Raw genomic sequence first — 111,263 nt, 5'->3', positions numbered from 1 at the left:
GCGCGCTACGAGGACGTCAGCCACCAGCGGCTCTACGACGCGGTGCGGGCCGGCGACCCCGAGCAGATCGACGGCCTCGCCAGCAGCTGGAGCTCCATGAAGGGCACCCTCGACGACCTCGCCCGCGACCTGCGGGCCGACCTGGAGAAACTGGCCAACGGCTGGACGGGCGACGCCGGCCGGGAATTCCAGCGGCGGGTGTCGCTGATCGTCGACTACTCGACGTCCCTCTCCGAGGGGATGGCCGACGTGCGCCAGGGGCTGACGCTGATGGCCACCGACCTGCGGGCCGCGCAGAAGAAGGCGGAGAGCCCGGCCGAGACCGACGACCACGACAAGACGGTCTCCGGGGCGATCACGGGCGGCCTCACCGGGGGCCTGCCGGGCGCGATCGTCGGCGGCTTCCTGGGGCACGAGCAGGACAAGGCCGAGCAGGAGAAGGCGCACCGGCGGATGGTCCAGGTGGTCGCCGAGCTGGCGGCCGGCTACGACCTGTCGGCGTACGGCCGGCTGGTCGATCCGCCGCCGCCGGACGGCGACCTGCCGTACGACCCGAGCACCAGCACGTCGACGCCGTCGGCCGGCCCCGGGGCCCACGCCCCGCGGAGCGCGCCGGGCGGCGGCTTCGGCACCCCGACCACGGGCCAGGCATGGCTGGACGCCCCGGGCGGCCTGTCGGACGGGCCGGACACGCAGCAGCCGGGCGGGGGCCACGGCGGCTCGGTGTCGCCGGGCGGCACGGCCGGGGCCGGCGACACCGGCCTCGACACGGGCACGTCCCTCGCCGGCGCCGTGCCGCTCGACGGCGGCCTGCCGGCCGGCCCGGTGGGCGCGGCGGGCGGCGTGACGGCCGCCGCCTCGGCCGGGGCCGGGGCGGGGCTGCTCTTCGGCGCGCCCGCCGGGGCGTCGGTCGGCGTGCTCGGCGGCGGCACCGGCTCCCTGGCCGGGTCGGTCCGCACCGGCGCGACGGTGGCGGCCCGGCCGGCGGGTGGCCTGGCGGGGGCGGAGCACCGGGCCGCCACGGGCGTGGGCCGGGCGGGCGCGAACGGCACCGGCGGCGGGCGCACGGGCGTGCTGGGCGGGCGCGGGCGGGCCGACGACGACGAGTCCGACGAGCGGCTGACCTGGCTGACGGAGGACGACATGGTCTGGCGGGACGGCGACCCGGGGGTCCCGCCGGTGCTCGACGCCGGCTGACGCTTCCGCCGCGCAAGGCTGCCGCTGAAGGCTGCGGGGCCCTCTCCGACGGGGAGGGCCCCTTTTCCGACCTGCCTATCCACCCCGTGTATACGTGGTGTGTATAGTCGCGGCCATGTCGATCGGTCAGACCTTCCTCGGGCTCCTGGAGTCCACCCCCCGCCACGGCTACGACCTGAAACGCGCCTACGACGAGCGCTTCGGCCAGGCCCGCCCGGTGCACTTCGGCCAGGTCTACGCCACCCTGTCCCGACTGCTGCGCAACGGCCTCGTCGAGGTGGACTCGGTCGAGGCCGGCGAGGGCCCCGACCGCAAGCGGTACGCGATCACCGAGGCCGGGGTCACCGACGTGCGGCGCTGGCTGTCCCAGCCGGAGAAGCCCGAGCCGTACCTGCACAGCGTCCTCTACACCAAGGTGGTGCTGGCGCTGCTCACCGGCCGCTCCGCCGCCGACCTGCTCGACACGCAGCGCGCCGAGCACCTGCGGCTGATGCGCGAGCTGACCCGGCGTCGCGACTCCGGCGACCTGGCCGAGCGGCTCATCTGCGACCACGCCCTGTTCCACCTGGAGGCCGACCTGCGCTGGCTGGAGCTGACGGCGGCCCGGCTGGACGAGCTGGCCGAGGCGGTGCGGCGATGACGGGCCCACGCGGCGGGGCGGCGGCGACGGGCCCACGCGGCGGGGCGGCGGCGACGGGCCCGCGCGCCGGCGACGGGGCGACGGCGGCGGCCGACCGGGGGACCCCGGGGGAGGCGCTGCTCGTCGCCGAGGAGCTGCACCGGGCCTTCGGCCCCACCCCGGCGCTGGCCGGGGCGTCGCTGACCGTCCGGGCCGGCGAGGTGCTGGCGGTGCTGGGCCCGTCCGGCTCCGGCAAGTCGACCCTGCTGCACTGCCTCGCCGGCATCGTCCGCCCCGACTCGGGGCGGGTGCGCTACCGGGGTGCGGACCTGACCACCCTGTCGGACCGGGAGCTCAGCGCGCTGCGGCGGGGGCAGTTCGGCTTCGTGTTCCAGTTCGGGCAGCTCGTGCCCGAACTGACCTGCCTGGAGAACGTGGCCCTGCCGCTGCGGCTGGAGCGGGTCGGCCGGCGGGAGGCGGAGCGGCGCGCCGCCGAGTGGCTCGACCGGCTGGAGGTCACCGACGTGGCCGGCAAGCGCCCCGGCGAGGTGTCCGGAGGGCAGGGCCAGCGGGTCGCCGTGGCCCGGGCGCTGGTCACCGGCCCCCGGGTCATCTTCGCCGACGAGCCGACCGGCGCGCTCGACTCGCTGCACGGCGAGCGGGTGATGCGGCTGCTGACCGGGGCGGCCCGGGACACGGGTGCCGCAGTGGTCCTGGTGACCCACGAGGCGCGGGTCGCCGCGTACTCGGATCGGGAGGTCGTGGTGCGCGACGGCCGCACCCGCAGCCTGGAGGCGGCGGCGTGACCGGGATCCAACCGTCGGGCCGGCGCGGCCGGGTCCTGGCCGACCTGTGGCTGGGCGCGCGGATGGCCGTCACCGGCGGCCGGGACGGGTGGACGCGGGCGGCGCTGACCGCGCTCGGCGTCGGCATCGGGGTGGCCATGCTGCTGTTGGCCGCCGCGGTGCCGGGCGCGCTCGACGCCCGGGCGGCCCGCACCGAGGCCCGCAACGACACCGGGTGGCGACCCGAGCAGACCGCGGCCGCCAACACGGTGCTGCTGGCGTTCGCCGACACCGAGTTCCGGGACCATCCGGTGCGCGGCCGGATCGTGCGCGCCGAGGGGCCGGCCGCGCCGGTCCCGCCGGGGCTGACCCGGCTGCCCGGGGCCGGCGAGGTGGTCGTCTCCCCGGCGCTGCGGGACCTGCTCGACTCGCCCGACGGCCCGCTGTTCGCGCCCCGGCTCCGCGGCGCGCAGGTCACCGGCACGATCGGCGCGCAGGGCCTCTCCGGCCCGGGTGAGCTGGCCTTCTATCTCGGCAGCGCGGACCTGACCGACCAGGGGGCCGTGCGGCGCGACAGCTTCGGCGGCGGGGAGCCCGGCGAGGAGTTCTCGCCCGTGCTGATGGTCCTCGTCGTGGTCGTCGTCGTGGTGCTGCTGCTGCCGATCGTCGTCTTCGTCGGCGCGGCGGTCCGCTTCGGCGGGGACCGCCGGGACCGCCGGCTCGCCGCCCTGCGCCTGCTCGGCGCGGACACCGCGATGATCCGGCGGATCGCCGCAGGGGAGGCGGCGGCCGGCGCGGTGTTCGGCCTCGCCGTCGGCGGCGTCCTGTTCGCCGCCGGCCGCCAGCTCGCCCCGCTGGTCACCCTCCGCGACATCAGCGTGTACGCGGCGGACCTGCGCCCCGCCCCGGCCCTGGTGGCGGCGGTGGCGGTCGCGGTGCCGGTGCTCGCCGTGCTGGTGGCGCTCGTCGCGCTGCGCCGGGTCGTCGTCGAGCCCCTCGGGGTGAGCCGCCAGGGCGCGACCGTGCGTCGCCGCCTGTGGTGGCGGCTGCTGCTGCCGGCCGCCGGGCTGGCCCTGCTCTACCCGCTGACCGGCGTCGGCGAGGGCGGCACCGGCTCCGCCGACTACCAGGTGGCGGCCGGGGCGGTGCTGCTGCTGGTCGGCACGGTCACCCTGCTGCCCTGGCTGATCGACCTCGCCGTACGCCGGCTGCGCGGCGGCCCGGTCCCGTGGCAGCTCGCGGTGCGCCGGCTGCAACTGGACAGCGCCACCTCCGCGCGTCTGGTCAGCGGCGTGGCGGTGGCCGTGGCGGGCAGCATCGGCCTCCAGATGCTCGTCGCCGGGGTGGAGGCGCGGTTCACCACCCGCACCGGCCAGGACACCTCCCGGGCGCAGGTGTTCGTCAACCTCGCCGAGCTGCCCGACCCCGGCGCGGCGCTGGCCCGGCTGGCCGCCGTCCCCGGCGTGGTGCGCAGCGCGGGCACGTCGGGCACCTTCGCGCTCGGCAGGGGCGCGGCCGACCGCACCGCCGAGGTACGCATCGGCGACTGCGCCACCCTGGCCGAGTACGCCCGGCTCGGCTCCTGTGCCGACGGTGACGTCTTCCTCGTCCAGCCGGCCGGCGAACCGCAGCTCGTCGGCTTCGGCCCCGGCGACCGGGTGACCGTGGGCCCGCAGAACACCGCCTGGACCCTGCCGCGGCGGCTGCCCACCGTGCCGGCGATCCCGGACCCCGTCGGCTGGACCGGCACGGGCCTGCTGGTCACCCCCGGCGCGGCCGACGCCGGCTGGACGGGACTGCGCGCGCAGGCGCTGATCAGCCTCGACCCGGCCGACCCCGACGCGCTGGAGCGGGTCCGCAACACCGCCGCCGAGGTGGACCTGCGCGCCCAGGTCCTCGCGCTGGAGGACGAACGCCAGGCCACGCAGTTCGTCAACGTCAAGCGGGGCCTCGTCGCCGGCGTCGCGGTGACCCTGCTGCTGCTCGGCGCGAGCATGCTCGTCGGCGTGCTGGAGCAGTTGCGGGAGCGCCGCCGCCTGCTGGCGATGCTGGCCGCCGTCGGCACCCCGCGCCGCACGCTGGGGCTGTCGGTGCTGTGGCAGGCGGCCGTGCCGGTGCTCGTCGGGCTCGGCCTCGCCGTCGCCTTCGGCCTGGGCCTCGGTGCGGTGCTGCTGCGCATGGTCGGCGCGCCGGTCTCGGTGAGCTGGCCGGTGGTCGGCCTCGGCGCGGCCCTCGGCGGCGGCGTGGTGCTGCTGGTCACCGGCGCGAGCCTGCCCGCCCTGTGGCGGCTGACCCGGCCGGAGGGCCTGCGGACCGAGTGACACCGGCCGGGAGCCGGCGGGCACTGTGCCCGGTCGCTCCCCGCGCCGGCCGACGCGCGCCCGCCCGGGGGCGGGCAGCCGGCCCGTCGAGTCCCGGCCTGCGGGCCGGGCGTCGACGGGCCGGCCGGGCGGTCAGCAGAAGCTGCCGGCGTCGGCCCCGCCGTCCTGCCGGGTGGTGCGGAAGTCGCAGAGGTCGTAGCCGTTGGCGGTCAGCACCGCCTTCGCCTCGGCCAGGTCGGCCCCGCCCAGCGCCGGCCCGCGCGACAGCACGAAGCCCGTGCGGCGCTCCGGGTCGCCGACGACGGCCCAGCCGTAGTCGGTGCCGAGGCCCATGACCACGTAGTTCGGCCCGCCGAAGTACAGCCAGCGCCCGCCGACCTCCAGGAACGAGACGGTCAGGACCGAGTTGGCCGGCGGGTTCTCGCTGCGGGCCCGGCCGGTGACCGCGCTGGTGGTGCCGAGGATCGTCCGGCAGGTGTTGCGCACCCCGACGGTGCCGTCGGGCTGGACGTCGTACCGGGCCTGCACGTTCTTGAAGCACTGGAGCTCGAAGATCGCCGGGATCGCGGCGATCTGGTACCAGTCCCCGGCGTAGCGCTGGAGGTCGACCGCAGCCACCGGGGTCACCGCTGCGGTGTCCACCGAGGGCGCGGCGCTCGCGGGCGCGCCGGTGGCCGCCACCGTCGCGGCCACGAGCAGGGCGGTGGCGGCGACGGCGTGCGCCACCTGTCGACGTACTCCCATGGGGTCTCCTCCGGTCTTGCGCTCCACCGTGGGGTGCGGCACCCCACGGGCGACGGCGGGGGCCGCGCTGCCCGTCAGGTGCCCGGGGGCGCCGCCGGGAAACTGTCGGCCTTCTCATGGCCGTCGATGCATCCGGCGGCGGTGCGACCGTCGTATCCCGACGGGACGGGTCTGTCCACTGCGCCGGGTCGTGGCCCGGGTCACCAGCCGGGGCGGCCGGCGAGGCTGCGGACGGGCCGCAACGGCGATAGGTTGGTGTCGTGCAGTCCGTAGCGTTCGCCAGGCCGTCCCTGCCGGCGACGCTGCGCGGGTCGCGCCGCTCGTGGCGCTCGACGCTGCGCCACATCGGGGAGTTGGGTCGCCTCGCGCTGACCACCCTGGTCCTCGCCGTCGGCCTCGGCGGGGTCGCCGCCCTGGGGCCCGGCGCTCCCGCCGTGACGGCCGCACCGGCCCACCCCGTCGTGGTGGCCAGCCGGGTCGACTCGCTGGGCCCCGACGCGCCGGCCGGGCCGCGCGCCGATTCGGCCGCCCCGCAGGCCCGCCCGGCCGTCGGCGACGCGCGGCGGCCGGTCCCCGCCCCGGCGGGCGGGCCCGTGACGGCCGCCCCGGCCGACCGGCCCGCCGTCGACCCGACCGGCGGCGGCGTCGTCCGGCGCGGGCCGCCCCGGCACTGACCCGGGCCGCCACCAGCCGCCGATCCGGTCCGCCCCGGCGTCGTAGCGCCGCACCGGCACCGCACCGGCCCGCCGCGAGCCCACCGCCGGCCGCGCCCCGCGCCGCCGACGACCCCGCCCGCCGTCCCGCCCAGGTGACGACCGCGGCGGCGACCGTCCGGCACCGGTCGACGCGCGGCCCCGCCCGCACCGCGGGCCCCGACCGTCAGTCCACTTCGTCCCCTCCGAGGTGCCCCTCATGCAGACCGCGTTCTCCTCCGTCCTGCTCGACGTGCCCCGGGCCGCCGCGATCTGGCTGGCCCTGCTCGTCCTCGCCGTCGTCGCCGTGGCGGGCCTGGTCGCCCGGCCCGACCTGTTCCGCTCCGTGATCGGCGGGCGGATCCGCGAGGCCGCCATGCCCAGCCTCCTGGAGGAGGCCGCCGAGGAACGCGCCCACCGCCGGTACGCCGACGAGGTGGCGACCGCGGCGGAACGGGCCGCGGCGACCGCCGGCCGGATGCGGGCCGAGTGGCTGTCCGCACAGGACGAGGTCGAGGCCGCGTGGCAGGCGTACGAGGTGGCGGAGGACGACGTCCGCCGGCTGGCCGCCGCCACGGCCCTGCCCCGCCCGCACACCGGGCGCACCCCCGCCGAGTACGCCGACCGCGAGCGCTACCTGCACCGGGCCGCGCTGGCCGCGTACTGGCGTCGGGAGCTGTCGGAGGAGCAGCTCAGCGACGTGTTCGCGCACCGCAACGGGTGGGACCCCCGGCTGCACCCGGTCGACCAGGAGCTGGTGCTGCGCCGGGCCGTGCGCGACCACCTGCGCGCCCGGCAGGAGGCCGCCCGGGAGCGGGAGCAGGCCGCCTGGCGGGCCGCCGAGCAGGCCGCCGTCGCCGCGCGCAGCCTGCGGGACGAGGCGCTCGCCGCGACCGTGCCCGCCCCGCAGGAGCAGGCGTCGCTGCTGCCCGGGGTCGCCGACGAGCCGTCGCCGGCCGCCGAGCAGACCCGGGAGATGCCGGTGGTCGCCCGGCAGAAGCCGACAGTGGCGCGGGGCCGGGCCGCCGTCCCGGCCTGAGCCGCCCCGGGCGAGCCGCTTCCGCTGGCGCCGCCTCCGGCAGCGCGGCCCCGGCGGCCGGCGCGCCGCCCCGGCCGCCGCCCCGGCCGCCGCAGTGGCCGCCGCGGTGGCCGCCGCAGTGGCCGCCGCAGTGGCCGCCGCGGTGAGAAGGGGACCCTTCTCGACCGGAGGCGTTAACAGGGGGCCCTTCCTTACCCGGCGTCGGCTAGCGTGGGCGCATGACGGAGCGCACCTGGCTGCTGGTCGTCGTCGGCCTCTTCGCGGCGGCGACGCTCGTCGGGGCCGTCGTGCTCGCCGTACGGGTGGTCCGCACCCGCAAGCTGCTCGGCACGCTGGGCGTCGGCGGCAAGGTCGCCTTCTGGGGCGCGCTGGCCTACACGGTCTTCCCGATCGACGTGCTCCCCGACCCGATCTACCTCGACGACATCGGGGTGCTCGCCGCCGCCCTGCTCTACCTGGGCCGACTGGTCCGGCAGCACCGTGCCGCCCAGCGGCAGCTCCCCGGCCAGCCCGGGTCGCAGGAGGGCAGGACCCGCCGCCCGGTCGGCTGAACCCGTGCCATGATCGGGGCCGGGCCCCGCGTGCGGGGACCGCACAGGGCCCGCGCGGGGCAGCCGGATCGGACGGAGGCGGGACAATGCCGGGCGACCATCGGTTGGGCATCGACGACGAACGGGTCCTCGCGTTCTGCCGGGAGCGGCACCTGGCCACCCTGACGACGCTGCGCGCGGACGGCACCCCGCACGTCGTACCGGTCGGGATGACCCTCGACCCGGCGGCCGGGCTGGCCCGGGTGATCACGTCGGGCACGTCGGCCAAGGCCCGGCACGTCGCGGCGGCCGGCGCGGCGGGCGCCCCGGTGGCGGTCTGCCACGTCGACGGGAGGCGCTGGCTGACCGTGGAGGGGCGGGCGGTGCTGCGGGCCGACCCGGCGTCGGTCGCCGAAGCCGAGCGCCGCTACGCCGAGCGCTACCGCGTTCCGCGCCCCAACCCGCAGCGGGTCGTCATCGAGATCGCCGTGACCCGGGTGCTGGGCGGTCTCTGACCGGTTCGGACGGTCGGCTCGGGGTACCAGCCTCAGCACCGACCGATCCCGCAACCGGTAAGGGGCACCGACATGACCGACGCAAATGGCACGACCGGCCAGCCGCAGGGCGTGGCCGACCAGGACGTCGTGGACGTGCTGGTCGCCGACCACCGCGAGGTGGAGGCGATCTTCGTGGAGTTGGAGGGCCGGCAGGGCACCCCGGAGCACCGCCGGCAGCTCGCCGACGTGGTGATCGCCGAGTTGGTCCGCCACTCGGTCGCCGAGGAGCAGTACGTCTACCCGGCGGCCCGCCGCGCGCTGCCCGACGGCGACCAGCTCGCCGAGCACGAGATCGCCGAGCACGCCGAGGCCGAGCGGACCATGAAGGAGCTGGAGTCGGTCGACCCGTCGGAGGCCCGGTTCGAGCCGCTGCTGGCCCACCTGACCAAGGCGATCCGCCACCACGTGCAGGAGGAGGAGTCCGACCTGTTCCCCCGACTGCGCGCCGCGATGGCCCGGGAGGAGCTGGTGGAGCTGGCCGGCAAGGTGCAGGCCGCCAAGCGCACTGCCCCGACCCGGCCGCACCCGGGCGCGCCGGACCACCCGCCGGCGAACCGGCTGCTCGCCCCCGGCACCGGCCTGGTGGACCGGCTCCGGGACGCCCTCGCCGGCCGCCCCACCTCCATGGCGGAGCTGCGCGACAGGCAGCTCTGACGACACGACCCGCGCTGCCGCCGGCCGGTCCTCCCCCGGGCGACCCGGCCGGCGGCGACGGCTGTCGTCTTCAGTGGACGGTGGCCGCGTCGCCGGTCAGGGCTCCGGGGCGATCTGCCGGCGGCTGTCCGCCTCGGAGACGAGGATCGCCTCCATCGGGCAGGAGTCGGCCGCGTCGAGCACCGCCTGCGCCGGGGCCACCCGCTCGGCCAGCGGGCGGGACAGCCCGTCGACCAGTTCGAAGTGCTTGGGTGCCGTGCCGGCGCAGATGCCCGAGCCGATGCACCGGGTCGGGTCGACGTGCAGCTGCCAGCCCGGGCCGGGCTGTCCTTCCTCCGTGCTCACCTGTTCCTCCCCCTCACCAGGCCACCGGCATCGCGGTGAGGCCGCGTACCAGCAGGCCGCTCTTCCAGGTCAGCTCCGGCTCGGGCACCGCCAGACGCAACTGCGGGGTGCGGTCGAGCAGGGTGTCCAGCACCACCTGGAGCTCCATCCGGGCGAGCTGGGCCCCGACGCAGTGGTGCACCCCGTGCCCGAAGCCCAGGTGCGGGTTGACCTCCCGGCCCAGGTCGAGCCGGTCGGCGTCGGCGAAGACCGTCTCGTCCCGGTTGGCCGACGGGATCGACACGACCACCGGCTCGCCCGCGCGCACGAGCACGCCGCCGATCTCGACGTCCTCCTTCGCGTAGCGGGCGAAGGCGGCGGTCGCGCCGAGCGGGACGAAGCGCATCAGCTCCTCGACCGCGCGGGGGACCAGCGTCCGGTCCGCCCGCAGCCGGGCCCACTCGTCGGGGTGGTGCAGCAGGACGTACACGAAGTTGGGGATCTGGGTGACGGTGGTCTCGTGGCCGGCGGCGAGCAGCCCCGCGGCGAGCTGGACCACCTCCCCCTCGCTGAGCCGGTCGTCGGCGTCGCGGGCCCGGACCATCGCGCCGATCAGGTCGTCGGTCGGCTCGTCGCGTCGCAGCGCGATCAGCTCGCCCATGTACGCGAACAGGTTGTCGATGTACTGCTGGATCTGCTCCTGGCTCAGCGAGGTGGTCGAGACGATCGCCTCCGACCAGGTGTGGAACCGGTCCTGGTCGGCGACCGGCACACCGAGCAGGTCGCAGATGACCCGGATCGGCAGCGGGGTGGCCAGGTGCTCCACCAGGTCGGCCGGCGGGCCGGCGGCGAGCAGGTTGTCGACCAGCTCGTCGGCCACCTGCCGGGTGCGGGGCCGCAGCTCCTCGACCCGGCGCGCGGTGAACGCGCGGGCCACGAGCCGGCGCAGGCGGGTGTGGTCGGGCGGGTCCATGGACAGGATGCCGCCCTGGATCTGCCGGGCGGTGTTGCGCGGCTCGTCGCGCCCCACGGCGGCGGCCCGGCTGAACCGGGCGTCGCCGAGCACCGTGCGCACGTCGGCGTGCCGGGTGGCCAGCCACGCGGGCTCGCCGTACGGCAGGCGGACGCGGATCAGCGGCTCGTCCCGGCGCAACCGGGCGTAGCGCGGATCGAGGTCGAGCCGGTCGGGATCGCCGAACGGGTAGCGCTGGATCGTCGCCTCGGATGTGTCGGTCACCGGATGACCCCTCTCGTCCGCGGCCCCGCCGTCGGGCCGCCCGGTCCGCCGGGGGCGACCCACCTGGAGTCATGCCCCGAATACGGATCGTAGCGAGAGAGCTCGATGGTCGGCCAGTGAGCGGGACCGGTTTTCCGGTCCCGCTCACTGGCACGACGGTCCCGGGCCGCCGCAGGGCGACGGCCCGGGACCGGGCTGGCCGGGTCAGCGCGGCGAGGTGTCGCCCCCGCCGGTGCGCCGCTGGGCCATGTCGACGCCCTTGTCGACCTGCTTGTCGTACTTGCCGCCGCTGCGCCGGTCGGCCATGTCGCCGGCCTTCTCGATGCCCTGGTCGACCTGCTTGTCGTGCTTGTCGGCGAGGTCCTTGGCCTTGTCCATGAAGTCACCCACGCGCGTCCCCTCCTCCGCTGGTTCCCTCCGCCGCCTGCCCGGCGGAGGCGTCGCCTGGTGGCGGCGTTCCCTGCCCCATCCCCCACAAACCGCCGCCGGGCCGGTCGCCCGCCGGGCGGCCTTGGACAGTTCGCGTTCCGTCCGGACGACAACTGTCCAAGATTGGTACGGGGAGCGCGGGGTGTCGGGGGAGCGGTGTCCGGGTAACGGGGAGCTCGCCGAGAGTGGGAGGCTGACGTGGTCGACGACGGTGGCGGGGACACGACGGACGGCGGGCGACGCGCCCGGCCCGCGACGGACGGCGGGGACGTCCGGGCGGCGACGGCGGGTGGGCGCGTCCCGCCGCCGACGGACGAGGGGCGGGGCGGCCCGCCCGTGACCGGCGCGGGGCAGGGGGCGGGGCCGCGCCAGGCGTGGGCCGGGCTGCCGTGGCTGGTCCGCTCGGCCGTGCTGTGGAGCGCCTGCCTGGTGGTGGTCGTCGCCGGGCTGTACCTGGTCGGGAAGATCGCCGTGCTGCTGGCCCCGCTGGCGATCGCGCTGGCCGCGACGCTCTTCCTCACCGCCCTGCTCGACCCGGTGCTGCTCCTGCTGCGCCGGCTCCGGCTGCCGGCGGCGCTGGCCGCCGGACTCACCGTGCTGTTCCTGCTCGGCATCCTGGTCGGCGTCGGGGTGCTGGTGTGGAACCTGACCGCCAGCCAGTTCAGCGAGCTGAGCCAGGAACTCGACCAAGGGCTCCAGCGGACGCGGGACTTCGTCACCTCCACCCTCCCGGTGACCGACGACCAGCTCGACAAGCTGATCCGGCAGACCCGGGACGGGCTGGGCGGCGCTCCCGACCCGGTCGGCGGGGCGCGGACGGCCGCCGAGGTCGCCGGTTCCGTCCTGCTCTCCCTGGTGCTGCTCTTCTTCCTGCTCAAGGACGGTCGGTCCATGTGGCACTGGGTGCTGCGCCGCACGACCGGCCCCAACCGGGACGTCGCCGCCGAGGCCGGCCGGGTGGGCTGGCGGACGCTCGGCGCGTACAGCCGGGGGACGATGATCATCGCGGCGATCGACGCGCTCGGGATCGGCCTGGCCCTGGTACTGCTCCGGGTGCCGCTCGCCCTGCCGCTGGCCCTGATCACCTTCCTCGGCGGGTTCGTCCCCATCATCGGGGCCACCGTGGCCGGGGCGGTGGCGGTGCTGGTGGCGCTCGCCGCCAAGGGGCCGACCGTCGCCCTGCTCACCCTGGCCGCCGTGATCGCCGTACAGCAGGTCGAGGGCAACCTGCTGGAGCCGCTGGTGATGAAGCGGCAGGTCCAGCTGCACCCGGCGGTGGTCCTGGTGGCGGTGACGGCCGGCACGCTGATCGCCGGCATCGCCGGGGCGTTCGTCTCGGTGCCGGTCACGGCGGTCGCGTACCGGGTGATCGACACCGTGCAGCGGCACCGGCAGGCCGCCGCCCGGCCGCCCGCGCCGGCCTGACCCGCGGTCGGCCGCCGCCGGGCCCGGCGTCAGGCGGGCGGGCCGGGGTCGTCAGGCGGGCGGGCGCAGGTGGGTGGCGAACCAGTCGGCCGCCGCGTCGGCGACCTGCTTCAGCGCGCCCGGCTCCTCGAACAGGTGGGTCGCGCCGGGCACCACCCGCAGCTCGCCCGCCTCCCCCAGCTCCGCCACCGCCTGTTCGTTCAGCGTGATCACCTGCTCGTCCAGGCCGCCCACCAGCAGCAACGTCGGGGCGGCCACCCGCGACAGGGCGACGCCGGCCAGGTCCGGCCGGCCGCCCCGGGAGACCACGGCCCGCACCCGCTCGGGGCGGGCCGCCGCGGCGACCAGCGCGGCGGCGGCGCCGGTGCTCGCGCCGAACAGGCCCACCGGCAGCCGGGCCAGCGCCGGCTCGACGCCCGTCCAGTCCACGATCGCGGCCAGCCGGTCGGCGAGCAGCCCGATGTCGAACCGGAGCTCGGCCGTACGGGCGTCGACCCGGTCCTCCTCCGGCGTGAGCAGGTCCACCAGCACCGTGCCGAGCGCCCGCTCGTTCAGCACCCCCGCCACGGCCGTGTTCCGGGGACTGTGCCGGGAGCTGCCGCTGCCGTGCGCGAAGACCACGACACCCGTGGCCCCGGCCGGGACCAGCACGTCGGCCGACAGCCCTGCGTCACCCGCCGGGATGGTGACCTCGCCGCCCCGGGTCGTCGTGCCCACCTGTCCACGTGCCGCCATCGCACACCCTCCCCACGGACTCCGCCTCGTCCGGTGCCGCTTACCCGCCCCGGCGGCCGGGATTCGCCGTTGCCTTGACATCGGCGGCAAGGTCTAGCGTGACGGTCGGTGGCGGCGAAGGAGGTCGGATGCTGATCGGTGAGCTGGCGGAACGCGCCGGCACGAGCACCCGGACCCTGCGGTACTACGAGGCGCAGGGGCTGGTCCGGCCCCGACGCTCCGCCAACGGCTACCGCGTCTACGACGAGGCGGAGCTGCGGGTCGTACACGAGATCCGGGCCCTGCTCGCGGTGGGCTTCGGCCTGGACGACATCCGGCCGTTCGTGGCCTGCCTCCGGGCCGGGCACTCCTCCGGGGACGTCTGCCCCGACTCGGTGGCCGTGCTGCGCCGCAAGCTGGCCGAGGTGGACGCCTACCTCGACCGGCTCGGCGCGGTACGGCGACAACTGCACGACCAACTCGCCCAGGCCATCGCGTACCGGGAGGAAACATGCCTCAGGAAACGGGAACGTCCCCGCTGACCGCCGTCACCGACGCCTCGTTCGCCGCGACGGTGCTCGCCGCCGACCGGCCGGTGGTCGTCGACTTCTGGGCCGAGTGGTGCCCGCCGTGCGTGGCGGTCTCACGGAGCCTCGCCGAGCTGGCCGTGGAGTTCGGCGACCGGCTGCGCATCGTCGCGCTGAACACCGACGAGAACCCGGCGACGACCCGGGCGTACCGGGTGATGTCGATGCCGACCCTGCTGGTGTTCCGCAGCGGGGAGGTGGTCGGCTCGACCGTCGGGGCGCGCCCCAAGAGCAACCTGCGGCTGAGCTTCGCCCGGCACCTGGAGCCCTGGCGGCCCTGACCCGCCCGCCGCGCGCCGCTACCCCCATGCCGCCGCTGTTTGCCGCCGGGCCGGGCGGGAAGGCCCGGGGCGACCGCAGCACCGGCGCAGCCGCGCCCCGACGGATCGCGAGGATCGTCATGGCCCGACGACAGGACAGGTCCAGGCAGCAGACCGCCGAGCGGGACGAGCAGCGGGAACGGGACGCCGAGCGCAGCCGGGACTGGGCGGACGAGGCGGCGCAGGCCCGCACCGCCGACGACCCGCGCGCCGTCGCCCCGCACGACGCGGCCGGTCGGCCCTCCAACGGGCCGCAGTTCTGACCCCTCCCCGGTCGGTCGGGGGCCCGCCCCGGCCGACCGGGAGAGCCCGCCGGGGCGGGCTCAGCCGAGGTGCTCCGGCAGGTGCAGCAGCGGGGCCCGGCCGGGCGGCTGCTCCGGCTCGGTGTCCGGCGGCGTGAGCGGCGGCACCGGCACGGTGACCGGCTCCGCGTAGGTCACCCGCACCTTCTCGCCGTGGTGCCGCAGCTCCACCACGTCGTCGGGGCCGCCGTGGCGCAGCGCGTACGTCGTCTGGTGCGCCCGGACGTCGACCCGCAGCCGCAGTCCCCGCCACTGCAACGAGAACTCCAGCCGGTCGAGCCGGCTCGGCAGCCGGGGGGCGAACGTCAGCAGGCCGTCGTGGTCGCGCAGCCCACCGAACCCGGCGACCAGGGCGATCCACGCCCCGGCGAGGGACGCCATGTGCACCCCGTCGCGGGTGTTCTCGTTGAGGTCGTGCAGGTCCATCAGCGCGGCCTCGCGCAGGTACCGGTGGGCCAGCTCCAGATAGCCGACCTCGGCGGCGATCACCGCCTGGGTGCAGGCCGACAGCGACGAGTCCCGCACGGTGCGCCGCTCGCAGTAGAGGAAGTTACGCCGCTTCTGCTCCTCGGTGAACGCGTCGCCCCGCCAGTGCATCGCGAGCACCAGGTCGGCCTGCTTGATGACCTGCTTGCGATACAGGTCGAAGTACGGGTAGTGCAGCAGCAGCGGGTACTTCTCGGTCGGCGTGTGCTCGAAGTCCCACTCCTGGAGCCGGGTGAACCCCTCCACCTGCTCGTGCACGTCGACGCCCTCGTCGTACGGGACGCACATCGCGTTCGCCGCGTCCCGCCAGGCCGCCGCCTCCTCCTCGGTGACCCCCAGGTCGATCGCCTGGTCCCGGAAGCGCATCGCGCACTCGGCGGCGGTGAGCAGGTTCCGCTGCGCCATCAGGTTGGTGTAGACGTTGTCGTTCTTCACGGCCGTGTACTCGTCGGGGCCGGTCACGCCGTCGATGTGGAACCGGCCGTGCCGGTCGTGGTGGCCGAGGGAGCGCCACAGCCGGGCCGTCTCGATCAGCAGCTCCAGGCCGATCTCCCGCTCCAGCGCCTCGTCGCCGGTGACCAGCATGTACCGGCGCAGCGCGTCGGCCACGTCGGCGGCGATGTGGAACGCCGCCGTCCCCGCCGGCCAGTACGCCGACGACTCCGGCCCCTCGATCGTGCGCCACGGGAACGCCGCGCCGGCCAGGTTCAGCGTGCGGGCCCGCTCCTGCGCCTGGGCGAGGGTGGAGTACCGCCAGTACAGGGCGTCGCGCACCGCCCCCGGCTGGGTGTAGGTGAGCACGGGCAGCACGAACATCTCGGTGTCCCAGAACGCGTGCCCGTCGTACCCCGGGCCGGTCAGGCCCTTCGCGGAGATCGGCCGGCGCTCGGCCCGCGCCCCGGCCTGGAGCACGTGGAACAGCCCGAACCGCACCGCCTGCTGCACCTCCGGGTCGCCCTCGACCCGGACGTCGGCGGCGTCCCAGAACTCGTCGAGGTACTCCCGCTGCTCCCGGCGCAGCCCGTCCCAGCTGTCGAGGCGGGCCGCGGCGAGGGCCGCCCCGACCTGGTCGCGCAGCGCCGGCAGCGACCGGCGGCTCGACCAGCCGTACGCCAGGTACTTGACCACCCGTAGCTTCTCGCCGGGCTTCAGCACGCAGCCGACGGTGGTGCGCACCCAGTCCTCGTACCCCTCGGTGGTGACGGTGGTGTGCTCCGGCGCGTGCACGTCGTGGTCCATGGCGGCGGCCACCCGCAGCCCGCTGACCTTGGTGCGGTGGATGAGCAGCCCGCCGTCGTTGGTGGTCAGCTCCTCCTCGGCCTGCAACGGCGACTCCAGCACCGCCGCCACCCGAGGGTCGCGGCTCTGCGCCGGCAGGGACTCGTTGGCCACCAGCTCCGACTGGAGGATCAGCCGCAGCGGCCCGTCGACCGCCTCCACCTCGTAGTTGATGGCGGCGACGGAGCGCTGGGTGAACGACACCAGCCGGGTGCTGCGCACCTTGACCTCGCGCCCGGCCGGGGTACGCCAGTGCAGCTCCCGGTGCAGGGTGCCGGCGCGCAGGTCGAGGACCCGCTCGTGGGCGAGGAGTTCGCCGTACCGGACGTCGAGGGGCTCGTCGTCGACGAGCAGCCGGATCAGCTTGCCGTTGGTGACGTTGACGATGGTCTGGCCGGACTCGGGGAAGCCGAACCCGGCCTCCGCGTACGGCAGGGGGCGCAGCTCGTAGAAGCTGTTCAGGTACGTGCCGGGCAGGCCGTGCGGCTCGCCCTCGTCGAGGTTGCCGCGCAGGCCGATGTGCCCGTTGGAGAGCGCGAAGACCGACTCGGACTGCGCCAGGACGTCCATGTCGAGCCGGGTCTCCCGGATGTGCCAGGGCTCCACCGGATAGGCGCGTTCCCGGATCATGCGTCGGGCCTCCTGTCCACCAGGTCGGCGAGGTCGGTCACCACGACGTCCGCCCCGTGCGCGCGCAACTCGTCGGCCTGGCCCACCCGGTCGACGCCCACGACGTACCCGAATCCGCCGGCCCGGCCGGCGGCGACCCCGGCGAGGGCGTCCTCGAAGACGGCGGCCTGCGCGGGGTCGACGCCGAGCAGCTTCGCGCCGGCCAGGAACGTGTCGGGGTGCGGCTTGCCGCGCAGCCCCTGCTCGCGGGCGACCACCCCGTCGACCCGCGCCTCCAGCAGCGGCTCCAGCCCGGCGGAGGCGACGACGTCGCGGCAGTTGGCGCTGGCCGAGACGACGGCGCGGCGCAGGCCGGCGGCGGCCGCCGCCCGCAGGTACGTCACGGAGCCCGGATAGACCTCGACCCCGTCGGTGTGGATGCGCTTGAGCAGTACGGCGTTCTTCCGGTTGCCGACGCCGTGGACGGTGTCCGCGTCGGGCGGGTCGTCGGGCGAGCCCTCCGGCAGGACGATGCCCCGGGAGGCGAGGAACGACCGCACCCCGTCGGCACGGGGCTTGCCGTCGACGTACCTGTTGTAGTCGGGCCCTGGGTCGAACGGCCGGTACGGCTCGCCGGTGGCCGCCGCGCGACGCTTCAGGAACGCGTCGAGCGTCTCGGTCCACGCGGCGTTGTGCACCCGGGCGGTCTGCGTCAGCACACCGTCCAGGTCGAAGAGACACGCGGTCACGTGAGCAGGCAGGCCCAGCACGCTACGAATCTATCCACCCCCGGAACCCCCGAAACCCCTCTGAGAAGGAAGGGCCCCCTGTTAACGCCTACGGTATAGAAGGGTCCCCTTCTCACCGCGCGAGGCGCGCGGGGGCGCGGCGAGCGAGCGGGTGGGCGCGGGGATCGGCGCGCGGGGCGCGGGGACGAGCGGGCGCGAAGCGCGGCGGGCGCGGGGGCGAGCGGGCGCGAAGCGCGGCGGGCGCGGGGATCGGGGCGCGGGGTCAGCGGTGGGGGCGCAGCGTCCACACGACGGTCATCGCCGAGGTCGGGGTGCCGTCCTCGGTGCCGATCTCGACGTCGACGGGGAACTCGGGCCGCTGCCCGGCCTCCAGCTCCGCGAGCACCTCGGGCGCCGGCCGACCGAGCCGCGCGGTCGCCAGCACCGGCCCCGTCGCCACCTTCCGGTACGCGATCTCGGCCCGCACCGCGAGCGGCACCACCCGGTCGAGGAGCTGCCCGAACGCGGCGAGCACCACCGCGCCGGAGGCGGTCTCGCCGAGGGCGAACAGCGCCCCGGCGTGCGGGCCGCCGACGTGGTTGTGGTTGGCCGGCGAGTCGGGCAGCCGGACCACGGCGCGCACGCCGCCCTCGGCCTCCGGGGCCACCTCGACGAATTCGACGCCGAGGGTGCGGGCGAACGGCACCGCCTCCAGCATGCCGGCGGCGACCTGGCGCGAGTCGATGGTCATGCCCGCACGCTACTCCGCAGTAACTTGTGGCTCAAGCATCAGGCGGGCCAGCGGGGCGGGAAAGTCCACCGTGCGCTCCACCACGGTGCCCGACCCCCGACAGCTCGAACCCCGGCAGCTCGACCCCCGGCAGCTCGACAGCCGACAGCTCGACAGCCGGCCCCGGACAAGCCCGACCGCACGGGCGCACACACAGGACCGCGCCCGATCAGGGATCGAGTGGCCACGTCGCGCCCGAATGACAACTCTTTCCGCGATCGAGCACGATCACGCGGGGTCGAGCGCCATCACTCGCGACCGAGCACGATCACGCGGGACCGAGCGCCATCACTCGCGACCGAGCGCGACCACGCGGGACCGAGCGCGGTCAGGCGCGCCGAGCCGACCCGCGACGGGCCCGGGAATCCCCGGGCGGGCGTCAGAAGAGGTTGCCGATGGTACGGATGATCTCGGCGTAGAAGTTGCCCTCGATGCTGCGGAACAGCGCGAACCCCTCCCCGGGGCTGCCGAAGAACGGGCGCAGCGTCCAGGCGAGCTGGGTGCCGACGAAGCCGAACAGCAGGATCCACACGTACAGCAGGGTCATGCTGGCCGGACGCTGCGCGTCGGGCACGGGGCGGCGGGCCGCCGGGTCCGGCCACTGCCGGTACTGCGGTGCCGGGTAGCCGGGCGGGAGCAGGCCCGGCCCGGCCGGCACCAGGTGCTGCCCGGCCACCACCTGCTGCGGCGGGAGGCCGACCGGGACGGGTACGGGCGCGGCGGTGGGCTCCCCGGCCGCGGTCGCCGGGGCGGCGGGGGCGGCGGGGGTGGCCGGAGCCGCCGTTACCGCCGGAGCAGCAGGAGCAGCCGGAACCGCCGGGGCGGCCGGGACCGCCGGGGTCGCGGCGCCCGCGCCGTTCGCGCCGACCGCCACCGGCTCGGCGGGCTGGTCGACGGCCTGCGGCGTCACCTGAGCAGCCGGCACCGCCAAAGCCGGCGCGCCCGGAGCCGCCGGAGCCGAAGCCGCCGGAGCCGGAGCAGCCGGAGCAGCCGGAGCCGGAGCAGCCGGAACCAGGGCAGCGAGAGCCGGAGCAGCCGGGGCTACGGCCGGCGCGGCGACGGGGGGAGCCGCCGCCGGGGTGAGCAGGCCGTGGGCGTTGAGCACCTGCATCCCGCCGGTCAGGAAGCGCAGCCCGACCACCGCGCTCAGCGTCAGGATCGCGACGTTGAGCAGCTTGAAGAAGCCGTAGTCCGGGGCGGTGATCAGGAAGAACAGGCTGATCGGCGCGAACGCCACGGCGAGCATCGAGGTGACGGTGATCGCCACCATCACCAGCGCCAGCGACTGCCGCACCGACAGCCGGGCCCCGAACACGAGGTTGAACAGGTAGAGCGTGGGCAGGCAGATGGCGAGGGTGACCAGGAACAGCAGGGGCAGCTTGACCGCCGACGTCAGCGCCATCAGCACGCTGTGGAACGCGCCCAGCACCGCGCCGTAGCAGGCCAGGGCGACGCCGGAGCTGGCCAGCATGCGCAGGGTCAGGCCGTTGAGCTCACGGTCGGCCACGATCTGCTGCCAGACGCCCTGCCGGTCGCGCAGGATGCGCTCGATGACGAGCGGGCTCGGACGGTCACCCGACACGGGCTGACCCCTTTCTGACACCGTGCTCAGTGGACGAGGTCCGCTGACCGTAGGGCACCGCCCACCCCGCCCGCCACCCCGCGCCGCGCCGGACCGCGCCGGACCGCGCCGCGCCGGACCGCGCCGCGCCGGATCAAGACGGGCCGCTCAGCGCCAGCCCGGACCGAGACGCCAGCCCGGACCGAGACACCAGCCCGGACCGAGACGGGCCGCTCAGCGCCAGCCCACGTCGATCCGGTCGCCGCGCTCGTCGAAGAAGTGCAGGGCGTCCATGCGTACGGAGATGGCCAGCGGGTGCCCGGGGCTGACCGCCGGGTACGGGGCGAGCCGTACCGCCAGCTCGGCGGGGCGGCGGTGGTGCCGGCCCGGGTCGTTGAGCACGCTGGTGCGGTTGCCGCGGTCCCGGTTCTGCTCGGCGGGGGCCGGCTCGGCGTCACCGGAGCGCCCGGTGAGCCGCTGGATGACCTGCCCGAACCGGCGCAGCCCGCGCTGGCCGCCGCTGGTCTCCTCGGCCCGGTTGCCCATCTCGTCGACCACGATCGCGGTGGCCCCGATGTCGAGGAAGGCCAGCGATTCGTGGCCGTGGTGCTCCAGGTAACGGATCCGGCCCTGGAGGACGTGCCCGGGGGTGTCGGGCGCGACCGGGGTGAGCGCCTCGGCCCGCATCCCGACCACGATCCGCTCGCCGTGGTAGTGCGCGACGGCCCGGCTGCGGATGTCGTCCCAGGGCAGGTAGAGCGACTGCTCGCCGAGGTTCAGCGCGACGTACCGGTCGAGGTGGACGTAGACCGACGCCTCCAGCAGGTTCATCCTCGGGCTGCCGAGGAACGCGGCGACGTAGAGGGTGGCCGGCCGCCCGTACACCTGGGTGGGGGTGCCGACGTCCTGGAGGACGCCCTTGCGCATGATCGCCACCCGGTCGGCCATGGTCAGCGCCTCGGCCTGGTCGTGGGTGACGTAGATGGTGGTGACGCCCAGCTCGCGGGTGAGGGCGGAGATCTCCGCGCGCAGCTCCGCCCGCAGGCCGCTGTCGAGGTTCGACAGGGGCTCGTCCATCAGGAACAGGCCGGGCCGGCGGACGATGGCCCGGCCCATCGCGACCCGCTGGCGCTGCCCGCCCGAGAGCTGGCTGGGCTTGCGGCCCAGCACGTCGCCGATGCCCAGCGCGCTGGCCACGTCGGCGACCCGCTCCCCGCGCGGCGACGGGTCGACCCCGGCCAGCCGCAGGGGGAAGCCGATGTTGTCGCCCACCGTCATGTGCGGGTAGAGGGCGAAGTCCTGGAAGACCATGGCGATCTTCCGGTCCCGGGGCGGCAGGTCGTTGGCCAGCTCGCCGTCGAGCAGCACCGCGCCGGCGCTCGGGTCCTCCAGCCCCGCGATCATCCGCAGCACCGTCGACTTCCCACAACCCGACGGGCCGAGCAGGACCATGAACTCCCCGTCGTTCACGTCCAGATTTATCTTGTCGACGGCCACCGTGCCGTCCTGAAATACCTTGGTCACATCCTTGAGCGCGACGGTTGTCACCGTCTCCTCCCCCAGCCCCTCGGTTGAACCCCGAATGAATGTGACCAGGATCATGGACGCCGCACATCGGGTAAACGTGCCATGTTCGGCTCGTGACAGACCTATTACATGAACCTGCGGTTCAGCCACCTTCCCCCAGGAACACCCGCCGGACGACCCGCTCGGCGGCGTGCCCGTCCTCCAGCGCGCAGAACCGCTCGCGGAACCGGCGGCGGGCCGCCGTGGCCGCCTCGGCGTCGACCGCGCCGGAGCGGAACAGGTCCAGCAGGCCGGGGAAGCTGGTGGTCACCGCGCCGGGCGGCTCGGCGAGCAGGTCGAGGTAGACGCCCCGGGCCAGCCGGTACGCCTCCCAGTCCGGGGCGTAGACCACGATCGGCCGGTCCAGCACGGCGTAGTCGAACATCGCCGACGAGTAGTCGGTGACCAGCACGTCGGCGGCCAGGTAGAGGTCCTCCACCCGGTCGTGCCCGCTGACGTCGCGCACCCGCGCGGGACCGGGCGACGGGCTGGCGGCCGCCGACCGTCGGTCCCGGTCGGCGAAGTAGTGGCTGCGCATCAGCAGCACGCCGGCCGGGCCGAGCGCGTCGCACAGCAGCTCCGGGTCGAACGGCGGCCGGTAGCCGGGCAGGTGCTCGCGGTGCGTCGGCGCGTACAGCACGACCCGGTCGCCGGCGGCGAGGCCGAGCCGGGCGCGCACCTCGCGCGCGTCGCTGTCGGTGGCGGTGACCAGCCGGTCGTTGCGCGGGTAGCCCACCTCCAGGGTGGTGTACGCGGCCGGGTACGCCCGCTCCCACATCTGGGTGGAGAAGCTGTTCGCCGAGACGCTGTAGTCCCAGCGGTCCACCCGGCGCAGCAGCTTCGCGAAGTCCATCCCGACCGCGCCGACCGGGTACCGCTGCTGGTCCAGCCCCATCACCTTCACCGGGGTGCCGTGGTGGGTCTGCACGTGCACCGACCCGGGACGCTTGCGCACGAAGTCGGGGAAGTTGACGTTGTTGACCAGCCACGTCGCCCGCGCCAGCACGCGGTGGTACTCGCGGGTGCCGGCGACCACGTACTCCACGCCGGGCGGCAGGGACGCGACCCGGTCCCGCCGGACGATCCACACGCCGCGCACGTGCGGGGCCAGCCGGCGGGCCGCCTCGTAGATCGCGGCCGGGTTGCAGGCGTACCCCCGGAACCAGTAGGCGGCGTAGACGGCGAGCTGCGGGTCGAGCGGCCGGCGCAGCTCGGCCAGGTAGTACTCGCGCAGCACCGCGTCCCGGCCCAGCCGGGCGGCCCGGCGGGCAACGGGCCTGCCCCGGCGGACCTGCCGCCCGGCGGCCTCCCGGGCCTGGTTGGCGGCCCGCAGCGCGCTGAACGTCCGCCATCGGCCGGCGGCGACCAGCCGGTGCTTGAGCCCCTCGACCCCCGGCGGGGACGGGTAGCCGCCGGGCGGCAGCCAGCGGGCGTGGTCGGCGGTGATCCGGTCGAAGAAGGCCGGCCGCAGCTCGGGGGCGATCCGCTCGCCGTTGCCGAGCACCGTCAGGTAGTGCCAGATCATCCGCTCGAAGACCGCCGGCCGCAGGCCGTCGACCGGCGGGGTCCGCCCGTCCATCCACCGGAACACCCGGTGCCACTGGACGAAGACCTCGAAGTGCCGGTCGCCCCGGGTGCGGGTGATCGCGCCGGCCCGCCGCTGCCGGTAGTTGAGGCAGACCCGGTCGAGCACCCCGATCCGCTCGGCGGCCAGCAGCAGCGGGTAGCTGAACGCGACGTCCTCGTACCAGCCGGGCTCGAAGCGCAGCCCGAGGTCGACCAGGAACTCCCGCCGCACCAGCTTGTTCCAGGCGGTGTGCAGCAGCCGCAGCGCCTCCGGCCGCTCGGCCAGCCGGAACGGCTCCTCGCCGGGCGGGGTGGGGAAGACGTCGGCCATCGCGCTGCGGGTGGCCCGCCCGTCCCAGCGCACCCGCACGTGGTCGACGAGCAGCACGTCGGGGCGGGCCCGGCGCAGCCGGGCGGCCACCTCGGCGAGGCAGTCCGGGGCGAGCCAGTCGTCGCCGTCGACGAACCAGACGTACTCGCCGCCGGCCCGGTCCAGCCCGACGTTGCGGGCCGGACCGAGGCCGACGTTGTCGTCGAGCCGGACGGCGTGCACCCGGTGGTCTCGGGCCGCGTACTCGGCGAGGATGTCGCCGCTGCCGTCCGGCGAGTGGTCGTCGACGCCGATGACCTCGACGTCGTCGAACGGTTGGCCGAGGATCGAGTCGAGGCACTCGCTCAGGTAGGCCTGCACCCGGTAGGCCGGTACGACGAAGCTGATCAGCGTCATCGGCCGGCCCCTCACGTCAGCCCGGCTGGCGGACCTCACCGCCCGCCGGGACCCCCACGCCCCGCCGGGCGCGGGCGGGCAGGACGACCCAGGCCAGGACCACGCTCCCGACGAAAACCACGAGCAGGTACGCACCGAGTGTAGCCATGGCAATCCCCGCGAAACCGGCGAAAGCCGCTACCGCGAGCACCGCCGAGCGCCCCTCCCAGCCCAGCGTGGCGCCGTGCAGCGGCGGGGCCGCCTGCCGCTTCTCCAGCCGGGCGGTCAGGTCGTAGTGGTGCAGGGTGAGCACGAAGACGTAGCCGAAGACCACCCAGGCGGGGGCCCCGCCGACCACGCCGGCTCCGATCGCGAACAGGTATTCGCCGGCCCGCAGCGCCGCCGGCACCAGCCAGTCCAGCGGCCCGTTGTGCGCCGCCCCCGCCCCGAGCGCGGCGACCAGCAGCACCAGCAGCGCCACCGGCGTCGCCCAGGCCAGCCCGCCCGCGTCGTCGCCGGCACGCACCCGCAGCCCGGCCGCGACCAGCAGCGCCGCCGGGCCGAGCGCCCCCAGCACGGCGAGGGTCAGCGGGCCCATCGGCCGCAGCGCCGGGAACCGGGCCGCGATCGGCCCGTCGTCGCGGTGCAGCGTCGCGTCGACCGTGTCCAGCACCGGCACCCACATCCAGCGGGCCCGCAGGGTGCGCAGCGCACCCGTGTACGCGAACGCCAGCACCCCCCAGGTCAGCACGGCGACGAGGCTGACCAGCGGCCCGAACAGCGCCACCGTCAGCGCGATCAGCGCCCACCGCTCCCCGATCGGGAACACCACCGTGCGCTTGAGCCAGTAGGACAGCGAGCCCGTGTCGGCCTGCACCCGGGTCGACGCGGCGTTCAGCCGGTCGCCGATCCCGCCGCCGCCTCCACCAACCGCCTTGGGTCGGCGGGCCGCCTCGTCGTGCAGCACCCCGTACCACGTGTCGGTCATGTGCCGGACGGTCTGCAACGTCATCGCGGCGACGGCCAGCGCCCAGCCGTACCGGAACCCGGCGGCCGTCGCCCCGTAGCCGAGGCCGGCGTAGACCAGGTATTCCTTGGCCCGGTCGGCCATCGTGTCCAGCCAGCCGCCCCACGCGCTGAAGTGCCGGGTGTAGCGGGCGAGCTGCCCGTCGACGCAGTCCAGCACGAAGCCGAGGTAGAGCAGCACCGCGCCGGCCACCAGCGCCGGCCGTCCGCCGACGCCGAACAGCACCGCCGCGACGGCCGCGAACAGCACCGAGATCGCGGTGACCCCGGTCGGCGTCAGGCCGAGCTTCGCCGACGCCTTCGTCACGTACGGCGACCAGGTGCTGACGAAGAACGTGGTGAAGAAGTCGTCCTTCTCCTTCACCGACAGCCGCAGCTCGGCCCGGTCCTCGTCGACGGCGGCGACGGCGGCCTCGGCGGCGGCCAGCCCGGCCGGGTCGGCGACCCGGTGGGCGACGAGCAGGCGTACCCGGTGGGCGAACGTCAGCGTGCCCAGCGCGGTGAGGCCGGTGAACAGCCGGTCCACGGCGGACCCGGCCGCCTCGGGCCCGGCGGCCGGCGGCGTCGCGGCGACGGCGGCCGGGTCCGTGCCGGCGATCGGCGTGCCCGCGACGGCGGCGCGGGCGGCGGCGGCCAGCGCCGGCAGGTCGTCGCGGCCCACCCGCAGCGCGCCGCCGAACACCCCGGTCTGCCCGCCGTCGAGCCGCCCGTCCGGGCCGGCGTCGACGACCTGGCCGCGTTCCTCGCGCACCACGGCCTGCCCGGGGGCCGGCGGGTCGGTCAGCACCAGGGCCACCGTCGGGCCCACCGGGCTGGTGGCCAGGTGCCGCAGCACGGCGGTGTGCGCCACCAGGTCCGTCCCGCTGACGATCACCGGGCCGGTGGCGGCGTCGACAAGCGTCGCCAGCTCGGTCAGGTTCGCGGCGCGCCGCACGTGGGTCACCCCGGCCCGGTGCCACTGCTCGGCGAGCCGGTCGGCGAGGGCGGCCCCGAGGGTTTCCCCGCCTCCCGCCTGCGCGCCGGCGGTCGTCGGCTGGCCCGCGGCCGGCGTTCCGGCGGCGAGCACGATCGCGACGGTCACCGCGCGACCGCGGCGTGGTACGCGTCGAGCGCCTCGGCGATCGTCCCGTCGACGGTCAGCCGCCCGGCGTCGAGGTAGAGCCCCCGACGGCAGAACCGGGTCAGATCCTTTTCGTTGTGTGACACGAGCACGAGTGTGCGTCCCTCCCGAAGCAATCTCTCGATCGTCGCATAGCACTTCTCGCGGAACTCCGCGTCCCCGACCGCCGTCACCTCGTCCATCAGCAGGATCGGATGCGGGAGGTGGGAGATGATCGCGAAGCCGAGGCGGACCTTCATCCCCGACGAGTAGTGCCGCACCGCCGTGTCGATGGCCCGTTCCACCTGCTCGCCGGCGAAGGAGACGATCTCATGAAAGTGTTTCCGCAGGTAACGCGCCGACAGGCCGTGCAGGCCGCCGACGAGGTAGAGGTTCTCCCGCCCGGTGAGGTCGTTGGAGAAGCCGGCCGACAGCTCCAGCAGCGGGGCCACGTCGCCGCGGACCCGGATGCTCCCCTCGTCGGGGATGAGCACCCCGGCGATCAGCCGCAGCAGGGTGCTCTTGCCGGTGCCGTTGCGGCCGACCACCCCGAGTGTCTCGCCCGGCGCGACGCGGAACGACACGTCCCGCAGCGGCCAGAACCGCCCGTCGTCGGCGGACCGGCCGGCGTTGGCGTCGCGCCCGCCGGGGCGGATGAAGAACTCGCGCAGCCGAAGCTGCCGCCGCCGGTTGCGGACGAACCGGATGCCCAGCCCGTCCGCCTCGATGATCGGGTCGGCCGCCATCACAGCTCCTTGAGCACGGCGGGTTCGAGCCGCCGGAACGCCCACCAGCCGGCCACCAGCACCAGCACGCTCACCGCGACCGTGGTGGCGAGCAGCCGGGCGTCGGGGAACTGGTCCGGGTACCAGACGGCGTGGTGCAGCTGGAAGATGCCGACCAGCGGGTTCAGCTCGTACGCGGCCTTCACCCAGCCCGGCAGCGTCGACTCGCGCACCAGGCTCAGGGGATAGATGATCGGGGTGGCGTAGAACAGCACCCGGATCACCAGCCGCATGAACCGCTCGATGTCGCGCATCAGCACGTTCAGCGCCGACAGCAGCAGCGCCAGCCCGACCAGCAGCACCGCCTGCACGGCCACGGCCAGCGGCAGGGCGAGCACCGACCAGCCCGGGTGCACCTCGCCGCGCACCGCGTACGCGACGGCGATGGCGGCCAGGATCGGCAGGCCGGCGGCGTACTCGGCGAACCGGCCGGTGATCCGGCCGATGGGGAACACCTGGCGCGGCACGTTCATCGTGGTGATCAGCCGGGCCTGGCCGGTGAGCGCGTTGGTCGCCTCGCTCAGCGCCGAGCTGGTCCACATCCAGGCGAAGATGCCGGTGATCAGGAACAGCGGGTACGACCCGGCGGCCTGCCCCAGGTGCCGGCTCGTGTCGCCGGAATAGAGCACCCCGAAGACGAACCAGTAGATCGCGCCCATGCCCAGCGGCTCGATCAGCGACCAGAGGTAGCCCAGCACCGACTGCTGGTATTTCACCGCGAGGTCGCGGCGGACGAGGATGCGCAGCGAGCCGCGGTGCGCCCACAGGCGGGCCGCCGGCCCCTGCGGGCCGGCCGCCCGGACGCCAGACGTCACCGCCCGCCTCCTCGCCCGCTCAACACTCGATCACGTTGACGGCCAGGCCGCCCCGCGCCGTCTCCTTGTACTTGACCTTCATGTCGGCGCCCGTCTCGCGCATCGTCTTGATCACCTTGTCCAGCGAGACGTGGTGCACCCCGTCGCCGCGCAGCGCCAGCCGGGCCGCAGTGATCGCCTTGATGCTAGCCACCGCGTTCCGCTCGATGCAGGGGATCTGCACCAGGCCCCCGACCGGGTCACAGGTCAGCCCCAGGTTGTGCTCCATGCCGATCTCGGCCGCGTTCTCCACCTGCTCGGGGGTGCCGCCGAGCGCCTCGGCGAGCCCGGCGGCGGCCATCGAGCAGGCCGAGCCGACCTCGCCCTGGCAGCCCACCTCCGCGCCGGAGATCGACGCGTTCTCCTTGAACAGCACGCCGATCGCCCCGGCCGCCAGCAGGAACCGGACCACGCCCGCCTCGTCCGCCCCCGGCACGAACCGGGTGTAGTAGTGCAGCACCGCCGGGATGATCCCGGCCGCGCCGTTGGTCGGCGCGGTCACCACCCGCCCGCCGGCCGCGTTCTCCTCGTTGACCGCGAGCGCGAACAGGGTCACCCAGTCCATCACCCGCAGCGGGTCACCGCTCCCGGCGTCCGCCTCCAGGCCGCGCCGCAGCTCCGCCGCCCGCCGCCGCACCTTCAACCCCCCGGGGAGTACGCCGTCGCGGGCGCACCCGTTCTCGACGCACTCCCGCATCACCCGCCAGATGTCCAGCAGCCCGGCCCGCACCTCGCCCTCGGTGCGGCGGGCCAGCTCGTTGGCCAGCATCACCTCGCTGATCGACAGCCCGTTGCCGGCGCTGACCGCCAGCAGCTCCGCCCCGGTGCCGAACGGATGCGGCACGCGCGTGGTGTCGGGCACGATCCGGTCCGCGCCGGCCGCCGCCTCGTCGACCACGAACCCGCCGCCGACGGAGTAGTACGTCCGCTCGCGCAGGAGCGCCCCGCCCCCGTCGTACGCGGCGAAGGTCATCCCGTTCGGGTGGTACGGCAGCGACCGGCGGCGGTGCAGCACCAGGTCCCGGTCCGGGTCGAAGTCGACCTCCTGCGCGCCGAGCAGGGTCAGCCGCCGCGCGGCGCGGATCGCGGCCACCCGGGGGGCGACGGTGTCGGTGTCGACCGTCTCCGGGGCCTCGCCCTCCAGCCCGAGCAGCACGGCGGGGCCGCTGCCGTGGCCGTGACCGGTGGCGCCCAGCGAGCCGAACAGCTCGGCACGCACCCGGACGACGCCGGCGAGCAGGCCGTCGGCCTTGAGCCCGGCCACGAACGTCCGCGCCGCCCGCATCGGTCCCACCGTGTGCGAGCTGGACGGGCCGATGCCCACGCTGAAGAGGTCGAAAACGCTGATCATCTGCACTTCCTCGCCGTCGTACGCCCTTGTACGGACCCGACGGGCGAGCCTACCCGCCGCCCGCTTCCCTCCCCGGCGCGTCGGGGCGGGCCCGCCCGGGTAAGCACCTACGGGTCAGGGGTCCCGGGATCCCCCTCGCGACGGAGGGCGGGCGCGACGGCGGTTCCTACCGTTGAGTCAGAGGCGGCGGCACGCCGCAGAGTGGGAGGACGACGATGAGTCGCAAACTGGTCCGGCCCCGCGAGGGGCGCATGCTCGCCGGCGTCTGCGTCGGCCTGGCCCGCCGGTTCAACACCTCCGCCAACCTGGTCCGCCTGCTGTTCCTGCTGTCGCTGCTGCTGCCCGGCACCCAGGTGATCGTCTATCTGGTGCTGTGGGTGCTCATGCCGAACGAGGACCGCTACGCCACCGCCCGCTACTGACCCTGCCGCACAGAGACGCCCGCCCCGGCTCCCCCCGGGACGGGCGTCTCGCCGTTCGCGTCGGCGGTCAGGGCGCGACGTAGGTGACGGTCACCTTCTCGTATCCCAGGGAACGCAGCAGTCCCTCCAGCATCTTGTTGGTGTTCTCCTGCGCGCGGTCGGTCAGGCCGCTGTCGCGGGCGGCTGCCGTGATCCGGTCCTCGGCGAGCTTGTAGACCTGCTGCTGGCGGTTCGGGTCGCCCTTGACCAGGTCGTTGATCCGGTTGAGCAGGCCGCGCTGCTCCGCCACGACATAGCTCTTCTCCATGTCGAGGTTGGTCTGGCCGAGCTGCGGCGCGGGCAGCTTCACCTCGACCGACTTGCCGTCGGGCGACACGACCACCGCCCCCTCACCGATCTTGGTGAAGTCGACGTAGGCCTCCACGCTGCCCGCCCCGACGAAGAGGGTGCGCTGGTTGAGCAGGAACTCCGGCACGTTGTCGCGGTCGTTCTGGAGATCGACGACGACCTGGAAGTTGCCCTCGGCCGCGACGTAGCGGCTGAGGTCCTGGATCGACTTGAGCAACGGCGGCTGGCTGCGGTCGGTCTGCTCCTTGGCGAAGGGGTTGCGGAAGTCGGGGAACACGTTGGTGGCCTGCGCGCCGAGCAGCACGACCACGGCCACCGCCGCCGCGCCGAGCACCACGAGCAACCCCCGGGCGGGCCCGGAGGGGCCCTTGGGGGCGGGCCGGTCGACCTCACCGTCGTGGGACATCGCTCACCATCCTCGATCGAACATCGTCTGAGGATGACGTTACGGCCATCGTGCGACACCCGCCCGCCAACCCGTCCCGCCAGACCACGACTACGGTGACCGCTAGGCAGGTGGTTTTCATTCAGTCTCCCGTACCCCAGAGAGGGTCATGGTGCCCAGCGGTCGTCTCATGCGGATCCACAGCGCCGAGTTCGAGGCCATGGCCGCCCGGGTCCGGCGGGTCACCGAGCTGACCTCCCGCCTGAACGTGCTGCCCTTCGAGGACGAGGCGGGCAAGGCGGAGCTGTTCGCCCAGATCCTCGGCAGGCCGCTGCCGGCGCGGGTCACCATCTATCCGCCGTTCTACACCGACCACGGCCTCAACCTCGACCTCGCCGAGCGCGTGTTCATCAACCAGAACTGCACGTTCCTCGACTACGCCGGCATCCGGCTCGCCGAACGCGTGATGGTCGGCCCGAAGGTCACCTTCATCACCAGCGGTCACCCGGTCGACCCCGAGGAGCGGCGGCTGTATCTCACCGGCGCGCCCATCGACGTGGCGGAGAACGTCTGGATCGGCGCGGGCGCCACGATCCTGCCCGGCGTCAGCATCGGCCGGGACGCCGTCGTCGCGGCGGGCGCGGTCGTGGCCGACGACGTCCCGCCGGCCACCCTGGTCACCGGCGCGAAGGCGACCCCGCGCCGCCAATGGTGAGCGCCGCTCCCGGCAGCACCCACTTCCGGTAGCGCCCGCTCAGGGAGCGCCCGCTCAGGGAGCGCCCGCCCAGGGAGCACCCGCCCAGGGAGCACCCGCCCAGGTAGCGCCCGCTCAGGGAACAAGATCGTGCTCGATCAGGGAAAGAGTGCCCTCGCCCCCATTGGACACGACTCTTTCCCGGATCGAGCACGATCTTGCGGGTCGACGCCATCAGGCCAGCCGTACGGTCAGTCCAGGATCGCCGTCGCCTCGACCTCGACCTCGACGTCGGGCTCGAAGAGGTGGTCGACACCGATGAGCGACGCCGGGGGCAGGGGCTGCGGCAGGCCGAGTTCCCCCGCGACGTCGTCGACGCCGGCCATGAAGTCGCCGATCCGCTCCGGCGCCCAGTTCGTGACGTAGAACGTCAGGCGGACCACGTCCGAGAAGCTCGCGCCGGCCCCGGCGAGACCGCGGGCCGTGTTGCGGAGCGCTTGGGCGACCTGCCCCCGGAGGTCACCGGACGCGACCGGCCGCCCCGCCTCGTCGCGGCCGATCTGGCCCGCCACGTGAACGTGGCGCGACCCCGACGCGACCGCGACGTGGTGGTAGGGGACGGGCTGCATCATGCCCCGGGGGGAGAAGAGCTGGACACTCATCATGTTTCCTTCCTCGCACCAACTTGGTATCTCATTGATACCTGGTGCTTGGAGGAAACTTCAACGAGACTAGGTGTCATGGCAGATACCGACCCCGGCACGGCGGAGCGCCTCGACCTCACGCGGGCACACCGGGAGCTCCTGGACCAGGTCCTCGACAAGTGGTCGCTGGAGGTGCTCAACACCCTCTGCGAACGACCCTCACGGTTCAACGAGCTACGCCAGGCGATCCCGGCCGTCAGCCAGAAGTCGCTCAGCGCGACCCTGCGCCGCCTCGAACGCAACGGCATCGTCGAGCGGCGCGTCCTCTCGTCGCGCCCGGTCGCCGTCGAATACCGGATCACGCCGCTGGGCAAGACCCTCCGGCAGCCGGTCGACGTCCTCCTCGACTGGGCCGACGAACACCTGGGCGCGATCGAGGCGGCCCGCCGGGCGTACGACGGGGCAGACTCCACCGCCTCGTGACAGCGGGCAGGCCCGCAGCTCGACAGCGAGCGCCCGCCCCGAGCACGGGACGGGCGCGACGCCTCCGTGTCGGGTCAGGCCCGCCCGGGGACGTGCGCGACGAACGCGCGCCACGCGACCGGCCCGAAGACGAGCGCCGGCCCCGCCGGGTCCTTCGAATCGCGTACGCCGACCACGCCCGGAAGATTGTCGGCGACCTCGACGCAGTTGCCGCCGTTGGAACTGCTGCGGATGCTGGTGCGCCACTGGGCGCCGGTCAGGTCAGCCACGGTCGCTCTCCCAGAAAGTCGATGGACTGGTCTCGCGGCAGCGCGAGCGACCTCACGGTATCCCAGACCGCCCACAGGGGAGCAACGTCGCTCGTGATGCGCCCTGCGGCCTGATCGTCGAGGTAGCCGACGTCGTCCCCGTCGGGCGCCGTCGCGATGACGAATGGCCCGGCCTGCCCAGGGTGCAGGCCGGCGTTCAGCGGCAGCACGTGCACCATCACCATGGGCCGTTGGGCCATGGTGAGGAGGTGATCGAGCTGCGGGCGCATCACCTCGGGCTCGCCCCGGCGCAGGGCAGCTTCGTCGATCACGAATACGGACAGCGGTGGCCGCGGCCGATCGAACACCCCCGCGCAACGCCGAAGCCGCGCCTCCACATGGTCGTCCGCGTCCGCCACCAGCGGACCGCAGGCGAGTACCGCGCGGGCATACGCCTCGGTCTGAAGCAGGCCCGGAATGACGACCGACTCGAAGCACCTCAGGCCGGTGGCCTCGCGTTCGATCTCCGTCCACGGGCGGAACCACGCCGGCTCCTTCCGGCGCAGAACGTCCGGCCACAACTCCAGCACGTCCCTGCCGAGAAGCTCCGCGACCTTGGCACGGTGCCTGGTCTGCGGAATCCGTCCTTGGCTCACCCAGCGGGCCGCCGTCTTCGGGTCCACGCCTATCTCGGCCGCGAGGCTCTCCGCCGTGTGCCCGGACTCCACCATCGCCACCTGCACGCCTTTGTGCACCACGCACCCTCCCGCAGCATTACGCGACGTCCCGCACGCCAGGGAGACATAGTGCAACGCAACGTGTTCGCTCCGCAACCGGAAGGTCAGGCGAACGCGCTGAGCCCCGTCAGCCGCTGCCCGACGACGAGCTGGTGGATCTCGGAGGTGCCCTCGTAGGTGAGCACGCTCTCCAGGTTGTTGGCGTGCCGCATGATCGGGTACTCCCCCGAGACGCCGTTCGCGCCGAGGATCGTGCGGCACTGCCGGGCGATGGCCAGCGCCTCCCGTACGTTGTTCAGCTTGCCGACGCTGACCTGCTCGGGCCGCAGCCGCCCGGCGTCGGCGAGCCGGCCCAGGTGCAGCGCCAGCAGGAAGCCCTTCTGCCACTCGACGGCCATGTCGGCGAGCTTGGCCTGGGTGAGCTGGAAGCCGGCGAGCGGCCGGCCGAACTGGGTGCGCGTGGTCGCGTACGCCAGGGTGGTCTCCAGGCAGTCGCGGGCTGCGCCGAGCGCGCCCCAGACGATGCCGTGCCGGGCCTCGGTGAGGCAGCTCAGCGGGGCCTTGAGCCCGGCCGCGCCGGGCAGCAGCGCGTCCGCCGGGAGCCGGACGTCGTCGAGCGCGATCTCGCCGGTGACGGAGGCGCGCAGCGACATCTTGCGCCGGATCTCCCGCACCGACACCCCGGGCGCGTCCAGGGGTACGGCGAACCCGCGCACCCCCTCCTCGGCGCGGGCCCAGATCACGGCGACGTCGGCGACCGGTGCGTTGGTGATCCACATCTTGCCGCCGTGCAGCAGCCAGTCGTCGCCGTCGCGGCGGGCGCGGGTGGCCATCGACGCCGGATCGGAGCCGTGGTCGGGCTCGGTCAGCCCGAAGCAGCCGATCGCCTCGCCGATCGCCATCGGGGGCAGCCAGCGCTGCTTCTGCTCCTCGCTGCCGTAGCGCCAGATGGCGTACATGGCCAGCGAGCCCTGCACCGAGACCAGGGACCGCACGCCGGAATCGCCGGCCTCCAGCTCCAGGCAGGCCAGCCCGTACGCGACGGCGGTGGCGCCGGCGCAGCCGTACCCGGTCAGGTGCATACCGAGCAGGCCGAGCCGGCCGAACTCCCGGGCCAGCTCGCGGGCCGGCACCTGGCCCCGCTCGTACCAGTCGGCGACGTGCGGCCGGACCCGGTCGTCGACGAGCCGGCGCACGACGGACCGGATCTGGCGCTCCTCGTCGTCGAGGAGGGAGTCCAGGTCCAGCAGGTCGACAGGAGTCATCCCGCCACCCTAACGAAGGCTCAGGAGCGGGTCACTCGTGCTGACCGGCCAGCACCAGCACCCGGGCGTGGATCTGGTTGCGCTGCTGGAGGGCGGCGCGCAGCGCGCGGTGCAGCCCGTCCTCCAGGTAGAGCCCGCTGTTCCACTGCACCACGTGGGGGAACAGGTCCCCGTAGAAGGTGGAATCCTCGGCGAGCAGCTTGTCCAACGCCAGCTCGCGCTTGGTGGTGATCAACTGGTCCAGCCGCAGCGGACGCGGCGGGATCTCCGCCCACTGCTTGAGCGTCAGGTTGTGCTCCGGATAGGGACGCCCGTCCCGGACCGCTCTGAAGATCACGACGGCACGCTCCCCTCCCCCTCACCGTTCCGACCCACCGCGCCGGGTCGGATCGCGGCGTGGCACCGCGCGGCACAGCACCGATGACCGTGCCAGCGTAGCCGCCCCCGCCACACCGCGTTTTACTCCCTCATGTCGCTTTCGCGACCACTGTTGGTCAACCCCGCCCGGCGACGGCGGGCCGGGCCGCCGACACCTTCCCTCCGACGGCGGGCCGGGCCGCCGACGCCCCCGGCGTCAGCTCCAGCGCCCCCGCCGGACCACCTCGTCGACCGGGCGACGCCCCCGCCGCAGCGACGGCGACCGGTGGTCCGGCGCACGGTAGCCGACGGTGAGCGCGCCGACCGGGTCGAACTCCGCCGGCACCCCGAACGCCTCCCGGTACGCCTGCGTGCGCTGCGCCGGGATGCCGAAGAAGCACGCGCCCAGCCCCTCGTCCACGGCGGTGAGCAGCATCAGCAGGGCGGCGAAGCCGGTGTCGACATACCAGTACGGCACCGGCCAGCGCTCCTGCGCGCGGTCCGTCCAGCCCTTGTCCGGCTCGGCGTAGCGCTCCAGGTACGCCGAGCGGTTGGCGTGCGGCACGACGATCAGCGGGGCCCGGCGCATCCCGGCCAGCCACCGCTCGCGCCCGCCGCCGTCCGGGGTGGTCGCCGCCCAGAACCGCTCCCGGTCCGCCGGCTCCTCCAGCACCAGGAACCCCCAGCCCTGGGCGAACCCGGCGGACGGGGCCCGCACGGCGTGGTCGAGCAGCCGCCGCACCACGTCGGGCGGGACGGGGCGGTCCGGGTCGTAGTTGCGCACCATCCGGCGTCGCCGGAGCACCTCGGCGAACTCCACGCCGCCCGCCTCCGCTGCTACCGGGCCCCGGGCCGGATGCCCATGGTGCCCCGCCAGGTGTCGCCCGGCTCCAGGGTGATCACGTCCTTGCCCGAGCGGTACGCGTCCGGCGGGCAGGTCATCGGCTCGACCGCCACCGAGCGGCGGTGCCGCTCGCCGGTGAGGGTGTCCCCGGAGAAGATCTGCCACCAGCCGAACTCGCGGTCCGCCCAGACGGTGACGGCCGCCGCGTCGTCCGGGGCGGCCAGGGTCACCGAGGAGCCGCCGTCGGCGTCGCGGACCACGTCGCCGAACGCCGTGTCGAGCACCGCGTGGCCGATGCGCCGGGGGCTGGTGTAGTCGTACTCGGTGCCGGCGACCGGGGTCGCCCCGACCGGCAGCAGCCGCCCGTCCACCTGCACCCGCAGCTTCGCCGGCACCCGCAGGGCGAGATCGTCCACCGCCACCCCGGGAAGTTGCAGGTAGGGGTGCATCGAGAAGCCGAACGGGCAGGGCTGGCCGCTGACGTTGGTGGCCTCGTGCTCGATGCGCAGACCGCCGGGGCCGACCGAGTAGCGGTTGCGCAGCCGCAGCGCCCACGGGTAGCCCGGATGCGGGGGAAGGTCGTAGCCCAGGGTCACGGCGTCGTCGGACTGCTCGACGAGGTGCCACGGCACCCAGTTGACCAGGCCGTGCAGGGCCACGCCCCGGCCCGGCTCGGTCAGCGTGAGCTGGAACTCCCGGCCGCCGAAGGCGTACTGGCCGTCGCGGATGCGGTTGGGCCAGGGGGCCAGCACCTGCCCGGCCCCGCCGGGGCAGAGCTCGTCGGCGGCGAACCCGTCGACGTAGTCGACGCCGTCGTGCCGGTACGTCCGCAGGCCGCCGCCGACCTCGACGAGCACGGCCTCGTGGCCGGCGGCGGAAATGGTCCACTGGGTGCCTGACGGCGGGCGGGGTGCGGCGTTCTGCATGCCGGTGACCTTAGTCGGTCAGCTCTGTGCACGGGGTGCGCGGTCCGTCACCGCGCGCACCCCGCCGCCGCCGGTCACCCCCGCGCCCCCGACGTGGCCGCCCGGTAGCGCACCAGGGCCGGGAAGACGGCCGCCAGCAGCACCGCGAGCACCGCCGCGGCGAGGCCGCCGCCGACCCAGGCGACGCCGGTGCCGAGGCCGGCGGCCGTCGCGCCCGCCCGCAGGTCGCCGAGGCGGGGCCCGCCCGCCACCACCACCGTGTTGACGCCCTGGAGCCGGCCCCGCATCCGGTCCGGCGCGTGCACCAGCAGCATCGTCTGCCGCAGCACGGCGCTGACCAGGTCGGCCGCGCCGGCCACGGCGAGCAGCCCGACCACCAGCCAGAGCTGGCGGGCCAGCCCGGCGGCGGCGATGGCCAGCCCCCAGCCGACGACGGCGCACACCAGCGCCACCCCCTGCCGGTGGAGCCGGCCGATCCAGCCGGAGGTGAGCCCACCGAGCATCGACCCGATGGCGATGGCGCTGAACAGCCAGCCGACGGCCGCGCCGCCGCCGAAGCGTTCCTCGGCGATCTCGGGGAACAGCGCCCGGGGCATGGCCAGCACCATCGCGACGAGGTCGATGGCGAAGGAGAGCAGCAGCACCGGCGTGGTGGCCAGGTAGCGCAGCCCGTCGACGACGCTGGCCAGCCCTGCCCTGCGGGGCGCGCCGTCGCCGTCGGGGTCCGGCTCCGGCGGCAGCGCCGGCATCCGCAGCGTCGCCCAGACCGCCGCCGTGAAGAAGACCGTGTCCACGGCGTACGCGATGGGCAGCGCGACCCCGACCTCCCAGGCCGCGAAGATCAGCCCGGCCAGCAGCGGCCCCAGCACGGACGCGGCGGTGTGGGTGGTGAAGTTCAGGGTGCTCGCGGCCGGGACCAGCTCGGCCGGGACGAGCCGGGGGATGCTCGCGGTGCGGGCCGCACCGCTGACCGCGAACCCGACCGACTGCAACGCCACCAGGACCAGCAGCAGCACCGGGCTGCCCACCCGGAACACGGCCTGGGCCAGCAGCCCCACCATCGACGCCCAGAGCACCGCCTGGCTGACCAGCAGCACCGCGCGCCGGTCCCGGGCGTCCGCGACCGCGCCGCCCCACAGCCCGAAGACCAGCAGCGGCAGGAACGCGGCCACGCCGAGCAGGCCGACCCAGAACGAGTCCCGGGTCAGCGCGAACATCTCCACCGGCACGGCCACGGCCGTGAACTGGAAGCCGAGCATCGCGACGCTGTTGCCGACCCAGATCCGCCGGTAGACGGGCACCCGCAGCGGGCGCAGGTCGATCGCCCAGCGGCGCGCCCCGCGCGGCCGGGTCTCCTTGACGGCGGTCACGGGGCGAGCCGCTCCACGACCCACCGGCCGTCGTCGGCCGGGCCGGGGTCGGGCGCGGTGCGGCGGAACCGCAGCCGGTCGTGCAGCCGGCTGGCCCGGCCCTGCCAGAACTCCACCGTCTCGGGGCGCACCCGCAGGCCGCCCCAGTGCGGGGGCGCGGGCACCCGGTCCACGTCGGCGAACCGCTCGGCCGCCGCCCGGTAGCCGGCGTCCAGCACGGCCCGGTCGCCGATCACCCGCGACTGCTCGCTGGCCCACGCGCCGAGCTGCGAGCCGCGCGGCCGGCTGGCGAAGTAGGCCTCGGTCTCGGCCCGGTCGACGGGCTCGATCCGCCCGGCGACCACCACCTGCCGCTGGCGGGGAAACCACGGGAAGACCAGGCTGGCGTACGGGTTGGCCAGCGCCTCCGTGCCCTTGCGCGAGCCGTGGTTGGTGAACAGCACGAAGCCCTGCGGGTCGTACCCCTTGAGCAGGACGGTGCGCCCGCTGGGGCGGCCGGCGGCGTCGGCGGTGCCGAGCACCATCGCGTTCGGCTCGGGCAGGCCGGACGCCACCGCGTCGGCGAACCAGCGGGTGAACTGGGCGTGCCAGTCGGCGGCCAGGTCCGTCTCGGAAAGGCCCAGGTCGGCGGCGTACTCGTTACGCATCCCGGCCGGACCGGGTGTGTCACCCGTCACAACTACCCTCCCCTTCGGTGGCCCCGTCACCCTCGGCGACGCTGGCCAGCCCCTACCGCCCAGTCTCATCACCCCCGCACGCTTGTCCACCGGCGGGGATGTCGCGTGCAGCACAGTCGTCGCGGGTCGCGCAGCCGGTTACCCACCAGGCAAGATGTCACGAACACGTCCCTGAGGGTCGCCTAAGGCGCTCGGCCGGCCGGGCCGGATGAGCCCAGGCGGGCGCATCGAGCAGATCCAGGAGTAAGAATGGCCGACTTCAAACCGGGTCTGGAGGGCGTCGTAGCCTTCGAGACCGAGATCGCCGAGCCGGACCGCGAGGGCGGCGCGCTGCGCTACCGCGGCGTGGACATCGAGGATCTGATCGGTCAGGTCTCCTTCGGCAACGTCTGGGCGCTGCTGGTCGACGGCCGGTTCGGCCCCGGCCTGCCGCCGGCCGAGCCGTTCCCGGTGCCTGTGCACTCCGGCGACATCCGGGTCGACGTGCAGTCCGCCGTCGCGATGCTCGCGCCGTACTGGGGGCTCAACCAGCTCCTCGACATCTCCGACTCCCAGGCCCGCGAGGACCTCGCCCGGGTGTCGGTCACCGCGCTCTCCTTCGTCGCCCAGTCCGCGCGCGGCCTGGGCCTGCCGGCCGTGCCGCAGAAGGAGATCGACAAGGCGGAGACGATCGTCGAGCGCTTCATGAAGCGCTGGCGCGGCGAGCCCGACCCCCGCCACGTGAAGGCCGTCGACGCCTACTTCATCTCGGCCGCCGAGCACGGCCTGAACGCCTCCACCTTCACCGCCCGGATCGTCGCCTCCACCGGCGCCGACGCCGCCGCCTGCATCTCCTCCGGCATCGGCGCGCTCTCCGGCCCCCTGCACGGCGGCGCGCCGTCGCGGGTGCTCAGCATGCTGGAGGCCGTCGAGCGCAGCGGCGACGCCGAGGGCTACGTCAAGGGCGTCCTCGACCGGGGCGAGCGGCTGATGGGCTTCGGCCACCGGGTCTACCGGGCCGAGGACCCGCGCGCCCGCGTGCTGCGCCGCACCGCCAAGGAGCTCGGCGCGCCGCGCTTCGAGATCGCCGAGGCGCTGGAGAAGGCGGCCCTGGCCGAGCTCCAGGCCCGCCGCCCGGACCGGGTGCTCGCCACGAACGTCGAGTTCTGGTCGGCCGTGGTGCTCGACTTCGCCGAGGTGCCCGCGCACATGTTCACCTCGATGTTCACCTGCGCCCGGATGGGCGGCTGGAGCGCGCACATCCTGGAGCAGAAGAAGCTCCAGCGGCTGGTCCGCCCGTCCGCCCGCTACGTCGGGCCGGGCACCCGCAAGCCGCAGCAGGTCGAGGGCTGGGACGCCATCCCGCACGGCGTGTAAGCGCAAGGAAGGGCACCCTGTTAACGCCTTCTGCATAGCAAGGGCCCCCTGCAAACACCCACCACCTGGGTGCGCGACGCCCGTCCGATCCACCCGTCGACGCGACGACGGAAGGGGCCCCGCCGGTTCGGCGGGGCCCCTCCGCGTACCAGAAGGTCCGTCCGGCCCGCGTGACCGGGGTGGGGTGGCGACGTAACCGGGCGGATGTGTCATACGCCTCAGCTCAGGCGGCGGGACCGTCGGGTGCCCGGGCCGCCCCGGGTGCAAGGATGGGGGCTCGGCAGTGCCGCCGGACCGGGCTCGGATCCGGCCGCCCGTGCGTCCCGCGCACGCGTCCGTCCTCCGCGCCCGACCACCACCTGTGACCGGGCCCCGCCCACGCGGAAGGATCTCGACAACCGTGGCTGACGCACCGACCATCCGGATTCCCGACGACATCAAGCCCGCCGACGGGCGGTTCGGCTGCGGGCCGTCCAAGGTCCGTCCGGCGGCCGTCTCCGCCCTCGCCGACGCGGCGACGGGCTTCCTGGGCACCTCGCACCGGCAGAAGACCGTCCGCGACCAGGTCGCCCGACTGCGGCGCGGCATCGCCGAGTTCTACTCCCTCCCCGAGGGCTACGAGGTGATCCTCGGCAACGGCGGCACCACCGCCTTCTGGGAGGTCGCGACGTTCGGCCTGATCCGCGACCGGGCGCAGTTCGCCACCTTCGGCGAGTTCGGGGCAAAGTTCGTCAAGTCGGTCAAGGACGCCCCGTTCCTCGGCGAGCCCACCGTGCGCAAGGCCGAGCCGGGCAGCGCCCCGGCGCTGGTCGCCGAGGCCGGCGTCGACGCGTACGGGCTGCCGCAGAACGAGACCTCCACCGGCGTCGCGGTGCCGATCAGCCGGGTCGCCGGGGCCGACGAGGGCGCGCTGCTGCTGGTCGACGCGACCTCGGCGGCCGGCGGCCTGGCGGTGGACGTCGCCGAGACCGACGTCTACTACTTCGCCCCGCAGAAGTGCTTCGCCTCCGACGGCGGCCTCTGGCTGGCCCTGATGTCGCCGGCCGCCCTGGACCGGGCCGCCGAGATCAAGGCGTCGGGCCGCTACATCCCGGCGTTCCTCGACCTGGTCACCGCGATCGACAACTCGCGGCTGGAGCAGACCTACAACACCCCGGCGCTGGCCACCATCTTCCTGGCCGCCGAGCAGACCGACTGGATGAACGAGCAGGGCGGCCTGGCCTGGGCGGCCAAGCGCACGGCCGAGAGCGCCGGCATCGTGTACGGCTGGGCCGAGCGCTCCGCCGTGGCGACCCCGTTCGTCACCGACCCGGCGCTGCGCTCCAACGTGGTCGCCACGATCGACTTCGCCGACGGGGTGGACGCGGCGGCGATCGCCAAGGCGCTGCGGGCCAACGGCATCGTCGACACCGAGCCCTACCGGAAGCTGGGCCGCAACCAGCTCCGCATCGCGCTCTACCCGGCCGTCGAGCCGGCCGACGTGGAGGCGCTGACCGCCTCGATCGACTACGTGGTCGAGCGGCTCTGAGGCATCGTCACACTGGGTGGCCGCCGCACCGCCGCCGGCCACCCAGTGTGATCATCTTCGCAGCTCATCCGCGACATGCGGGTGTCGCATCCCCCACCGGGTTGCGGATGGGCGTACCGTGGTGCGGGACGCCCGGGTGGCCGACCCGTGGCGTGCGGCCAGCGAAGCGGGACGGAGGCAACGCTCATGCGCCCAGTACGCTTCGTCGCCCTCTCCGAGGACGGCCAGGCTCTGGTGCTCGCCGACGAGGTCGGGCGGCTGCTCGCCCTGCCCATCGACGAGCGCATCGCCGGCGCCCTGCACGCCGAGCCGGGCGCGCCCCCGCTCGCCGTGGTGCCGAACACCACCGACCACCCCCTGCCGTCGCTGTCCCCGCGCGACATCCAGGCCAAGATCCGTTCCGGCGAGTCCGCAGAGGACGTGGCGCGCGTCGCAGGCGTCCCGGTCGACCGCGTGCTCCGCTACGCGGGCCCGGTGCTCCAGGAGCGGGCGATGCTCGCCCAGCACGCCCGGCGCACCCGGCTCAAGGGCGCCGAGAAGCCGACGCCGCTGGCCGAGGTGGTCAACGGCCGGCTGGCCCAGCACGGGATCGACACCGAGAAGATCTCCTGGGACGCCTACCGCCGCGACGACGGCACCTGGCGGATCATCGCCACCTGGCCGTCGGGCAAGGCCACCGCGCAGGCGGTGTGGGACCTGGACAAGACCCGGCAGCACGTCGTCCCGCACGACGACATGGCGCAATACCTGTGCGCCGAGCGCCCCACGCCGATCCTCGGCCAGGAGCCCGCCCCGGAGCGCGGCGGCCACGCGCTGCCCGGCCCCTCGCGCGGCGAGCCGAGCCGGGGTGGACACGGGCTGCCCGCGGCTGCCGGCGACCACAACCGACCGGGGCGCGACCCGATCCGCGCCGGGCGCGACGCCCTGCTCGCCTCCCTCGACCGGCCGCTCGGCTCGACGTCCGGCCGGGGCCTGGAGCCGCGCACGCCGGCGGCGGCGCTGGCCGGCTCGGACGCGCCCCGGCAACGGCCGGTCGGCGGCGGGGCGGCGGCCCTGCTCGGCGGCGGCCAGGGCTCGGCGTTCGACGACGACTCCGACGCGCCCAAGGAGGTCCCGGCCGTGCCGTCGCTGGCGGTGCTCCGGCCCCGCCGCACGGGCGCTGCCGCAGCGGCGGCCTCCGGCGGCGAGGCCACCGACGCCTCCGGCAAGCCGCGCAAGCGCCTGCCGAGCTGGGACGACGTGCTGTTCGGCAGCGGCCCGGCGGCCCGCGAGTCCTCCTGACCCACCCGTGGCCGGGCGGTGCGCCGCCCGCGCGCCGCCCTGCCACGGCGAGGCATTCGGCGTCCCGCCGTGGCAGGGTGGGCACATGAAGTACACCAATCTGGGACGCACCGGCCTTTCGGTGAGTCGGCTCTGCCTCGGCACGATGAACTTCGGGCCGCAGACCAGCGAGCCGGACAGCTTCGCCGTCATGGACCGGGCGATCGAGCACGGCATCAACTTCTTCGACACCGCCAACGTGTACGGCTGGCAGACCGGTGAGGGGATCACCGAGCAGATCATCGGCCGCTGGTTCGCCCAGGGCGGCGGCCGGCGGGAGAAGGTGGTGCTGGCCACCAAGGTCTACGGCAAGATGGGCGACTGGCCCAACGAGCAGGGCCTCTCCGCCCGGCACATCATCCGGGCCTGCGAGGACTCACTGCGCCGGCTCCAGACCGACGTCATCGACCTCTACCAGATGCACCACGTCTCCCGGGCGACCCCGTGGGAGGAGATCTGGCAGGCGATGGAGACCCTGGTCGCCCAGGGCAAGGTCGTCTACGTCGGATCGTCCAACTTCGCCGGTTGGCACATCGGGCAGGCGCAGGCGGCGGCGCAGCAGCGCAACTTCCTCGGCCTCGTCTCCGAGCAGTCCATCTACAACCTGCTGACCCGGGCCGTCGAGCTGGAGGTGGTGCCGGCCGCCCAGCACTACGGCCTCGGCATCATCCCCTGGTCCCCGCTGCACGGCGGGCTGCTGTCGGGCGCCCTGCGCAAGATGGCCGAGGGCGGGGCGGCCCGCAGCACCTCGGGCCGCGCCGCCGAGAGCCTGGCCGAGCACCGGTTGACCATCGAGGCGTACGAGAAGTTCTGCGCCGACCTCGGCCACGACCCGGCGGACGTGGCGCTCGGCTGGCTGCTCTCCCGGCCCGGGGTGACGGCCCCGATCATCGGCCCGCGCACCATCGACCAGCTCGACCGGTCGCTGGGCGCGCTGGACGTCCGGCTCGACGAGGCGGCGCTGACCCGGCTCGACGAGCTGTTCCCGCCGGTGGGCAAGGGCGGCCCCGGCCCGGAGGCGTGGGCCTGGTAGACGCGCGACGCGCCACCTGGCGGGCCGCCGCACGTCGCGCGGCGCGCCACCTGGCGGGCCGCCGCACGTCGCGCGGCGCGCCACCTGGCGGTTCCCCGCGATGTCGGCGACATGGCGGCTTCCCGTCCCGGGGATACCGCCATGTCGCCGACATGACGGGCCACCCCGAGCCCGACCGGCCCGATCCGGCCCCGGCCCGGCCCGACCGGGGGCCGGTCGCCGGTCCGGGTCAGATCGGCCAGGCGGCCACCCGGTCGTACGTCGGCTTCGGACCCTGGTGGCTGCGGACCAGCACCAGCTCGGTGGCCGGCCACGGCGGCCCCAGGTAGTCGTGCAGGGCCTCCCGGTCGGCGGCCACGTCGGCCCGGTCGATCCGGTCGCCGGGGCGGGCGATGGTGAGGTGCGGGGTGAACGGCTTCTCGTCGTACGGCAGTCTGCCCCGGCGTAGCCCCACGCGGACGAGCCGGGCCAGGACGCGCAACGCCTCGACGTCGCCGCGCACGCCCACCCAGAGGACCGTGAACCGGCCCCGGCCGAAGCTGCCCCCGCCGCCGAGCCGCAGCACCGCCGACCCGGTCCGGCCGCCCACCAATCGGTCGGTTACCGGCAGCTCGGCCACTGCTCGACCGGTCGCCGGCAGATCGGCTACCGGTCGGTCGGCCCCCGGCAGGTCGACCACCGCTCGGCCGGCTGCCGGTCGGTCGGCTGCCGGCAGGTCCCGGGTGCGGAACGCTTCGGCGGCGGGGCCGAGGGCGTTCTCGACGTCGACGAGGCGGCTGACGTCGACCTGGCCGAGGAAGGCCACGGTGAGGTGCGCCCGCGCCGGGTCGGCGAGCCTGACGTTGGTGCCGGCCGCCGCCGCGCGCCCGACCCGGAGCCGGGCCACCGCGGTGCTCAGGTCGGCGACGGCCTTGGGCGGTGGAAAGACCCCCACGAAGAGCCGCATGCCCGCGTCGGGCACGTCCACGCCGGTCACCGGTGCGCCGCGCGGTCAGTGGTGCCGCTGGCGGTGCCGGGGGCGGGCGGCGGGCAGGGTGAGACCGGCCGCGTGCAGCATCCCCTCGACCCGGACCCGCTCGATCTGCCGGTCGACGCCCTCCAGCTCGCCCAGGTGCTCGGGGAGCCCGAGGCAGCGGCAGGCGGCCCGCAGGTGCGCGTCGTACGCGTCGACGACTGCCGCGTGCCAGATCACCGTCCGGCCGCCCGGGTTGACCCGGTGCCCGGCGAACCGGTGCAGGTCGGCGGCGATCTGCTGGAGGGACCGGCGGTCCTCCCGGTCGAACTCGGTGAGGTCGATGCCCCGGGTCAGCCCGTCGGCGTCGACGGCCCGGTTCAGCCGGGCGATGGTGCGGCGTTCGCGGCGTCGTTCGCGCCACTCGGCGTAGCCGCAGGCGACCCGGTCGATGATCTCGTCGGCGCAGAACACCAGCGCAAAGGCGACCGGAAGACTCGCTACAGCAACGAACGCCAGGGCAAGGAGCATCGCTCGGCCTACCTCCACGTATCGACGCTATGCTCCCGCGAGCCGCACCGCCACCGGTTTGTTGACATTCATCGATGTCAATTTCTCGGCACCCGCCGTGAGCTGCCCGAGTGGCCAGAATTGGGCCCCTGCTATGCGGAAGGCGTCAACAGGGTGCCCCTCCGTGCTTCCACCACGTAGAAGCGGGGGGACGGGAGCACCCGCAGGCGCAGCCGGGCCCCCGAGCGGCGCAACTGCCAGGTGAGCGCCAGCAGGGCGGTGGCCAGCGAGATCAGCCCGCCGATCCAGATGCTCGCCCCGGCGCCGAACCGCTCGGCCACCCAGCCGATGACCGGCGCGCCGACCGGGTTGGTGCCGAGGAACACCAGCACCCACAGCGCCATGACCCGGCCCCGGAACGCGGCGTCGGTGCCGAGTTGCACCCGCTGGTTGGCCGACTGGGCGAAGAAGACCATGAAGAACCCGGCGGGCAGCAGCAGCGCCACCACCATCCAGTACGCCGGGGCGAGCCCGACCAGGGTGCCGAAGACGGCGCACCCGACCGCCGCGCCGAGCACCAGCCACACCGAGGGGCGGCTGCGCCGCCCGGTACTGGCCAGCGCCCCGGCGAGCGCGCCGACGGCCAGCGCCGTGCTGAACAGGCCGAACGATGCGGCACCGGTGTTGAACACGGTCTTGGCCAGGGCGGCGAGGGTGAGCTGGAAGTTGAACAGGCTCATCCCGATGACCGACATCACGGCCATCGGCAGCAGCAGGTCGGGGCGGCGGGCGACGTAGCGCAGGCCGTCGACGACCCGGGCGGAGTCCCGCTCGGCGACCGGGAGGAGGTCCTTGCGGTGCAGCTCGGCGGGGCGCATCCGGACCACGGTGGCCAGCGGCCCGAGCGAGCTGAGCGCGGTGAACAGGAACACCGGGCCGACGTCGACGGCGGCGATGGCCAGGCCGGCGACGGCGGGGCCGACGATGCGGGCCGAGTTGAACACGGCAGCGTTGAGCGACAGCGCGTTGGGCAGCAGCGACGTGCCGACGAGTTCGGAGACGAACGCCTGCCGCACGGGGGTCTCCACCGCGTTGGCGACGCCGAGCAAGGCGGCGAAGACGAAGACGTGCCAGAGCCGGACGAGGCCGGTGAGCACCAGCAGGCTCATCCCGAACGACAGCACCGTCCAGAACGCGTTCGCGACGAAGAGGAGCAGACGCTTGTCGTACCGGTCGGCGAGCCGCCCGGAGAGCAGGGTGAGCAGCAGCACCGGGGTGAACTGGAGGGCGGTGACCACGCCGAGGGCGGTGGCGGAGTCGTCGGAGAGTTCGAGGACGAGCCAGTCCTGGGCGATGAACATCATCCAGACGCCGATCAGTTTGATCAGCTGCCCGGACGCGAATAGCCGGTAGTTGCGGACCTGCAGTGACTGGAACATCGTGCTCAGCTTCGCCTGCACCCTGGATGCGCCTCCTCGCTCGTACGCCTCATCGACGGCGGACGGCGCGGACCCGGCGGCGACGCCCCGGCGGGCGCGGCGCGCTCAGGCGCGGGCGAGCTGCTGAAGGATCTCGGCGGCCCGTTGCAGGGTCTCCCGGTCGGCCTCGGGCAGCTCGGCCAGGCGGCGGGCCAGCCACTCGTTGCGGGCCCGTTCGAACTGGTCGAGCACGGCCCGGCCGCCCTCGGTCGCCGAGAGGATGACCTGCCGGCCGTCGGTCGGGTGGGGGGTGCGGCCCACGAGGCCACGTTCCTCCAGCTTCGCGACGATCTTGGTCATCGTCGGCGGTTGCACCCGTTCGACGTCGGCCAACTCCCGGGGCGTCAGCGCGCCCGCCAGCACGAGGCTGGTGAGCGCGGAGAGCTGGGTGACCGTCAGGTCGCCGACCGGTCGGGCCTGTCGGACCCGCCGGTTGAGCCGGGTGATCGCATCACGCAGCTGGGGAGCCAGCTGCGCCGGTGGCACGCGTCTCGCCGTCACCGTCCGCTCCGTCACGATAGTTAGCCTAACTAATGAGCCTGGCTAACGACAGCCGATATGACCATGCTCACCAGGGGGTGTGCGACCCGGGGGTCGGGGTACCGGTCCGGCACCCCGACCCCCGGGACACGTGGTGCGTCAGAGTACGACCGACTCGATCGGCCCGCGCAGGAAGTACAGGACGAACAGCGCCGCCACCGCGTACAGCAGGGGGTGCACCTCCCGGGCCTTCCCCTTCGCCAGCTTCACCACGACGTACGAGATGACGCCCGCGCCGATGCCGTTGGAGATCGAGTACGTGAACGGCATCAGGGTGATCGTGAGGAACGCCGGGATCGCGATCTCGTAGTCGGTCCAGTCGATCGTCCGCACCGCCGTCATCATCAGGAAGCCGACCACCACCAGCGCCGTCGACGCCGCCTCGAACGGCACCACCACCGCCAGCGGCGCGAGGAACATCGCCAGCAGGAACAGCGCGCCCGTGACCAGGTTGGCCACGCCGGTGCGGGCCCCCTCCGCGACACCGGCGGCGCTCTCGATGTACGACGTGTTGCTGGAGACGCTCGCCGCGCCACCCGCCGCCGCGGCGATCGAGTCGACCAGCAGGATCTCCTTGGCCCGCGGCGGGGTGCCCCGCTCGTCGAGCATGCCCCCCTCCTGGCCGATCGCGACCATCGTGCCCATCGTGTCGAAGAAGTCCGTGATCAGCAGCGTGAACACGAACATCAGCGGCACCAACCAGCCGACCCGGGTCCAGGAGTCCAGCACGTTGAAGTTGCCCAGCAGCGACAGGTCGGGCACGTCCACGACCGTCTTCGGCAGCTCCGGCACGTTCAGCGACCAGCCCTTGGGGTTGGGCTTGCCGTCGACGAACGACGGGCCGACGTTCGCCACGGCCTCCACGACGATCGCCAGCACGGTCGAGGCGAGGATGCCGATCAGGATCGCGCCGCGTACCCGCCGCACCACCAGCACGATCGTGACCAGCAGGCCCACCACGAAGACCAGCATCGGCCAGCTCACGATCTTGCCGCCGATGCCCAGCCCCACCGGGACCGTGGTGTTCGCCGCGTCCGGGATCCGCCGGACGAAGCCGGCGTCGACCAGCCCGATGATCGTCAGGAAGAGGCCGATGCCGACGCCGATCGCGGTCTTGAGCTGCGTGGGCACCGAGCGGAACACCGCCGTACGCAGGCCGGTGAGCACCAGGATCGCGATGAGCACACCCTCGATCACCACCAGGCCCATCGCGTCGGCCCAGGTCATCTGCGGGGCGATCTCGTACGCGACCAGCGCGTTCACGCCCAGGCCGGCGGCCAGCGCCATCGGGAACCGGCCGACCACCCCCATCAGGATCGTCATCAGGCCCGCGACCAGCGCCGTCGCGGCGGCCAGCGCCGGGATCGCCAGCTTCTTGCCGTCGCCGTCGACGGCACTGCCGATGATCAGTGGGTTGAGCACCACGATGTACGCCATCGTGAAGAACGTCGCCAGGCCGCCCCGCACCTCCCGGCCCGGCGTGGAGCCGCGCGCGGTGATCTCGAAGAAGCGGTCGAAGGCGTTGCGGGGGTGAGCGGGATCGGGTGGAGTGCCGTTGTCCGGCGGCGCAATGGCCATCTGGTCCTCGCAGGTGATCATCCGTCTGTAGCGCGCATCGTCCCAGATCACGAGCCAACTGGGAAAGTTGATCGCGTACGCTTGCCCCCGTGCGACAGGAGCAACCGCCGCGGCCCGAGCCGCTCGACCCGCCGATGGTGCCGTTCGCGGTCGCCGGGCTGGTCGCCTGGGCGGTCGCCGGCCTGGTGCTGCTGCTCTTCTTCCGTGGCTGGCTGACCGAGCACGGCCACCGGGACTGGCTCTGGATCTGCCTGGCCGGTTTCCTCTGGGGCTTCCCCGGTCTCGCCGTGATGATGCGTCACGACGCCAACCGGCGTCGCCGCCGCGCCGCCGCGCAGGCCGGTCAGGCCGCCGACACCCGCCGCTGAGCCCGCCCGGTCAGGGGCGGCCGTGCGGCTCGCCCGGCTCCGCCACCTCCACCGAGCCCGGCGCCCGGCTCACCGACATCGCCTCGACGGCGCTGTCGTCGTAGATCGTGGGCAGCTCGTCGACCGGGCTGTCGGGCGTCTCGACCAGCGTCTCCGAGTGCGCGCCGCAGCCGTGGTCGGTGCTGACCACCCGGCCGTCGTCGGGGGCGTAGAAGTTGCCGCACGCCCCGAACGCCTGCCGCAGCGCGCCGGCCAGCGGCAGGTAGAAGCCGCAGGTGCCGCAGCGGGCGGCGGCCGGGGCGGCGGTGGAGATCGGCGCCGACGGGCCGTGGTCCCCGTCGTACCAGCGCTGCGCGGCCTCGCTGCGCCCCTCCCGGGACAGCACGCGCGGCCGACCGAGACCCAGCTCCCAGGCGGTCTCCTCCACGGCCGGGTCGTCGGACAGGACGTACCCGGGGGTGAGCCGCTCGTCGTCGGGCGGGGTCGGCAGCAGGTCGCCCGGCCCCAGGTCGCCCGGCTTGAGCCGCTCCTGCCAGGGCAGCCAGCCCGGCGCGAGCAGCGCGTCGGGGCCCGGCAGCAGGACCGTCTCGCACACCGTGACCTTGCGGCTGCGCGGCACCCGGGTCACGGTGACCGCCCACCGCCAGCCCCGGTAACCGGACAGCCGGCACTCGAAGTAGTGGGTGACGACGCGGTCCGCCTCGGCGACGGCCTGGAGGTGGTCGCCGACGTCGGACGGCTCCACCTCGGTGATGGCGTCGCGGGCCACCTCGACGGCGGCGGCGCAGACCTGGTCGAGGCGGGCGGCACGAGCGGAGGCGGGCCTGGTCACCCTTCCATTGTTCCCCATGGGTGACGAAGACCGACAGGCACTCCCCGCAAGGTCGTTCTCCGGCGGTGCTGGCGCGGGGGTGGGGTACATGGGCGAGGATGGTGCACATGCCGCTGTTCTCCCGCTCCGATCGGTCCATGCTGGGGCGGACCGTCGGCACCGGCATCCGTGCCGCCCGCCTGCTGCTGCGCGGCTCGGCGCGCGGCGGGCGCTGGATGACCCGCCAGGCCGGCTCGGCCCGGGCCCGGGGCGCGGGCGGCGAGGTCGGCATGGTGCGCCTGTTCGACCTGCACGCCCTCTCCTGCGCGGGAGACACACTGATCGCGATCGGCCTCGCCGGGACGATCTTCTTCAACGTCCCCCTCGGCGAGGCACGCAGCAAGGTCGCGCTCTACCTGCTGGTCACGATGGTGCCGTTCGCCATGCTCGCGCCGGTGGTCGGCCCGCTGCTCGACCACTTCCGGCACGGCCGGCGGTACGCGCTCGCCGCCACCATGCTCGGCCGGGCCTTCCTGGCCTGGCTGATCTCCGACTACATGCACGGCTTCGGCCTCTACCCGGCAGCCTTCGGGGTGCTCGCGCTCTCCCGGGCGTACGGCGTGGCCCGCTCGGCGGCCGTCCCCCGGCTACTGCCCGAGGGCCTCGGCCTGTCCCAGGTCGGCGCGCGGGCCAGCGTCTACGGCACGGTGGCCGGCGCACTCGTCGCCCCGCTCGGGCTGGCCGCGTTCTGGTTCGGGCCGCAGTGGCCGCTGCGGGTCGCCTCGGTCATCTTTTTGGTCGGCATGGTGATCGCGTTGCGGCTCCCGCCCCGGGCCGACTCCGAGCCGCCCGAGCGGGTGCCCCGGCCGCTGCGGTCCCTGGGCCGGCGGGCCGCCGGGGACCGCCCGCTGGGGCGTGGCCGCCCGTCCGGCCGCCTCGTCATCGCCAGCCTGCTCGGCGCGGCGCTGCTCCGTGTCGTCTACGGCTTCCTGCTGCTCTTCCTCGCGTTCGCGCTGAAGAAGGGCGACCTGACCACCGAGTTCTTCGGGCGCGACCTGAGCGCGGAGATGGCGCTCGGCCTGGTCGGCGGGGCGCTGGCGGTGGGCAGCTTCCTGGCCACGGCGATCGGCACCCGGCTGCGCATCCACCGCCCCACCGCGATCCAGTCCAGCAGCACGATCATCGTGGCCGGCACGGCCGTCCTCGCCACGATCCAGTTCTCGCTGCCGATGGTCGCCCTGCTCTGCCTGGTCGCCACGCTGGCCAGCGGCGTGGCGAAGCTCGCGGTCGACGCCTCGATCCAGGAACGCATCCCGGAGCGGCTGCGGGCCAGCTCGTTCGCCCACTCGGAGACGGCGCTGATGCTCGCCTTCGTGGCCGGCGGCGCGCTCGGCCTGGTCCCGTTCGACGGCCGGCTGGGCATCGCCGTGGCCGCCGGGGTGGGCGTGCTCGCCGCCGCCCGCGGCGCGTACGTCGCCGGCAGGCTCCGCGACCAGCGGCTGCTCGGCCGCCCGCTCGGCGACGACGAGCTGGCCGACGACCCGGCCGAGGAGCCCACCGGAAAGCCGGCTGCCGGGGACCGTGCCCCGGCCGACGATCCGCCGGCACACGACCGGACGCCACACGACCTGACGGCACACGACCCGGTGACCGACGTCGCCCCCACCTCGCCCGCGCCCGCCTCCTCCGCCCCGCCCGGGTACCACGTCTACCGGCCCTCGTCGGCGGTCGCCGGCGGGGTGGGCACGGCCGACGACGAGACCCGCCGGGAGCCCCGGGGGCCCCTGGCGTGACCGGCCTGCTCGTGGTGACGGCGGTGCCGGCCGAGGCCGAGGCGATCCGCGCCGGCCTCCTCGCGCCACCGGCCGGGGCCGCGCCGCACGCGGCTGCGCCGGCCGGGACCTCGCCGGCCGCCGCCGGGGTGACCGTGCTGCCCGCCGGGGTGACCGCCGGGGTGACCGCCGGGGTGACCGTGGTGCCCGTCGGGGTGGGCCCGGCCGTCGCCGGGGCGGCCACCGCCCGGCTGTTGGCGCTCGCCGAGGCCGCCGGCCGCCCGTACCGGGCCGTGGTCAGCGCCGGCATCGCCGGTGGCTTCGTCGGCCGGGCGGCAGTCGGCGCGACGGTGCTCGCCAGCCGCAGCGTCGCGGCCGACCTCGGTGCCGAGTCGCCGACGGGCTTCATCCCGGTGGACCAGCTCGGCATGCCTGCCGAGCTGCTCGGCGCCGGCACGGCGGTGCCCGCCGACCCGGGCCTGCTGGCCGCCCTGCGCGCGGCCCTGCCGGCGGCCACGGTCGGCACGGTGCTCACCGTCAGCACGGTCACCGGCACCGCCGCGAGCAGCGCCGCGCTCGCCGACCGGCACCCCGACGCGGTGGCCGAGGCCATGGAGGGGTACGGCGTGGCCGTCGCCGCCGCCCAGGCCGGCCTGCCCTTCGCCGAGCTGCGCACCGTCTCCAACCCGATCGGCCCCCGGGACCGGGGCGCGTGGCGGATGCGCGAGGCGTTCGCCGCCCTCACGGCGTCCGCGGTCGCGCTGGGTCAGGCCGTCGCGGGGCCCGCGCAGGGCTGAGGCGCCCGGTCGAGGCGCATCGCGTAGTGCCCCCGTCCCTCGATCCGGTATCCGCAGGCGAGCAGCAGGTCGACGCCGCCGTGATCCGCGACGGCGTGCGCCACCCGGATCCCGGCCCGCTCCATCTCCACGGTCAACGCCTCCACCAGCCGCCGCCCGATCCCCAGCAGCCGGCATGGCCCGGCCACGAGCACGCCGTCGAGCACCACCTCCCGCTCACCCGCGTCGATCAGGTCGCCGTACAGCAGCCGGGGGTTGCGCTCGTGGGCCCGCAGCTCCCCGAGCAGCCGGCCGTCGGGCAGCTCCGCCACGAACCGCCAGCACGTGTCGGGCAGCCCGTCGTCGGTGACGCGGCGCACCGCGACCTCGCGGCGGATCCGCTCAGCCCACCGGCGGTGGTCCCGACGCTCGCGGCTCAGCTCGTACGTCGCCGCCGGCAACCGCCGTGGCCAGTGCTGCGGCGGCAGCTTCCACCATCCCGCCCACCAGGCGCCCGGCCAGTCCCTCGGCCCGTGCACCGCCCAGGCGTCCAGGTGCGCCGGGTACCGCCGCCCCGCCTCATCCCGCAGCCCGTCGTGCGGCACCCGGGGCACCGGCACCACCTCCGGCACCCGGTCGTCGCCCGTCAGGTCGCCGGTGTGGTCGCTGGCCTGGGCGCCGGTGCCGTCGCCGGCGTGGTCGCCGGTGTCGTCGCCGGTGTCGTCGCCGGCCTCGGCGGCGGGCGTCCCGATCGCCACCCGCCCACCGGCTGCCCGCACCAGCCGCTCCATCGTCCGGAACCGGACGTCCCCGGAGCGGCCCGACTCGATCCGCGCGAGCGTCGCCTGTGGCACCCCGGCGAGGTCTGCCAGCTCACGCTGGCTCAGGTCCGCGCGGCGACGCAATGCCCGAAGCGATCCGCCCAGGTCGACCCGGTCCCCTGTCTCTGCCATGCCTCGATGCTGTCGCCTATTCCGGCCGGTCATCAACAACCCCCGTCAGGCTGTGGACAACCTGTGGATAACTCGACTCACCGCGAGGACCGATACTGCGTGCCGCTCACTAGGGAGCTGAGTCATCTACGACATCACGGCACCGGAGCACGGCACCGGAGCCACCTGCCAGGCACAGGGCAGGAGGCGGCACGAGGCAAGGCTGCGCGAGCGAGGCAAGGCGGCGCGGCAGGCCCAGAAGCCAGCGCAAGGCGGCGCGGCAGGCCCAGAAGCCAGCGCAAGGCGGCAGGCGGGATTCGCAAGACGAGCACACGCGGCGCGGCGGGCTCGCAAGGCAGCGCGGGGCTGCACAAGCGGCCCGCAGCCCCGGACGAGCGGGGCGGGGCAGCGGGCTCGCAAGACAGCGGGGGGCGGGGCGACGCGGGCCGGCGAGGCCGCAGGGCGGCGCGCAGCGAAGGATGACCGGCATGCCCATTCCCGGCATGTCGGGTACCGCCCTTCCCCGGGTTCCAGCCTGCCCGGCATCAACCTGTTCAGCACCAGCCCGTTCGCTGAGTCATCCACGACATCAGCTCCCTAGCGGGCGGAAGAAGTACCCGGAGCCCGCCCGCACCGTCGCCGCCCGGGCAGAACCGTCGCCGCCCGGCGGGCACCCCGCGGCGTGCGGGTGGCGGGGCAGAGCGGGGGCGGGGGCGGGGGCGGGGGCGGGGGCGGGGATACGGTGGGGGCGTGGCGCTCACCCTGGCGATCTCGCCCTGCCCCAACGACACGTTCGTCTTCGACGCCCTGGTGCACGGCCGGGTGCCCGGCGCGCCGCCCGTCGAGGTCACCTACGCGGACGTGGACGTCACGAACACCGCCGCGGAGCGGGGCGCGTTCGACCTGGTGAAGGTGAGCTATGCGGCGCTGCCGTGGCTGCTGGACGACTACCACCTGCTGCCCTGCGGGGGCGCGCTCGGCCGGGGCTGCGGGCCGCTCGTGCTGACCCGCCCCGACCGGGCCGGCACCGGGCAGACCGGCAACGGGCAGACCGGCAACGGGCAGGCCGGCACCGCCGACCTGGGTGGGGCCACGGTGGCGGTGCCCGGCGACCGGACGACGGCGTACCTGCTGTTCCGGCTCTGGGCGGCCGAGCGGCCGCCGGCGCGGATCGAGGTGGTCCCGTTCCACGAGATCATGCCTGCCGTGGCGGCCGGCCGGTACGACGCCGGTCTGGTGATCCACGAGGCCCGCTTCACCTACCAGCGGCACGGGCTGACCGCCCTGGTCGACCTCGGCGAGTGGTGGGAGGGCAGCACGGGGCTGCCGATCCCGCTCGGCGCGATCCTGGCCCGCCGGGGCGCGGTCGACCCGGTCGAGGCGGCCGGCTGGATCCGCGAGTCGGTACGCCAGGCGTGGGCAGACCCGGAGGCCAGCCGGGCGTACGTGCTCGCCCACGCGCAGGAGATGGAGCCCGACGTGGTGGACCGGCACATCGCCCTCTACGTCAACGAGTTCACCGCGGACCTGGGGGACGCGGGGTTCGCCGCCGTGGAGGCGCTGCTGGGCCGGGCCGCCGACGCCGGGCTCGTGCCCCGGACCGCAAGCCCTCGGACCGCCGGCCCTCAGACCTCCAGCTCGCGCGCCACCGCGTGGACCAGCTGAGCGATCTTCTGCGCCGTCTTCTTGTCAGGGAACCGCCCCCGCCGCAGGTCCGGCTGGACCTTCGCCTCCAGCACCTTGATCATGTCTTCCACGAGGCCGTGCAGCTCCTCCGCCGGCCGGCGACGCAGCTCCGCCACCGACGGCGGGGCCTCCAACAGCTTGACCCCCATCGCCTGCGCGCCCCGACGGCTGTCCACCACGCTGAAGTCGACCCGCTGACCACCCTTGAGGTCGGTGACACCCGCCGGCAGCGCGCCCTTCGGCAGGAACACGTCGCCACCCTCGTCGCTGGTGACGAACCCGTATCCCTTGGCCGCGTCATACCACTTCACTCGACCCGTCGGCACCTGAGAACCCCTGCTTCACTTGAGACGTCTACTGCTCCAAGGCTAGCCGGATCATGGTGGTGAGCGCCGCCGGGAATCCGGTGAGGTCGGCCAGGACCAGGCTGGCCCCGGCCGAGCGCAGCTCCTCGGCCGAGCAGGGGCCCGTGGCGACCGCCACGCCCGGCACGCCCGCCGCCTCTGCGGCGACCATGTCGGCGGTGTGGTCGCCGACGTACAGGGTCGCGCCGTGCGCGCGCAGCGCCGTCGCCTTCCCCTCGGCGAAGAGGTCACCGGCCAGCTCGTCGACGGCCAGCCCGAGGTGGTCCAGGTGCAGCCGGGCCAGCCGGCCCAGCTTCGAGGTGACGACCACGACCCGGCCGCCGTGGGCGTGCACCGCCTCGATGGCCTCGACCGCGCCGGGCATCGGCAGCGTGGGCGTGACCGCGTACGCCGGATACAGCTCGCGGAACGCCTCGACGGCCGAGTCGACCTGCTCCGGCGGAAACCAGCGGGCGATCTCCACCCGCAGCGGCGGGCCGAGCCGGGACACCGCCGCGTCGGCGTCCACGGGCACGCCGGTGCGCGCCGTCAGCGCCCGGTACGCCGCGGCGATGCCGGGACGCGAGTCGACGAGGGTCATGTCGAGGTCGAAGCCGACGGTCAGCGGGGGCATGCCGAGAACCTACCCGGCCGGCGGGTCCAGCCGGACGTCCGAGGGGCGCGCGGGCCCCGTCCCGGGCTAGCGTGGAACGACGATGACGACCTCACTCGCCGACCACCTGCGGACGCTGCCCGACGAGTCCCTGGCCGCCCTGCTCCAGCTGCGGCCGGACCTCGTCGTGCCCGTGCCGGCCGACGTGTCCGCGCTCGCGGTCCGGGCCCAGTCCCGGGTGTCGGTGGCCCGGGCGCTGGACGGGCTGGACCAGTTCACCCTCCAGATCCTCGACGCCGCCCGGCTCACCCGGGACCCGGACGACGGCACTACCTCCACCGAGGCCGTCCTCGCCATGGCCACCGCCGGGCCGCGCCCGCCCGCCCCGGCCACCATCCGGGGCGCGGTGCACAAGCTGCGCGCCCTGTTCCTGCTGTACGGGCCCGAGCACGCCCTGCGCGTGGTCGACGGCGTCGACGAGGTCGCCCCGTACCCGGCGGGCCTGGGTCGGCCCGCGACGGAGCTGGACGCGCGCGCGGCGGCCCTCTGCGCGGACCCGGCGAAGCTGCGCCGCACGCTGCTGGCCGCGCCCCCGTCGGCGCGGGCGATCCTGGACCGGCTCGCCGCCGGCCCGCCGGTGGGCAGCGTGCCCCCGGGCGCGCTCCAGGCCCCGCCGCTCGGGGCGGAGGACAGCGTGCCGCCGGACCCGACCAACGGCGGCGCGCCGACCGGGTCGCCGGTGCGCTGGCTGGTCGACAACCGGCTGCTGGTGGCGGTGTCCGCCGGCACGGTGGAGCTGCCCCGCGAGGTCGGCCTGCTGCTGCGCCGCGACAGCGGCCCCCTCGGGCCGCTGCGCACCAGCCCACCTCCGGTGGCCGCCGTCGCGCGCGAGGCGAAGGCCGTCGACTCCGCCGGGGCCGGGCAGACCATGGAGGTGGTACGCCACACCGAGGCGCTGCTGGAGCTGCTCGCCGCCGAGCCGGCTCCCGTGCTGCGCTCGGGCGGGATCGGGGTGCGTGACCTGCGCCGGCTGGCGAAGGCCCTCGCCCTGGACGAGGCGACGACCGCCCTGCTGCTGGAGGTGGCGTACGCGGCGGGGCTGGCCGGCGAGCTGGAGCTGTCCGGGGCGACGACCACCCGGTACGGCGCCGACCAGCAGGTCCTGCCCACCGGCGGGTACGAGGTGTGGCGGGCCGTGTCGCTGGCCCGGCGCTGGGAGCAGTTGGCCCGGGCCTGGCTGCTGATGACCCGCCAGGTGGGCCTCGTCGGGCAGCGCGACGACCGGGACCGACCGATCGGCCCGCTCTCGCCGGAGGCGGAACGGGCCGGGGCGCCGGCCGCCCGCCGGGCCGTGCTGGCGGTGCTGGCCGACCTGGAGCCGGCCGTCGCGCCCACCCCGGACGAGGTGCTGGGGCTGCTCGACTGGCGGGCCCCCCGGCGCAGCCGGGGCCGGGAGGCCGCGCACCGGGAGGCCCTGGTCGAGGCGGCCCGGCTGGGCGTGACGGGGCTGGGGGCGCTCACCTCGTACGGGCGGCTGCTGCTGGCCGCCGTGGCCGAAGCCGACGAGCGGGGCGGCGACGACCCGCTGGGGTTGCGCGCCGACGCCGAGGACGCGTCCACGGCCGTGCGGGCGCTGGACGGGCTGCTGCCCGCCCCGGTCGACCACTTCCTGGTGCAGGCCGACCTGACGGTGGTGGTGCCCGGCCCGCCCGACCCGGCGCTCGCCGGCGAACTGGAGGTGGTGGCGGAGCACGAGTCGGCGGGCGGGGCGAGCGTGCACCGGGTCACCACGGCCAGCGTGCGCCGGGCCCTGGACGCCGGCTACACGGCCGACGACCTGCACGACCTGTTCCGCCGCCGGTCCCGCACGCCGGTGCCGCAGGGGCTGACGTACCTGGTGGACGACGTGGCGCGCAAGCACGGCGGGCTGCGGGTCGGCTCCGCCGGTGGATACGTGCGCAGCGACGACGAGGCGCTGCTGGCGGAGGTGCTCGCCGACCGGCGGCTGGAGGCGCTGGCGTTCCGGCGGCTGGCCCCGACGGTGCTGGTCACGCCCTACCAGGTGAACCGGATGCTGCTGGCGTTGCGCGACGCCGGGTACGCCCCGGTGCCGGAGGACGCCGCCGGGGCGGCGGTGCTGACCCGGCCACGGATCCGGCGGGCCCCCGGGCGGGCCCCGGTGGGCCGGACGGTGGATCCGTTGGCGTCGCCGAAGCTGGCCCTGCCCCGCCTGCTCGGGGTGGTGGAGCAGATCCGGCGGGGCGAGGCGGCGGCGCGGGCCGCCCGGCGGGCCCCGGCGGTGGTACGCGGCACGCCGGCGCGCACCGGCCCGGCCCCGGTGCACGGCCACGCCGACGCCCTGGCGGTGTTGCAGCAGGCGGTACGGGACAAGGCGCTGGTCTGGGTGGGCTACGTCGACGCGCACGGGGCGACAGCGTCGCGGCTGGTCCGGCCGGTGTCGATCGGCGCGGGCTACCTGCGGGCCGAGGACGAGCGCACGGAGATGCTGCACACGTTCGCGCTGCACCGGATCACCGCGGCGGTGCTGGAGGGCACCTGAGCCGCCCGGCCGCCGGGTCGGCGTCGCCGCCGGCGGGTGGCGTCAGCGGCGGCTGCGGCGCACGGTGCCGACCACCGACACGGCCAGCAGCAGGGCGAACCCGGCCCCGGCGGACTCGCCGACGGAGGCGACGAAGCCCTGCCGCTGGACGAGCCAGCCGTAGAGGAACCAGCCGACGAGAAGCACGGCGGCGGTCGCGTACGCGAGCAGGGTCGCCGCCGACACCTCGTCGGCTCGTGCGGGCTCGTCGTCGCTCGTCACGTGCCGGGCCGGCGGCCGAAGAGGACCACCCGGCTGCCGACCTTGCCCAACTCCCAGGCGCGGAGGGCGTCGGCGGGGAGGAGGTTGACGCAGCCGTGCGAGCCGATCGACTTGTCGTGCAGGTAGGTCGTGGTCTGGTGGTAGCCCATGCCCTGCGTGAAGTGCTGCCAGTAGGGCAGCCACACCTCGTACGGGTCGGACCACTCCTTGACGTTGCGGTAGTTGATCGTGAAGGTGCCGGCGGGGGTGGCGTAGCCCTTCATGCCGGTGCGGGTGACCGTCGGGCCCCACACCACCTTGCCGCCGCGCAGCGCCCACGTGGTCTGCCGGGTCAGGTCGATGCAGAACGTGGTGCCGGAGGAGGCGGCCTTGCAGCGCTTCGTGTCGGTGGTGGCGAGGCGCTTCGCCACGTCGTACGTGGTGGGGCCGGCGCGACCGGCGGCGGGGCGGACGTCGTACCGCTGCTGGAACTTCTTGATGGCGGCGCAGTCGGCGGCGGACTGGCGGCCGTCGACGGTCACCCGCCCGAAGCCGCCCAGCTTGGCGAGGTAGGTCTCCACCTCGCGCTGGTGCTCGCCCAGCGGGCACCCGGCCGGCGTCGGCTTCGGCGCGGGCTTCGGCTTCGCCTTCGTCGGGGTGGGCTTCGGCTTCGGCTTGGCCTTCGTGCGGGTGGGTTTCGGTTCCGGCCGGGTCCGCTGGTCGGAGCCGGACGAACCGCCCGCCCCCGTTTCCCGTTCCGCCGAGCCGGCCTGGGCGAGCCCTCCTCCACGGCCACCCGGGTCGGCCTGGCGTTCGGGCGTGCACGCACCGACACCGACCAGCGTGACCACGGCCAGGGCGACGACCCGGGCGCTGAAGCGAACCTGTCTCATGGGGCCTCCCCGGGGCGGTCGTCCCACTGCCTAGACGCCGGACGTACCGGAATGGTTGCACCTGGTGTCCGAATTTTCGGCCCCATTCGGGCTTCGTGCAACACTGGATGGTCGGCCCGGGGCGGGTAGCCGCCCGCCGGAGGGCCGTTGACCAGGGCAGAGGGAGGGCGCCGGCGTGAGCGGTGGACCACTGATCGTGCAGTCGGACAAGACGCTGCTGCTGGAGATCGACCACCCCGACGCCCAGTCCTGCCGGATGGCGATCGCCCCGTTCGCCGAGCTGGAACGCTCGCCGGAGCACGTGCACACCTACCGGCTGACCCCGCTGGGCCTGTGGAACGCCCGCGCCGCCGGCCACGACGCCGAGGCCGTGGTGGACGCGCTGCTGAAGTACAGCCGCTACCCGGTGCCGCACGCGTTGCTGGTCGACGTGGCCGAGACGATGGACCGGTACGGCCGGCTCCAGCTCGCCAACGACCCGGCGCACGGCCTGGTGCTGCGCGCCCTCGACCGGGTGGTGCTGATCGAGGTCGCCAAGAGCAAGAAGCTGGCCGGGATGCTCGGCGCGAAGCTCGACGACGACACGATCGCGGTGCACCCGTCGGAGCGGGGGCGGCTCAAGCAGGCGCTGCTGAAGCTGGGCTGGCCGGCGGAAGACCTCGCCGGGTACGTCGACGGCGAGGCGCACCCCATCGAGCTGGCCGAGGGCGGCAAGGACGGTGGTAAGCCGTTCACGCTGCGGTCGTACCAGCGGGAGGCCGTGGAGGCGTTCTGGGCCGGCGGGTCCGGCGTGGTGGTGCTGCCGTGCGGCGCGGGCAAGACCCTCGTCGGGGCGGCGGCCATGGCCGAGGCGAAGGCCACCACGCTGATCCTGGTCACCAACACGGTCGCCGGCCGGCAGTGGAAGCGGGAGCTGATCGCCCGCACCTCGCTGACGGAGGAGGAGATCGGCGAGTACTCGGGCGAGCGCAAGGAGATCCGGCCGGTCACCATCGCCACGTACCAGGTGCTCACCTCGCGGCGCGGCGGTGCGTTCACCCACCTGGACCTGTTCGGGGCCCGCGACTGGGGCCTGGTCGTCTACGACGAGGTGCACCTGCTGCCCGCGCCGATCTTCCGGTTCACCGCGGACCTCCAGGCCCGCCGCCGCCTCGGCCTCACCGCGACCCTGGTCCGCGAGGACGGCCGCGAGGGCGACGTGTTCAGCCTGATCGGGCCCAAGCGGTACGACGCGCCGTGGAAGGACATCGAGCAGCAGGGCTGGATCGCCCCGGCGCAGTGCACCGAGGTACGGGTGACCCTCACCGACGCCGAGCGGATGTCGTACGCGACGGCGGAGGCGGAGGAGCGCTACCGGATGGCGGCGACGGCCCGCACGAAGCTGCCGGTGGTGCGGGCGCTCGTCGACCGGCACCCCCAGGAGCAGGTGCTCGTCATCGGCGGCTTCCTCGACCAGCTGCACCAGCTCGGCGAATACCTGGACGCCCCGATCGTGCAGGGCTCCACGACGAACAAGGAGCGGGAGCGGCTGTTCGACGCGTTCCGGTCGGGCGAGGTACGCACGCTGGTGATCTCGAAGGTCGGCAACTTCTCCATCGACCTGCCCGAGGCGGCGGTGGCGATCCAGGTGTCGGGCACGTTCGGGTCGCGGCAGGAGGAGGCGCAGCGGCTGGGCCGGGTGCTGCGGCCGAAGGCCGACGGGCGGCAGGCGCACTTCTACACGGTCGTCTCGCGGGACACCATCGACACCGAGTACGCGGCCCACCGGCAGCGCTTCCTGGCGGAGCAGGGCTACGCGTACACGATCGTGGACGCCGACGACGTCCTGGGTCCGCCCCTGCCCAGCGTGGACTGACGCCGGCGCGACCGGCTCAGCCGCTCAGCGGCTCAGCCTGGTCTCCTTCGCCATGTGCGACAGCTTCTCGGGATTGCGTACGGCGTAGAGCCCGCCGATGCGGCCGTCGTCGACGTGCACGGCCAGCACGGTGTCGAGTTCCCCGTCGAGCCGGACGACGAGCGCCGGGCTGCCGTTGACCTGCGTCGGCTGCAACGACGTGACAGCGGCGACCCGGCCCCACCCGCCGGTGAGCAGGCGGGCCACCTTGTCGGCTCCCACGACGGGCCGCAGGACGGCCTGCTTGACTCCGCCGCCGTCGCCGAGCAGGACGACGTCCGGGGCGAGCAGGTCGAGCAGCCCTTGCAGGTCGCCGGTCTCGACCGCCCGCCGGAACGCGTCGAGCACGGTGCGGGTCTCGGCCGCCGGCACGACCCGGCGCGGCCGGCGCGCCGCCACGTGCGACCGGGCCCGGTGCGCGATCTGCCGGACCGCGGCGGGACTCTTGTCGACGGCTTCGGCGATCTCGTCGTACCCGAGGTCGAACACCTCGCGCAGCACGAACACCGCCCGTTCGGTCGGACCGAGGGTCTCCAGCACCAGCAGCATCGCCATCGACACGCTCTCGGCGAGCGCGACGTCGTCGGCCACGTCGGGCGCGGTGAGCAGCGGCTCGGGCAGCCAGGGGCCGACGTAGGACTCCCGGCGACGGCCGACCGCGCGCAGCCGGGTGAGCGCCTGGCGGGTGGTGATCCGCACCAGGTAGGCGCGTTGGTCCCGCACCACACCGAGGTCCACGCCCGCCCACCGCAGCCACGTCTCCTGGAGGACGTCCTCCGCGTCGGCGGCCGAGCCGAGCAGCTCGTACGCGACGGTGAACAGCAGGTTCCGGTGGGTGAGGAACGCCTCGGTGGCCGGGTCCGGCGACCCGGTGCCCCGGCCAGCGTCGGCTGCGGTCTGCGGTGTGCCCGCCATGGGTGGCCCCCGTTCGCTCTCGGCTGCGTCGCTTCGCTTTCGGCTGCGTCGCCCATCAGACGCCGGACCACGCCGCCGTGTGACACCTCCGCCTGTGGCGATCGTCACCCGACCCCGGCCGTCACGGGGGGCCGGATGCCGGCATCTCGTGTTCGTCCCATCTCCGGGGCAACGAGCGAAGGACGGAAGCCATGGACGCCCGATTCGACCTGTTCAGCAACGAGCTGGCCACGAGGTTCGCCAAGCGGTTCGCCAACGCCGGCATGGTGATCCACCAGTCGCCGCTGCCGAAGGCCACGCAGGAGCTGGTGTCGCTGCGGGCCAGCCAGATCAACGGCTGCGGCTGGTGCATCGACATGCACACCAAGGAGGCCGCCGCCGACGGCGAGAGCCAGGTCCGGCTGCACCTGGTCGCCGCCTGGCGCGAGTCGACGGTCTTCACGGAGGCGGAGCGGGCCGCGCTGGCGCTCGCCGAGGAGGGCAGCCGGCTCGCCGACGCCCACCAGGGCGTGTCCGACGAGACCTGGGCCGAGGTGCGCAGGCACTACGACGACGACCAGATCGCCGCGTTGGTCTGCCTGGTCGCCCTGATCAACGCCGCCAACCGGCTGGCCGTGATCGTGCACCAGCGGGGCGGCTCCTACCAGCCCGGCATGTTCGCCGCGGCCCTCGGCTGACCGGCCACCCTGCTCGGTCGGCCCCAGGTCGGCGGGGTGGCGGTATCACGGCGGCCGGATGCCACCACCCCGCCGCTATCGAGGATCTTGCATGGGTGCCCGGATGTCAGTCCACAGTGGCACAATCGGGGACCGTCACCGACACCCGTCGAAGGGACCCGAGTGAAGCGCCGAATCCTGTCCGCACTGACGGTCGCCACCGTCGCTCTCGCCGGCTCCGCCGTGGCTCCCACGGCCGCCTCGGCGAGCGACGCGTGGGGCATCGTCTGCAACCTCACGCAGAACACCTGGCTGCGGGCCGCCCCGCACGCCCAGGTCCTGCGCACCCTGACCGCCGGGCGGGGCTTCCGCTGGCACGGCCAGGTCTGGGCGGAGGACGACGACGTCTGGATCTACGGCCACGGCGCCGAAGACCCGGCCATCGACGGCTGGGTCCCGGGCGGCAACACCACCTGCTGAGGCCCGCTCCCCACACCCCGATCGTCGCGCCCACGCAGGGCCTGGCCTGAGGTTGTTCGCCCGCCGTTCACGGCCGGGACAGCTCACGCTCGGCCCTGCGTGCCAGCCTCCGTCGCAGCGACAAGACGGAGGACGACGTGACACCGAAACACACCCTCACCCCGACGGCCGGCATCGTCGCCGCGGCGCTGGCCATCACGGGCACGCTGGCCGTGACCGGCACGCTGGCCGCCGCCGGCCCCGCCGACGCCGGCCGGCACCACCCCGCCGGGGGCCGCATCTTCGACCGCGCCGCCACCTACCCCGTGTTCCAGAACCGGCCGGCCGGCGAGGACCCGGCGACGGAGACGGTCGCCGAGATCTCGGCGGTCAGCCCCGACGGCCGCACCCTGGTCCACACCGACGCGGCGGCACGCCGGATCGGGTTCCTCGACATCGCCCGCCCGGACCGGCCGCGCGGGCTCGGCACGCTCTCCCTCGCCCAGCTCGGCGACGCCGAGGACGAGCCCACCTCGGTGGCCGTCGTCGGCCGGTACGTCCTGGTCGTGGTCAACACCAGCGCCGGCTACACCGCCCCCTCCGGCCGCCTCGACGTGATCGAGCTGGCCACCCGCCAGCGGGTCCGCAGCATCGACCTCGGCGGCCAGCCGGACTCGATCGCCATCAGCCACGACCAGCGGTACGCGGCGATCGCCATCGAGAACGAGCGCGACGAGGACGCCACCCCGCCCGGCCGGAAGAAGGGCGACCTGCCCCAGGCCCCCGCCGGCTTCGTGCAGATCGTCGACCTCGACGGCAGAGCGACTCCGCAGCGGTGGAAGCTGCGGACCGTGCCGCTGACCGCCGCCGACGGGCAGGCCCTGCCGGCGCTGGCCGCCGCCGGGATCACCGAGCCCACCGACCCGGAACCCGAGTACGTCTCGATCAACGGACGCAACCAGCTCGCCGTCACCCTCCAGGAGAACAACGGCATCCTCCTGGTCGACCTGCCCACCGGCCGGATCACCCGGGCCTTCAGCGCCGGCACCGCCTCGGTCGGCGGCATCGACACCGGCAAGGACGGCCGGATCGAGCTGACCGGCTCGATCACCGACGTGCCCCGCGAGCCCGACGCCGTCGCCTGGGTGGACGACCGCTACCTGGCCACCGCCAACGAGGGCGACTGGCGGGGCGGCACCCGCGGCTGGTCCGTCTTCGACAGCCGCACCGGCCAGGTGGCCTGGGACGCCGGCAACACCTTCGAGCGCCTCGCCGTCCGCCACGGCCTGCACAACGAGGACCGGGCCGCGAAGAAGGGCACCGAGCCGGAGGGCGTGGCGATCGCCGAGTACGGCGGCGTGCGGTACGCGTTCGTCGGCTCGGAGCGGAGCAACTTCGTCGCCGTCTACGACCTCAGCCGGCCCACCGCCCCGGTCTTCCGGCAGGTCCTGCCCACCACCAACGGCCCGGAGGGGCTGCTGCCGATCCCGTCGCGGGGGCTCCTCGCCGTCTCCAGCGAGACCGACGACGCCGACGCGGGCGTCCGCGCCTCCGTGTCGCTCTACCGGCTCGGCGGGGGCACCCCCGGCTTCCCGAGCATCGTCTCGGCTGACGACGCGCAGGGCGCGCCGATCGGCTGGGGGGCGCTCGGTGCCCTCTCCGCCGCCCCGGGCCGGCCGCAGCAGCTCTACAGCGTCACCGACGCGGCGTACACCCCGACCCGGATCTTCACGGTCGACGCCGGCCGGTCCCCGGCGGTGATCACCGACTCCCTGCCCGTGACCGACGCCGACGGCAACCCGGCCGCCTACGACGCGGAGGGGATCTTCGCCCGCCCGCAGGGCGGCTTCTGGCTCGCGGTCGAGGGCGCCAAGGGCGCGGAGAACAAGCTGGTCCGGCTCGACGCCGCCGGGCGGACCCGGCAGACCGTGCTCCTGCCGGCGGAGGTCGCCGCCGGGCTCGGCAAGCAGGGCTTCGAGGGGGTCGCCGCCAGCACCGACCGGCACGGCCGGGAGATCGTCTGGGCGGTGCTCCAGCGCGAGGTTTCCACCGACCCGGCGGGCGTCACCCGCATCGGCCGCTACGACGTGACCGCCGGGACGTGGAGCTGGTTCGGCTACCGGCTGGAGTCCACCGCCGTCGCGGGCGACTGGATCGGGCTGTCCGAGGTGACCGTCGTCGGCGACCGGCTCGCCATCATCGAACGGGACAAGCTGAACGGCCCGGCCGCCGCGCTCAAGCGCGTCTACACCGTGCCGATGCCCGCCGACCCGGCCGCGCCGGGCCCACTGACGGTGCTGCCGAAGACGCTCGCCGTCGACGTGCTGCCGGCGCTGCGCGCCACCAACGGCTGGACCCAGGAGAAACTGGAGGGCCTGACCGTGGCCGGCAACGGCCAGGTGTACGCCGTCACCGACAACGACGGCGTCCAGGACGCCACGGGCGAGACGGTCCTGCTCCGGCTCGGCCCCGCCGCGAAGGTCTTCGGCCGCCGCTGACGCCCCGTCGCCCGGGCACTGACGCCGTAGCGGATGCCGGGCAGGTGGCGGTATCCCGGCCGCTCGGATACCCCCACCTGCCCGGCATGGCGTCGCCGGTCAGAGCACCCGGGTGATCCCCTCGGCGGCGACCCGGGCGTCGAGGCGGGACCGGTCCAGGTTGGCGCAGACGACCACCGACGCGCCGACCGACAGCGGGGCCAGGAGCCACTTCAGCGGCTGCTCGTGCTCGGCCGCGTCGACCAGCAGCCGGTCACCCGACCGCAGGCCGAACTGGTCGGCCATCTCCCTGGCGAGGGCACCCCACGCGCCGAAGCTCGTGCCGTCGGGGGTGGCCGCCTCCCCCGGATGGACGCCGGCATAGTCGGGCGGCGCGTCGGTGTGCCGGAGCACCTCGACGTCCCAGTCGAGCCAGCCCACCGGCACGTCCGCCAACGGGCCCGGCCCGGTGCCGACGAGGTAGCGGTGCACCCCGTCGGGCACGTCCTCCAGCCAGTCGTCGAGCCGCTCCGGGGTGACGAACACCGCGTCGTACGGCCGGTCGCCGCCCGGCTCCAGGACCGGCAGCCCAGCGGTGGCCCGGGGCCGGAACGACACCGCCAGCCCCACCGACCAGGCACCCAACAACACCGCGGCGGTACGCCAGTGCGGCGGCAACAGCACCGCGACCCGGCTGCCCGGGGCCAGCCCGCAGCCGTCGCGCAACAGCCCGGCGGTGCGCGCCGCCCAGCCACCCAGGTCAGCGGCGCTCAGGGCGACCCGGTCGCCGGTCGCGTCGTCGCAGAAGGTGAACAGCAGCCGGTCGACGTCGTCGGGTTGGGCGACCGGCAGGGGCATCACGTCCGGCGCTCCCATCGCGCACCTCCCTGTGAGCGCGGCCCGCTCGGGCCACGGAAGGTCACCGTACCGCCACGAGCCGGCGCTACAACGACGGGCATGCGACGCCTCAGCACCGCCGCCAAGCGTGAAGCGATCAGGCGGCCCGGAGCTTCCGGATGACGTACTGGTTGAGGCTCATGCCGTCCTCGGCAGCCTGGATGGCAAGCTCGCGATGCAGGCTCTCGCCGACGCGGAGGTTGAACTTGCCCGAGTAGCTGCGGTCGGCGATCGGCTGGGGCACCTGCTCGCCCTGCTCCGCCAAGTCCGCGATCACCTCGCGTAGCAGGTCCTGAAGCCCTTGAAGCGCTTCGATCTGGGAAGACGCGAGCCAGGAGAGCGACGGGAACTCGGCACAGGTCGCGACGAACTCGCGATCCTCGGCGGACCAGGTGACGCGGTAGGTGTAGTGGGTGATGTCGAGACGGGCTTCGGGGTCCATCACAGGGCCTCCTTCTTGTCAATCGCCTTGAGCACCTGCCGTACCTGGTATGCCTTGGCCTTGCCTTTGTCGTTCTGGATATTGACGCGCGGGTCACCCGCCCAGGGCATCTTGAACACCGCGTGAGAGGTGCCGGCCTGCCGGGGCTTCCCGAAGTAGTGCTCGCACACCGCGTAGAGATCGTTGTAGGCAACGTTCTGCTGATTGCTCCGCATCGTTGCAACGAGCTTGGCCACGGACGGCACGAGCTGATGGTACTGCAGGCGGTACCATTAACGCTACACTTCCCGTCAGTCGGCCCATCCACATGACCGGAGCCACCCGGGTGCCTCCATCTCACCAACCTGAGCCACCTCGACAGATCACAGAACCCGCGTGACCCGCTCAACGTTGATCAGCATGCCTCGGCGAGCGGGGCCAGAAGCTTCCTCGGAAACTCGGAGCACCCCCACCCACACGGGGATAAGTGAATCTCGGCCATCTCGTTGTCGGGCAATACCGGATCAACCCCGCGTACACGAGGAGCATCGATCCCTCCCGGGGTGATGAGCAACCCGAACCGGATCACCCCCGCGTGCGCGGGGAGCAGCTGGCGCAGCTGTGGGGGCAGCGCCGCTTCCGGGGATCACCCCCGCGTGCGCGGGGAGCAGATCGATCCGCCGTCCGCGTGGGACGTCGACATTGGATCACCCCCGCGTGCGCGGGGAGCAGATCACCAGCGCCGAGCGGCCGGGTGACTTCCCGGGATCACCCCCGCGTGCGCGGGGAGCAGCCGACGGCACGACGGCCGGTGAGGTGCGGATGGGGATCACCCCCGCGTGCGCGGGGAGCAGAGGATGCCCTCGGCGAAGGGCGTGAAGTAGCCGGGATCACCCCCGCGTGCGCGGGGAGCAGGAACCCCCCGCCGAGATCCTCGCCGGCGACAGCGGATCACCCCCGCGTGCGCGGGGAGCAGCCGGCGCCCCTGCTCGGCGCGCTGCTCGGCCCGGGATCACCCCCGCGTGCGCGGGGAGCAGTGAGCATTGACCCTAAGGCAACCTTTATGACACGGATCACCCCCGCGTGCGCGGGGAGCAGTGTGTCCGATTGGAGGGGTAATGCATAGTTGTAGGATCACCCCCGCGTGCGCGGGGAGCAGTACGAGGGTAGGTCATCGTTCGTCAGAGGGCCGGGATCACCCCCGCGTGCGCGGGGAGCAGACTTCCTGAGCTGGGGCGCTAAAGATCAACTACCCCATTTTCCTTCACTTTGCTCGGAGGGTGTCGACGATCCACTGGCTCCGCCCGGAGCCCTCCGCCCGAATTTCCGGCGCTTGGACGCCTTGCTCCACCCCGGGCCTACCGCCGGGTTGTACGACCTCCGATCCGTAGGCCGACGCATCAGCGCGATCCCGTCGAAGTCCACCGGCTCCCAGTGGTGGTCATGCACCTCGAAGGCAAGTCGTTGCTCGCCTGGTCGCTGGTAGACGAGCAGTGCCCGGCCTGGCCCGGCCATCTCGACGACCTTGGCCCAGAGCCGTTGTCGGATCCTGCCGTTGACGTGTCCCACGTACACCCCGGCAGAGATTTCCAGCAGCCACTGCGTCAGGTGCCCACGCAGCCCTTCCGGGCAGGCGGTGAGGATGATGACGGTCATCAGAAGTCCACGTCCCCGGAGTAGTTCCGGCCGCCAGCGAGTTCGTAGCCTTCCTCGTCCCACAGACGTACGGCATCGCTGCCGGCTTCATCGTCGAGCTGTTCCTCGTCGATCGGTCCGGCCGAGCCATCGGTGAGCAGCAGGCTTCGGATGTCGCGGACGCACCGGTCGAGGAGCGCGCCGTCGTGGACCCGGTCACGGACGGCCCGACGGGTGTCCGAGCCGATGTCGGTCGACTCGCCGGCCGCGATGTCGAAGGCAACCGGAATGCTAATTTCGGCCTTGTACAGGTCAGCGACGTCGTAGACGAACGACCGCTCGTGGCCGGTGTGGACGAATCCGAGCCCCGGCGACGCGCCGATGGCGACGATGACCGCGTGCACGATGCCGTACAGGCAGGCGTGCGCCGCCGACAGTGCCTGGTTGACTCGATCGCTGCCATCGAAGTTGTCCGGGTCGTACTCCCGGTTGTTCCACGACACGCCCGTGCGCAGCGAGTGTTCCCGGTAGCAGCGGCGGACCCTCGCTCCTTCCTTGCCGCGCAACTGCTGCATCGTGAGCCTGCTGGTGTCTTCCCCGGGAAAGCGCATCCGATACATCGCGCGCGCCACCTGGAGTCGCCGGTCCCGGTGCGAGACGGCGGCGGCCTGGGCGACGAGGAGGCGGCTTGACCGGGCGAGCGAGCGCCCGTGTGCGTAGTACCGGATGCCGTGCTCACCGACCCAGACGACCGTGGCACCATTGTCGGCGATCAGCATCATCGCCTGCTGGGTGATGCTGGTGCCGGGACCCAGCATGAGGACCCCGAGCGTGGCCGCCGGCAGATGCACGACGCCTTTCTCGTCGGTGGCCGTGATCGCGTTGCTGTCCCGGTGGATGACGCATCGTTCGAGGTAGACGAAACTGATCCGGTCCTGCGCACGGTTGAGTTCCGCCAGTTCAGCCGGCGGCACACCCGGGATCTTCTTCACGAGGTCGGCTGCACGGGCGCGAGGGTCAGCAGCCCGCACCCGTACGCCTTGGCATGCCCGACCCCGCCGGTCAGTGCCCGCCGGAAGGTGTCCGCGTCGATGATCCGGAGCAGGCCGTCGAACGTCGCCGTGGTGAGGGTGACCGTGCCCAGGCCCCGCTTGAAGGATTGTGTCTGGCGACGGTGCAGCCGCAGGTTGGGCCGCCCGTCGCGCTGGCTGGCCAGGGCGAACCCGTGCCGGTCGGCCCGCCTGGCCAGCCATTCGACCTGTTCCTGCTCGCGCAGGTAGCCGAAGCGCTGGGTCTCCTTGGCGTCGGCGGTCTTGCGTCCGCTGTGCGTGGGGTTCGCGGTAAGCCGGAAGGCCCATTCCTGGCCCGCGCGCAGTGAGCTGAGCAATCCGTCGTACTCCCGGGTCACCCAGGCCTCGGTGGTGGGCCAGCCGGCCTGCTCGACCAGGTGGGTGAGGTCGGGTCGGCCGGGACTGGCGATGTAGAGGTGGACGGTCGCGGTGCCCGGGGTGTCGAGCCGCCACAGCGTACGGGCGTCGGCGCACTCGTAGTCTTCGACGGCGGCGAAGGCGCTTCGGACCGCCGCGTGCATGGCGTGCGGCGAGGAGAGCAGCTTGCGCGCGTTCCGGCGAGCCGGGTTGATCTGGAATCGGGTCAGGAACATGCTCAGCCTCCCAGCAGGCTCAGCGGGTCGTGCTCGGCGACCCCGGCCCGCTCCGCGAGGTCGTTGGTGATGTCGGCGTGTCGGCGCAGCACCGACCGCCAGGTGTGCTCTCGGTGCGCGGGGTCGAAGCTGACCGGCTCGTCGGGCACTGTCTCGGTGACGGGCTCGCCCGGACGGGCGTCCCGGATGATCTCCAGCCGGACCCTCCGGGCCGCCTGGCGGCGGTACCACTCGGCCGCGAGCCACGGCCAGTCCGTCAGCGCCTCGTCGAGGGTCAGATCGTGCACGCCGAGGCTGATCGGCCCGACCGGCGGGCACGACCGGCGACCGAGGTAGAGCGGGAACCGTGGACGGTCCAGCGCCTCGGCCAACCCGTCCAGCAGATCTCGCTCCCCGCCGACGGCCACGAGGAAAGCCGCGTCGGAGAGGTAGAAGCGGTAGGTCAGCGGTGCGCTGTGCCGACCGTCGAGGCTGCGGGCAGTCTGGAAGTCGCGCAGGATCTGACCGGGCTGGTCCAGCCGCACCCCGAATTCGAGGCCGAGCAGGTCGGTGAGCGGTTCGGTGCGTCGGACCCCCCGGGCGGCAGCAAGCAGCCCGATCACACCGCTCTTGGTGGGGGCGATCTCGGTCCCCCGGCGGGCGAAGCGGCTGGACGAACCCCAGGATTGCAGCGGGCCGGCCAGCCTCATCAGCAGGACGCTCACGCTGGCTGTCCGAGCGCGACGGCGACCTGCTCCCCCACCCCGGCGACCAGTTCGGTGAAGCTGACCGCCTTGCCGAGATCGGCCAGCGCGGCCGTCTTGTCCCCGACCTGGGTCACCCAGCTACCGATGGGCCGTTCCCCGTAGGCGTTCTCGACCGCGACGGTGTGCCGTGCCAGCGCGGCGGCGGCCAGCTCGACCCGCCCGGCGGCGTGCGTCTCGACGATCGGCGTCTCGAAGGCCCCGACGAGGTTGATCGGCTGGGTGTCGCGCAGCCGCACCAGTACGGCGTCGGGCAGCGTCCGGTGGGCGAAGGTGTTCTGCTTGCCCGTCGGCATGCTGCGGGCGAACGCGGTCAGGAATGCCTCGACGGCTGCCCGGGTCGCGCCTGCGTCACCGAGGGTTCGGTGCAGCGCGTCGACGTCGACCGTCGCGTACCGGTACAGCGTGGACGAGTTGAACTCGATGGTGCCGATCATGCCGGCGCCGGTCTCCGCGGCATCGGCCTTGCGGTCGTCGACCGCGGTGAAGTAGTCGAACTCGTTGTCGACGGCGTGCACGCTGATGGCGTGGGAGACCTGGCAGGCGGCGTCGACGTTGATGTCGGCCATGTCGGCCACCATCCGGCCGAACATCGCGATGTCGACCGAGTGTTCGGTGTTGACCAACTCCTTGAAGCGGGCCTTGTCGAGGGCACTGCCGGCGCGGGACGCGTCCAACGCGGCGGCGGCGAGATTGTCCAGCTGCCGGTGGCTCAGGAACAAGAGGTAGCCGGACTCGACATCCTTCATCTCCCCCTTCTTTTTGTCGATCTTGGCCAGGCCGCCGGCGACGAAGACCTCGGCGGCGAGTGCGGACGCAGCCTCGTCGGTCAGGCCCGGGTCGAGGGCTCTGATCCGGGCGGCGAGCGACTCGCCCACCCGCTTGGTGCGTTCGCCGAGCTGGGATCGGTCGAGCAGGCCGGCGAATGCGAGCCGGATCGCCCGCTTCCATGCCTGGCTGGAGACCCGCGCCCGGCGCACACCCCCGTAGACGGCGGTCTTCGGCGAGCCGGTGTCGTCACGGTTCAGGTTGCTCGGGGGCACGGTCTGCAACGCGTAGACGTCGATGATGGTGCGGCTCATGAAGGGTCCTCCTCAGAAGGGTCGGTGGCGTCGGGGGTGGGCCGGCTACGGAAGAACTCCCGGCCCCAGATGGCCTGGACCTTTGACGGTCCATCCGGCGCACGTAGGGTCCGCAGGTCGTCGGCGAGCAGGCCGTAGTCGAGTGGGATCTGGTGCTCACGCAACATCGTGACGAGGCTGCGTAGGTGATAGAGGCTCTCGCGGTAGCTGCTGGCGGTGCCGAGCGCGGCGAAGCGCCGCCGCACGCCCTCCGGCCCGGCTGTCTTGCGGACGAGGTCGGCCAGGGCCTGGCCCAGCCCGCGTCCGTCCTGGTGCATCCGCTCCCGGCGCGACTGCTGATGCAGCGCGTACAGGGTCACCGCGTCGTGCACGGCGTACTCGGTGTCCGCCGCCTCCGAGTCGTCTTCCGGCCGGCGGCCCAACAGTTCCTCGGGCACCTGGAGGTAACGCTCCAACGTGAAGTCGAAGCCCGGGGCCCGGCCAATGCCGCGCCGGAGCCGGGCCAGTGCGCTGACCGCCTCGGGCTGGGGCACGGTCGCCAGCATCCGCGCCTGCAGGGTGCCGATCGTCCGGGCGACGTGGTCGCCGAGCCTGCTGCGAGGCCGCCCCCACGGCCTGCGGCTCGCGCCGGGCGGCTCGTCGCCATCGAGCCGGGCCGGCGGCTCGGTGTCGAGCATGGTCATGCTGCGGTCTCCTGCCTCTGGTGTGGTGACCCGGTTGCTGGCTGCTGTTCGGCCGCCATCGGCAGCGCCTTGGCCAGGCCCGAGCGGAACCAGGCGTCAGCCTGCGAACTGGAGTAGTGCACCTCCCGGCCGGCGCGATCGGTGCCGACCCGGCCGACCCAGGCCGCCGGCCCGGCCGCGTCGACCAGATCACGGCCGAGCCGGACGATCGCCCTGCGAACCAGCCGCTGCCACCACGCGCGCTCGCCCGCCGGGTCGCGGTCCGGACCGAGCCTGGCCAGCCAGTCGCGAAAGGCGCGGTCCAGCAGGGCGTACGCGCGTTCGGCCGCCCGGTCGGCCTCGCCGACATCGGTGGCCCGGTTACCGGCGGCGCGGGCCAGGTTGTCGGCGAGCCGGCGCAGCACCCTCACTGCGGCCTCGGCGTCGGCGGTGGCATCGACGGCTACCGCGCGCAGTGGGGAGTCCTCGACCAACAGCAGCACGTTCATGGTCAGCGCGTCGCTGAACACCTCGTCCACCACCGCCTGCTGCGTGCCGTAGGTGACGCTGGTGGCGCGCGTCCGGGTCTGGAAGTCCGGCCCGACGACACCGGTGACGGTCAGCCGGGCCAGCCACTGCACCACCATCGGGGAGAGCCGCTGCGGCGCCTCGGAGACGGACGGCGGTGGTGCCGGCAGCAGGGTTTGCAGCCCGCGCCACAGTGCCCGGCTGTGGTCGTGCGGCCGGGGCAGATAGATCGGGCTACGCTTCTGCTTCTGCTCGCGTGGGGCGCTGCGTCCCCAGACGCTCATCGGCTCCAGCAGGTGCCGATCCTGCCACTCGATCTGGTCGCCGTTGGCGATCATCGCACCGGTGACGCCGTCGGCGTCGCCGAAGAGCCGGATCCGGCGGGACTGCCAGGTGTAGAGGCTGAGCAGGCCGAACGGGCCACGGGTGGAGTCGGCTTCCTCTGCGGCGGTCTGCGGTTCGCGCTCCCAGACCGGCAGGTCCCGTTCGTCGGCCACCTGCCAGCCGGGCGCGATCGGCACCAGGTTGAGCAGCAACGTTTCCAGTAGGGTCGAGCCCTCCAGATGGACGCCGCCCAGGGCCCCGAGCGACGCGACGCCGATGGGATAGCCCTTGCCACCCTTCATCCGTGGGTCGCCGACCGCCCCGGTCTTGATGCCGGAGGGGTCGTAAGCCTGGCAGTGCACCAGCCAGCGGGCCGCCTCGGCGGGGGTGATCGAGTCCATGCCCGGCCCGGCGCGGGTGGTCAGGAACGGCATGCCGTTCGGCACGTCGGCGATGAGCCGCTCCAGCCCGTACGTGTTGTTCTTCGCCGCCCGCAGGTCGGCGACCTGGTAGAACGGGTGCTCCGGGTGGAACAGATCGAAGCGGTCGCGGAAGGCGTCGAGGTAGTCGGCGATGTCCGGGAGCGGCAGCCGTCGCTGCTTCCACAGCGCCCGCCAGGCTGCCTCACCGGGTGGACCACCGGTGGCGCGGTGCAGGATCGCCAGCGCGAGCCGCAGGATCGCGAAGGTCTGGGTGGGCAGTTCGCAGGCGATCATGCGCGCTTCGCCGGCCTGCTCGAACAGGCCGCGCAGCGACACGTCGCGGCGCTGACCCGCGACGTCCAACACCGGGATCCACGGCTCGTCGACCAGCGAGAGTCGAGTGTGTCCGAAGCGGACCGTCATACGGAGAACCTCCTTGCACGAAAGACTAACCGAGCACAGTGAGTCGCTAGCTATCAGCATCGTCTACTTGCGACTCTGATCTGTGCCATATAGCCTGTCGCCACCGCCGCCACGAGGTGGCGGGGCAATCCCTTGGACTGAGGGGTGATCCTCGAGCTCAGTGGGTCGCAAAGCCGTTCCCCGCGTAGGCGGGGTTTCTCAATCAACGCGGACAACTTGGAGACCCCCGTGCAGGTCGTAGTGAAGATCGAAGGGGCCCACGCGGGCATGGCCGTCACCGTCGATCTCAAGGACGAGCTCTCCGGCGAGCCAGGGATTGTCCTGCCAGGCGCTCAGGTCGATCCGACCCTCCAGCTCGGCGATGATCTCGTCGATGACGTCGGTCGCGGTCATGGCTCGTGGCAGTGGCAGGGTGCAGCCGGCAACGAGGCGGCTCAGCCGCCAGCCGGGCGCGGACGCGGTGGGGACGGCCACCCCGCCGCCGTCGATCCATGGGGGGACCACTAGCCCGTCCGGCGTGCGTACCAGCAACAGGACTTCGAGCGACTCGCCGTCGGTGTCGCGGACGTGGCCCTTCGCCACGTGGTCGTCGGCGTTGCCGACGCCACCGGAGAGCCAGCCGATCAGTGGCACTCCGGCCTCGGCGACGGCGGCGAGGCGGAAGCCGTCGGCCTTGAGTTCCTTGGCGGTGATCTCGTCGCGCTGCTTCGCCTCCGCCTCGACCATCACCGGCTGCCAGGACGGCGGGCCGACCGCCCCGTCGCCGTAGGCGGCCTGGGTGAGCGGGGCGATGTCCTCCGGCAGCCGCAAGGGCGTGCCGTCGAGGTGCGGCAGCAGCACCGCGGCGCTGCGAAGCAGCATGGCCGGTTGGTAGACACGGCGCGATCCGGCGACCGGTTGCGGCGGCTCGGTCGTCCAGTCGACACCGGTGATCCAGCACGTGGGCGCGGCAAGCCGGGCGGGGCGGTTGCCGCGTGGGTGACGGTGCAGCCGGCCGATGCGTTGCAGCACCAGGTCGACCGGGGCAAGGTCGGTGACAAGCAGGTCGAGGTCGATGTCGAGGGACTGCTCGGCGACCTGGCTGGCCACCACCACGTGCCGGGAGGGCCGGCTGGCGACCCCCGGCGGGCCGAAGGTGTCGCGTAGCCAACGGTCCTTCGCCGCGCGGTCGATGGCCATGAAGCGCGAGTGCGCCACCGACACGGGAGTGTCGGCTCCGAGCGCCGCGCGCAGCGCGGCTGCGGTCTCCTGGACCCGGGCCACGGTGTTGCGGACCACGAGGGCGCAGCCGCCGCCGGTCAACTGGTCACGCAGCAGCTCCACCAGCGCCGGCAGGTCGTCGGCCAGCCGCCGCAGGCGAACCTCGCTGCCGCGTCCGGAGTCGGCGCAGCTCGTTGCGGTGACACCGCGCTCGGGCGTGGAGACCGAGACCAGGGGGTACCGCAGGTCGGCGCGGAGCGCGGCGTACAGGTCGACGCGCGGCTTGCCCCGGTCGCGCCAGGTGAGCGGGGGCGGCGGCCCGAGCCGGCCCGTGTCGTACGCCTTCATGAGCTCGGCGCGTCGGTGGGCCGGCAGGGTCGCCGACAGCACGATGACCGGCACGCCGTACGCGCCGAGCCACTCCAGCGCCCGGTCGAGGAACCGCCCCATGTAGACGTCGTAGGCGTGTGCCTCGTCGATGACGACGATCTTGCCGGCGAGGCCGAGGTGGCGCAGCACCAGGTGCTTGCTGCGCAGCGCCGCGAACAGCAGTTGGTCGATGGTCCCCACGACGAAGCTGGACAGCAGGGTCCGTTTGGGGCCGGCGAGCCAGACGTGCACACCGATGTCGGCGCCGCCGGCGTCCTCGGCGATGCCGCTCGGCATCGACCTCGTGCGCAGCTGGTCGTACTCGGGGTTGAGGGCCGCCTTGCCGTGCGCCAGCCGCACATCGCGGTCGCCCCGGCCGGCCTGCGCGTCGGGCAGCCGGCGCAGCCAGGACAGCATCCGCCCGAACATGGCGTCGCTGGTGGCTCGGGTCGGCAGTGCCAGGTAGCAGCCGGACGCCCCGGTTCGCCGGGCGAGGATCTCCACCGCCGCCAGGGCCGCCTCGGTCTTGCCCTCGCCCATGGTCGCCTCGACGATCATCATGCCGGGTACGGGCATGGTCGCAGCCAGCTCGGCCACCGTTCGTTGCACCGGGCGGGGCACGGCTCCGGCCGGCAGCGCGAACCGCGCCGCGAACAGCTCCGCCACGCTCGACGGCGGTGCTGCTGGTTGCCAGGGAACGGGCAGATCCAACAGTTCCCAGCCGGATCGCAGTCGGCCCTCGTCGCTGCTGTCCGGCACGTACGGGAAGAAGTCCTCGTTGCTGGCGATCCAGTCTGCGACGATGACGAGGCCGGTCAGGGCGGCCTGCACGGGCTGCGACAGCGCGACGCCGCTCCACTCGATGAGCCGTTCCCCCGCGCCCGAGCGCTCCGCCATCCAGGTCAGCAACTCCTGCTGCACCTGCTGCCACGCCGGATCGCCGAGCAGATGTGGACGCACCTGCACGTCCCGGAGGCCCTCGTCGGTCGGCGGCACTCCGTGGTGGCCGCCGACGATGACGGCGTACGGGTGGGGGTCGATCCAGCCCTGCTGGTCCAGCCAGTCCGTCAGCACGATGTGGCCCGCCGTGGCATGCGGGGCGTATCTGCGGTCGGCGCGGATCAGGTCCCGGTGGTAGCCGAGCCCATGGTCGCGCATCCGGTCCGCCAGCGCATACGCCTGACAGGCGAAGGCGGGGGTGGCCTTGCCGATGTCGTGCACCCCGGCCACCCAGACGGCCAGGGTGCGGGCGTCCGCGTCGCCCCCGGGCAGCTCCTCAGCGATGCGTCGACGAACCGCCCGACCCAGCCAGTGGTCCCACAGCTCACCGGCAACATCGGCGGTGTCGGCCAGGTGCCGCCAGAGCGGCAGCCAGCCCACCGGGGAGATGCCCCTCCGGTCGGTCTTGCCCCAGACGGAGCGTGCCGCGTCGCCCAGCCGGGGACCGCTGGCGACGACACGGACACTCACCGGCCCGCCTGCGGCAGCAGCGGGCTCGGCGTGCCGCTGTGCGACAGGTAGAGCACGTCCCGGGCGCGGGTCAGGGCGACGAAGAGGAGGCACCGTTCGCGTTGCAGGTCCTGCCGGTGGGCGTGCGGGTCCTCGGCGGCGGAGGTGAGCGCGTTCGGTGCCGGAAGCACGCCAGCGTCGAGCCCGACGACAGCGAGGCACTGGAACTCCAGCCCCTTCATGCGGTGCATGGTCGCCACGTGCACCCCGTCGATGCCCCGCTTGTCGTCGGCGACGTCGATGTGGGCCTCGCTCAGGATCCTGCCGATCACCTTGACCAGCTGGCCGGTGCGGACGGCCACGCCGATGGCGTGCGGCTCCACCCCCTGCTCCAGCCAGGTCCCGACTCGTTCGATCAGCGCCTCCCATTCGCCGTCGCGGCTGTCGGCGACGGCGATCTCGGGCACGCCACCCCGGGTGATCGAGCGGTAGCCCCGCAACGTGTCGTCCCGCCCGTCCAAGCCGACGGCGGCGTCGCCGCCGAGGACCCTGGTCGACAGTTCCAGGATCTCGTGGGTGGTCCGGTAGTTGATGGTCAGCCGCCGCGTCCGGCCCCGCACCTCGATGCCGAGCTGGGCGAGGGAGACGTGGCTGTCGTAGATGCGCTGGTAAGGGTCGGCGAGCAGGAACATGTCGTTCGGCCCGGGCGCAACGAGCGCTCGCAGCAGACGCCACTGCGCCGGGTGCAGGTCCTGCCCTTCGTCGACGACGACGTGACGGTATCGGGCCGGCGAGCCGCGCAGGATCGCCGCCGCGTCATCGGCGAGCTGGGTGTGGGTGCGCAGGCGGCGCTTCGCCAGCTCCTGCACGAAGGCGTCGATCGCGGCCCACACCTGGGCGCGTTGGGCCGCGCGCAGCCCCGCTCCACGGCCCTTGCGGGGTGCGTCGCGATAGGCGTCCAGAGTGGTCAACCGCTGCGCCAGCACGACCTGATCCCACTCGTGCCGCAGGAAGGCGGGGCTGAAGGTGGTGACCTGGCCGGCGCGGTTCACGAAGGTGGGGCCGGACTTCGCGGTGACCTGCCAGAGCTGGTCGACGACCTCGCTCTCGGCGACCGACACCCTCTTGCCGGCCCGGGCGACGATGTCGTAGGCCAACCGGTCGACGCTGATCACGTCGATGCGTGCCCGCACCGCCGGGTCGGTGGCAAGCCGGTGGAGCTGCCGGGTGAGCGCGTCGGCGAGCGCGCGGGTGAAGGTGGTCAGCAGGATCTTCTCGCCCTCCGGCAGCCGCCCGGCGAGGAACACCGCCCGGTGCAGGCCCGTCACCGTCTTCCCGGTGCCGGCACTGCCGGTCACCAGCGCGGGGCCGCTGTAGGTGTCGCGGTAGGCGATGTCGCGTTGGGTCGGGTGCAGGAAGGTGCGCCACACGTCGAACGGGTGGGCGAGGATGGCGGCGAGTTCCACCGGGCCGGAGACGAAGGCGATCCGCTCGGGCGTACGCCGCGCCGCGGTCAGGAGATCGTCGGTGTCCACGCCCGAGACGATCCGGTCGGCCTGTTCCGCCCAGACCTCCTCCACGGTCATCCCGCTGGCCAGGCCCAGCAGGATGTCGAGCTGTGCCTCCGGCAGCCGGCCGGCGAGGCTCTCCAACTGCTTGTCCGTGGCGATGACGCGCAGCAGCGGCACCAGGTCCGCGTCGACGCCGAGGCGCACGAGGTCGGCGTTCGTGACGTGGTCGAACAGGCCGACGCTCGGGGGGTGCACCGGCTCGGCGCGGACGAACTCCTCGATGCCGTCCTGATCGCGCATCTCCAGCACGCCGAGGACCTGGTTGACCGTGAACCGGCGGCTCACCGCGAAGGAGATGGCGTCGTCGTGAGGCAGGACGTCGAGAAGCGCGTATTTCTCCTCGCCGAGGGCGAGCACCACGCCGCGATAGAACTTGTCGATCCGGATGGTGCGGATGTTGGGGTCTCGCGCTCCGGTCAGCTTCTCCAGGTGCAGGCCCGCGTGGGTGTGCTCGGCGAACCTGCTGATGGCCGCGAGAACGGCATGCTGCACGCGGCGTTGCAGCCTGGCAAAGGCGGGCAGAAATCCCCGACCGATGGCCAACTCAGCCATACCAATCCCCTGTTTGCCTGGCGCCTGGGCGTAAGCCAGAGCGCACGAGAGTCAGATTTGTCGCGAACCAGACACGGTCGGCCGGCGCTCTTTCCCGCAACATGAACGGCGGCGCAGGCGAAGCCGATCCCCGCCGACGCATATTGAAGCATCTTGTGAACACAGTTTGCAAGGCTGATCCTGTGTGCGAAGTTCACCGTACGCTCGAAATCGAGCCTGCCGCCGTCGACGGAGGCGGTCCGATCAGGGGTTATGCTGGGCGTCGTGGTGCCCGGCACGAGCCTCAAAGACCGGTATGTGCTGGGCCGCAACCCCTTGGCACACAAGGGGATGGGCGAGGTCTGGCCAGCCCGGGACACCCTGCTCGATCGCCAGGTCATCGTGAAGTTCGTCAGCGCCGCCAGCCCGGCCCCGGAGGCCGTACGCCGGTTCCGGCGGGAGGCGCTGCTGACCGCCCGCCTCGACCACCCCGGCGTGCCCGCCGTCTACGACCTCGGCCACGAGACCGGCCGGCCGTACGTCGTCTTCCAGAAGATCGACGGCGTCACGCTCACCGACCTGGTCGCCGAGCAGGGCCCCCTCCCATTCGGGTGGGTCGCCGCCATCGGCGCGCAGATCAGCAGCGTCCTGCTCGCCGCGCGCCGGATCGGCCTGGTGCACCGCGACCTCAAGCCGAGCAACGTCATGCTGGACACCAGCGGCGCGGTGAAGGTGCTGGACTTCGGCCTGGCGGCGATACACGGCGACGACCGATACTCGCGGATCACCCAGAGCGGGCAGAGCCTCGGCACGGTGGGTTACATGGCACCCGAACAGATCCTCGCGGAACCCACCGACCACCGCACCGACCTGTACGGCTTGGGCGCCACGCTCTTCGACCTGCTCACCGGCCGCCCGCCATTCGACGGTGTGACGACCATGACGACGGTGCGGCATCAGTTGGACGGCCCTGCGCCACGCCCCGCCCGGCTGCGGCCGGACACCCCCGCCGAGCTCGATGACCTGGTGCACGCCCTGTTGGCGATCGACCCCCGGGACCGGCCGGCCTCCGTCGCCGACGTCTACCCGGTGCTGGCGCCGCTCTCCCTGGACCGGCCCCCGATCTCCGGAGTGCTCACCGACACCGCCGAAGCGGTGCAGAGCTATGCCGCCATCGTGGGACGAGTCCCGCAGCAGACCCGCCCCACGACGACAACCGTCCCCGGCCAACCCGAGCCCGGCGTGGAGCTGACCGCCAGGAAGGCGGACCAGCTCCACGCCGCAGGTGAGTTCCGGGCCGCCGCGCGGCTGTGGCGACGGCTCGCCGACCAACGCGCCGAGCAGCACGGCGACGACGATCCCGCCGTCTTCGACCTGCGGCTGCGGGCCGCTCGGGCGCACGTGGCGCTCGGCGAGCACCGTCGGGCGATGCGCCAGCTCCAGGCGCTGCTGGACAGCCGCGTGCGGGCCGACGGCCCGGACCACCCCGACGTGCCGGGCCTGCGGCAGGAAATCGCGCGGCTCACCGAGCAGGGGTCACCCTCCTCTCCGCACTCGCGTTCCACACCCGGCGTGGATCACTGAACGCCCGGGGCAGCAACACCGCCTTCTGCTCGGGAAAGTGACCGGCCGGGTAGTGGTAGACGCGGGCACAGTTCTGCCCGCGCGTCTCGGTCGCCAGGGCACGCCCCGCCAGCCGCGAGTACATCGCGCTGTGCTTCAACCAGGCTGCCTCCTCGCCGTGCCGGTCGAAGCCACGCCCGGTCGCCGCGTGCCCGAACACGTCGTGGACGGCCCGGAACATGTCGTTCTCCTCGTCGCTGAGACAGGGATGCGGGTTGCCGGTGGCCGCGCTGGCCCACACCTTCAACCGGCGTCGCCGCACGTCGGCGACCATCGACCCGGCGTCCGGGTAGGGGTCGGCGTCGACGATCCGCACCGTCACGCCCAGGCCACCGAACTCCACCCGGCCCACCAGGAAGGCGTACTGCTGGACCGTCTCCCGGCAGAAAGCGGCGTACGCGGCACGGGCACGCTCGTCCCGGACCGGGGCCGCCAGGTAGGCGTCCGCGATGGCGGCACCCACGACCGGGTCAAGGCGCACCCGTGCGTACGCCTGGGAGTCCATGCCGTCCGGGGCACGGGAGCCATACCGCCGCGCGCCTCGGCGGACATAGTGGATCGGCGGAAAGCACGACGACAGGACGGTTGGCGACGGCGGTACGAGCAAGGGTGTTCATGGTCCTCCTTCGGTTGTCGGTGCGGGTTCGGCCCTGCGTGTGGAGCAGGTCCGGTCAGCGGGCTGCCGAGACCTCCCGCGCGCCAGGTGGCGGCTGCGCAGCAGCGTCGGGGGCGGTGTGGCCTTCGCGGCGCAGCGCCTCGCCGAGCAACCTGATCTCGGACACCCGACGGTCCTGGTGGAACTTGGCGAACTTCCCGATGGTCGTGCTTCGGCCACGGCGTGGCATGGGCCCTCCAAAGGCGTGAATCCAGGGAGTCACCAAGGAAGATAGATCCTGTGAACCGACTACACAAGGTCAGTTGTCGTGATAGCGTTCACGGGTGAGGAAAGCGCGGAGCACGACCGCCTCCAGCGAGGCCACTCTGACCGCCAGCGACATCGCCCGGCTGGCCGACGTCGGCAGGGCGGCGGTCAGCAACTGGCGTCGCCGGTATGCCGACTTCCCGGCACCCGTGGGCGGCACCCCGGCCAGCCCGTCGTTCGACGCCGGAGAGGTGACGGACTGGCTGCGCCGACACGGCCGGCTGCATCAGGCGGGCACCGCACACTGGGCCTGGCGACACATCGAGAGCCACCAGCCCGCCACGCAGATCAGCGACGTGCTCATCGTTGCCGGCGCACTCCTGCTCGTCCGAGCCGACCAGGCCGATCCCGGCGGCGGCGACCCGCCGGCCCCGGGGCAGCTCGTCGACCATCTCCACGCCCTCGACCCCACCCTGGCGAAACTGGTCGGCGACGTGCTGCCGCGGCAGTGGACTCCGCAGCTCACCACGCTCCTGCACACGGTCGACCAGCTTGGCTCGGAGCGGGGCCCGGAAGACGCCTTCGAGCACCTGCACCACCGGTACGTGACCTCCGCCCAGTCGCTGTCCGGCCTGGCCGGCACGCCGGACGCCGTCGCCGACGTGATGCTGACCCTCGCCGGCACAGGGGCCCAGGTCTTCGACTTCGCCAGCGGCACCGGATCGATCCTGCGCATGGCCGCCGACCGGGCCCTACGCGACGGCACAGCCATCCGCTGCTACGCGCAGGAGATCAACCCGCAGTACGCCATGATCACCCTGCTGCGGCTGTGGTTCGTGCACCTGCGCGCCCGTCAGGCCAGGCAGGACGCGGAGCCACCCGTCGTACACATCGGAGACAGCCTGCTCGCCGACGGCCTGCCCGACCTGCGGGCCGAGGTCGTCGTCTCCAACTTCCCCTTCGGCATCCACGACTGGGGCCACGACCGCCTCGCCTACGACCCGCGCTGGACCTACGGCCTACCCCCGCGCACCGAGCCCGAGCTGGCCTGGGTGCAGCACGCCATGGCCCATCTCTCCCGCTCGGGCACCGCCGTGGTGCTGATGCCCCCGGCCGCCGCGTCACGCCCGGCCGGCCGCCGGGTCCGAGCGGAGTTGATCCGCCACGGGGCGCTGCGCGCAGTCGTCGCCCTCCCCGCCGGCATGATGCCGCCGGCCGGCATCGGCCTACACATCTGGGTCCTGGCCCAGCCCGACCCGCACCGGCCGCGCGCCGGAGAGCTGCTCATGGTCGACGCCACGACCGCCTCAGCGGACCGGCCGCCCAGCGAGATCGTCGGCTCCGCGTGGGATTCCTACCGATCCGATCAGTACGCGGAAGCGCCCGGCGTCCACCGCGCCCTGCCGGTCATCGACCTGCTCGACGACCAGGTCGACCTGACACCGCAGCGGCACCTTCCGCAGGGCAACGCACTGGCCACCAGCCCGGCGCAGGTCGTTGCCGGCATCGCCGAATTCGGCGAGCGCCTCGACAGGCTGAAGCGCACGCTGCCCGCCGTCCGGGAAGCACCAGAAGCACCGCTACGCGAGGCGTCCCAGGCCGATGTCGCCGACCTGATCCGATCCGGCAGCATCACCGTGCAGCGGGCCGTCTCCCGCAGCCGATCGACCGGTGCCACCATCAGCGCCACCGTGCTGACCGTCACCGACATCCTGTCCGGCGGCCCCGCGACCGGCTCGGTGGCCCGCACGGCGACCGAAGACTCCGGGCCCGAGGTGCTCGCCGGTGACATCCTCATCCCCGTGGTCGGCCACACCATCAACGCCCGCGTAGCCACCCCGGACCAGGTCGGCGCCGAAATCGGGCCGGGCATCCAGTTACTGCGCGTCGACACGACCCGCTTCGATCCGTGGTTCGTCGCCGGGGTCATCTCCCGCACGGACAACCTGCGCGTCGCCGGCCGCAGCTCCAGCTCCGCGAGCGGCGCGCTGCGCATCGACGTACGGCGGCTCACCATCCCGGTGCTGCCGCTGCACCAACAGCAGGCGTACGGCCAGGCATTCCGCCAACTGGCCGAGTTCCGCAGCGGCCTTGAGCAGGCGGCGGCGACCGGTGCCGCTCTGGCCCGCGAAGTCGGCGACAGCCTCGTTGTGGGCACCCTCGGCATCGCCTCGCCATCATCGGCCCATCCCGCCTGAGACCGGCGAAGCCCAGCGACGCCCTCCCGGATCGGTGTCGGGAAAAGATCCCATCGGTACGCTGAACCGACTGCGACCCGACCGCCGCACCCCTCGAACGGAAATGACCTTGAGAGGCAAAATGAAGGAAAACGAAGGAGTTGATCTTTAGCACCGCAGGTCAGGAAGTCCGCTCCCCGCGCACGCGGGGGTGATCCCACCCCGATGGCGTCGCGGATGGCCCGCACCTGCTGCTCCCCGCGCACGCGGGGGTGATCCCCTCCAACCGCAGCTGATACATGCGTTAAATGCCTGCTCCCCGCGCACGCGGGGGTGATCCCGACAGCGCCCCCGCTCGGCCGTGAGGCTGGCGCTGCTCCCGCGCACGCGGGGGTGATCCCCACGGCCTGTCCGCCACGGCCAGCGCCGCGCACTGCTCCCCGCGCACGCGGGGGTGATCCCTTGGCCATGGCGTCGATCGCGCCCCGGAACCCCTGCTCCCCGCGCATGCGGGGGTGATCCCGTGACGGCGTGCAGGCCGGGCAGAGACGCGCCCTGCTCCCCGCGCACGCGGGGGTGATCCCGCGCACGCCCGGCGCGTGATCCGGGCGATCACCTGCTCCCCGCGCACGCGGGGGTGATCCGGCGAAGCGGGCAACCACGGTCGCGAAGAAGATCTGCTCCCCGCACACGGGGGGTGATCCCTGGCACTCCCACGACGCGCTCATGCAGGGCGCCTGCTCCCCGCGCACGCGGGGGTGATCCGGTCGCCGCCGCCCACCGGTACTACGAGGAGCACCGCTCCCCGCGCACGCGGGGGTGATCCCCCCGAGCCGCCGCGTCTCGTCAATACCCGTGGCCGCTCCCCGCGCACGCGGGGGTGATCCGCCGTACGCGGGGATCTCGACGGTGAACGGCGTCCGATCCCCGCGCACGCGGGGGTGATCCCGGCGGCCGACGCGGCTTCATCGTCGGCTGCTGCCGCTCCCCGCACACGCGGGGGTGATCGCTCGTTACGGTGGTACGTCTGGTTCGCGTCGCGCTACTTCCCGCGCTTTCGGGGATGATCCACGCGCCCGCACCCCGGAGCGACCTCCACCCGCCAATTTTCCGTGCACGCAGAGGTAGCCCTCTGCACATCAACTACGCACCGCACAGGCCCCCAGGACAGTGCCGGCTCCCGCGTTGCTATGACTCCGCGACGAAGACGCCGCGCCCAGGCCGACCGACGAGGACGCCTCGCTGCCGCAGAGTTGCTACCGCCCGCTGAATCGTCGAATGCGAGACGTTGTACTCGTCGGCCATGCTCCGGCCGGAGGGCAACTGCGACCCAGGTGGGTACTCGCCGCTCTTGATCCTCCTCACGAGATCGTCCAGCAACTCGTCCATTGTGGGCGGAATAGGCACTTCATGCCCCTTGCAGTCGGTTGGCCCTCCCAGTATCGATCCGCAATCTGAGGTAGGCAATGCACCTACTGAAGAAGGTGACGATGATGAAGCTGCTGATAGAGCCGCAGGATCTGCACTTGACGTAGGTGATGCATGACGCTAGCGTCGCTGACAGTGACGCGCTCCATGCGGTCGGTTAGCGCTTCCCGTGCGGTCGCTCGTCACCACAGCGCATTCCCCCAGCCCGGGGTGGCCGGACTCCCCCGGCCCGGCCACCCCGGGCACCCCGACACGCCCTGCCGCCGTGCTCGCCGAACGAGGCTGCGGCGGCAGGGCCCACCCCGAGCTCCGAACGGAAGGCGGCCCCGAGTGCGACCACAGCCCGTCCCGAGAACATCCAACTCGTACGAGCCCGCTAACCGCCACGAATCGGTCGGCCGATGAGAGGCCCCAACAGTCGGTGGGTCGTGCACGTGCCGATCGTCGTGCCGGACCTGCTCCGCGCCCGGATCCTCGCCCGCACGGCGGCGCGGGTCCTGGCCCAGCTCACTCGGTGTGTCGATGCCGGGGAGGTGACCGTGTCGACCGAGGACGAGCAGCGCGTACATCATCGGGTGTTCTGTGACCGGCGACTGGCCGGCGGCGCGCGGTGCGGCCTGCCCAGCGACCACCTCGCGCCGTGCGCGATCCGGCGCAACCAGCGGGCCTACGGGTGGCACGAGCGGCAGCCCCCGGGGGCGTAGACCTGCGGCTGTTGCCCGGCGACCGTCGAATCCGGACAGTGGACGGATGACTGGTCACGGGGAGTCACGGATCGCCTCACCTGCCGAGGGATGCGGGCCACCGACGCCGGGCCGGTGGCGTCGGCTCGCGCCGGTGCTGGCCCTGTTCGCGCTCGCGCCGTGGGCCGCCGAGTGCTCCTAGGGCGGGTTCGTCGTCACCGACTACCCGCTGGTGCTGATCTTCCTGAGCCCTCTGTACGGCGGGGCCGCCCTGCTGGTCCGGGAGGTCGCCCGGCCCACCGGCGGCGGCTGGCCGGCGATCGTCTGCTGGCCGCCGCGTTCGGGGTGGTGCAGGCCGGGCTGGTCGACCAGTCGCTGTTCAACACCGGCTTCCTCGACGACACGGAGTTCGCGGACTTCGACGCCGCCGCCGCGCAGACCCGGGTGCCGGTGCTCGGGTTCAGCGTCGGGCAGGCGTTCGACTACGCCGGCAACCATGTCGCGCTGAGCGTCTGCGCGCCGATCGCCGTCGTGGAGTCGTTCGTCTCGCCGTACCGTCGGCACCGGTCCTGGCTGCGGTGGCCCGGCCTGCTGGTGGTCGGCGCGCTCTACCTGGCCGGCAGCCTGCTGATCTTCGCCGACGGCGAGGACGGCCGGAAGGGGTTCGTGCTCGCCCCGGCCCAGCTCGTCTTCGCGGTGCTGGTGGTGCTGGCGCTCGTCGCCGCCGCGCTTCTGCCGCGCTGGCGGCGCGACCGGCCCGCGCCTGTTCCGGGCCGGCGGGCGGCACCGGCTCCGCTGTGGGTCGGCATCCTGGTGTACGCCCGCCGGGCTGCTCTCCGTCGCCAGTTTCGCCTACGTCGTGCCGAGCTACGCGCCGTCGTCGCCGCTGGCGGCCCTGCTCAGCGACATCGCGGTCAGCGTCATCGCGGTTGCCCTGGTCGGCGGCGCGTTCCTGCGGCTACGCCGCGAACGGCGGTGAGAAGAATCGCTGGACATTCCGGGTGTGACACACAAACTGCTGCTAGCCTGGAGGTCGCAGGACGCCCTTCGGGGCTCCCGCACCCGCCTTAGGGCCCGCGTCAGCGGGCCCTTCGTGCATCCGGGGCACGGTCACGCAACCTTGGCCAGCGGGTCCCAGCACCAGCAGTGGTAGCAGCGGGAGGCGACCAGGGACCAAAGGCGCTCGTTGGCCGCCGCCTCCCGCGGATCGGTGCCCGGCCGGTCAAGACGCTGGTAGAGGAACGTCACCAGGTCGACGGCTGGACGAGCCGGCTGGCGTGCGACGGGGCGAAGTGCAGCGTATCGACGATGCGCGTGAGCTTCCTCGACCGGTACCCGCCGGTCCCGGACACCCGGTACCGCGTGAGGTCGGCCCGGTGCGCCGCCTGTTCCTGCACCTCGTCGGCGATGACCAGCGCATACTCCTCCCGGCTCGCCGCATACCCGTCGACTCTCTCCAGCAGGTGTGACAGCACCACCTCGTGTGCTGGCCGGGCGGATGCGGCGTATCTCTTGGCCAGGGCTGGCCGTTTCACGCCACGCTCGGTGAACGACTCGTCGACGTACGTGAGCAGCACCAAGTGAGCGTACGACGCTCTTCCGTCGGCGAGACGGACTCAGCCGGCGCGTCAGCCGGCGGGCACCTCCGGGCCGGCGGTGAGCACGCCGGCGAGCAGGTCGCCGTGCTTGTCCACCCGCTTGAGCACCTCTTCCGCCGTGTAGGGGCGAGCAGCCGGGCGCTTGCCCGCCGCGCCGGCCGCCACCTCGTCCCAGGTCAGCGGCGTCGACACGGCCGGCACGGGCTGGGCGCGCAGCGAGTACGGCGCGACGGTCGTCTTCGCCGCGTTGTTCTGGCTCCAGTCGATGAAGACCTTCCCGCCGCGCAGGTTCTTCGCCATCTTCGACACGACCAGCTTCGGGTGGGTCTCCGCCAGCTCGCGGGCGACCCGGTGGGCGTAGTCGGAGACCGTGTCCGAGGACTGGGTGCCGGCGATCGGGCAGCAGAGCTGCATGCCCTTCTTGCCGGACGTCTTCGGATGGGAGTCGAGCCCGTCAACAGCCAGCCGGTCGCGCAGCAGCAGCGCCACCTGGCTGCACTCGCGCAGCCCGGCCGGGGGGCCGGGGTCGAGGTCGACGACCAGCAGGTCGGGGTGGCTGCCGATCTTCCACTGCGGGGTGTGCAGCTCCAGGGCGGCGAGGTTGGCCAGCCAGACGAGGGTGGGCAGGTCGTCGGCGACGACGTAGTCGATGGTCTCGCGGCCCCTGGTGGAGCCGGGGGCGGGGAGGTTCTCGGTGCGTACCCAGGCGGGGGTGGCGGCGGGTGCGTTCTTCTCGAAGAAGCTCTTGTCCTCGACGCCGTTGGGGTAGCGGATGCGGGTGAGGGCCCGGTCGGCGAGGTGCGGCAGGAGCACCGGGGCGATGCGGGTGTAGTAGTCGATCACCTCGCCCTTGGTGAAGCCCGCCGCCGGGTAGAGCACCTTGTCCAGGTTGGACAGCTCCAGCGGGCGGCCCTGCACGTCGACCTTGAGCCGGTCAGCCGGCATCGTCCACCTCCTCGGGCGGCTTGTCGGGGCGCAGCCGCAGCACCCGGGGGAAGCGCAGCCGGCCGTCGGGGGTGCGCTGGCCGTACTTCACCTCCACCACGACCCTGGGGTCCACCCAGTGTGCGCCCCGGGCGTCCTCGCGGGGCACGTCGCCGGCGAACGGGGAGCTGTCGGCGCGCAGGGGTTCCAGCTCGCGTAGCAGCTCGCGTTCGAGGGCCGCGCCGATGCCGCCGCCGACGCGGCCCCGGTAGGTGAGCCGGCCGTCGGGGCGGGGCACGCCGAGGAGCAGGCCGCCGATCCTGCGGGCCCCTGGCCGCCAGCCGCCGACGACGAAGTCGCCGGTGACCTCCAGCTTGACCTTGACCCAGTCGGGCGAGCGGACGCCGGGCCGGTAGGCCGAGCCGACGCGCTTGGCCATCACCCCTTCGAGGCCGTGCTCGCCGGCCGCCTCGTAGGTGGCGGGCCCGTCGGCGAAGGCGGGGGGCACGGCCCAGCGCGCGCCGCCGAGGCCGAGGGCCTCCAGCAGGGCGCGGCGGTCGCGCCAGGGCCGGCCGGTGAGGTCCGCGCCGCGCAGGCGCAGCAGATCGAAGATCAGGTACGTCACGGGTACGCTCGCCGCGAGCCGGGCCGCCTTCGCCGGGTCGCGTACGTGCATCCGTTCGGCGAGCGCGGTGAAGGAGGGCTGACCGGCCCGGTCGAGCAGCACCACCTCGCCGTCGAGCAGGGCGTCGTCGACCTGCTCGGCGAGGGTGATCAGCTCCGGGTACGCGGCGGTGATCTGCACGCCGGAGCGGGCGTAGAGGTGTTGCCGGCCGCCGACGATGTCGGCGAGCGCGCGTACGCCGTCCCACTTGAACTCGTACGCCCAGTCTTCACCGGCGGGCAGCGGGCCGGTCGTGGCGAGCATCGGCTTCAGCGGCGCGCCGGGCATTTCCTGACTGTAGTAGGGCAACAGAAGTCATCGCGCCCGCTTCGATCCTTTGCGATCCTGATCTGTAGCCGGGGAGAGGAGCGGGGGATGCGGGCGATCTGGAAGGGGGCCGTCTCGTTCGGGCTGGTCTCGATCGCGGTGAAGCTCTATTCGGCCACCGAGGAGAAGGACATCCGCTTCCACCAGGTGCACCGGTCCGACGGGGGGCGCATCCGGTACAAGCGGACCTGTTCGGTGTGCGGTGAGGAGGTCACCTACGACGACATCGCCAAGGGCTACGACATCGGCGGCGGCGAGATGGTGATCCTCACCGACGAGGATTTCGCGGACCTGCCGCTGACCACCTCGCGGGCGATCGACGTGCTGGAGTTCGTCCCGGCGGAGCAGGTCGACCCGATCCTCTACAACAAGGCGTACTTCCTGGAGCCGGAGGGCGCGGCGACGAAGCCGTACGTGCTGCTGCGCGACGCGCTGGCCGACTCGGAGCGGGTGGCGATCGTCAAGGTGGCGCTGCGCCAGCGGGAGCAGTTGGCGACCCTGCGGGTACGCGAGGGGGTGCTGCTGCTCAACACGATGCTGTGGCCGGACGAGGTGCGTACCCCCGATTTCGGTTTTCTGGGCGAGGACCTGAAGGTCCGGCCGCCGGAGCTGGCGATGGCGAGTTCGTTGATCGACTCGATGGCGGGCGAGTTCGAGCCGGAGGTCTTCACCGACGACTACCGGGCGGCGTTGCAGGAGGTCATCGACGCGAAGGTGGAGGGCCGGGAGGTCGTCGCGCCGGAGGAGGCCGAGGAGGCCCCGGCGGCGGCGGTGGACCTGATGGCGGCGCTCAAGGCGTCGGTGGAGCGGGCCCGGGCAGCGCGCGGGGAGCAGCCGGAGTCCGGCGGCGGGCCGACCCCGATCACGTCGGCCCGGTCGGCGCAGAAGGCCACGAAGGCGGCGAAGGCTCCTTCGCGGAAGGCTGCCGAGAAGAAGGCGGCGAAGAAGGCCGGCGGGAGCGGCGGCGGGACGAAGGCCGCCGAGGGTGCGCAGAAGGCGGCCCCAGGGAAGGCCACGACGAAGGCGGCGGGGGCGAAGGCCGAGAAGAAGGCACCGGCGCGGAAGGCCGCCCCGAAGAAGGCGGCGCCCCGCAAGTCCGCCTAGCCGGGGCCGGTGTCACCGGCAATCGAGGCGTCCCGGAGTTGACCGGGCCGGGATGAGTGGCTGCCTCCACTACACGACACGCCGGTGCGGTTCCACCGCAACCGGCCACCGATCGCGCGCACCCCGGGCGGGCCCCGCAAGGGGAGGTCAGGTCTGTTCGGCGAGCCGCCGCCGGTCGAGCCCCTCGATCAGCAGGTCGAGGGCGAAGGCGAACTCGTCCTCGTCGTCGCAGCCGCCGAGGGCCCCGCTGTGCGCGACCGCGGCGGCGAGTTCCGCGATGTGCGGCATGGTCTCGGCCCAGGCGGCGGCCTGCGCGGCGGTCTCCGCCTCGGTCGCGGGGGTGTTCGGCGAGTCGTCGAACAGGTCCTGGCTGAAGCCGAGGATGCGGCTGCCGAGCAGGTGCAGGGCGTGGTGGCTCAGGCTCACCGAGCAGCCGCCGCCGCGCATGACGGCGAGCACCCGCTCGATGTGGCGCAGCACGGCCGGGGTGGGCGTGTCGCGGGCCTCCAGCACCCGGGCCGCCCAGGGGTGGCGCAGCATGGTCCGGCGGGCCCGCGTGATCAGCGCCCGCAGCTGGTCGGTCCACGGCCCGGGGCCGAGCGCGCCGGCCCCGGCGTCGACCCGGCCGTCGGCGTCGGCCTCGACGGCCACGGCGTCGGCCGTGACCCCGGCGGCCACGGATTCCGCCGCCCCGATCTCGGCGGCCGGCACGTCCGTCTCGGTCCCGACGGCCGGCACGTCCCTCTCGGTCCCGACGGCCGGCACGTCCCTCTCGGTCCCGACGGCCGGCACGTCCCTCTCGATCTCGGCGGCGACGGCGTCGACCATGGCGGCGAGCAGGGTGTCCTTGTCGCGCAGATGGTAGTAGATCGACATCGCGTCCACGCCGAGGTGCTGGGCGAGCCGCCGCATGCTCAGCCCGGCGAGGCCGTCCCGGTCGGCGAGGTCGATCGCGGCGGCGACGATCGTCTCCCGGCTGAGGCGGGCGGGGGCGCGGGTCGCGGAGCGGTCGTCGGCGCGTCGGGGCATTTCCGGATCCTACTTGCCGCCCTACGACGTAGGGCTTACTCTACGTTGTAGACCTACAGCGTAGAAAGGAGGTCGTCATGGGCACCTCCCCCAAACCCCCGCCGAGGTGGTTCGTCCGCAGCGCCTGGCTGGGCCACAAGGCCCTGCTCCGCCTCACCGCCGACCGGGTGGGCCTGAGCGCCCCGACGCCGGGCGGGCGGTTCGGCATGCTGCGGCTGCGCACGACCGGCCGTCGCTCGGGCCGACCGCGCGCCGTCATCGTCGGCTACATCCGCGACGGCGACCGGTTCGTCACCCTCGCCATGAACGGTTGGGACGCGGCCGACCCCGCCTGGTGGCTCAACCTCCAGGCCCACCCCCGGGCGACCGTCGACCTCGGCGGCGGGTCCCGCGAGGTGACCGCCCACCGGGCCACCGGCGCGGAGCGCGACCGGCTGTGGTCGGCGCTGCACGGCTACCAGGGCTACGGCGACCTCGACGGCCTCGCCGCCCACCGGGGCCGGGAGACCGCGATCGTCGTCCTGACCCCGGTGCCCGCATAGCTCCGCCCGACGCTGGAGGAACGGCGGCGGCCGGACCGATCAGGAATCAAGAAGCGCAGGTCAGTCGGCCGCAACTAGCGTCATCGGCATGGACATCACCATCCACACGAGCTTCCTGCCGCACACCGACCCGGAGGAGTCCCTCGCGTTCTACCGCGACGTGCTCGGCTTCGAGGTCCGCAACGACGTCGGCACCGGCACCATGCGCTGGATCACCGTCGGCCCCGCCGGCCAGCCCGGCACCAGCATCCTCCTGGCCCCGCCGGCCGTCGACCCGGGCATCACCGACGACGAGCGGCGCATGATCGCCGAGATGATGGCGAAGGGGACGTACGGCTGGATCCTGCTGGCCACGCCCGACCTGGACGGCGTCTTCGAGAAGATCCAGGCCAGCGACGCCGAGGTCGTCCAGGAGCCGACCGAGCAGCCGTACGGGGTGCGCGACTGCGCCTTCCGCGACCCCGCCGGCAACCTCGTCCGGATCCAGGAGCGGCGCTGAGCATGGCAGCGGCAACGGGGCCGGGGCCGACCGCGCCGGGCGTCACCCGGGGGCACGACCTGATCCGGGTGCGGGGCGCCCGGGAGAACAACCTCAAGGACGTCAGCGTCGACCTGCCGAAGCGGCAGCTCACCGTGTTCACCGGCGTGTCCGGCTCCGGCAAGAGCTCGCTGGTGTTCGGCACCATCGCGGCGGAGTCGCAGCGGCTGATCAACGAGACGTACAGCGCCTTCGTGCAGGGCTTCCTGCCGACCCTGGCCCGGCCCGAGGTCGACGTGCTCGACGGGCTGACCACGGCGATCGTCGTCGACCAGCAGCGGCTGGGCGGCGATGTGCGCTCGACGGTCGGCACCGTCACCGACGCCAACGCGATGCTGCGCATCCTGTTCAGCCGGCTGGGGCGGCCGCACGTCGGGCCGCCGGCCGCGTTCTCCTTCAACGTGCCGTCGGTGCGGGCGAGCGGCGCGATCACGGTGGAGCGCGGCGGCGGCCGGACCGTGCGGCAGACCTTCACCCGCACCGGCGGCATGTGCCCGCGCTGCGAGGGCCGGGGCACGGTCTCCGACCTCGACCTCACCCAGCTCTTCGACGACTCGTTGTCGATCGCCCAGGGCGCGATCACCATCCCCGGCTGGAAGGCCGACAGCTTCTGGACGGTGCGGGTCTACGCCGAGTCGGGGTTCCTCGACCCGCACAAGCCGATCCGCGAGTTCACGGCGCAGGAGCGGCACGACTTCCTGCACCGGGAGCCGACCCGGGTGAAGGTGGAGGGCGTCAACCTCACGTACGAGGGACTGATCCCCAAGATCCGCAAGTCGTTCCTCGCCAAGGACCGGGAGGCGATGCAGCCGCACGTCCGCGCGTTCGTGGACCGGGCGGTCACCTTCACCGCGTGCCCGGAGTGCGGCGGCACCCGGCTCAGCGAGGCCGCCCGCGCCGCCCGGATCGGCGGCGTCAACATCGCCGACGCCTGCGCCATGCAGATCAGCGACCTGGCCGGATGGGTGCGTGGCCTCGACGAGCCGTCGGTGGCGCCGCTGCTGGACAAGCTGCACCAGACCCTCGCCTCGTTCGTGGAGATCGGGCTGGGCTACCTGTCGCTGGACCGGCCGTCGGGCACGCTGTCGGGCGGCGAGGCGCAGCGGGTGAAGATGCTGCGGCACCTCGGCTCCCCGCTCACCGACGTCACGTACGTCTTCGACGAGCCCACGACGGGCCTGCACCCGCACGACGTCAGGCGGATGAACGACCTGCTGCTGCGGCTGCGGGACAAGGGCAACACGGTGCTCGTCGTGGAGCACAAACCGGACACCGTCGCCATCGCCGACCACGTCGTCGACCTGGGGCCCGGCGCGGGCGCGGCCGGCGGGGCCGTCTGCTACGAGGGCACCGTCGAGGGGCTGCGGGCCAGCGGCACCGCGACCGGCCGTCACCTCGCCGACCGGGTCGCCCTGAAGGAGACGGTACGCACGCCCACGGGCCGGCTGCCGATCCGGGGCGCGTCGACGCACAACCTGCGCGACGTCGACGTCGACATCCCGCTCGGCGTGCTCGTCGTCGTCACCGGCGTGGCCGGCTCGGGCAAGAGCTCGCTGGTGCACGGCTCGATCCCGGCCGGCGCGGGGGTCGTGTCGGTCGACCAGAGCCCGATCCGGGGCTCGCGGCGGAGCAACCCGGCGACGTACACCGGGCTGCTCGACCCGGTCCGCAAGGCGTTCGCGAAGGCCAACGGCGTGAAGCCGGCGCTGTTCAGCGCCAACTCGGAGGGCGCCTGCCCCGGCTGCAACGGCGCGGGCGTGGTCTACGTGGACCTGGCGGTGATGGCCGGGGTCGCGACGGTGTGCGAGGAGTGCGAGGGGCGGCGGTTCGAGGCGTCGGTGCTGGAACACCGCCTCGGCGGCCGGGACATCGCCGAGGTGCTGGCGATGCCGGTGGCCGAGGCGCGGGAGTTCTTCGCCGCCGGCGAGGCCCGTACGCCGGCCGCGCGGGCGGTCCTCGACCGCCTCGCCGACGTGGGGCTCGGGTATCTCACCCTGGGCCAGCCGCTCAGCACGCTCTCCGGCGGCGAGCGGCAGCGGCTCAGGCTGGCCACCCACCTGGGCACCCAGGGCGGCGTCTACGTCCTCGACGAGCCGACCGCCGGCCTGCACCTCGCCGACGTCGGGCAGCTGCTGGGGCTGCTCGACCGGCTCGTCGACGCCGGCAAGTCGGTGATCGTCGTCGAGCACCACCTGGCGGTCGTGGCGCACGCCGACTGGATCGTCGACCTCGGCCCCGGGGCGGGCCACGACGGGGGCCGGATCGTCTTCGAGGGCACTCCGGCCGACCTGGCCGCCGCCCGCTCCACGCTCACGGGCGAGCACCTGGCCGCGTACGTCGGGGGGTAAGGAAGGGCCCCTTGTTAACGCATCCGGTAGAGAAGGGTCCCCTTCTCACCGCAGCCTGTTAAGAAGGGGCCCTTCCTTGCAAGCGGGGTCAGCCGCGGCCGAGCTTCTGGGTGGGGGTGATCCGGACGATCACCCGCACCTCGCCGGGCTGCCCGAACGGGTAGGTCTCCTGGCCGAGATATTTCTGCGCCATCCTGTCGATGTGCGCGTCGGCCCCCTCCTCGACGAACTCGGCGGTGCCCTTGACCCACAGGGTGCGGAAGTCGTTGGCCTTGTCCACCACGGAGACGGCCACGACCGGGTTCCGCTGGATGTTGTTGTACTTCTGCCGGCCCTTGGCGGTGTTGAACACGATGTGCTCGCCGTCCGTGTCCACCCAGACCGGCGTGACGTGCGGGCTGCCGTCGGGCTCGATGGTGGCCACGTGGGCGAGCTGCGGTTCGGCCAGCAGGGCCAGGTCTTCTTCGGTGAGGATCGCCATGGTCGAAAAACTACCCCCGTCGACGCCCGCGCGCCGGCAACCGCAGCCCGCCGGACCGGTACGGGTGGCGGCCGAGGCAGCACCGTGGGCAGCAGGGCGGGTACCGTGTGCGCTGGCCTCGGCAGCGGCCGCCGGGCCCCCCACCTCTTGATCAGGGAGTCGACGTGAGCGAGCGTGTGCAGAACCGGTCGGCGGGCCAGGGCCCGGGCAAGGCGGAGCGCCGGCTGGCCGCCCAGCTGGCGGCGAAGAAGGCCGCCGAGAAGAAGCGCCGCCTCCAGTCGATCGTCGGCGCGCTCGCCGGTGTCGCCGTCGTCGGCGTGCTGATCACCGTTTTCGTGGTGGTCAACCAGGGTAAGGACGACGCGCCGGAGGAGGTGGCCTCCGCCCCGTCGGCGACCGCGCCGGCCGAGGAGCAGCCCCCCAGCGCGCCGCCCGCCCCGCAGCTTCCCGAGGGGTCGGACCCGGCACTGGCCACCAAGCCGAAGGTCGAGGCGGGCAAGGGCGAGCTGAAGAAGCTCACCGTCAAGACGCTGATCGAGGGCAAGGGCGCGGCGGTGAAGTCCGGGCAGCAGATCACCACCAACTACGTGGGCGTGTTCTACGCCGACGGCAAGGAGTTCGACGCCTCCTGGAACAGCGGCCAGCCGGCCACCTTCCCGATCGGCGTCGGCCAGGTCATCAAGGGTTGGGACCAGGGGCTCGTCGGGGTCAAGGTGGGCAGCCGGGTCCAGCTCGACATCCCCGCCGACCTGGCGTACGGCAACGACTCCTCGGGCGGCCGGCCGGCCGGCCCGCTGCGGTTCGTCGTCGACGTGCTCGCCGCGCAGTAGCCCGCACCTGGTGCGGTAGTTCACAGGAGTCTTCTTCCCGTCGCCTACGACCAGTAGGTTCGGGGTCACCGTGGGCGGTCCCGCCCGCCGCACGGTGACCCCATCGACGCGGAGGTGCACGTGGCGGCGCTGGACGATCCGGGGCTCGCCCGGCTGATGTGGACGCACTTCGAGCCGGTGCACACCGTGACCTACTTCCATCCGCGGGCGCGGGCGGCGTTCGAGGCGGTCGGGCTGCGCGGCTTCTGGCGGGGCTACTTCGCGGGCCGGGTCGCCCCGCTGGGCGCCGTGGAGGCCGCCCCGGTGGTGGCCGCGTTCTTCAGCTTCGCCCCGCCCGTGGTGGCGCGGGCGGTGCCGGCGGTGTGGCAGCTCGTGACCCCGGCCGAGGCGCTGCGGGCCCGGCTCACCGGTGCCGTGCAGGCGCTGGCGGAGCTGGCGTACGAGCTGCCGGAGCGGCACCTCGCCGAGGCCGCCGAGCTGCTGGAGGAGGCCGCCGGCGCGGCGCGGCCGGAGGGCCGGGTGCTGGGTGCGGCCAACGCCGCCCTGCCGGCCGCCGAATACCCGCTGGCCCGGCTGTGGCAGGCCGCGACGACGCTGCGGGAGCACCGGGGCGACGGGCACATCGCGGCGCTGGTCGCCGCCGGCCTGGACCCGGTGGAGACGCTCGCCTGGCGGGTCGCCGAGGGCATGCCGGAGCTGAACCTGCTGGGCCGGGGCTGGTCGCCGCAGGAGTGGGAGGCGGCGGCCGGGCGGCTCGCCGAGCGCGGCTGGCTGACCGGCGACGGGAAGCCGACCGAGCACGGCCGGGCGGAGTTCCGGGCGGTCGAGGACGCCACGGACGTGGCCGCCCTGCACCCGTGGCAGGCGCTCGGCGCGGAGCGCACCGACCGGCTGCGGGAGCTGCTGGAGCCGTTGGCCCGGGCCGGGCACACGGTGATCCCGCCGGAGAACCCGATCCGCCTGCCGCCGCTGCCGGCCTGACACCCCGGGGTCGCGGCGCACGCCGCCGGACCGCCGGCCGGGCGGCCGGTGGCGGGCCACCCGCCGCCGAGCTGCCGGTGGCGGACCACCCGCCGCCGACGAGGCCGGTAGCGGGCCGCCCCGGAGGGCGGGCTGCCGGCGGTTCGGGCAGGATGGTGCCGTGGCGGATGCGGTGGTCTTCGACCTGGACGGCGTGATCGTGGACTCCGAGCCGGTCTGGGAGGAGGTGCGCCGGGCGTACGTGGCGACGCACGGCGGCACCTGGCAGCCCGACACCCAGCGGCGGCTGATGGGGATGAGCACGGGCGAGTGGGCCCGCTACCTCAGCGGCGAGCTGGGCGTCGACCGGACGGCCGAGCAGGTGGCCGTCGAGGTGGTCGACGAGATGGCCCGGCGGTACGCCGAGCGCGTACCGGTGATCGACGGGGCCGACGAGGTGGTGCGCCGGCTGGCGGCGCGGTGGCCGTTGGGGCTGGCCAGCTCCTCGCCGACGCGGCTGATCGCGGCGGCGCTGGCGGCGACGGGCCTGACGGAGGCGTTCGGCGCGACCCTGTCGACGGAGGAGACCGAGCGGGGCAAGCCGGCCCCGGACGTCTACCTGGAGGTGGCCCGGCGGCTCGGCGTCGATCCGACGCGCTGCGTGGCGGTGGAGGACTCCTCGAACGGGGTGCGGTCCGCCGCCGCGGCGGGGATGCGGGTGGTGGCGGTGCCGCACGGGGCGTACCCGTTGGATCCGGACGCCGAGGCGCTCGCGGCCGTGGTGCTGCCGGCGGTGGGTGACCTGACGCCGGAGGTCGTCGCCGACCTCGGCTGACTGCGGGCCGGCGGCGCGGCCACGGGGCCGGGCCGACGGATCAGGCGGATCGGCCGACCGGTCTGCCTGAATCGCGGTCTTCACCCGGCTTGCCCACCTACCGTCGGTGGCATGAGGGCTGTGGTGTACCAGGGGCCGCACGAGGTGGCGGTGAACGAGGTCCCCGATCCGCGGATCGAGGCGCCGAACGACGTGATCGTCAGGATCACCACGACCGCGATCTGCGGCTCGGACCTGCACATGTACGAGGGCCGCACGCTGGCCGAGCCGGGCATCGTCTTCGGCCACGAGAACATGGGCGTGGTGGAGGAGGTCGGGCCCGGGGTCGTGCACATCCGCAAGGGCGACCGGGTCTCGATGCCGTTCAACGTGGCGTGCGGGTTCTGCCGCAACTGCCGGGAGGGGAAGACGGGGTTCTGCCTCACGGTGAACCCGGGCTTCGCCGGGGGCGCGTACGGCTACGTCGCGATGGGGCCGTACCGGGGCGGGCAGGCCGAGTACCTGCGGGTGCCGTTCGCCGACTTCAACTGCCTGCGGCTGCCGCCCGGCACGGAGCACGAGAACGACTTCGCGATGCTTGCCGACATCTTCCCGACCGGGTATCACGGGGTGGCGATGACCGGGCTGCGCCCCGGCGAGAACATCACCGTGATGGGCGGCGGGCCGGTGGGGCTGATGGCCGCGTACTCGGCGCTGCTGATGGGCGCGGCCGAGGTGTTCCTGGTGGACAAGGTCCCCGACCGGCTGCGGCTGGCCGAGTCGATCGGCGCGATCCCGGTCGACTTCACCGCCGGCGACCCCGTGGAGCAGATCCGCGAGCAGACCGACGGGGTCGGCACCGACCGGGGAGTGGACGCGGTGGGCTACCAGGCGTCCGGGGCGGGCGGCGAGGAGCACCCGGCGGCGGTGCTGAACAGCCTCGTGGAGGTCGTCCGGCCGACCGGGTCGCTCGGGGTGGTCGGGCTGTACCTGGCGCACGACCCGGGCGCGCCGGACGAGCGGGCGGGCCGGGGCGAACTGGTGTTCAAGGTCGGCAAGTTCTTCGAGAAGGGCCTGCGGATGGGGACGGGGCAGGCCAACGTGAAGTCGTACAACGAGTACCTGCGGAACATGATCATGGCGGGGCGGGCGAAGCCGAGCTTCGTGGTGAGCAAGGAGCTGCCGCTGGCCGACGCGCCGGAGGCGTACCAGCGCTTCGACAAGCGCGAGGCCGGCTACTCGAAGGTGGTGCTGAAGCCGGCCGCGTAGGCCGGCCCGGCGCGGGCGGTGGAGCCGGCCGGATGGCCACCCCGCCCCCGCGCCGGGCTCAGATCGCCCGGCTCCGGCTCGTCCACGGCAGCCGCCGCCCGGCCGGATCCCCGGGGGCCGGCGGTGGTTCCGGACGCGGTGGTTCCGGACGCGGTGATGCTGGGCGCGGTGGTTCGGCACGCGGCGGTGCGAGGCGTCCCGCCCCCGAACTCGGCCGGTCCGCGCCCGGCACCGGCCGGGCTGCCCCCGGCGCGGCCCGGCCCGTCGGGGGCGGCGTCACGCCCGTCACCGGTTTGTCCCGCATCAGCACTCCCCTACCTCCGTGTACCTGGTTATACGGTGCCGGTGGCGGGTGGGATCGGAATGAAGCGAGATCACCCGGGTAGCGGACCGGGGACGGGTCCGCGACGGGCCCGCCGCAGGCGAGGGTGAGGAGCGACGGCGATGCGGGCAATCGTGTACGAGAGCAACGGCGACGCCTCGGTGCTGCGCCTGGTCGACCGGCCGGTGCCGGAGCCGGGGCCCGGCGAGGTGCTCGTCCGGGTGGCCGTCTCCGGGGTGAACCCGACCGACTGGAAGGCCCGCCGGGCCACGCCCCCGCCGGCGGGCTGGCAGATCCCCGGCCAGGACGGCGCCGGGGTGGTGGAGGCCGTCGGGGCGGGGGTCGACCGGCACCTGATCGGCGAGCGGGTGTGGCTCTGGGAGGCCGCCTGGCAACGCCCGTGGGGCACCGCCGCCGAGTACACGGTGGTGCCGGTCCGGCAGGCGGTGCCCCTCGGCGACGCCTCCTTCGACGTGGGGGCGGCCCTGGGCATCCCGTTCCTCACCGCGCACCGTTGCCTCACCGCCGGGGAGACGATGCCGGGCCGGCTGCACCCCGGGGCGCTCGCCGACCACACCGTGCTGGTGCAGGGCGGGGCGGGCGCGGTCGGCAACGCGGCGATCCAGCTCGCCCGCTGGGCCGACGCCACCGTCGTCGCCACCGTCAGCAGCGCGGAGAAGGCCAACCTCGCGGCGGCGGCCGGCGCGTCGTTCGTCGTGAACTACCGGGAGCAGGACGTCGTCGAGGAGGTCCGCAGGATCGCCCCGGACGGCGTGCACACGATCGTCGAGGTGTCGGCGGCGCGCAACGCGGCGACCGACGTGCGGGTGCTGCGTGCCGGCGGGGCGGTCTGTGTCTACGCCGACGACGGCGGGGGCGAGGTGACGCTGCCGATCCGGCCGCTGATGGCCCCCAACGCCCGCTGGCAGTTCGTGCTGGTCTACACCGCCCCGGCGGCGGCCAAGGCGCAGGCCGTCGCCGACGTGTCGGCGGCCGCCGCGCAGGGCGGCATCCGGGTGGGCGCGGAGGCCGGGCTGCCGCTGCACCGTCACCCGCTGGCCGCGACGGCGGCGGCCCACGCGGCGGTGGAGCACTCGGTGGTCGGCAAGGTGCTGGTCACGACGGCCGGGGAGACGGACGCCGGGTAGGGCGCGGGCGTCGACCGGGCCGGCACCGGAGTGGGGCGTTCACCGGCTGTTTTCCCCGTCGCCAGGACAGAGCCGAACAAGTTTCGCAAGAATGGAGGGGCGGGTGAACCGCCCCTGGGCGGGCGGCCCCGGCGCGGTGCGAACGCCGGGGCCGCCCTTGGGGGGAGGGAGGTCTAGGAGTACTTCCCTGCCCATTCAGGCGGCGGTGCGCCTGAAATTGTTACGGCGTCGTCAACTCCCGGACAGTCAGGCCCCCCTCGGCGTACCGGGACCGGACGACCTTCTTGTCGAACTTGCCGACGCTGGTCTTCGGCACCGCCTCGACGAACGCCCACCGTTCCGGCAGCTGCCAGCGCGCCACCGAGCCGGCCAGGAAGTCGCGCAGCTCCTCGGCGGTCACCTCGGCGCCCTCGCGGACCACCACCGTGGCCAGGGGCCGCTCGTCCCAGCGCTCGTCCGGCACGCCCACCACGCAGGCCTCCAGCACCGCCGGGTGGGCCATCAGGGCGTTCTCCAGCTCGACCGAGGAGATCCACTCGCCGCCGGACTTGATCACATCCTTCGCCCGGTCGGTGAGGGTGAGGTAGCCGTCGGGCGACAGCGTCCCGACGTCGCCCGTGCGCAGCCAGCCGTCGCGGAACTTCTCCTCGTCCGGGGCGTCGTCGCCGACGTACCGGGCGGTCACCCACGGCCCCCGGACCTCCAGCTCCCCGACGGAGGTGGCGTCGGCGGGCAGCGGCTCGCCCAGCGGGCCCACGATCCGCGCGGCCACCCCGGCCGGGACGCGGCCCTGCGTGTACCGGTAGCGCCAGGCGTCCTCGCCGGTCGCCCCCGCCGGCGGCCGGGCCACCGAGCCCAGCGGGGACATCTCGGTCATCCCCCAGGCGTGGATCACGTCGACGTGGTGCCGCTCGTCGAACGCGTGCATGAGGGCGGGCGGGCAGGCCGAGCCGCCGACGATGACCTCCTTCAGCGAGGAGGTGTCGACGTCGTGCGCGTCGAGGTGGGCCAGCAGGTCGGTCCAGATGGTCGGCACCGCGCCGGCCAGGGTGGGCCGCTCGGCGGCGATCATCGCGGCGATGGGGGCGGCCTGGAGGAACCGGTCCGGCATGATCAGCGACGCGCCGGAGAGGAACGCCGCGTACGGCAGCCCCCAGGACATCGCATGGAACATCGGCACGATGGCCAGCTCCCGGTCGGTCGGCCCGAGGCCGAACCCCTCCGGCATGCAGATCTGCAACGAGTGCAGGTAGATCGACCGGTGCGAGTAGGCCACCCCCTTGGGGTTGCCGGTGGTCCCGGAGGTGTAGCAGAGGGCGGCGGCGTCGCGCTCGTCGACCTCCGGCCAGTCGAAGACCTCAGGCTTGCCGGCCAGCAGGGCGTCCCAGTGGTGTACGGCGATCCGGTCGCCCGCCGCCGCCACCAGCGGGGCGGGGTCGCCCCCGCCGACGACCACCACGTGCCGCACCGTGGCCAGCTCGCCGATGACCCGGGCCAGCAGCGGGATCAGCGTCGAGTCGACGAGCACCACCCGGTCCTGCGCGTGGTTGGCGATGTAGGCGACCTGGTCGGGGAAGAGCCGCAGGTTCAGCGTGTGCAGCACCGCGCCCATGCTGGGCACCGCGAAGTAGGCCACCAGGTGCTCGTTGTTGTTCCACATGAACGTGGCGACCCGCTCGTCGCCGGTCACCCCGCACTCGTCGCGCAGCGCGTGGGCCAGCCGGGCCGCCGCCCGCCCCACCTCGGCGTACGACATGCGCCGCGGCTCGCCGCCGGTCCAGGTGACCACCTCGGCGGCGCCGTGCACCGTGGCGCCGTGTTCGAGGATCCGGGCGACCTGGAGCGGGGCGTCCATCATCGTGCTACGCATGGGTAACAAGCTAGTGTCGGCGGTCATCCGTTGGGAACCCCCGTTAGGTTGTCCGGGTGAGCATCTCCTGGGCCGACTCGTACGTGGGGCAGCTTCGCGCCCTCGCCGGTGACCGCACCCTGATGTTCGTCGGCGCTCGCGCGGTGGTCCGCGACAGCGCCGGCCGGGTGCTGCTGATCCAACGCTCCGACAACGGCCACTGGGCCATGCCGGCCGGCGCGATGGAGCTGGGCGAGTCGATCGCCGACTGCGCGGTGCGCGAGGTGCGCGAGGAGACGGGGCTGCGCGCCCTGCGGGTGGGGGCGTTCGCCCTCTACACCGGACCGGACCGGATCACCACCAACATGTTCGGCCATACCTACCAGCTCTTCACCGTCGCCTTCCGCGTCGAGGACTGGGACGGCGAGCTGGTCCGGGTCACCGACGAGACCACCGACGCCGGCTTCTTCCACCGCGACCGGTTCCCCGCCCCGCTGTCGGCCTCCGTCACCGAGACCCTCGCCGACCTGGACGTCTTCGAGCAGGCCAACCGCCTCATCCTCAAGTAGCCGGGGGCCGGGGCCCGGCCGCCCGGCTCCACCACGCCCGGGAAGGGGCGGGGCGGGGCTCACAGCATCGTCTGGCTCTTGGCCTCCATCTCGGCGGCGGCCTCCGCCCGCGACTCCTTCGCCAGCGGCTTGCCGCCCGGGGCGGGAGCCTTCCCGCCCAGCGGGTCGGCCCCGCCCGCCGCGCCGCGCGGCCCCGCCCCGCGCAGCTTCTCGTTCGGCAGCGCCAGGGTCACCAGCACCGCCACGACGGCGATCAGCCCGGTGGTGAGGAAGACCAGGTGCAGCGACTCCACGAAGGCGGCCTGGATGGCGGCGCGCACCGGGCCGGGCAGGGCCAGGATCGTCGCCGGGTCGTTGATCGACACGTTGTTCCCGCCGCCGGCCAGCACCGCCGCCCGCTGCTGCGGCGGGAGCTGCGCGAGCGCGGCCGGCATCCGGGCGGCGAGCTGGTCGGCGAGCCGGGACGACAGCACCGCACCGAGGATCGCCACCCCGAACGAGCCGCCCAGCGACCGGAAGAACGTCGCCGAGGAGGTGCCCGCGCCGAGGTCGCGGGGGCCCACCGAGTTCTGTACGGCGAGGATCAGCGACTGCATCGACAGCCCCAGCCCGACGCCGATGACCGTCAGGTAGCCGAACGCCAGCCACAGCGACGTGTCGACGGCCAGGCGGGTGAACAGCAGCATGCCGACGAGCAGCACCGCCGACCCGGCGACGGGGAACCACTTGTACCGGCCGATCCGGGTCATCGCCCGGCCGGTGAGGATCGAGGTGACGATGATGCCGGCCATCATCGGCAGCATGAGCAGGCCGCTGCGGGTCGGCGAGGCGCCCTTGACGATCTGGAGATACAGCGGGATGAAGATGATCGACCCGAACATCACCAGGCCGAGGACGAAACCCGCCCCGTTGGCCAGCGCGAACGTCCGGCTGCGGAACAGCCGCAGCGGCAGGATCGGCTCGGCAACCCGGGCCTCCTGGAGCAGGAAGAGCCCGCCCAGCACCGCACCGGCCGCGAACAGCCCGATGATCACGGCGGAGCCCCAGGCGTACGAGGTGCCGCCCCAGCTCAGCGCGAGCAGCAGGCAGCTCACCCCGGCGACCAGCAGCGCCGCGCCGAGCCAGTCGATCGCGTGCTCCCGCCGCTGGAACGGGATGAGCCGCATGACGTGGTAGCAGACCACGATGGCCAGGATCGCCAGCGGCACGTTCAGGTAGAAGATCCACCGCCAGTTGGCCTCGGCGAAGTAGCCGCCGACCAGCGGCCCGGCCACCGAGGCGATGCCGAACACCGCCCCGAACAGGCCCTGGTAGCGACCGCGTTCCCGGGGCGACACCACGTCCGAGATGATCGTGAAGGCGAGCGTCATCAGGCCGCCCGCGCCGAGGCCCTGCACGCCCCGGGTCACGATCAACTGGGTCATGTCCTGCGACAGCCCGGCGAGCAGCGAGCCGAGCAGGAACGTCCCGATGGAGAAGAGGAACACCGGCCGGCGGCCGTACAGGTCGGCCATCTTGCCGTACAGCGGGGTGGAGGCGGTGGAGGCGAGCAGGTACGCGGTGACCACCCACGAGTAGTGGTCGATCCCGCCCAGCTCGCCGACGATGGTGGGCAGCGCCGTGCCGACGATGGTCTGGTCCAGCGCGGCGAGCAGCATGCCCGTCATCAGGCCGAACATGAGCAGGCGTAGCTGCCGGGGGTGCAACACCGGGCTTTCTTGCGTGGTCATCCCGCCTTCTATCCCGCCCGGCGCGGATCATGCCGGCCGGGCGGGAAGAAGCGTGCCGCGCTCAGTGCCGGCCCTCGGCGAACTCCTCGACGATCTTGGCGCAGAAGGCCGGCAGGTCGTCCGGCTTGCGGCTGCTGACCAGCCCGTCGTCCGTGACGACCGGCTCGTCGACCCAGGTCGCGCCCGCGTTCGTCAGGTCGGTGCGCAGGCTCGGCCACGAGGTGATCCGGCGGCCCCGCACCACGTCCGCCTCGACCAGCGTCCACGGGCCGTGGCAGATCACCCCGACCGGCTTGCCGGCGTCGAAGAACGCCCTCACGAACCGGACCGCGTCGGGGTCGGTGCGCAGGAAGTCCGGGTTCGCCACCCCGCCGGGCAGCACCAGGCCGTCGTACCGGTCGGCGTCCGCGTCGGCCACGGTCACCTCCACGTCGTACGTCCCGCCGTGGTCCAGATGGTCGAATGCCTGGATCTTGCCCGGCTTGAGCGAGACCAGCTCAGCCGTCGCCCCGGCGTTCTCGACCGCCTCGCGTGGTCGGGTGTACTCGACCTCCTCCACGCCGTCGGTGGCCAGGAAGGCGATCCGCCTGCCGCGCAGTGTCGTCGCTGCCATGTCGTGTCTCCTCTCCGGGGTTCCTCTGGACGGTTCCCGGGGCCCGCCGCCCGAAACCGGCCAGGTTTGATCGCACGGGTCGGGGGGACCCGGGGTGACATGGCAGGAGCAGCAGCGGAAGAGCGCCGGCTCGCCACCGTCGTGGAGAGCTGGCTGGGTCGTCCCGTGCTGGTGATCGGCGACGCCATGCTCGACGAGTGGCGGTTCGCCGAGTCCGACCGGCTCTGCCGGGAGGCCCCGGCCCCCGTCCTCACCCTGCGCCGGCGCATCTCGGCGGCCGGCGGGGCGGCGAACACCGCCGTCAACGTGGCCGCCCTCGGCGGACGGGCGGTGCTGGTCGCCCCGGTCGGCGCGGACGTCGCCGGGGACGAGCTGCACGACTGCCTCGACCGGGCCGGGGTCTGGGACCGCACGGTCGCCCAGCCCGGCCGGCACACCCCGGTGAAGCGGCGGATGCTCGCCGGCAACCAGATCCTGCTGCGCGAGGACTCCGGCGGCCCCGACGACGCGCTCGACACCGACGGGGTGCAGCGGCTGCTGACCGCCCTGGAATGCGCCACCGAGGAGCTGCGGGCCGCCGCCGGTGGCGAGACGCCCACCCTGGTCGTCTGCGACTACGGGCTGGGCGCGCTGCCCGCGCCCGTCCGCGCCTGGCTGGTCGCCGCCCGCGACCGGTACGCCACGATCGCCCTCGACGCGCACGACCTGGCCGACTGGCGGGGGCTCGCGCCGACCGTGGTCACCCCGAGCTTCGCGGAGGCGACCCGGCTGCTCGCCCGCGCCGCCTCGCGTACCGACTCGCACCTGCACCTGGACCACCCGGCGGCCGACCCTACGGACGGGCCCTCGGAGCTGAGCGTGGGCACCGCGCCGGGCGCGGCGGGTTCCCCGGCGGTCTCCGCGCCGGCCGGGATGCCGGGGGCCGGAGCGCCGGGGGCCGGAGTCCCGGGGGCCGGAGTGCCGGGGGCCGGAGTCCCGGGGACCGGAGTCCCGGGGACCGGAGTCCCGGGGGCCGGAGTCCCGGAGGCCGCGCCGCCGCCGGCCGGGGCGCCGCTCGGCCCGCCCACCGGCGGGACCGGCGAGCCGACGCCCGGCGAGGACCGGGTGGCGATGACCGGCGACGGGCTCAGCGTCACCGGGACCGGCGTCACCGTGAGCGCGCTGGCCGGCGAGGGGGTGGACCGGGCCGTGCTGGCCGAGGCCCGCCTCGCCGAGCTGCGCGCGCACACCGGGGCGGACGTGGTCGCGGTGACCCTGGACACCGAGGGCGCGGTGGTCGGCGGCGCGGACGGCGCCTCCCGGCGCAGCCACAGCACCCCGGTCCCGGCGAGCCACGCCGTCGGCGCGGGGGACGCCTACCTGGCCGCGATGACGCTGGCGCTGGCCGCCGCCGCGCCCCTGCCGACCGCCGCGCAGCTCGCCCAGCTCGCCGCCACCATCACCGTGTCGGACACCGGCACCTGCGTGTGCCGACGGGAGGACCTGCTGCACGCGCTCGGCGCGCGCGGCGACGACGCCGGGCACCCCGTGCTGGTGGCCCCGGACGAGCTGGCGGCCATCGTGGAGACCCAGCGCGGCGCGGGCCGGGCGGTGGTCTTCACCAACGGCTGCTTCGACGTGCTGCACCCGGGGCACGTGCGCTACCTGGAGCAGGCGCGGGCCCTCGGGGACCTACTGGTGGTGGCGGTCAACTCCGACGGCAGCGTACGCCGGTTGAAGGGCCCGGACCGGCCGGTCAACCCGGTGGAGGACCGGGTCGCCCTGCTCGCCGCCCTGGCCTGCGTGGACCACGTGGTGATCTTCGAGGAGGACTCCCCGGCGGGCCTGATCGAGGTCGTCCGCCCCGACGTGTACGTCAAGGGCGGCGACTACCCGCCGGAGATGGTGCCGGAGGCCCCGCTGGTGCGCCGGCTCGGCGGACAGGTCCGCACCCTCGGCTACGTGCCCGACCGGTCCACCTCCGCGATCATCGACCGCATCCGGGCGCACGGCCACGGGACCGTGCCGGGCGGGCCGGAGCGGGTGGACGCGCGCGGCCGACCGGCTGTCCCGGGCGAGGCGGAGCAGGTGGACGCGCGCCGCCACGCGGCCGTGCCGGTCGAGCCGGAGCAGGTGGACGCGCGCGGTTCCCGGGCGTCGACGCCGGGCCGGCCGGCGTGAACCGACCGGCCTCCCCCGCCTCGGGTCGCGTCGACCGACCGCTCGACCCCGGCACGGCCGACGGGTTCCGCCGCGGGCGGCAGCTCGACGTGCTGATCCCGACCCGCAACCGGCCCGCCGAGCTGGCGGTCACCCTCGCCGGGCTGGCCGCCCAGGAGGGCGTCGCCGGGTTCGGCGTGGTGGTCAGCGACCAGTCCGACGGGGACCCCGCGTACGCCCACCCGGCCGCCGCGACGATGGTGCGGGCGCTGCGCCACCGGGGCCACCCGGTGCTGCTGACCCGGCGGCTGCCGCGGCGGGGGCTGGCCGAGCACCGGGCGTACCTGCTGGCCGCCTCGGTCGCCCGGTACGTGCTCTGCCTCGACGACGACGTCTGGCTGGAGCCGGGCACCCTGCGCCGGCTGGTCACCGCGATCGGCGAGCTGGGCTGCGGCTTCGTCGGCAACGCGGTGCACGGGCTGTCGTACGTCGACGACGTCCGGCCGCAGACCCACCGGCACTACGAGGAGTGGGCGGGCCGGCCGGTGCCGGAGCGCGTCCGCCCCGGCACCCCGCAGTGGCAGCGGGCGTCGATCCACTCGGCGGCGAACCTGCTGCACGTCACCGCGGGGCTGCGCCTGCCGGCGGGGGCGTGGCGGGCGTACAAGGTCTCCTGGGTCGGCGGGTGCGTGCTGTACGACCGGGCGGCGCTGGTCGACTCGGGCGGCTTCGACTTCTGGCGGCGGGTGCAGCCCAACCACCAAGGCGAGGACGTGGCCGCCCAGCTCGCGGTGCTGGAGCGCCACGGCGGCGCGGGCGTCCTGCCCAGCGGCGCCTACCACCTGGAGTCGCCGACCACGGTCACCGAGCGGGACGTCGAGGCGTGGGAGGTCGTGCTCGCCGACTCCCCCGAGCGGGTGTGAGAAGGGGACCCTTCTCGACCGAATGCGTTAACAGGGGGCCCTTCCTTACCCGGCCAGCAGGTCGTGGGCCGCCTCCAGCACCTCGATCGCCGGCACGTCGGCGACGAACGAGTCCCGGTGCGGGCACTCGCCGTCGCCGGGGCGGTGCGGGTAGATCCCGGGGGTGCAGTCGACGCCGCAGACCGGGCAGCGCACCGTCCAGGAGGCGATCGGGCGGTGCCGGCCGCGCAGCAGGTGCCCCCCGTTGATCAGGTTGCCGATCCAGTAGACCCCCACCGTGGGGGTGCCGACGGCGCCGGCCAGGTGCAGCGGGCCGGTGTCGTTGGAGACCACCAGCGCGCAGCCGGCGTAGCAGGCGGCGAGCCCGCCGAGGCCGAGCGCGCCGACGAGCGGGCGCACCGGCACGCCGGCCGCCGCGACCACCCGGTCCACCACGTCCCGTTCGGCGGGGGTGCCGGTGACCAGCACCTCGTAGCCGTCGCCGGCCAGGGCGCGGGCGACCTCGGCGAACCGTCCGGCCGGCCAGCGCCGCCGCGTGTCGGTGGCCCCCGGGTGCAGGGCCACCCGGGGCCGCCCCGGCGGGCCGAGCACCCCGTCGGCCTCGGCCCGGTCGGCGGCGGTGACCGCCAGCGTGGGGACGATCCCGGCGGGTGGCGCGCCGACCAGGCCGACCACCTCCAGGTAGCGCAGCACCTCGTGCTGGTAGTAGACGTAGCGGATCCACCGGTCCAGCGGCGGGGCGTCCTCGGCGCGCAGCCCGGCGGTGACCCGCGCGCCGAGCGCGCCGACGATCGGGTTGGAGTTGCCCCCGCCGCCGTGCAGTTGCAGCGCCAGGTCGAAGCGTTCGGCGCGGGCGGCGGCCAGGAAGTCGTCCATCGGCGTCTGCGGCTCGTCCGCGACGGGCTCGCGGATGCCGGGCGCGGGCGGGACCACCAGCACCCGGTCCACCGGGCCGGGCCGGTCGCGCCAGAGCTGCGCGTGCCACGGCGCGCCGAGCAGCACGATCTCCGCCTCCGGGTACGCGGCGCGCAGCGCCTCCAGCGCGGGCAGGATGAAGATGAAGTCGCCGAGCGCGTTGGCGCGCAGCACGGCGATCCGCGCGACGCCGGGGACGCGCCCGCCGGGCGCGGCCGGCGCGGCGGCGCCGCCCAGCGGGCCGGACGTCGACGGGGTGCCCATCCCTGCCCGGCCCGCTACGGCCGGTCGATCTCGTCGACGGCCGCGTCCGGGTGGTGGAGCTCCCGGTCGGCGGCGGGGTCGACGGGGGCGGGTGCGCCCGTGCCGGCGTGACCGGCGGTGCTCCCCTGCCGGCCCGCCCCCCGGTAGCCGGTGCGGCCGACGGTGATGGTGCGCGGGGTGGGCCGGGCGGCCCGGGGCAGCCGGACCCGCAGCAGCCCGTGGTCCATCACGGCGTCGATGCGGTCGGGGTCGACCCGGGCCGGGAGGCCGACGCGGTACTCGAAGCCCCGGGTCTCGAAGCCGCCGGGGATGCCCTGGTCGGCGTTGACCTCGGCCTCCGACCGGGCCCGGACGCACAGCTCCCGGTCGTCCAGCTCGACGGCCACCTCCTCGGGGGCCACGCCGGGCAGCCGGACGACGACCTCCCAGCCGTCGGCGGTCTCGCCCAGCTCCACCTCGGGCGGGCCGGACCGGCCGCCGCCGACGAGGCGGCTCAGCTCGGCGCGCAGCGACTGGAGCTCCCCCATCGGGTCCCAGCTCTGCTGCCGGCCGCGCCGGCCACGGCCGTCGGGCTGCTGGCTCATCGCACGTCTCCGATCCGCTGGCCGGCGGCCTGGGGCCGCAGCGAGCTGGGCGCGTCGAGGCCGGCGTCGGTGTCGACGCCGACGCCGAGCCGGTCGACCAGTTCGCCGCCGAGC

At 74.0% G+C, this 111,263-nt stretch carries 108 protein-coding genes and 2 CRISPR repeat arrays (2 of these 110 cut by a window edge); of the genes, 45 read left to right on the top strand and 63 right to left on the bottom strand.

The features are described from left to right. The 4 genes from O7628_RS15350 to O7628_RS15335 all read left to right on the top strand — a co-directional run. A protein-coding gene (locus O7628_RS15350; RefSeq protein ID WP_278131324.1) for a WXG100 family type VII secretion target crosses the window boundary here: on the top strand, window positions 1–1,197 show its 3' portion. Its footprint begins 15 nt before the window's first position; 1,197 of the gene's 1,212 nt are visible here — the last part of the coding sequence; the start codon falls outside the window, past its left edge; its stop codon occupies window positions 1,195–1,197. A gap of 115 nt (window positions 1,198–1,312) precedes the next feature. After that, window positions 1,313–1,837, top strand: coding sequence for a PadR family transcriptional regulator (locus tag O7628_RS15345; RefSeq protein ID WP_074475210.1), 525 nt, complete (start codon window positions 1,313–1,315; stop codon window positions 1,835–1,837). Continuing rightward, entirely contained in the window at window positions 1,834–2,622 is a 789-nt protein-coding gene (locus tag O7628_RS15340) for an ABC transporter ATP-binding protein (RefSeq protein ID WP_278131323.1), read from the top strand. Before O7628_RS15345 ends, O7628_RS15340 begins: the two co-directional genes overlap by 4 nt. Further along, window positions 2,619–4,922, top strand: a complete 2,304-nt coding sequence (locus O7628_RS15335) for an ABC transporter permease (protein WP_278131321.1) — start codon at window positions 2,619–2,621, stop codon at window positions 4,920–4,922. Before O7628_RS15340 ends, O7628_RS15335 begins: the two co-directional genes overlap by 4 nt. Window positions 4,923–5,054: 132 nt before the next feature. Here O7628_RS15335 and O7628_RS15330 read toward each other — a convergent pair whose 3' ends face one another. Next, entirely contained in the window at window positions 5,055–5,666 is a 612-nt protein-coding gene (locus O7628_RS15330; RefSeq protein WP_278131320.1) for a lipocalin family protein, read from the bottom strand. Window positions 5,667–5,926: 260 nt separating this feature from the next. Here O7628_RS15330 and O7628_RS15325 point away from each other — a divergent pair, with 260 nt between their 5' ends. The 5 genes from O7628_RS15325 (at window position 5,927) to O7628_RS15305 (ending at window position 9,138) form a co-directional block, all read left to right on the top strand. Further along, window positions 5,927–6,340, top strand: coding sequence for a hypothetical protein (locus tag O7628_RS15325; protein WP_278131318.1), 414 nt, complete (start codon window positions 5,927–5,929; stop codon window positions 6,338–6,340). A gap of 238 nt (window positions 6,341–6,578) precedes the next feature. Then, window positions 6,579–7,397 (top strand): hypothetical protein, encoded by an 819-nt coding sequence (locus O7628_RS15320; RefSeq protein ID WP_278131317.1) that lies wholly within the window; start codon window positions 6,579–6,581, stop codon window positions 7,395–7,397. Window positions 7,398–7,615: 218 nt separating this feature from the next. After that, window positions 7,616–7,948 carry a YkvA family protein gene (locus O7628_RS15315; RefSeq protein WP_278131315.1) on the top strand — a complete coding sequence of 111 codons (333 nt, stop codon included), beginning with the start codon at window positions 7,616–7,618 and terminating at the stop codon, window positions 7,946–7,948. Window positions 7,949–8,034: 86 nt separating this feature from the next. Beyond that, entirely contained in the window at window positions 8,035–8,442 is a 408-nt protein-coding gene (locus tag O7628_RS15310; protein WP_074475215.1) for a TIGR03618 family F420-dependent PPOX class oxidoreductase, read from the top strand. 72 nt (window positions 8,443–8,514) lie between these two features. Beyond that, on the top strand, window positions 8,515–9,138 hold the full coding sequence (locus tag O7628_RS15305; protein WP_278131314.1) for a hemerythrin domain-containing protein: 624 nt from the start codon (window positions 8,515–8,517) through the stop codon (window positions 9,136–9,138). A 96-nt stretch (window positions 9,139–9,234) separates the two neighbouring features. Here O7628_RS15305 and O7628_RS15300 read toward each other — a convergent pair whose 3' ends face one another. From O7628_RS15300 to O7628_RS15290, 3 genes are all read right to left on the bottom strand, one after another. Continuing rightward, window positions 9,235–9,483, bottom strand: a complete 249-nt coding sequence (locus O7628_RS15300) for a ferredoxin (RefSeq protein ID WP_278131312.1) — start codon at window positions 9,481–9,483, stop codon at window positions 9,235–9,237. 13 nt (window positions 9,484–9,496) lie between these two features. After that, complete coding sequence (locus O7628_RS15295) at window positions 9,497–10,699, bottom strand: cytochrome P450 (RefSeq protein ID WP_278131310.1); 1,203 nt, start codon at window positions 10,697–10,699, stop codon at window positions 9,497–9,499. 204 nt (window positions 10,700–10,903) lie between these two features. Further along, window positions 10,904–11,089 (bottom strand): antitoxin, encoded by a 186-nt coding sequence (locus tag O7628_RS15290; protein WP_074475219.1) that lies wholly within the window; start codon window positions 11,087–11,089, stop codon window positions 10,904–10,906. A gap of 237 nt (window positions 11,090–11,326) precedes the next feature. On the opposite strand from O7628_RS15290, the gene O7628_RS15285 reads away from it, so the two are divergent. Next, the gene (locus O7628_RS15285; protein ID WP_278131307.1) at window positions 11,327–12,553 is read left to right on the top strand and encodes an AI-2E family transporter; all 1,227 of its coding nucleotides are present in this window, start codon (window positions 11,327–11,329) and stop codon (window positions 12,551–12,553) included. A gap of 51 nt (window positions 12,554–12,604) precedes the next feature. Here the strand turns inward: O7628_RS15285 and O7628_RS15280 are convergent, their stop codons facing one another. Beyond that, window positions 12,605–13,288 carry a dienelactone hydrolase family protein gene (locus tag O7628_RS15280; RefSeq protein WP_278131306.1) on the bottom strand — a complete coding sequence of 228 codons (684 nt, stop codon included), beginning with the start codon at window positions 13,286–13,288 and terminating at the stop codon, window positions 12,605–12,607. Window positions 13,289–13,416: 128 nt separating this feature from the next. Between O7628_RS15280 and O7628_RS15275 the strand changes: the two genes are divergently transcribed. The 3 genes from O7628_RS15275 (at window position 13,417) to O7628_RS15265 (ending at window position 14,437) form a co-directional block, all read left to right on the top strand. Then, a complete protein-coding gene (locus O7628_RS15275) occupies window positions 13,417–13,809 on the top strand; it encodes a MerR family transcriptional regulator (protein ID WP_278131305.1) in 393 nt (130 codons plus the stop codon). Beyond that, entirely contained in the window at window positions 13,779–14,135 is a 357-nt protein-coding gene (locus O7628_RS15270; protein WP_278131304.1) for a thioredoxin domain-containing protein, read from the top strand. The genes O7628_RS15275 and O7628_RS15270 overlap by 31 nt, the downstream gene beginning before the upstream one ends. 119 nt (window positions 14,136–14,254) lie before the next feature. Continuing rightward, window positions 14,255–14,437 (top strand): hypothetical protein, encoded by a 183-nt coding sequence (locus tag O7628_RS15265; RefSeq protein ID WP_074475223.1) that lies wholly within the window; start codon window positions 14,255–14,257, stop codon window positions 14,435–14,437. 60 nt (window positions 14,438–14,497) lie between these two features. On the opposite strand, the gene O7628_RS15260 is transcribed toward O7628_RS15265, so the two are convergent. The 10 genes from O7628_RS15260 to O7628_RS15215 all read right to left on the bottom strand — a co-directional run bounded on the left by O7628_RS15260 (window position 14,498) and on the right by O7628_RS15215 (window position 28,881). Further along, on the bottom strand, window positions 14,498–16,870 hold the full coding sequence (locus tag O7628_RS15260; protein ID WP_278131301.1) for a glycoside hydrolase family 65 protein: 2,373 nt from the start codon (window positions 16,868–16,870) through the stop codon (window positions 14,498–14,500). Next, entirely contained in the window at window positions 16,867–17,619 is a 753-nt protein-coding gene (locus tag O7628_RS15255) for a beta-phosphoglucomutase family hydrolase (RefSeq protein WP_278131299.1), read from the bottom strand. The genes O7628_RS15260 and O7628_RS15255 overlap by 4 nt, the downstream gene beginning before the upstream one ends. 241 nt (window positions 17,620–17,860) lie before the next feature. After that, on the bottom strand, window positions 17,861–18,328 hold the full coding sequence (locus O7628_RS15250) for a DUF4442 domain-containing protein (protein WP_178063076.1): 468 nt from the start codon (window positions 18,326–18,328) through the stop codon (window positions 17,861–17,863). A gap of 418 nt (window positions 18,329–18,746) precedes the next feature. Then, window positions 18,747–19,949: a hypothetical protein gene (locus O7628_RS15245; protein ID WP_278131297.1), complete on the bottom strand. Its 1,203-nt coding sequence runs from the start codon at window positions 19,947–19,949 to the stop codon at window positions 18,747–18,749. Between the two features lie 213 nt (window positions 19,950–20,162). Continuing rightward, window positions 20,163–21,476, bottom strand: a complete 1,314-nt coding sequence (locus O7628_RS15240) for an ABC transporter ATP-binding protein (protein WP_278131295.1) — start codon at window positions 21,474–21,476, stop codon at window positions 20,163–20,165. Between the two features lie 121 nt (window positions 21,477–21,597). Further along, window positions 21,598–23,787 carry a bifunctional glycosyltransferase family 2 protein/CDP-glycerol:glycerophosphate glycerophosphotransferase gene (locus O7628_RS15235; RefSeq protein WP_278131293.1) on the bottom strand — a complete coding sequence of 730 codons (2,190 nt, stop codon included), beginning with the start codon at window positions 23,785–23,787 and terminating at the stop codon, window positions 21,598–21,600. Between the two features lie 16 nt (window positions 23,788–23,803). Beyond that, a complete protein-coding gene (locus tag O7628_RS15230) occupies window positions 23,804–25,735 on the bottom strand; it encodes a DUF5941 domain-containing protein (protein WP_278136319.1) in 1,932 nt (643 codons plus the stop codon). Between the two features lie 134 nt (window positions 25,736–25,869). Continuing rightward, a complete protein-coding gene (locus tag O7628_RS15225; protein ID WP_278131291.1) occupies window positions 25,870–26,637 on the bottom strand; it encodes an ABC transporter ATP-binding protein in 768 nt (255 codons plus the stop codon). Then, window positions 26,637–27,443 (bottom strand): ABC transporter permease, encoded by an 807-nt coding sequence (locus O7628_RS15220; RefSeq protein ID WP_278136318.1) that lies wholly within the window; start codon window positions 27,441–27,443, stop codon window positions 26,637–26,639. The genes O7628_RS15225 and O7628_RS15220 overlap by 1 nt, the downstream gene beginning before the upstream one ends. A gap of 67 nt (window positions 27,444–27,510) precedes the next feature. Then, window positions 27,511–28,881, bottom strand: coding sequence for an L-serine ammonia-lyase (locus tag O7628_RS15215; RefSeq protein WP_278131289.1), 1,371 nt, complete (start codon window positions 28,879–28,881; stop codon window positions 27,511–27,513). A 215-nt stretch (window positions 28,882–29,096) separates the two neighbouring features. Between O7628_RS15215 and O7628_RS15210 the strand changes: the two genes are divergently transcribed. Beyond that, window positions 29,097–29,303: a PspC domain-containing protein gene (locus O7628_RS15210; protein WP_074475233.1), complete on the top strand. Its 207-nt coding sequence runs from the start codon at window positions 29,097–29,099 to the stop codon at window positions 29,301–29,303. 67 nt (window positions 29,304–29,370) lie between these two features. Here the strand turns inward: O7628_RS15210 and O7628_RS15205 are convergent, their stop codons facing one another. Further along, window positions 29,371–30,057: a DUF4230 domain-containing protein gene (locus O7628_RS15205; RefSeq protein WP_278131287.1), complete on the bottom strand. Its 687-nt coding sequence runs from the start codon at window positions 30,055–30,057 to the stop codon at window positions 29,371–29,373. A 169-nt stretch (window positions 30,058–30,226) separates the two neighbouring features. On the opposite strand from O7628_RS15205, the gene O7628_RS15200 reads away from it, so the two are divergent. Then, window positions 30,227–30,751: a DapH/DapD/GlmU-related protein gene (locus tag O7628_RS15200; protein ID WP_074475235.1), complete on the top strand. Its 525-nt coding sequence runs from the start codon at window positions 30,227–30,229 to the stop codon at window positions 30,749–30,751. A gap of 230 nt (window positions 30,752–30,981) precedes the next feature. Here the strand turns inward: O7628_RS15200 and O7628_RS15195 are convergent, their stop codons facing one another. Next, complete coding sequence (locus O7628_RS15195; RefSeq protein ID WP_278131283.1) at window positions 30,982–31,392, bottom strand: Rid family hydrolase; 411 nt, start codon at window positions 31,390–31,392, stop codon at window positions 30,982–30,984. Between the two features lie 78 nt (window positions 31,393–31,470). Here O7628_RS15195 and O7628_RS15190 point away from each other — a divergent pair, with 78 nt between their 5' ends. After that, window positions 31,471–31,857 (top strand): helix-turn-helix domain-containing protein, encoded by a 387-nt coding sequence (locus O7628_RS15190; protein WP_278131281.1) that lies wholly within the window; start codon window positions 31,471–31,473, stop codon window positions 31,855–31,857. A gap of 74 nt (window positions 31,858–31,931) precedes the next feature. Here O7628_RS15190 and O7628_RS15185 read toward each other — a convergent pair whose 3' ends face one another. From O7628_RS15185 to pdxH, 8 genes are all read right to left on the bottom strand, one after another. After that, a complete protein-coding gene (locus O7628_RS15185; protein ID WP_278131278.1) occupies window positions 31,932–32,126 on the bottom strand; it encodes a DUF397 domain-containing protein in 195 nt (64 codons plus the stop codon). After that, on the bottom strand, window positions 32,114–32,860 hold the full coding sequence (locus O7628_RS15180) for a Scr1 family TA system antitoxin-like transcriptional regulator (RefSeq protein WP_278136317.1): 747 nt from the start codon (window positions 32,858–32,860) through the stop codon (window positions 32,114–32,116). Before O7628_RS15180 ends, O7628_RS15185 begins: the two co-directional genes overlap by 13 nt. 86 nt (window positions 32,861–32,946) lie before the next feature. Continuing rightward, window positions 32,947–34,107, bottom strand: coding sequence for an acyl-CoA dehydrogenase family protein (locus O7628_RS15175; protein WP_278131277.1), 1,161 nt, complete (start codon window positions 34,105–34,107; stop codon window positions 32,947–32,949). Window positions 34,108–34,138: 31 nt separating this feature from the next. Then, the gene (locus tag O7628_RS15170) at window positions 34,139–34,444 is read right to left on the bottom strand and encodes a type II toxin-antitoxin system VapB family antitoxin (RefSeq protein ID WP_043961565.1); all 306 of its coding nucleotides are present in this window, start codon (window positions 34,442–34,444) and stop codon (window positions 34,139–34,141) included. A gap of 237 nt (window positions 34,445–34,681) precedes the next feature. Beyond that, window positions 34,682–35,284: a nitroreductase family protein gene (locus O7628_RS15165; protein WP_074475239.1), complete on the bottom strand. Its 603-nt coding sequence runs from the start codon at window positions 35,282–35,284 to the stop codon at window positions 34,682–34,684. Between the two features lie 17 nt (window positions 35,285–35,301). Then, window positions 35,302–36,234, bottom strand: coding sequence for an aldose 1-epimerase family protein (locus O7628_RS15160; protein ID WP_278131273.1), 933 nt, complete (start codon window positions 36,232–36,234; stop codon window positions 35,302–35,304). 74 nt (window positions 36,235–36,308) lie between these two features. Next, the gene (locus tag O7628_RS15155; protein ID WP_278131272.1) at window positions 36,309–37,604 is read right to left on the bottom strand and encodes an MFS transporter; all 1,296 of its coding nucleotides are present in this window, start codon (window positions 37,602–37,604) and stop codon (window positions 36,309–36,311) included. Then, the gene (pdxH, locus tag O7628_RS15150; RefSeq protein WP_278136316.1) at window positions 37,601–38,251 is read right to left on the bottom strand and encodes a pyridoxamine 5'-phosphate oxidase; all 651 of its coding nucleotides are present in this window, start codon (window positions 38,249–38,251) and stop codon (window positions 37,601–37,603) included. The genes O7628_RS15155 and pdxH overlap by 4 nt, the downstream gene beginning before the upstream one ends. A gap of 279 nt (window positions 38,252–38,530) precedes the next feature. Here pdxH and O7628_RS15145 point away from each other — a divergent pair, with 279 nt between their 5' ends. The 4 genes from O7628_RS15145 (at window position 38,531) to O7628_RS15130 (ending at window position 43,518) form a co-directional block, all read left to right on the top strand. Further along, window positions 38,531–39,637, top strand: a complete 1,107-nt coding sequence (locus tag O7628_RS15145) for a citrate synthase 2 (protein ID WP_074475243.1) — start codon at window positions 38,531–38,533, stop codon at window positions 39,635–39,637. 400 nt (window positions 39,638–40,037) lie between these two features. Then, window positions 40,038–41,165, top strand: a complete 1,128-nt coding sequence (gene serC, locus O7628_RS15140) for a phosphoserine transaminase (RefSeq protein ID WP_278131269.1) — start codon at window positions 40,038–40,040, stop codon at window positions 41,163–41,165. Between the two features lie 186 nt (window positions 41,166–41,351). Beyond that, window positions 41,352–42,446, top strand: coding sequence for a septation protein SepH (gene sepH, locus O7628_RS15135; RefSeq protein ID WP_074475245.1), 1,095 nt, complete (start codon window positions 41,352–41,354; stop codon window positions 42,444–42,446). An 85-nt stretch (window positions 42,447–42,531) separates the two neighbouring features. Next, the gene (locus tag O7628_RS15130) at window positions 42,532–43,518 is read left to right on the top strand and encodes an aldo/keto reductase (RefSeq protein WP_074475246.1); all 987 of its coding nucleotides are present in this window, start codon (window positions 42,532–42,534) and stop codon (window positions 43,516–43,518) included. 229 nt (window positions 43,519–43,747) lie between these two features. Here the strand turns inward: O7628_RS15130 and O7628_RS15125 are convergent, their stop codons facing one another. The 5 genes from O7628_RS15125 to O7628_RS15105 all read right to left on the bottom strand — a co-directional run bounded on the left by O7628_RS15125 (window position 43,748) and on the right by O7628_RS15105 (window position 48,576). Beyond that, on the bottom strand, window positions 43,748–44,494 hold the full coding sequence (locus O7628_RS15125) for a 2'-5' RNA ligase family protein (RefSeq protein WP_278131266.1): 747 nt from the start codon (window positions 44,492–44,494) through the stop codon (window positions 43,748–43,750). Between the two features lie 15 nt (window positions 44,495–44,509). Then, entirely contained in the window at window positions 44,510–45,019 is a 510-nt protein-coding gene (locus O7628_RS15120; protein ID WP_278131264.1) for a hypothetical protein, read from the bottom strand. Between the two features lie 113 nt (window positions 45,020–45,132). Further along, a complete protein-coding gene (locus O7628_RS15115) occupies window positions 45,133–46,440 on the bottom strand; it encodes an MFS transporter (RefSeq protein ID WP_278131262.1) in 1,308 nt (435 codons plus the stop codon). 84 nt (window positions 46,441–46,524) lie between these two features. Next, window positions 46,525–46,974, bottom strand: a complete 450-nt coding sequence (locus tag O7628_RS15110) for a MarR family transcriptional regulator (RefSeq protein ID WP_278131260.1) — start codon at window positions 46,972–46,974, stop codon at window positions 46,525–46,527. A 123-nt stretch (window positions 46,975–47,097) separates the two neighbouring features. After that, on the bottom strand, window positions 47,098–48,576 hold the full coding sequence (locus tag O7628_RS15105) for an NCS2 family permease (RefSeq protein ID WP_278131258.1): 1,479 nt from the start codon (window positions 48,574–48,576) through the stop codon (window positions 47,098–47,100). Window positions 48,577–48,665: 89 nt separating this feature from the next. Between O7628_RS15105 and O7628_RS15100 the strand changes: the two genes are divergently transcribed. Next, entirely contained in the window at window positions 48,666–48,944 is a 279-nt protein-coding gene (locus tag O7628_RS15100; RefSeq protein WP_074475249.1) for a DUF2530 domain-containing protein, read from the top strand. Window positions 48,945–48,954: 10 nt separating this feature from the next. Here the strand turns inward: O7628_RS15100 and O7628_RS15095 are convergent, their stop codons facing one another. Continuing rightward, window positions 48,955–49,794, bottom strand: a complete 840-nt coding sequence (locus O7628_RS15095; RefSeq protein ID WP_278131255.1) for a DUF3027 domain-containing protein — start codon at window positions 49,792–49,794, stop codon at window positions 48,955–48,957. A gap of 89 nt (window positions 49,795–49,883) precedes the next feature. On the opposite strand from O7628_RS15095, the gene O7628_RS15090 reads away from it, so the two are divergent. Together O7628_RS15090 and O7628_RS15085 are read left to right on the top strand one after the other, a co-directional pair. Continuing rightward, window positions 49,884–51,548 (top strand): MFS transporter, encoded by a 1,665-nt coding sequence (locus O7628_RS15090; protein ID WP_278131253.1) that lies wholly within the window; start codon window positions 49,884–49,886, stop codon window positions 51,546–51,548. Next, window positions 51,545–52,324 (top strand): futalosine hydrolase, encoded by a 780-nt coding sequence (locus tag O7628_RS15085; protein WP_278131251.1) that lies wholly within the window; start codon window positions 51,545–51,547, stop codon window positions 52,322–52,324. Before O7628_RS15090 ends, O7628_RS15085 begins: the two co-directional genes overlap by 4 nt. Here O7628_RS15085 and O7628_RS15080 read toward each other — a convergent pair. Continuing rightward, complete coding sequence (locus O7628_RS15080) at window positions 52,294–53,256, bottom strand: helix-turn-helix transcriptional regulator (protein WP_278131249.1); 963 nt, start codon at window positions 53,254–53,256, stop codon at window positions 52,294–52,296. The two genes, O7628_RS15085 and O7628_RS15080, sit on opposite strands and share 31 nt — an antisense overlap. A gap of 729 nt (window positions 53,257–53,985) precedes the next feature. On the opposite strand from O7628_RS15080, the gene O7628_RS15075 reads away from it, so the two are divergent. Further along, window positions 53,986–54,900 (top strand): 1,4-dihydroxy-6-naphthoate synthase, encoded by a 915-nt coding sequence (locus tag O7628_RS15075; RefSeq protein WP_278131247.1) that lies wholly within the window; start codon window positions 53,986–53,988, stop codon window positions 54,898–54,900. On the opposite strand, the gene O7628_RS15070 is transcribed toward O7628_RS15075, so the two are convergent. Continuing rightward, window positions 54,861–55,247, bottom strand: coding sequence for a cold shock domain-containing protein (locus O7628_RS15070; protein WP_007074225.1), 387 nt, complete (start codon window positions 55,245–55,247; stop codon window positions 54,861–54,863). The genes O7628_RS15075 and O7628_RS15070 overlap by 40 nt on opposite strands. A 28-nt stretch (window positions 55,248–55,275) precedes the next feature. Further along, complete coding sequence (locus tag O7628_RS15065) at window positions 55,276–55,899, bottom strand: HAD family hydrolase (RefSeq protein WP_074475255.1); 624 nt, start codon at window positions 55,897–55,899, stop codon at window positions 55,276–55,278. Window positions 55,900–55,981: 82 nt separating this feature from the next. On the opposite strand from O7628_RS15065, the gene O7628_RS15060 reads away from it, so the two are divergent. Beyond that, window positions 55,982–58,438: a helicase-associated domain-containing protein gene (locus O7628_RS15060; protein WP_278131243.1), complete on the top strand. Its 2,457-nt coding sequence runs from the start codon at window positions 55,982–55,984 to the stop codon at window positions 58,436–58,438. A 42-nt stretch (window positions 58,439–58,480) separates the two neighbouring features. On the opposite strand, the gene O7628_RS15055 is transcribed toward O7628_RS15060, so the two are convergent. After that, window positions 58,481–58,699: a hypothetical protein gene (locus tag O7628_RS15055; RefSeq protein WP_074475257.1), complete on the bottom strand. Its 219-nt coding sequence runs from the start codon at window positions 58,697–58,699 to the stop codon at window positions 58,481–58,483. After that, complete coding sequence (locus tag O7628_RS15050) at window positions 58,696–59,571, bottom strand: L,D-transpeptidase family protein (RefSeq protein WP_278131240.1); 876 nt, start codon at window positions 59,569–59,571, stop codon at window positions 58,696–58,698. The genes O7628_RS15055 and O7628_RS15050 overlap by 4 nt, the downstream gene beginning before the upstream one ends. Before the next feature lie 175 nt (window positions 59,572–59,746). Here O7628_RS15050 and O7628_RS15045 point away from each other — a divergent pair, with 175 nt between their 5' ends. After that, window positions 59,747–61,426, top strand: coding sequence for a DNA repair helicase XPB (locus O7628_RS15045; RefSeq protein ID WP_278131237.1), 1,680 nt, complete (start codon window positions 59,747–59,749; stop codon window positions 61,424–61,426). A gap of 24 nt (window positions 61,427–61,450) precedes the next feature. Here the strand turns inward: O7628_RS15045 and O7628_RS15040 are convergent, their stop codons facing one another. Beyond that, complete coding sequence (locus O7628_RS15040) at window positions 61,451–62,380, bottom strand: RNA polymerase sigma-70 factor (RefSeq protein WP_278131235.1); 930 nt, start codon at window positions 62,378–62,380, stop codon at window positions 61,451–61,453. Window positions 62,381–62,571: 191 nt separating this feature from the next. Between O7628_RS15040 and O7628_RS15035 the strand changes: the two genes are divergently transcribed. From O7628_RS15035 to O7628_RS15025, 3 genes are all read left to right on the top strand, one after another. Next, window positions 62,572–63,057, top strand: a complete 486-nt coding sequence (locus tag O7628_RS15035) for a carboxymuconolactone decarboxylase family protein (RefSeq protein ID WP_278131233.1) — start codon at window positions 62,572–62,574, stop codon at window positions 63,055–63,057. A 162-nt stretch (window positions 63,058–63,219) separates the two neighbouring features. Continuing rightward, a complete protein-coding gene (locus O7628_RS15030) occupies window positions 63,220–63,516 on the top strand; it encodes a hypothetical protein (RefSeq protein WP_074475262.1) in 297 nt (98 codons plus the stop codon). Between the two features lie 137 nt (window positions 63,517–63,653). Beyond that, complete coding sequence (locus tag O7628_RS15025) at window positions 63,654–65,993, top strand: esterase-like activity of phytase family protein (RefSeq protein ID WP_278131230.1); 2,340 nt, start codon at window positions 63,654–63,656, stop codon at window positions 65,991–65,993. Between the two features lie 99 nt (window positions 65,994–66,092). Here the strand turns inward: O7628_RS15025 and O7628_RS15020 are convergent, their stop codons facing one another. The 12 genes from O7628_RS15020 to O7628_RS14965 form a co-directional block, all read right to left on the bottom strand. Then, window positions 66,093–66,848, bottom strand: coding sequence for a TIGR03089 family protein (locus O7628_RS15020; RefSeq protein WP_278131228.1), 756 nt, complete (start codon window positions 66,846–66,848; stop codon window positions 66,093–66,095). Between the two features lie 118 nt (window positions 66,849–66,966). Then, window positions 66,967–67,311 carry a type II toxin-antitoxin system HicB family antitoxin gene (locus O7628_RS15015; RefSeq protein ID WP_278131226.1) on the bottom strand — a complete coding sequence of 115 codons (345 nt, stop codon included), beginning with the start codon at window positions 67,309–67,311 and terminating at the stop codon, window positions 66,967–66,969. Beyond that, window positions 67,311–67,556 carry a toxin HicA gene (locus tag O7628_RS15010; protein ID WP_278131224.1) on the bottom strand — a complete coding sequence of 82 codons (246 nt, stop codon included), beginning with the start codon at window positions 67,554–67,556 and terminating at the stop codon, window positions 67,311–67,313. Before O7628_RS15010 ends, O7628_RS15015 begins: the two co-directional genes overlap by 1 nt. A gap of 255 nt (window positions 67,557–67,811) precedes the next feature. Further along, window positions 67,812–68,510: direct repeats of the CRISPR family, unit length 28 nt; unit sequence GGATCACCCCCGCGTGCGCGGGGAGCAG. Window positions 68,511–68,535: 25 nt separating this feature from the next. Beyond that, window positions 68,536–68,946 (bottom strand): type I-E CRISPR-associated endoribonuclease Cas2e, encoded by a 411-nt coding sequence (gene cas2e, locus O7628_RS15005; RefSeq protein ID WP_278131222.1) that lies wholly within the window; start codon window positions 68,944–68,946, stop codon window positions 68,536–68,538. Next, window positions 68,946–69,917: a type I-E CRISPR-associated endonuclease Cas1e gene (gene cas1e, locus O7628_RS15000; protein WP_278131221.1), complete on the bottom strand. Its 972-nt coding sequence runs from the start codon at window positions 69,915–69,917 to the stop codon at window positions 68,946–68,948. Before cas1e ends, cas2e begins: the two co-directional genes overlap by 1 nt. Then, the gene (cas6e, locus tag O7628_RS14995) at window positions 69,914–70,588 is read right to left on the bottom strand and encodes a type I-E CRISPR-associated protein Cas6/Cse3/CasE (protein ID WP_278131220.1); all 675 of its coding nucleotides are present in this window, start codon (window positions 70,586–70,588) and stop codon (window positions 69,914–69,916) included. The genes cas1e and cas6e overlap by 4 nt, the downstream gene beginning before the upstream one ends. A gap of 2 nt (window positions 70,589–70,590) precedes the next feature. Then, on the bottom strand, window positions 70,591–71,292 hold the full coding sequence (gene cas5e / locus O7628_RS14990) for a type I-E CRISPR-associated protein Cas5/CasD (RefSeq protein WP_278131218.1): 702 nt from the start codon (window positions 71,290–71,292) through the stop codon (window positions 70,591–70,593). Continuing rightward, window positions 71,289–72,413, bottom strand: a complete 1,125-nt coding sequence (gene cas7e, locus O7628_RS14985) for a type I-E CRISPR-associated protein Cas7/Cse4/CasC (RefSeq protein ID WP_278131216.1) — start codon at window positions 72,411–72,413, stop codon at window positions 71,289–71,291. The genes cas5e and cas7e overlap by 4 nt, the downstream gene beginning before the upstream one ends. Then, complete coding sequence (casB, locus tag O7628_RS14980) at window positions 72,410–73,096, bottom strand: type I-E CRISPR-associated protein Cse2/CasB (protein WP_278131214.1); 687 nt, start codon at window positions 73,094–73,096, stop codon at window positions 72,410–72,412. Before casB ends, cas7e begins: the two co-directional genes overlap by 4 nt. Continuing rightward, on the bottom strand, window positions 73,093–74,772 hold the full coding sequence (gene casA, locus O7628_RS14975) for a type I-E CRISPR-associated protein Cse1/CasA (protein WP_278131212.1): 1,680 nt from the start codon (window positions 74,770–74,772) through the stop codon (window positions 73,093–73,095). Before casA ends, casB begins: the two co-directional genes overlap by 4 nt. Before the next feature lie 198 nt (window positions 74,773–74,970). Continuing rightward, the gene (cas3, locus tag O7628_RS14970) at window positions 74,971–77,811 is read right to left on the bottom strand and encodes a CRISPR-associated helicase Cas3' (protein ID WP_278131211.1); all 2,841 of its coding nucleotides are present in this window, start codon (window positions 77,809–77,811) and stop codon (window positions 74,971–74,973) included. Next, window positions 77,808–79,853 carry a UvrD-helicase domain-containing protein gene (locus O7628_RS14965; RefSeq protein ID WP_278131209.1) on the bottom strand — a complete coding sequence of 682 codons (2,046 nt, stop codon included), beginning with the start codon at window positions 79,851–79,853 and terminating at the stop codon, window positions 77,808–77,810. The genes cas3 and O7628_RS14965 overlap by 4 nt, the downstream gene beginning before the upstream one ends. 324 nt (window positions 79,854–80,177) lie before the next feature. On the opposite strand from O7628_RS14965, the gene O7628_RS14960 reads away from it, so the two are divergent. Further along, a complete protein-coding gene (locus O7628_RS14960; RefSeq protein WP_278131207.1) occupies window positions 80,178–81,476 on the top strand; it encodes a serine/threonine-protein kinase in 1,299 nt (432 codons plus the stop codon). Here O7628_RS14960 and O7628_RS14955 read toward each other — a convergent pair. Next, window positions 81,415–81,996: a hypothetical protein gene (locus O7628_RS14955; protein ID WP_278131205.1), complete on the bottom strand. Its 582-nt coding sequence runs from the start codon at window positions 81,994–81,996 to the stop codon at window positions 81,415–81,417. The two genes, O7628_RS14960 and O7628_RS14955, sit on opposite strands and share 62 nt — an antisense overlap. 190 nt (window positions 81,997–82,186) lie before the next feature. Next, entirely contained in the window at window positions 82,187–82,360 is a 174-nt protein-coding gene (locus tag O7628_RS14950) for a hypothetical protein (protein ID WP_278131203.1), read from the bottom strand. A 94-nt stretch (window positions 82,361–82,454) separates the two neighbouring features. Here O7628_RS14950 and O7628_RS14945 point away from each other — a divergent pair, with 94 nt between their 5' ends. Further along, a complete protein-coding gene (locus O7628_RS14945) occupies window positions 82,455–84,575 on the top strand; it encodes an N-6 DNA methylase (RefSeq protein WP_278131201.1) in 2,121 nt (706 codons plus the stop codon). 171 nt (window positions 84,576–84,746) lie between these two features. Further along, window positions 84,747–85,564: direct repeats of the CRISPR family, unit length 26 nt; unit sequence GCTCCCCGCGCACGCGGGGGTGATCC. A gap of 178 nt (window positions 85,565–85,742) precedes the next feature. Here O7628_RS14945 and O7628_RS14940 read toward each other — a convergent pair. Next, the gene (locus O7628_RS14940) at window positions 85,743–85,961 is read right to left on the bottom strand and encodes a winged helix-turn-helix domain-containing protein (RefSeq protein ID WP_278131199.1); all 219 of its coding nucleotides are present in this window, start codon (window positions 85,959–85,961) and stop codon (window positions 85,743–85,745) included. Between the two features lie 422 nt (window positions 85,962–86,383). On the opposite strand from O7628_RS14940, the gene O7628_RS14935 reads away from it, so the two are divergent. Both O7628_RS14935 and O7628_RS14930 read left to right on the top strand, forming a co-directional pair. After that, a complete protein-coding gene (locus O7628_RS14935) occupies window positions 86,384–86,686 on the top strand; it encodes a hypothetical protein (RefSeq protein WP_278131196.1) in 303 nt (100 codons plus the stop codon). A 327-nt stretch (window positions 86,687–87,013) separates the two neighbouring features. After that, window positions 87,014–87,736: a hypothetical protein gene (locus tag O7628_RS14930; protein WP_278131194.1), complete on the top strand. Its 723-nt coding sequence runs from the start codon at window positions 87,014–87,016 to the stop codon at window positions 87,734–87,736. A gap of 173 nt (window positions 87,737–87,909) precedes the next feature. On the opposite strand, the gene O7628_RS14925 is transcribed toward O7628_RS14930, so the two are convergent. Genes O7628_RS14925 through ligD (O7628_RS14915) form a run of 3 tightly spaced genes read right to left on the bottom strand, consistent with a single transcriptional unit; the run spans window position 87,910 to window position 90,139 of the window. After that, window positions 87,910–88,242 carry a DUF3800 domain-containing protein gene (locus O7628_RS14925; RefSeq protein ID WP_278131192.1) on the bottom strand — a complete coding sequence of 111 codons (333 nt, stop codon included), beginning with the start codon at window positions 88,240–88,242 and terminating at the stop codon, window positions 87,910–87,912. Between the two features lie 51 nt (window positions 88,243–88,293). Next, a complete protein-coding gene (gene ligD / locus O7628_RS14920) occupies window positions 88,294–89,208 on the bottom strand; it encodes a non-homologous end-joining DNA ligase (RefSeq protein ID WP_278131190.1) in 915 nt (304 codons plus the stop codon). Next, window positions 89,198–90,139, bottom strand: coding sequence for a non-homologous end-joining DNA ligase (ligD, locus tag O7628_RS14915; RefSeq protein ID WP_278131188.1), 942 nt, complete (start codon window positions 90,137–90,139; stop codon window positions 89,198–89,200). Before ligD (O7628_RS14915) ends, ligD (O7628_RS14920) begins: the two co-directional genes overlap by 11 nt. Before the next feature lie 87 nt (window positions 90,140–90,226). On the opposite strand from ligD (O7628_RS14915), the gene O7628_RS14910 reads away from it, so the two are divergent. Continuing rightward, window positions 90,227–91,282, top strand: a complete 1,056-nt coding sequence (locus O7628_RS14910; protein ID WP_278131186.1) for a Ku protein — start codon at window positions 90,227–90,229, stop codon at window positions 91,280–91,282. 147 nt (window positions 91,283–91,429) lie between these two features. Here the strand turns inward: O7628_RS14910 and O7628_RS14905 are convergent, their stop codons facing one another. Next, window positions 91,430–92,311, bottom strand: coding sequence for a TetR/AcrR family transcriptional regulator C-terminal domain-containing protein (locus tag O7628_RS14905; RefSeq protein ID WP_278131184.1), 882 nt, complete (start codon window positions 92,309–92,311; stop codon window positions 91,430–91,432). 77 nt (window positions 92,312–92,388) lie between these two features. On the opposite strand from O7628_RS14905, the gene O7628_RS14900 reads away from it, so the two are divergent. The 3 genes from O7628_RS14900 to O7628_RS14890 all read left to right on the top strand — a co-directional run bounded on the left by O7628_RS14900 (window position 92,389) and on the right by O7628_RS14890 (window position 95,739). Then, window positions 92,389–92,853, top strand: coding sequence for a nitroreductase/quinone reductase family protein (locus O7628_RS14900; RefSeq protein ID WP_178063032.1), 465 nt, complete (start codon window positions 92,389–92,391; stop codon window positions 92,851–92,853). Window positions 92,854–92,941: 88 nt separating this feature from the next. Further along, window positions 92,942–93,352, top strand: a complete 411-nt coding sequence (locus tag O7628_RS14895) for a VOC family protein (protein ID WP_178063031.1) — start codon at window positions 92,942–92,944, stop codon at window positions 93,350–93,352. A gap of 2 nt (window positions 93,353–93,354) precedes the next feature. Continuing rightward, window positions 93,355–95,739 carry an excinuclease ABC subunit UvrA gene (locus O7628_RS14890; RefSeq protein ID WP_278131182.1) on the top strand — a complete coding sequence of 795 codons (2,385 nt, stop codon included), beginning with the start codon at window positions 93,355–93,357 and terminating at the stop codon, window positions 95,737–95,739. A gap of 88 nt (window positions 95,740–95,827) precedes the next feature. On the opposite strand, the gene O7628_RS14885 is transcribed toward O7628_RS14890, so the two are convergent. Beyond that, window positions 95,828–96,220, bottom strand: a complete 393-nt coding sequence (locus O7628_RS14885; protein WP_278131180.1) for a PPOX class F420-dependent oxidoreductase — start codon at window positions 96,218–96,220, stop codon at window positions 95,828–95,830. A 164-nt stretch (window positions 96,221–96,384) separates the two neighbouring features. Here O7628_RS14885 and O7628_RS14880 point away from each other — a divergent pair, with 164 nt between their 5' ends. The 5 genes from O7628_RS14880 (at window position 96,385) to O7628_RS14860 (ending at window position 101,563) form a co-directional block, all read left to right on the top strand. Further along, complete coding sequence (locus O7628_RS14880) at window positions 96,385–97,050, top strand: FKBP-type peptidyl-prolyl cis-trans isomerase (RefSeq protein WP_278131178.1); 666 nt, start codon at window positions 96,385–96,387, stop codon at window positions 97,048–97,050. A gap of 156 nt (window positions 97,051–97,206) precedes the next feature. Next, window positions 97,207–98,031 (top strand): hypothetical protein, encoded by an 825-nt coding sequence (locus O7628_RS14875; RefSeq protein ID WP_278136315.1) that lies wholly within the window; start codon window positions 97,207–97,209, stop codon window positions 98,029–98,031. Window positions 98,032–98,191: 160 nt separating this feature from the next. Continuing rightward, window positions 98,192–98,845 (top strand): HAD family phosphatase, encoded by a 654-nt coding sequence (locus O7628_RS14870; RefSeq protein WP_278131177.1) that lies wholly within the window; start codon window positions 98,192–98,194, stop codon window positions 98,843–98,845. Between the two features lie 111 nt (window positions 98,846–98,956). Continuing rightward, complete coding sequence (locus O7628_RS14865) at window positions 98,957–100,093, top strand: glutathione-independent formaldehyde dehydrogenase (protein WP_074475287.1); 1,137 nt, start codon at window positions 98,957–98,959, stop codon at window positions 100,091–100,093. Between the two features lie 444 nt (window positions 100,094–100,537). Beyond that, window positions 100,538–101,563 (top strand): NADPH:quinone reductase, encoded by a 1,026-nt coding sequence (locus tag O7628_RS14860; protein WP_278131175.1) that lies wholly within the window; start codon window positions 100,538–100,540, stop codon window positions 101,561–101,563. A gap of 220 nt (window positions 101,564–101,783) precedes the next feature. Here the strand turns inward: O7628_RS14860 and O7628_RS14855 are convergent, their stop codons facing one another. Beyond that, a complete protein-coding gene (locus O7628_RS14855; protein WP_278131173.1) occupies window positions 101,784–103,433 on the bottom strand; it encodes a fatty acid--CoA ligase in 1,650 nt (549 codons plus the stop codon). A 56-nt stretch (window positions 103,434–103,489) separates the two neighbouring features. On the opposite strand from O7628_RS14855, the gene O7628_RS14850 reads away from it, so the two are divergent. Continuing rightward, window positions 103,490–103,981 (top strand): NUDIX domain-containing protein, encoded by a 492-nt coding sequence (locus tag O7628_RS14850; protein ID WP_074475290.1) that lies wholly within the window; start codon window positions 103,490–103,492, stop codon window positions 103,979–103,981. A 59-nt stretch (window positions 103,982–104,040) separates the two neighbouring features. On the opposite strand, the gene O7628_RS14845 is transcribed toward O7628_RS14850, so the two are convergent. Both O7628_RS14845 and O7628_RS14840 read right to left on the bottom strand, forming a co-directional pair. Next, entirely contained in the window at window positions 104,041–105,711 is a 1,671-nt protein-coding gene (locus O7628_RS14845) for an MDR family MFS transporter (protein ID WP_278131171.1), read from the bottom strand. 61 nt (window positions 105,712–105,772) lie between these two features. Beyond that, the gene (locus tag O7628_RS14840; RefSeq protein WP_278131169.1) at window positions 105,773–106,324 is read right to left on the bottom strand and encodes a type 1 glutamine amidotransferase domain-containing protein; all 552 of its coding nucleotides are present in this window, start codon (window positions 106,322–106,324) and stop codon (window positions 105,773–105,775) included. Between the two features lie 99 nt (window positions 106,325–106,423). On the opposite strand from O7628_RS14840, the gene rfaE2 reads away from it, so the two are divergent. Together rfaE2 and O7628_RS14830 are read left to right on the top strand one after the other, a co-directional pair. Continuing rightward, window positions 106,424–108,484, top strand: a complete 2,061-nt coding sequence (gene rfaE2 / locus O7628_RS14835; RefSeq protein ID WP_278131167.1) for a D-glycero-beta-D-manno-heptose 1-phosphate adenylyltransferase — start codon at window positions 106,424–106,426, stop codon at window positions 108,482–108,484. Beyond that, complete coding sequence (locus O7628_RS14830) at window positions 108,481–109,386, top strand: glycosyltransferase (protein WP_278131165.1); 906 nt, start codon at window positions 108,481–108,483, stop codon at window positions 109,384–109,386. The genes rfaE2 and O7628_RS14830 overlap by 4 nt, the downstream gene beginning before the upstream one ends. A gap of 45 nt (window positions 109,387–109,431) precedes the next feature. Here O7628_RS14830 and O7628_RS14825 read toward each other — a convergent pair whose 3' ends face one another. The 3 genes in view from O7628_RS14825 to O7628_RS14815 are tightly spaced (at most 14 nt apart) and all read right to left on the bottom strand, a layout consistent with a single transcriptional unit that may run on beyond the window. Next, window positions 109,432–110,565, bottom strand: coding sequence for a glycosyltransferase family 9 protein (locus O7628_RS14825; RefSeq protein ID WP_278131162.1), 1,134 nt, complete (start codon window positions 110,563–110,565; stop codon window positions 109,432–109,434). 14 nt (window positions 110,566–110,579) lie between these two features. Continuing rightward, window positions 110,580–111,149: an Hsp20/alpha crystallin family protein gene (locus O7628_RS14820; protein WP_278131160.1), complete on the bottom strand. Its 570-nt coding sequence runs from the start codon at window positions 111,147–111,149 to the stop codon at window positions 110,580–110,582. Continuing rightward, window positions 111,146–111,263 carry the final stretch of a DUF2231 domain-containing protein gene (locus O7628_RS14815; RefSeq protein WP_074475296.1) on the bottom strand. It continues 389 nt past the right edge of the window, so the window shows 118 of its 507 coding nt (coding positions 390–507); its start codon lies beyond the right edge, outside the window; the stop codon is at window positions 111,146–111,148. Before O7628_RS14815 ends, O7628_RS14820 begins: the two co-directional genes overlap by 4 nt.

The sequence above is a fragment of the Micromonospora sp. WMMD956 genome, from assembly GCF_029626125.1.
Taxonomy (GTDB): Bacteria; Actinomycetota; Actinomycetes; order Mycobacteriales; family Micromonosporaceae; genus Micromonospora; species Micromonospora carbonacea.
Note: the sequence above shows the minus strand (reverse complement) of the source record. Positions and strands in the feature narration are given on the sequence as shown.

What these genes read in the sequence shown, in the direction of transcription:
- O7628_RS15345 (WP_074475210.1), top strand. Translation starts at nt 1,313, where the DNA reads ATGTCGATCGGTCAGACCTTCCTCGGGCTCCTGGAGTCCACCCCCCGC.
- O7628_RS15340 (WP_278131323.1), top strand. Translation starts at nt 1,834, where the DNA reads ATGACGGGCCCACGCGGCGGGGCGGCGGCGACGGGCCCACGCGGCGGG.
- O7628_RS15330 (WP_278131320.1), bottom strand. Translation starts at nt 5,666, where the DNA reads ATGGGAGTACGTCGACAGGTGGCGCACGCCGTCGCCGCCACCGCCCTG.
- O7628_RS15320 (WP_278131317.1), top strand. Translation starts at nt 6,579, where the DNA reads ATGCAGACCGCGTTCTCCTCCGTCCTGCTCGACGTGCCCCGGGCCGCC.
- O7628_RS15315 (WP_278131315.1), top strand. Translation starts at nt 7,616, where the DNA reads ATGACGGAGCGCACCTGGCTGCTGGTCGTCGTCGGCCTCTTCGCGGCG.
- O7628_RS15310 (WP_074475215.1), top strand. Translation starts at nt 8,035, where the DNA reads ATGCCGGGCGACCATCGGTTGGGCATCGACGACGAACGGGTCCTCGCG.
- O7628_RS15305 (WP_278131314.1), top strand. Translation starts at nt 8,515, where the DNA reads ATGACCGACGCAAATGGCACGACCGGCCAGCCGCAGGGCGTGGCCGAC.
- O7628_RS15280 (WP_278131306.1), bottom strand. Translation starts at nt 13,288, where the DNA reads ATGGCGGCACGTGGACAGGTGGGCACGACGACCCGGGGCGGCGAGGTC.
- O7628_RS15275 (WP_278131305.1), top strand. Translation starts at nt 13,417, where the DNA reads ATGCTGATCGGTGAGCTGGCGGAACGCGCCGGCACGAGCACCCGGACC.
- O7628_RS15270 (WP_278131304.1), top strand. Translation starts at nt 13,779, where the DNA reads ATGCCTCAGGAAACGGGAACGTCCCCGCTGACCGCCGTCACCGACGCC.
- O7628_RS15265 (WP_074475223.1), top strand. Translation starts at nt 14,255, where the DNA reads ATGGCCCGACGACAGGACAGGTCCAGGCAGCAGACCGCCGAGCGGGAC.
- O7628_RS15260 (WP_278131301.1), bottom strand. Translation starts at nt 16,870, where the DNA reads ATGATCCGGGAACGCGCCTATCCGGTGGAGCCCTGGCACATCCGGGAG.
- O7628_RS15250 (WP_178063076.1), bottom strand. Translation starts at nt 18,328, where the DNA reads ATGACCATCGACTCGCGCCAGGTCGCCGCCGGCATGCTGGAGGCGGTG.
- O7628_RS15235 (WP_278131293.1), bottom strand. Translation starts at nt 23,787, where the DNA reads ATGACGCTGATCAGCTTCGTCGTACCGGCCTACCGGGTGCAGGCCTAC.
- O7628_RS15225 (WP_278131291.1), bottom strand. Translation starts at nt 26,637, where the DNA reads ATGGCGGCCGACCCGATCATCGAGGCGGACGGGCTGGGCATCCGGTTC.
- O7628_RS15215 (WP_278131289.1), bottom strand. Translation starts at nt 28,881, where the DNA reads ATGATCAGCGTTTTCGACCTCTTCAGCGTGGGCATCGGCCCGTCCAGC.
- O7628_RS15210 (WP_074475233.1), top strand. Translation starts at nt 29,097, where the DNA reads ATGAGTCGCAAACTGGTCCGGCCCCGCGAGGGGCGCATGCTCGCCGGC.
- O7628_RS15205 (WP_278131287.1), bottom strand. Translation starts at nt 30,057, where the DNA reads ATGTCCCACGACGGTGAGGTCGACCGGCCCGCCCCCAAGGGCCCCTCC.
- O7628_RS15200 (WP_074475235.1), top strand. Translation starts at nt 30,227, where the DNA reads ATGCGGATCCACAGCGCCGAGTTCGAGGCCATGGCCGCCCGGGTCCGG.
- O7628_RS15195 (WP_278131283.1), bottom strand. Translation starts at nt 31,392, where the DNA reads ATGAGTGTCCAGCTCTTCTCCCCCCGGGGCATGATGCAGCCCGTCCCC.
- O7628_RS15190 (WP_278131281.1), top strand. Translation starts at nt 31,471, where the DNA reads ATGGCAGATACCGACCCCGGCACGGCGGAGCGCCTCGACCTCACGCGG.
- O7628_RS15175 (WP_278131277.1), bottom strand. Translation starts at nt 34,107, where the DNA reads ATGACTCCTGTCGACCTGCTGGACCTGGACTCCCTCCTCGACGACGAG.
- O7628_RS15160 (WP_278131273.1), bottom strand. Translation starts at nt 36,234, where the DNA reads ATGCAGAACGCCGCACCCCGCCCGCCGTCAGGCACCCAGTGGACCATT.
- pdxH (WP_278136316.1), bottom strand. Translation starts at nt 38,251, where the DNA reads ATGCGTAACGAGTACGCCGCCGACCTGGGCCTTTCCGAGACGGACCTG.
- O7628_RS15145 (WP_074475243.1), top strand. Translation starts at nt 38,531, where the DNA reads ATGGCCGACTTCAAACCGGGTCTGGAGGGCGTCGTAGCCTTCGAGACC.
- sepH (WP_074475245.1), top strand. Translation starts at nt 41,352, where the DNA reads ATGCGCCCAGTACGCTTCGTCGCCCTCTCCGAGGACGGCCAGGCTCTG.
- O7628_RS15130 (WP_074475246.1), top strand. Translation starts at nt 42,532, where the DNA reads ATGAAGTACACCAATCTGGGACGCACCGGCCTTTCGGTGAGTCGGCTC.
- O7628_RS15105 (WP_278131258.1), bottom strand. Translation starts at nt 48,576, where the DNA reads ATGGCCATTGCGCCGCCGGACAACGGCACTCCACCCGATCCCGCTCAC.
- O7628_RS15095 (WP_278131255.1), bottom strand. Translation starts at nt 49,794, where the DNA reads ATGGGGAACAATGGAAGGGTGACCAGGCCCGCCTCCGCTCGTGCCGCC.
- O7628_RS15090 (WP_278131253.1), top strand. Translation starts at nt 49,884, where the DNA reads ATGCCGCTGTTCTCCCGCTCCGATCGGTCCATGCTGGGGCGGACCGTC.
- O7628_RS15080 (WP_278131249.1), bottom strand. Translation starts at nt 53,256, where the DNA reads ATGGCAGAGACAGGGGACCGGGTCGACCTGGGCGGATCGCTTCGGGCA.
- O7628_RS15065 (WP_074475255.1), bottom strand. Translation starts at nt 55,899, where the DNA reads ATGCCCCCGCTGACCGTCGGCTTCGACCTCGACATGACCCTCGTCGAC.
- O7628_RS15060 (WP_278131243.1), top strand. Translation starts at nt 55,982, where the DNA reads ATGACGACCTCACTCGCCGACCACCTGCGGACGCTGCCCGACGAGTCC.
- O7628_RS15050 (WP_278131240.1), bottom strand. Translation starts at nt 59,571, where the DNA reads ATGAGACAGGTTCGCTTCAGCGCCCGGGTCGTCGCCCTGGCCGTGGTC.
- O7628_RS15040 (WP_278131235.1), bottom strand. Translation starts at nt 62,380, where the DNA reads ATGGCGGGCACACCGCAGACCGCAGCCGACGCTGGCCGGGGCACCGGG.
- O7628_RS15035 (WP_278131233.1), top strand. Translation starts at nt 62,572, where the DNA reads ATGGACGCCCGATTCGACCTGTTCAGCAACGAGCTGGCCACGAGGTTC.
- O7628_RS15020 (WP_278131228.1), bottom strand. Translation starts at nt 66,848, where the DNA reads ATGGGAGCGCCGGACGTGATGCCCCTGCCGGTCGCCCAACCCGACGAC.
- O7628_RS15015 (WP_278131226.1), bottom strand. Translation starts at nt 67,311, where the DNA reads ATGGACCCCGAAGCCCGTCTCGACATCACCCACTACACCTACCGCGTC.
- cas2e (WP_278131222.1), bottom strand. Translation starts at nt 68,946, where the DNA reads ATGACCGTCATCATCCTCACCGCCTGCCCGGAAGGGCTGCGTGGGCAC.
- cas6e (WP_278131220.1), bottom strand. Translation starts at nt 70,588, where the DNA reads ATGTTCCTGACCCGATTCCAGATCAACCCGGCTCGCCGGAACGCGCGC.
- cas7e (WP_278131216.1), bottom strand. Translation starts at nt 72,413, where the DNA reads ATGAGCCGCACCATCATCGACGTCTACGCGTTGCAGACCGTGCCCCCG.
- casB (WP_278131214.1), bottom strand. Translation starts at nt 73,096, where the DNA reads ATGACCATGCTCGACACCGAGCCGCCGGCCCGGCTCGATGGCGACGAG.
- casA (WP_278131212.1), bottom strand. Translation starts at nt 74,772, where the DNA reads ATGACGGTCCGCTTCGGACACACTCGACTCTCGCTGGTCGACGAGCCG.
- O7628_RS14950 (WP_278131203.1), bottom strand. Translation starts at nt 82,360, where the DNA reads ATGCCACGCCGTGGCCGAAGCACGACCATCGGGAAGTTCGCCAAGTTC.
- O7628_RS14935 (WP_278131196.1), top strand. Translation starts at nt 86,384, where the DNA reads ATGAGAGGCCCCAACAGTCGGTGGGTCGTGCACGTGCCGATCGTCGTG.
- ligD (WP_278131190.1), bottom strand. Translation starts at nt 89,208, where the DNA reads ATGCCGGCTGACCGGCTCAAGGTCGACGTGCAGGGCCGCCCGCTGGAG.
- ligD (WP_278131188.1), bottom strand. Translation starts at nt 90,139, where the DNA reads ATGCCCGGCGCGCCGCTGAAGCCGATGCTCGCCACGACCGGCCCGCTG.
- O7628_RS14910 (WP_278131186.1), top strand. Translation starts at nt 90,227, where the DNA reads ATGCGGGCGATCTGGAAGGGGGCCGTCTCGTTCGGGCTGGTCTCGATC.
- O7628_RS14905 (WP_278131184.1), bottom strand. Translation starts at nt 92,311, where the DNA reads ATGCCCCGACGCGCCGACGACCGCTCCGCGACCCGCGCCCCCGCCCGC.
- O7628_RS14900 (WP_178063032.1), top strand. Translation starts at nt 92,389, where the DNA reads ATGGGCACCTCCCCCAAACCCCCGCCGAGGTGGTTCGTCCGCAGCGCC.
- O7628_RS14895 (WP_178063031.1), top strand. Translation starts at nt 92,942, where the DNA reads ATGGACATCACCATCCACACGAGCTTCCTGCCGCACACCGACCCGGAG.
- O7628_RS14890 (WP_278131182.1), top strand. Translation starts at nt 93,355, where the DNA reads ATGGCAGCGGCAACGGGGCCGGGGCCGACCGCGCCGGGCGTCACCCGG.
- O7628_RS14885 (WP_278131180.1), bottom strand. Translation starts at nt 96,220, where the DNA reads ATGGCGATCCTCACCGAAGAAGACCTGGCCCTGCTGGCCGAACCGCAG.
- O7628_RS14875 (WP_278136315.1), top strand. Translation starts at nt 97,207, where the DNA reads ATGTGGACGCACTTCGAGCCGGTGCACACCGTGACCTACTTCCATCCG.
- O7628_RS14865 (WP_074475287.1), top strand. Translation starts at nt 98,957, where the DNA reads ATGAGGGCTGTGGTGTACCAGGGGCCGCACGAGGTGGCGGTGAACGAG.
- O7628_RS14860 (WP_278131175.1), top strand. Translation starts at nt 100,538, where the DNA reads ATGCGGGCAATCGTGTACGAGAGCAACGGCGACGCCTCGGTGCTGCGC.
- O7628_RS14855 (WP_278131173.1), bottom strand. Translation starts at nt 103,433, where the DNA reads ATGCGTAGCACGATGATGGACGCCCCGCTCCAGGTCGCCCGGATCCTC.
- O7628_RS14845 (WP_278131171.1), bottom strand. Translation starts at nt 105,711, where the DNA reads ATGACCACGCAAGAAAGCCCGGTGTTGCACCCCCGGCAGCTACGCCTG.
- O7628_RS14840 (WP_278131169.1), bottom strand. Translation starts at nt 106,324, where the DNA reads ATGGCAGCGACGACACTGCGCGGCAGGCGGATCGCCTTCCTGGCCACC.
- rfaE2 (WP_278131167.1), top strand. Translation starts at nt 106,424, where the DNA reads ATGGCAGGAGCAGCAGCGGAAGAGCGCCGGCTCGCCACCGTCGTGGAG.
- O7628_RS14825 (WP_278131162.1), bottom strand. Translation starts at nt 110,565, where the DNA reads ATGGGCACCCCGTCGACGTCCGGCCCGCTGGGCGGCGCCGCCGCGCCG.
- O7628_RS14820 (WP_278131160.1), bottom strand. Translation starts at nt 111,149, where the DNA reads ATGAGCCAGCAGCCCGACGGCCGTGGCCGGCGCGGCCGGCAGCAGAGC.